The 115343-nt window shown below is 35.1% G+C and carries 98 protein-coding genes and 1 pseudogene (1 of these 99 only partly in view); 51 read left to right on the top strand and 48 right to left on the bottom strand.

All coding sequences use genetic code 11. The features are described from left to right. On the bottom strand, positions 1-726 hold the 5' portion of the coding sequence (locus LU301_RS06920) for a biotin--[acetyl-CoA-carboxylase] ligase (protein WP_305269019.1). Its footprint begins 42 nt before the window's first position; the window shows 726 of its 768 coding nt (coding positions 1-726); the start codon lies at positions 724-726; the stop codon falls past the left edge of the window. A gap of 7 nt (positions 727-733) precedes the next feature. Beyond that, a complete protein-coding gene (locus LU301_RS06915; protein ID WP_305269016.1) occupies positions 734-2086 on the bottom strand; it encodes an MATE family efflux transporter in 1353 nt (450 codons plus the stop codon). Positions 2087-2252: 166 nt separating this feature from the next. Here LU301_RS06915 and LU301_RS06910 point away from each other — a divergent pair, with 166 nt between their 5' ends. The 3 genes from LU301_RS06910 (at position 2253) to LU301_RS06900 (ending at position 8206) form a co-directional block, all read left to right on the top strand. Continuing rightward, positions 2253-5063 carry a M16 family metallopeptidase gene (locus tag LU301_RS06910; protein ID WP_305269013.1) on the top strand — a complete coding sequence of 937 codons (2811 nt, stop codon included), beginning with the start codon at positions 2253-2255 and terminating at the stop codon, positions 5061-5063. A gap of 256 nt (positions 5064-5319) precedes the next feature. Continuing rightward, positions 5320-5796, top strand: coding sequence for a transcription elongation factor GreA (greA, locus tag LU301_RS06905; RefSeq protein ID WP_305269010.1), 477 nt, complete (start codon positions 5320-5322; stop codon positions 5794-5796). Between the two features lie 250 nt (positions 5797-6046). Then, positions 6047-8206, top strand: coding sequence for a malate synthase G (locus LU301_RS06900; RefSeq protein WP_305269007.1), 2160 nt, complete (start codon positions 6047-6049; stop codon positions 8204-8206). Between the two features lie 121 nt (positions 8207-8327). Here the strand turns inward: LU301_RS06900 and LU301_RS06895 are convergent, their stop codons facing one another. The 3 genes from LU301_RS06895 to alaS form a co-directional block, all read right to left on the bottom strand. Further along, a complete protein-coding gene (locus LU301_RS06895) occupies positions 8328-8747 on the bottom strand; it encodes a hypothetical protein (protein WP_305269004.1) in 420 nt (139 codons plus the stop codon). 203 nt (positions 8748-8950) lie between these two features. Continuing rightward, the gene (locus tag LU301_RS06890) at positions 8951-9439 is read right to left on the bottom strand and encodes a hypothetical protein (protein ID WP_305269001.1); all 489 of its coding nucleotides are present in this window, start codon (positions 9437-9439) and stop codon (positions 8951-8953) included. Between the two features lie 424 nt (positions 9440-9863). Next, a complete protein-coding gene (gene alaS / locus LU301_RS06885; protein WP_305274000.1) occupies positions 9864-12497 on the bottom strand; it encodes an alanine--tRNA ligase in 2634 nt (877 codons plus the stop codon). Positions 12498-12833: 336 nt separating this feature from the next. Between alaS and LU301_RS06880 the strand changes: the two genes are divergently transcribed. Next, entirely contained in the window at positions 12834-13865 is a 1032-nt protein-coding gene (locus LU301_RS06880; protein ID WP_305268998.1) for a hypothetical protein, read from the top strand. Positions 13866-13876: 11 nt separating this feature from the next. Continuing rightward, positions 13877-14221 (top strand): RnfH family protein, encoded by a 345-nt coding sequence (locus LU301_RS06875; RefSeq protein ID WP_305268996.1) that lies wholly within the window; start codon positions 13877-13879, stop codon positions 14219-14221. A gap of 117 nt (positions 14222-14338) precedes the next feature. On the opposite strand, the gene LU301_RS06870 is transcribed toward LU301_RS06875, so the two are convergent. Beyond that, a complete protein-coding gene (locus LU301_RS06870; RefSeq protein WP_305268994.1) occupies positions 14339-14728 on the bottom strand; it encodes an outer membrane protein assembly factor BamE in 390 nt (129 codons plus the stop codon). A 173-nt stretch (positions 14729-14901) separates the two neighbouring features. Here LU301_RS06870 and fur point away from each other — a divergent pair, with 173 nt between their 5' ends. Both fur and LU301_RS06860 read left to right on the top strand, forming a co-directional pair. After that, positions 14902-15357: a ferric iron uptake transcriptional regulator gene (gene fur / locus LU301_RS06865; RefSeq protein WP_305268991.1), complete on the top strand. Its 456-nt coding sequence runs from the start codon at positions 14902-14904 to the stop codon at positions 15355-15357. Positions 15358-15476: 119 nt separating this feature from the next. After that, entirely contained in the window at positions 15477-16247 is a 771-nt protein-coding gene (locus tag LU301_RS06860) for a M48 family metallopeptidase (RefSeq protein ID WP_305268988.1), read from the top strand. Positions 16248-16679: 432 nt separating this feature from the next. Here the strand turns inward: LU301_RS06860 and tsf are convergent, their stop codons facing one another. Together tsf and rpsB are read right to left on the bottom strand one after the other, a co-directional pair. Next, positions 16680-17555 carry a translation elongation factor Ts gene (gene tsf, locus LU301_RS06855; RefSeq protein ID WP_305268984.1) on the bottom strand — a complete coding sequence of 292 codons (876 nt, stop codon included), beginning with the start codon at positions 17553-17555 and terminating at the stop codon, positions 16680-16682. Between the two features lie 108 nt (positions 17556-17663). After that, positions 17664-18395 carry a 30S ribosomal protein S2 gene (gene rpsB, locus LU301_RS06850; protein ID WP_305268982.1) on the bottom strand — a complete coding sequence of 244 codons (732 nt, stop codon included), beginning with the start codon at positions 18393-18395 and terminating at the stop codon, positions 17664-17666. A 263-nt stretch (positions 18396-18658) separates the two neighbouring features. Between rpsB and map the strand changes: the two genes are divergently transcribed. The 3 genes from map to LU301_RS06835 all read left to right on the top strand — a co-directional run bounded on the left by map (position 18659) and on the right by LU301_RS06835 (position 22204). Next, positions 18659-19480: a type I methionyl aminopeptidase gene (gene map, locus LU301_RS06845; protein ID WP_305268979.1), complete on the top strand. Its 822-nt coding sequence runs from the start codon at positions 18659-18661 to the stop codon at positions 19478-19480. 262 nt (positions 19481-19742) lie between these two features. Then, on the top strand, positions 19743-21521 hold the full coding sequence (gene aspS, locus LU301_RS06840; RefSeq protein ID WP_305268976.1) for an aspartate--tRNA ligase: 1779 nt from the start codon (positions 19743-19745) through the stop codon (positions 21519-21521). 203 nt (positions 21522-21724) lie between these two features. Then, the gene (locus LU301_RS06835; RefSeq protein ID WP_305268974.1) at positions 21725-22204 is read left to right on the top strand and encodes a hypothetical protein; all 480 of its coding nucleotides are present in this window, start codon (positions 21725-21727) and stop codon (positions 22202-22204) included. 157 nt (positions 22205-22361) lie between these two features. On the opposite strand, the gene LU301_RS06830 is transcribed toward LU301_RS06835, so the two are convergent. From LU301_RS06830 to LU301_RS06815, 4 genes are all read right to left on the bottom strand, one after another. Then, positions 22362-22982, bottom strand: coding sequence for a DUF2057 family protein (locus LU301_RS06830; protein ID WP_305268971.1), 621 nt, complete (start codon positions 22980-22982; stop codon positions 22362-22364). A 79-nt stretch (positions 22983-23061) separates the two neighbouring features. Further along, a complete protein-coding gene (locus LU301_RS06825) occupies positions 23062-23394 on the bottom strand; it encodes a branched-chain amino acid transporter permease (RefSeq protein ID WP_305268968.1) in 333 nt (110 codons plus the stop codon). A 9-nt stretch (positions 23395-23403) separates the two neighbouring features. Next, positions 23404-23844 carry an AzlC family ABC transporter permease gene (locus tag LU301_RS06820; RefSeq protein WP_305268965.1) on the bottom strand — a complete coding sequence of 147 codons (441 nt, stop codon included), beginning with the start codon at positions 23842-23844 and terminating at the stop codon, positions 23404-23406. Continuing rightward, positions 23834-24130 carry an AzlC family ABC transporter permease gene (locus LU301_RS06815; RefSeq protein ID WP_305268963.1) on the bottom strand — a complete coding sequence of 99 codons (297 nt, stop codon included), beginning with the start codon at positions 24128-24130 and terminating at the stop codon, positions 23834-23836. The genes LU301_RS06820 and LU301_RS06815 overlap by 11 nt, the downstream gene beginning before the upstream one ends. A gap of 250 nt (positions 24131-24380) precedes the next feature. On the opposite strand from LU301_RS06815, the gene aat reads away from it, so the two are divergent. Continuing rightward, complete coding sequence (gene aat, locus LU301_RS06810; protein ID WP_305268960.1) at positions 24381-25157, top strand: leucyl/phenylalanyl-tRNA--protein transferase; 777 nt, start codon at positions 24381-24383, stop codon at positions 25155-25157. Here aat and dusB read toward each other — a convergent pair. The 4 genes from dusB to LU301_RS06790 form a co-directional block, all read right to left on the bottom strand. Next, complete coding sequence (gene dusB / locus LU301_RS06805; protein WP_370692185.1) at positions 25154-26182, bottom strand: tRNA dihydrouridine synthase DusB; 1029 nt, start codon at positions 26180-26182, stop codon at positions 25154-25156. The genes aat and dusB overlap by 4 nt on opposite strands. Before the next feature lie 89 nt (positions 26183-26271). Further along, on the bottom strand, positions 26272-27561 hold the full coding sequence (locus tag LU301_RS06800) for a ribonucleotide-diphosphate reductase subunit beta (RefSeq protein ID WP_305268955.1): 1290 nt from the start codon (positions 27559-27561) through the stop codon (positions 26272-26274). A gap of 200 nt (positions 27562-27761) precedes the next feature. Continuing rightward, positions 27762-28685 carry an Abi family protein gene (locus LU301_RS06795; protein ID WP_305268952.1) on the bottom strand — a complete coding sequence of 308 codons (924 nt, stop codon included), beginning with the start codon at positions 28683-28685 and terminating at the stop codon, positions 27762-27764. 3 nt (positions 28686-28688) lie between these two features. Continuing rightward, positions 28689-31490 (bottom strand): ribonucleoside-diphosphate reductase subunit alpha, encoded by a 2802-nt coding sequence (locus LU301_RS06790; protein WP_305268949.1) that lies wholly within the window; start codon positions 31488-31490, stop codon positions 28689-28691. 388 nt (positions 31491-31878) lie between these two features. Here LU301_RS06790 and queG point away from each other — a divergent pair, with 388 nt between their 5' ends. After that, positions 31879-32982, top strand: a complete 1104-nt coding sequence (gene queG, locus LU301_RS06785) for a tRNA epoxyqueuosine(34) reductase QueG (protein ID WP_305268947.1) — start codon at positions 31879-31881, stop codon at positions 32980-32982. 147 nt (positions 32983-33129) lie between these two features. On the opposite strand, the gene LU301_RS06780 is transcribed toward queG, so the two are convergent. The 4 genes and pseudogenes from LU301_RS06780 to LU301_RS06765 form a co-directional block, all read right to left on the bottom strand. After that, positions 33130-33975 carry an SPFH domain-containing protein gene (locus LU301_RS06780; protein WP_305268944.1) on the bottom strand — a complete coding sequence of 282 codons (846 nt, stop codon included), beginning with the start codon at positions 33973-33975 and terminating at the stop codon, positions 33130-33132. A 26-nt stretch (positions 33976-34001) separates the two neighbouring features. Beyond that, positions 34002-34454 (bottom strand): NfeD family protein, encoded by a 453-nt coding sequence (locus LU301_RS06775; RefSeq protein WP_305268943.1) that lies wholly within the window; start codon positions 34452-34454, stop codon positions 34002-34004. Between the two features lie 69 nt (positions 34455-34523). Further along, a pseudogene (locus tag LU301_RS06770) lies at positions 34524-34829 on the bottom strand (ATP:cob(I)alamin adenosyltransferase); the annotation flags it as partial. Between the two features lie 138 nt (positions 34830-34967). Further along, positions 34968-35474 (bottom strand): hypothetical protein, encoded by a 507-nt coding sequence (locus LU301_RS06765; protein WP_305268942.1) that lies wholly within the window; start codon positions 35472-35474, stop codon positions 34968-34970. Positions 35475-35761: 287 nt separating this feature from the next. Here LU301_RS06765 and miaA point away from each other — a divergent pair, with 287 nt between their 5' ends. The 4 genes from miaA (at position 35762) to dnaE (ending at position 42309) form a co-directional block, all read left to right on the top strand. After that, positions 35762-36715 carry a tRNA (adenosine(37)-N6)-dimethylallyltransferase MiaA gene (miaA, locus tag LU301_RS06760; protein ID WP_305273996.1) on the top strand — a complete coding sequence of 318 codons (954 nt, stop codon included), beginning with the start codon at positions 35762-35764 and terminating at the stop codon, positions 36713-36715. A gap of 92 nt (positions 36716-36807) precedes the next feature. Further along, positions 36808-37326, top strand: a complete 519-nt coding sequence (hfq, locus tag LU301_RS06755) for an RNA chaperone Hfq (protein ID WP_305268940.1) — start codon at positions 36808-36810, stop codon at positions 37324-37326. A gap of 211 nt (positions 37327-37537) precedes the next feature. Beyond that, positions 37538-38434 (top strand): protease HtpX, encoded by an 897-nt coding sequence (gene htpX / locus LU301_RS06750; protein ID WP_305268938.1) that lies wholly within the window; start codon positions 37538-37540, stop codon positions 38432-38434. A 263-nt stretch (positions 38435-38697) separates the two neighbouring features. Further along, on the top strand, positions 38698-42309 hold the full coding sequence (dnaE, locus tag LU301_RS06745; RefSeq protein ID WP_305268936.1) for a DNA polymerase III subunit alpha: 3612 nt from the start codon (positions 38698-38700) through the stop codon (positions 42307-42309). A gap of 99 nt (positions 42310-42408) precedes the next feature. Here the strand turns inward: dnaE and pta are convergent, their stop codons facing one another. Beyond that, positions 42409-44526, bottom strand: coding sequence for a phosphate acetyltransferase (pta, locus tag LU301_RS06740; RefSeq protein ID WP_305268934.1), 2118 nt, complete (start codon positions 44524-44526; stop codon positions 42409-42411). Between the two features lie 280 nt (positions 44527-44806). Further along, positions 44807-45976 carry an acetate/propionate family kinase gene (locus tag LU301_RS06735; protein WP_305268932.1) on the bottom strand — a complete coding sequence of 390 codons (1170 nt, stop codon included), beginning with the start codon at positions 45974-45976 and terminating at the stop codon, positions 44807-44809. Positions 45977-46330: 354 nt separating this feature from the next. Between LU301_RS06735 and LU301_RS06730 the strand changes: the two genes are divergently transcribed. From LU301_RS06730 to LU301_RS06690, 9 genes are all read left to right on the top strand, one after another. Then, on the top strand, positions 46331-46840 hold the full coding sequence (locus tag LU301_RS06730; protein ID WP_305268929.1) for a peptidylprolyl isomerase: 510 nt from the start codon (positions 46331-46333) through the stop codon (positions 46838-46840). A gap of 22 nt (positions 46841-46862) precedes the next feature. Further along, positions 46863-47606 carry a UDP-2,3-diacylglucosamine diphosphatase gene (locus tag LU301_RS06725; protein WP_305273994.1) on the top strand — a complete coding sequence of 248 codons (744 nt, stop codon included), beginning with the start codon at positions 46863-46865 and terminating at the stop codon, positions 47604-47606. Positions 47607-48017: 411 nt separating this feature from the next. Next, positions 48018-48641, top strand: coding sequence for a superoxide dismutase [Mn] (sodA, locus tag LU301_RS06720; RefSeq protein ID WP_305268927.1), 624 nt, complete (start codon positions 48018-48020; stop codon positions 48639-48641). Between the two features lie 108 nt (positions 48642-48749). Then, complete coding sequence (gene minC / locus LU301_RS06715) at positions 48750-49505, top strand: septum site-determining protein MinC (protein ID WP_305268924.1); 756 nt, start codon at positions 48750-48752, stop codon at positions 49503-49505. A 233-nt stretch (positions 49506-49738) separates the two neighbouring features. Beyond that, positions 49739-50551 (top strand): septum site-determining protein MinD, encoded by an 813-nt coding sequence (minD, locus tag LU301_RS06710; RefSeq protein WP_305268922.1) that lies wholly within the window; start codon positions 49739-49741, stop codon positions 50549-50551. A gap of 1 nt (position 50552) precedes the next feature. Further along, positions 50553-50822 carry a cell division topological specificity factor MinE gene (gene minE, locus LU301_RS06705; RefSeq protein ID WP_305268920.1) on the top strand — a complete coding sequence of 90 codons (270 nt, stop codon included), beginning with the start codon at positions 50553-50555 and terminating at the stop codon, positions 50820-50822. 29 nt (positions 50823-50851) lie between these two features. Then, positions 50852-51142: a PA4642 family protein gene (locus LU301_RS06700; protein ID WP_305268918.1), complete on the top strand. Its 291-nt coding sequence runs from the start codon at positions 50852-50854 to the stop codon at positions 51140-51142. A gap of 122 nt (positions 51143-51264) precedes the next feature. Then, on the top strand, positions 51265-51474 hold the full coding sequence (locus LU301_RS06695) for a hypothetical protein (protein WP_305268915.1): 210 nt from the start codon (positions 51265-51267) through the stop codon (positions 51472-51474). Between the two features lie 294 nt (positions 51475-51768). Next, positions 51769-52383: a carbonic anhydrase gene (locus tag LU301_RS06690; protein ID WP_305268913.1), complete on the top strand. Its 615-nt coding sequence runs from the start codon at positions 51769-51771 to the stop codon at positions 52381-52383. Positions 52384-52517: 134 nt separating this feature from the next. Here LU301_RS06690 and LU301_RS06685 read toward each other — a convergent pair whose 3' ends face one another. From LU301_RS06685 to LU301_RS06675, 3 genes are all read right to left on the bottom strand, one after another. Beyond that, on the bottom strand, positions 52518-53051 hold the full coding sequence (locus LU301_RS06685; RefSeq protein ID WP_370692248.1) for a DUF1287 domain-containing protein: 534 nt from the start codon (positions 53049-53051) through the stop codon (positions 52518-52520). Between the two features lie 58 nt (positions 53052-53109). Continuing rightward, positions 53110-53601: a 2-C-methyl-D-erythritol 2,4-cyclodiphosphate synthase gene (gene ispF / locus LU301_RS06680; protein ID WP_305268909.1), complete on the bottom strand. Its 492-nt coding sequence runs from the start codon at positions 53599-53601 to the stop codon at positions 53110-53112. 70 nt (positions 53602-53671) lie between these two features. Next, the gene (locus LU301_RS06675; RefSeq protein WP_305268907.1) at positions 53672-54988 is read right to left on the bottom strand and encodes an MFS transporter; all 1317 of its coding nucleotides are present in this window, start codon (positions 54986-54988) and stop codon (positions 53672-53674) included. Positions 54989-55198: 210 nt separating this feature from the next. Between LU301_RS06675 and LU301_RS06670 the strand changes: the two genes are divergently transcribed. From LU301_RS06670 to LU301_RS06640, 7 genes are all read left to right on the top strand, one after another. Then, positions 55199-57838 (top strand): autotransporter assembly complex protein TamA, encoded by a 2640-nt coding sequence (locus tag LU301_RS06670; RefSeq protein ID WP_305268904.1) that lies wholly within the window; start codon positions 55199-55201, stop codon positions 57836-57838. A gap of 30 nt (positions 57839-57868) precedes the next feature. After that, positions 57869-62383 carry a translocation/assembly module TamB domain-containing protein gene (locus LU301_RS06665; protein WP_305268902.1) on the top strand — a complete coding sequence of 1505 codons (4515 nt, stop codon included), beginning with the start codon at positions 57869-57871 and terminating at the stop codon, positions 62381-62383. 174 nt (positions 62384-62557) lie between these two features. After that, positions 62558-63361, top strand: coding sequence for a tryptophan synthase subunit alpha (gene trpA / locus LU301_RS06660; protein WP_305268899.1), 804 nt, complete (start codon positions 62558-62560; stop codon positions 63359-63361). Then, positions 63358-64251, top strand: coding sequence for an acetyl-CoA carboxylase, carboxyltransferase subunit beta (accD, locus tag LU301_RS06655; protein ID WP_305268895.1), 894 nt, complete (start codon positions 63358-63360; stop codon positions 64249-64251). The genes trpA and accD overlap by 4 nt, the downstream gene beginning before the upstream one ends. Positions 64252-64370: 119 nt before the next feature. After that, positions 64371-65651, top strand: a complete 1281-nt coding sequence (gene folC, locus LU301_RS06650; RefSeq protein ID WP_305268892.1) for a bifunctional tetrahydrofolate synthase/dihydrofolate synthase — start codon at positions 64371-64373, stop codon at positions 65649-65651. After that, positions 65644-66576: an SPOR domain-containing protein gene (locus tag LU301_RS06645; protein ID WP_305268888.1), complete on the top strand. Its 933-nt coding sequence runs from the start codon at positions 65644-65646 to the stop codon at positions 66574-66576. Before folC ends, LU301_RS06645 begins: the two co-directional genes overlap by 8 nt. A 124-nt stretch (positions 66577-66700) precedes the next feature. Then, entirely contained in the window at positions 66701-68170 is a 1470-nt protein-coding gene (locus LU301_RS06640) for a capsule assembly Wzi family protein (protein WP_370692184.1), read from the top strand. A gap of 87 nt (positions 68171-68257) precedes the next feature. Here the strand turns inward: LU301_RS06640 and adeC are convergent, their stop codons facing one another. Genes adeC through LU301_RS06625 form a run of 3 tightly spaced genes read right to left on the bottom strand, consistent with a single transcriptional unit; the run spans position 68258 to position 74233 of the window. After that, positions 68258-69718, bottom strand: a complete 1461-nt coding sequence (gene adeC, locus LU301_RS06635; protein WP_305268886.1) for an AdeC/AdeK/OprM family multidrug efflux complex outer membrane factor — start codon at positions 69716-69718, stop codon at positions 68258-68260. Further along, positions 69718-72888, bottom strand: coding sequence for an efflux RND transporter permease subunit (locus LU301_RS06630; protein WP_305268884.1), 3171 nt, complete (start codon positions 72886-72888; stop codon positions 69718-69720). The genes adeC and LU301_RS06630 overlap by 1 nt, the downstream gene beginning before the upstream one ends. A gap of 10 nt (positions 72889-72898) precedes the next feature. Beyond that, entirely contained in the window at positions 72899-74233 is a 1335-nt protein-coding gene (locus LU301_RS06625; RefSeq protein WP_305268882.1) for an efflux RND transporter periplasmic adaptor subunit, read from the bottom strand. Between the two features lie 225 nt (positions 74234-74458). On the opposite strand from LU301_RS06625, the gene LU301_RS06620 reads away from it, so the two are divergent. After that, positions 74459-75139 (top strand): 4'-phosphopantetheinyl transferase family protein, encoded by a 681-nt coding sequence (locus LU301_RS06620; RefSeq protein WP_305268880.1) that lies wholly within the window; start codon positions 74459-74461, stop codon positions 75137-75139. Positions 75140-75206: 67 nt separating this feature from the next. On the opposite strand, the gene LU301_RS06615 is transcribed toward LU301_RS06620, so the two are convergent. Both LU301_RS06615 and LU301_RS06610 read right to left on the bottom strand, forming a co-directional pair. Continuing rightward, positions 75207-76172, bottom strand: coding sequence for a Tim44 domain-containing protein (locus LU301_RS06615; RefSeq protein WP_305268877.1), 966 nt, complete (start codon positions 76170-76172; stop codon positions 75207-75209). Positions 76173-76255: 83 nt separating this feature from the next. Continuing rightward, a complete protein-coding gene (locus LU301_RS06610; protein ID WP_305268873.1) occupies positions 76256-76828 on the bottom strand; it encodes a manganese efflux pump MntP in 573 nt (190 codons plus the stop codon). Between the two features lie 214 nt (positions 76829-77042). Here LU301_RS06610 and serC point away from each other — a divergent pair, with 214 nt between their 5' ends. The 6 genes from serC to rpmE all read left to right on the top strand — a co-directional run bounded on the left by serC (position 77043) and on the right by rpmE (position 81994). Beyond that, entirely contained in the window at positions 77043-78122 is a 1080-nt protein-coding gene (gene serC, locus LU301_RS06605) for a 3-phosphoserine/phosphohydroxythreonine transaminase (RefSeq protein WP_305268871.1), read from the top strand. Positions 78123-78191: 69 nt separating this feature from the next. Then, on the top strand, positions 78192-78806 hold the full coding sequence (gene thiE / locus LU301_RS06600) for a thiamine phosphate synthase (RefSeq protein ID WP_305268869.1): 615 nt from the start codon (positions 78192-78194) through the stop codon (positions 78804-78806). A 45-nt stretch (positions 78807-78851) separates the two neighbouring features. Next, positions 78852-79532 (top strand): SMI1/KNR4 family protein, encoded by a 681-nt coding sequence (locus LU301_RS06595; protein WP_305268865.1) that lies wholly within the window; start codon positions 78852-78854, stop codon positions 79530-79532. Between the two features lie 229 nt (positions 79533-79761). Further along, a complete protein-coding gene (locus LU301_RS06590; RefSeq protein ID WP_305268862.1) occupies positions 79762-80160 on the top strand; it encodes a hypothetical protein in 399 nt (132 codons plus the stop codon). A 97-nt stretch (positions 80161-80257) separates the two neighbouring features. Then, positions 80258-81559, top strand: a complete 1302-nt coding sequence (gene hemL, locus LU301_RS06585) for a glutamate-1-semialdehyde 2,1-aminomutase (RefSeq protein WP_305268860.1) — start codon at positions 80258-80260, stop codon at positions 81557-81559. Between the two features lie 210 nt (positions 81560-81769). After that, positions 81770-81994 (top strand): 50S ribosomal protein L31, encoded by a 225-nt coding sequence (rpmE, locus tag LU301_RS06580; protein ID WP_305268858.1) that lies wholly within the window; start codon positions 81770-81772, stop codon positions 81992-81994. Between the two features lie 67 nt (positions 81995-82061). On the opposite strand, the gene LU301_RS06575 is transcribed toward rpmE, so the two are convergent. From LU301_RS06575 to LU301_RS06530, 10 genes are all read right to left on the bottom strand, one after another. Then, on the bottom strand, positions 82062-82970 hold the full coding sequence (locus LU301_RS06575; protein WP_305268855.1) for a pseudouridine synthase: 909 nt from the start codon (positions 82968-82970) through the stop codon (positions 82062-82064). A gap of 11 nt (positions 82971-82981) precedes the next feature. Next, positions 82982-83605, bottom strand: a complete 624-nt coding sequence (locus LU301_RS06570; protein ID WP_305268852.1) for a GDSL-type esterase/lipase family protein — start codon at positions 83603-83605, stop codon at positions 82982-82984. Between the two features lie 146 nt (positions 83606-83751). Beyond that, the gene (gene fdx / locus LU301_RS06565; RefSeq protein ID WP_305268849.1) at positions 83752-84093 is read right to left on the bottom strand and encodes an ISC system 2Fe-2S type ferredoxin; all 342 of its coding nucleotides are present in this window, start codon (positions 84091-84093) and stop codon (positions 83752-83754) included. 27 nt (positions 84094-84120) lie between these two features. Beyond that, positions 84121-85965: a Fe-S protein assembly chaperone HscA gene (gene hscA / locus LU301_RS06560; protein WP_305268847.1), complete on the bottom strand. Its 1845-nt coding sequence runs from the start codon at positions 85963-85965 to the stop codon at positions 84121-84123. Positions 85966-86030: 65 nt separating this feature from the next. Beyond that, positions 86031-86555: a Fe-S protein assembly co-chaperone HscB gene (hscB, locus tag LU301_RS06555; protein WP_305268845.1), complete on the bottom strand. Its 525-nt coding sequence runs from the start codon at positions 86553-86555 to the stop codon at positions 86031-86033. 77 nt (positions 86556-86632) lie between these two features. Continuing rightward, positions 86633-86953: an iron-sulfur cluster assembly protein IscA gene (iscA, locus tag LU301_RS06550; RefSeq protein ID WP_305268842.1), complete on the bottom strand. Its 321-nt coding sequence runs from the start codon at positions 86951-86953 to the stop codon at positions 86633-86635. A gap of 229 nt (positions 86954-87182) precedes the next feature. Next, positions 87183-87563 (bottom strand): Fe-S cluster assembly scaffold IscU, encoded by a 381-nt coding sequence (gene iscU / locus LU301_RS06545; RefSeq protein WP_305268840.1) that lies wholly within the window; start codon positions 87561-87563, stop codon positions 87183-87185. Between the two features lie 74 nt (positions 87564-87637). Then, a complete protein-coding gene (locus LU301_RS06540) occupies positions 87638-88855 on the bottom strand; it encodes an IscS subfamily cysteine desulfurase (RefSeq protein WP_305268837.1) in 1218 nt (405 codons plus the stop codon). Between the two features lie 35 nt (positions 88856-88890). After that, the gene (locus tag LU301_RS06535; RefSeq protein ID WP_305268834.1) at positions 88891-89355 is read right to left on the bottom strand and encodes an Rrf2 family transcriptional regulator; all 465 of its coding nucleotides are present in this window, start codon (positions 89353-89355) and stop codon (positions 88891-88893) included. 158 nt (positions 89356-89513) lie between these two features. Beyond that, on the bottom strand, positions 89514-90158 hold the full coding sequence (locus LU301_RS06530; protein WP_305268831.1) for a hypothetical protein: 645 nt from the start codon (positions 90156-90158) through the stop codon (positions 89514-89516). Positions 90159-90577: 419 nt separating this feature from the next. On the opposite strand from LU301_RS06530, the gene LU301_RS06525 reads away from it, so the two are divergent. From LU301_RS06525 to LU301_RS06515, 3 genes are all read left to right on the top strand, one after another. Then, positions 90578-90889 carry an HU family DNA-binding protein gene (locus LU301_RS06525; RefSeq protein WP_305268829.1) on the top strand — a complete coding sequence of 104 codons (312 nt, stop codon included), beginning with the start codon at positions 90578-90580 and terminating at the stop codon, positions 90887-90889. Between the two features lie 212 nt (positions 90890-91101). Further along, positions 91102-92907: a DUF294 nucleotidyltransferase-like domain-containing protein gene (locus tag LU301_RS06520; RefSeq protein WP_305268827.1), complete on the top strand. Its 1806-nt coding sequence runs from the start codon at positions 91102-91104 to the stop codon at positions 92905-92907. A gap of 96 nt (positions 92908-93003) precedes the next feature. After that, positions 93004-93618, top strand: coding sequence for a 3'-5' exonuclease (locus tag LU301_RS06515; protein ID WP_305268825.1), 615 nt, complete (start codon positions 93004-93006; stop codon positions 93616-93618). Between the two features lie 58 nt (positions 93619-93676). Here LU301_RS06515 and LU301_RS06510 read toward each other — a convergent pair whose 3' ends face one another. Together LU301_RS06510 and LU301_RS06505 are read right to left on the bottom strand one after the other, a co-directional pair. Then, positions 93677-94597 carry a LysR family transcriptional regulator gene (locus LU301_RS06510; RefSeq protein WP_305268823.1) on the bottom strand — a complete coding sequence of 307 codons (921 nt, stop codon included), beginning with the start codon at positions 94595-94597 and terminating at the stop codon, positions 93677-93679. A 329-nt stretch (positions 94598-94926) separates the two neighbouring features. Beyond that, positions 94927-97494 carry a TonB-dependent receptor gene (locus LU301_RS06505; protein ID WP_305268821.1) on the bottom strand — a complete coding sequence of 856 codons (2568 nt, stop codon included), beginning with the start codon at positions 97492-97494 and terminating at the stop codon, positions 94927-94929. Positions 97495-97812: 318 nt separating this feature from the next. Between LU301_RS06505 and LU301_RS06500 the strand changes: the two genes are divergently transcribed. The 4 genes from LU301_RS06500 to LU301_RS06485 all read left to right on the top strand — a co-directional run bounded on the left by LU301_RS06500 (position 97813) and on the right by LU301_RS06485 (position 104669). After that, the gene (locus LU301_RS06500) at positions 97813-100701 is read left to right on the top strand and encodes a valine--tRNA ligase (RefSeq protein ID WP_305268819.1); all 2889 of its coding nucleotides are present in this window, start codon (positions 97813-97815) and stop codon (positions 100699-100701) included. A gap of 77 nt (positions 100702-100778) precedes the next feature. Next, entirely contained in the window at positions 100779-101933 is a 1155-nt protein-coding gene (locus LU301_RS06495; RefSeq protein WP_305268815.1) for a restriction endonuclease, read from the top strand. Continuing rightward, entirely contained in the window at positions 101933-103642 is a 1710-nt protein-coding gene (locus tag LU301_RS06490; protein ID WP_305268812.1) for a hypothetical protein, read from the top strand. The genes LU301_RS06495 and LU301_RS06490 overlap by 1 nt, the downstream gene beginning before the upstream one ends. After that, positions 103635-104669: a hypothetical protein gene (locus tag LU301_RS06485; RefSeq protein WP_305268811.1), complete on the top strand. Its 1035-nt coding sequence runs from the start codon at positions 103635-103637 to the stop codon at positions 104667-104669. The genes LU301_RS06490 and LU301_RS06485 overlap by 8 nt, the downstream gene beginning before the upstream one ends. 82 nt (positions 104670-104751) lie before the next feature. On the opposite strand, the gene LU301_RS06480 is transcribed toward LU301_RS06485, so the two are convergent. Next, on the bottom strand, positions 104752-105975 hold the full coding sequence (locus LU301_RS06480; RefSeq protein ID WP_305268809.1) for a pyridoxal phosphate-dependent aminotransferase: 1224 nt from the start codon (positions 105973-105975) through the stop codon (positions 104752-104754). 200 nt (positions 105976-106175) lie between these two features. On the opposite strand from LU301_RS06480, the gene msrB reads away from it, so the two are divergent. From msrB to LU301_RS06455, 5 genes are all read left to right on the top strand, one after another. Beyond that, entirely contained in the window at positions 106176-106580 is a 405-nt protein-coding gene (gene msrB, locus LU301_RS06475; protein WP_305273990.1) for a peptide-methionine (R)-S-oxide reductase MsrB, read from the top strand. Further along, positions 106581-107057 carry a glutathione peroxidase gene (locus tag LU301_RS06470; protein ID WP_305268808.1) on the top strand — a complete coding sequence of 159 codons (477 nt, stop codon included), beginning with the start codon at positions 106581-106583 and terminating at the stop codon, positions 107055-107057. A 69-nt stretch (positions 107058-107126) separates the two neighbouring features. Next, complete coding sequence (locus LU301_RS06465) at positions 107127-108182, top strand: AAA family ATPase (protein ID WP_305268805.1); 1056 nt, start codon at positions 107127-107129, stop codon at positions 108180-108182. Beyond that, on the top strand, positions 108179-108880 hold the full coding sequence (locus LU301_RS06460) for a DUF3226 domain-containing protein (protein ID WP_305268802.1): 702 nt from the start codon (positions 108179-108181) through the stop codon (positions 108878-108880). The genes LU301_RS06465 and LU301_RS06460 overlap by 4 nt, the downstream gene beginning before the upstream one ends. Next, positions 108877-109350: a hypothetical protein gene (locus tag LU301_RS06455; protein WP_305268799.1), complete on the top strand. Its 474-nt coding sequence runs from the start codon at positions 108877-108879 to the stop codon at positions 109348-109350. Before LU301_RS06460 ends, LU301_RS06455 begins: the two co-directional genes overlap by 4 nt. 136 nt (positions 109351-109486) lie before the next feature. Here LU301_RS06455 and LU301_RS06450 read toward each other — a convergent pair whose 3' ends face one another. From LU301_RS06450 to LU301_RS06430, 5 genes are all read right to left on the bottom strand, one after another. Beyond that, positions 109487-111178: a vWA domain-containing protein gene (locus tag LU301_RS06450; protein WP_370692183.1), complete on the bottom strand. Its 1692-nt coding sequence runs from the start codon at positions 111176-111178 to the stop codon at positions 109487-109489. A 104-nt stretch (positions 111179-111282) separates the two neighbouring features. Then, on the bottom strand, positions 111283-112299 hold the full coding sequence (locus LU301_RS06445; RefSeq protein WP_305268796.1) for a preprotein translocase subunit SecA: 1017 nt from the start codon (positions 112297-112299) through the stop codon (positions 111283-111285). Positions 112300-112310: 11 nt separating this feature from the next. Continuing rightward, positions 112311-113240: a 1-acylglycerol-3-phosphate O-acyltransferase, YihG family gene (gene yihG, locus LU301_RS06440; RefSeq protein WP_305268793.1), complete on the bottom strand. Its 930-nt coding sequence runs from the start codon at positions 113238-113240 to the stop codon at positions 112311-112313. 52 nt (positions 113241-113292) lie between these two features. Next, on the bottom strand, positions 113293-114093 hold the full coding sequence (locus tag LU301_RS06435; protein ID WP_305268790.1) for a formate/nitrite transporter family protein: 801 nt from the start codon (positions 114091-114093) through the stop codon (positions 113293-113295). A 193-nt stretch (positions 114094-114286) separates the two neighbouring features. Beyond that, entirely contained in the window at positions 114287-115297 is a 1011-nt protein-coding gene (locus tag LU301_RS06430) for an autotransporter outer membrane beta-barrel domain-containing protein (RefSeq protein WP_305273986.1), read from the bottom strand. Positions 115298-115343: the final 46 nt, after the last annotated feature.

Below are 115343 nucleotides of genomic sequence, written 5' to 3'. Positions count from 1 at the left end.
GCCGTGTTGATGATGTAAAATTAAAGCCCCATCATCATGAATGCCTAAAAAACGACCTTTTAAAATTTGTTGCTGATATTCAAATTCAATCATTTCATTGAGTTGATAGGCAACATGGTTAAAGCGTTGTTTTAAGTTTTGGCTACCATAATTAAACCATTGTGCCGCATTTTGCATGGCAATATACAATTCAGCAATAAATGGATTGGCTTGTATGGTAATATTTAATTCACTTAACGATGTACAAGCCTGTGTGATTTGTGAGCGTTGTTGCTCTGATAGTGGTTGTAGATTAATTCCGATTCCTACAATCACACGGTGTTGATCGACTGGTTCAATTAAAATCCCTCCCCATTTACCTTGTGGGCTATATAAATCATTTGCCCATTTAATTTGTAATGGATAATCCTGTAAACTTGGGCAATGAATAATATTAAGTGCCACTTCTAAGGCTAATTTACCATCTAAAGGGCGTTGTAATTGTACTAAACTGCTAAAGTAAATATTACCTTGTGGAGAACACCATTGCCGTTGATGCTGTCCACGTCCTTGTGTTTGTGATTCGCTACAAACTAAAGCTGATTGAATGTGTGGTTGTTGTTGGCAAAGTTGTAATAAATCATCATTGGTTGAGGTGGTAGATGTTTGTATTAACATCACATCAGGTAGCGTATAGCCTTGATGAATAATGGTATTTTGAATTAAATCTTGCTGTAAATTGAGCATATTGCACCTATTTGATTTGTGAAAGTTGTTGGTATAAGCGATACAGTTGTATCACTAAAAAGACACAAGCCACACTTAAACCTACAATAAACCCTATCCAAATACCACTTGCACCGACATTGGTATAACGAGATAAATAAAATCCAATAGGAAAAGCAACCGCCCAATAAGCAAATAACATAATCCACATTGGTGTTTTAGTATCTTGCATACCACGTAAACAACCTGCCGCACACACTTGCCATGCATCAACCAATTGATAAGCAATGGCAAAAACGACTAAGGTTAAGGCAATTTTAGCTACTTCGCTATCTTGAGTATAAATGTTGATAATGGGTTCTTTCCAATACCATAATAAAATCATCGTGATGAGTGCTAATAATGTTGCAGTTAAAAAGCCTAATTTTTGTACTAATAACATTGCTATCCAATTTTTTTCGCCATAATATCGTCCTACACGAATGGTTAGAGCAAGGGCTAATGACATAGGAATCATAAATAAAATGGAGGTAATAGAAATAGTAACTTGATGTCCTGCAATAATCAATTCACCTAGCGGGCTTAATACTAAAGCGGCGGTACTAAAAATACTCACTTCAAAGAAGATACTAAAACCGATTGGAATGCCAAGTGCTAAAATTGTACGCATGATTTGCGTATCAAATTGTGTAAGTTGTTGGCGATGAAATAAGCGATAGTGTTGATAATTTGGTGAGCGATACAGATGAAAAATTAAAGCAAATAACATGAGCCATTGTAAAATAGCTGTAGCAAAACCACAACCTGCTCCACCAAAACCAAGTACATACATAAATAAATAATTTAAAGGAATAAGTATAAATAATGCACCAATACTAATAAAGGTAACGGGACGTGGGAATCCTAAAGCTTCAGAATAACAACGTAATGCAGTATAAGTTGTTACCGCAGGCATACCAAAACCAATGGCATGTAAAAATAAACTAGCTTTAGGAATGAGACTTTCAGGTACATTTAACCATGTTAAGATGAAAGGAATAAATTGTAGAATAATGAGAGCAATAATGCCTAAAGCAAATGCCAACCATAAGGCTTGTTGGGTAATTTTAACCACTTGGCTTGGCTTTTTTTCGCCTAAAGCTTTGGCAACAAGGGGTGTCGTAGCAAAAATAATACCACAGAATAATAGCATAATCGGAATCCATATGCCGACTGCAACAGAAATTGAAGCTAAATCCTGTGCGGACATACGTCCAGCCATAATGGTATCAATTAATCCCATACCTGTTTGCGAAAATTGTGTGATTAGAATAGGAATCATTAAAGCAAATAAGGGTTTAATTTCTTCTTGTAAACGTGGTGTTGCTGTGTGTTGGGACATATCGTAATGCAAATATTTTGAAATAAAATAGCATAACATAAAATAGGGCGGATGAATATTGTAGAAATATGTAGAAAATGAATTATCAATAAGTTAATATAAGTATTATTCTCATTTAGATTATGTTAGACTAAAATAGATTAACTTTTTATGATAGGATTTAAGTATGTTAAAATTTAAACGTTTAAAATTAGCATTATGCGTATTAGCCGTGAGCGGTAGTACATGGGCTGCACCGACTTTAGTACAAAGTGAACGTAATATCGAAGAATATCAATTAGATAATGGATTAAAGGTCATTTTATCGCCAAATGAAAAAGAAAGTAAAGTCTATATGAATACAGTTTATTTCACAGGTTCATTAGATGACCCTAAAGGGAAAGGTGGTTTAGCACATTTATTGGAACATCTATTATTCAAGGGTACACAAAATGTGCCTGATGAAGAATTTCAACGTCGTTTAGACCAACATACTTTAATGACGAATGCGATGACGAGTTTTCATTTTACGAGTTATATTAATGTCTTACCTGCCGACCAAAATAATATTAATGAATTACTTCATTTGGAAGCAGAACGCATGGATAAAAGCGTAATAAAAATGCAACATGTACCGAATGAAATTGAAATTGTTAAACGAGAACGAGAAATTCGTTTAGATCAACCGGGTTCAGTGGTGCGTGACCAAATTTTTAAGGAGTTATACGGCAATCAAAGTTTAGGACGTGCACCGATTGGTGATTTAGAAGAGTTAAAATCGATTAGTTTAAATGAATTACAGCAGTTCTATAAAACATGGTATAAACCGAATAATGCGGCAATTATCATCACAGGTAAGTTTGATAAACAAGCGACTTTAAAACAAATTGAACAACAATTTTCATCAATTCAACCTGCCAAAAGTTTTCCTGTGCGTGCGAGTACACAAGTACCTGAATTTAAATTTGAAAATTTAAAAAATCGTCATTTTAAGGTACAAAAGGGGAGTGATTATGTAACCATGATTGGTTATTTAGGTGCTGGCGATACCAAAATTCAAAATCAATTAAGTGTGGCAGGTACTTTATTGAGTATGGAGCCAAGTGGTCGTTTATATCAATCTTTAGTGAAAAATAAGCAAGCGACTAGCGTGGGTGGTCATAGCGATAGTGATAAATATTATAATTTTGTGATGATTGGAGCGAGTTATGCACCACAACATGACCGCAATCATATTGAAAAAACTTTAATTACACAAATTGAGCAAGGTGGGGATATTTTAGAAGATGACGTAAAACGTGTACGTTTAGCAACTCGCAATGCTTTACAAACGGTTGAAAATGATGCAGTTGCTTTTGGTAGTATGCTGATGCAATATGTAGTTTCGAGTGATAAAGGTTGGTTAGCGTATTTTGATGATGTGGCAGAGTTAGAAAAATTACAAGCGAAAGATGTAAATAAGACTTATCAGAAATTTTTTGACGCACAAAAACGTATTGTGATTGATATAGAGCCAACGCCCGAAGCATTGAAGCAAGCACAGCAAAAGCAAACTAGCACACAGCAGTTAAAATCGACGCAAGTTGAAGAAGTGGCTGAACCGTTAAAAGATGTGCAAACTTATCTTGATGAGCAAAAGCATTATTTAGCTGAATCTAAAAATAGTATTGATACGGTAACGCCTAAATTAATTTTTGGACAATTCAAAAATGGTTTACGTTATACCTTTTATCCGACTGAACTTAAGGATAATAAAGTTTATGCGACATTAACGGTTGGTTTGGGTACACATGCATCATTACATGGTAAAGCTGAAGTGTTAGCAAGTATGGCGAGTCAGTTGTTGCGTGGTTCAAAAACACATAATCTACAACAAGTCGTGGATAAAAATTTAGAATTAAATGGTTCTGCCCATGCAAAAGTATCGGGGAATAAACTGACTATTCAAATTACATCAGATCAGCAACATTTTGCTGAATATTTAGCATTTGTACTTGAGATGTTAAAACAACCTGCATTCAATCTTGAAGATTTTGAAGTGAATAAAAGCACAGCATTGGCGGATTTAGAACGTCCTTATACCGAGCCGAGCGTAGTGTCGAATTTAGTGTTAGACCGTGTAACAGAAATTTATCCACAAGGTGATTTGTTTTATCATTTTGAGCCTGAAGTGGCAAAAGCACAGTTAAATACCGTAACTAATGAACAATTAAAGCAATTTTATGCTGATTATTTTGCTATGAATCATGCACATTTAACTATTACAGGGCAATTTGATGTCGCACAAACACAAAAAGTATTGCAAAAACAATTGGCAAAATGGAAAACAAAACAGCCTTATCAACGTGCGGTGATTCCTTATCAGCAATATCAATCACAAAAAATTCATGCTTTAGCCGAACAACGTGAATTTGGTTCGTATCAATCTTATTTAACGATTCCTGTAGGTATTGAAGATGAGGATGCGATGCCATTATTAATTTTAAGTCATATTTTAGGTGGTTCGCAATTGTCATCACGTTTAGGTAAAGAGTTGCGTGAAACCAATAACTTAGTGTATGGTTTTAATCATGATTTAAATTTAAGTAGCGTAAATTCAAGTGGTAGTTGGTCGGTTTCTGCCAATTATAAACCTGAATTAGCGGAGCAAGTCAGTCAAGCGATTCATAAAACCATCAATGATATATTGGATAAAGGGGTAACTGAGCAAGAAGTTGAAGCGGGTAAGGCACATTTGTTGAAATCAAGAGCTACAGCAATGAAAGATGATAAACGTGTGCATTCGATGTTGGTTGCTCAACAAGATTTAAAGCGAAATATGCAAAGTCGCCTAGAACGGGATAATAAAATTGCACAAGTTACTAAAGCTGACGTTAATCGTGTGGCGAAAAAATATTTTCAATTAAATCAAATGATTGAAGTCATGGCAGATCAATATGGTCAGCCTGTAGAAATGCCAAAATCTAAGGTTAAATCGCTAAATGGGAAAATCAAATGATGATTAAAATATGATAATGATTTAAATTAATTTATGTTAGGAGAATGACCCTTGCTTCTATTCATAGATAATTTAAATATTATCAATTGGTTATAAAATTGATTTAAACATGATATGAGTATGTGTATTTTTATGGGATAATACTATCAACATTAAAAAAAATACGCTATACTATTCATAATAGCTTAATATCCTAACCTAAATCGTGTAAACTTTATGCGGTTTGGGTTTTCTTTTATTTTTTAAGGAGAAAAATATGCAACGTTATCCAATGACCCCTGAAGGTAAAATCGCTTTAGAGAAAGAATTACAGCATCTTAAAACGGTAGAAAGACCACGCATTACCGAAGCGATTGCTGAAGCTCGTGAACATGGCGATTTAAAAGAAAATGCAGAATATCATGCAGCTCGTGAACAACAAGGTTTTTGTGAAGGTCGTATTCAAGACATTGAGGGTAAATTAGGTGCTGCTCAAGTGATTGATGTACATACTTTGCCACAAGATGGGCGTGTAGTGTTTGGGGTAACCGTAACCATCGAAAATTTAGATACCGAAGAGCAAGTAACTTATAAGATTGTCGGTGATGATGAGGCAGATTATAAGCAAAATAAAATTTCGGTAAATTCACCAATTGCTCGTGGCTTGATTGGTAAGAATGAAGGCGATGAAGCAAAAATCATGACACCGCAAGGCGAAGTTGAATTTGAAATTGTACAAGTGCAATATTTGTAATGATAGTTGTACGATTCATATTCAAATAAACATAACGAGTTATGATTTCATAGCTCGTTTTTTATAACTTTAGTCTTATAAAATAAGAAAATATATTGGATTGTTTGTTTAATTATTTGATTTTTATATAAAAAATAATAAATTATCATGATGAATATTTACCATTTTTTCAATTTATTATACTAGATAAATCATCATAACTTGTTATACTAAGGTTTTATTCCATCGGTTAATTTTTATAGGACTAGATATGACTGAACGTATCCAACAAGGCAAACTTGCGATTGCCAAAGAATTGTATGATTTTATTGAACAAGAAGCCTTGCCAGTGGCAGGTATCGATAGTGCAACCTATTGGAAAAATTTTGAACAAGTCGTTTTAGACCTTAGCCCAAAAAATACAGCACTTTTACAAAAGCGTGATGAAATTCAAGCAAAACTGGATGAATGGCATCGTAACAATACATTTGAACTTGGTGCATATAAAGCATTTTTAACTGAAATTGGTTATTTAGTGCCAGAAGTTGAAGATTTCCAAATCACCACTGAAAATGTTGATGATGAAATTGCAACCATCGCTGGTGCTCAATTGGTTGTGCCAGTGCGTAATGCACGTTATTGCTTAAACGCTGCTAATGCTCGTTGGGGTTCATTGTACGATGCCTTGTACGGTTTTGACGTGATTCCAGAAACAGACGGAGCAGAAAAAGGCAAAGGTTATAACCCTGTGCGTGGTGAAAAAGTTATTGCATTTGCTAAAAATTTCTTAGATGAAACTTTCCCATTAACACAAGGCTCTCATGCTGATGTCGAAAAATATGCTATTGAAAATAATGCCTTAATTGCGGTTGTAAATGGTCAAAATTCAACTTTAAAAAATACACAACAGCTTGTAGGTTATAATGGCGATACAGCAAATCCATCAGAAATTATCTTAAAAAATAATGGATTACACGTTGTTATCGAAATCGATGCCAATAGCCCAATCGGTAAAACAGATAAAGCTGGCGTAAAAGATGTTGTACTTGAAGCAGCGGTAACAACGATTCAAGACTTAGAAGATTCTGTTGCAGCAGTTGATGCGGAAGAGAAAGTTGAAGGTTATCGTAACTGGCTTGGCTTGATGAAAGGCGACTTACAAGAAAATGTTGAAAAGAATGGCAAAACCATTGTCCGTAGCTTAAATAAAGACCGTGAATTTACTGATTTAACGGGCAATAAAGCGACACTACATGGTCGTTCATTGATGTTATTGCGTAATGTGGGTCATTTGATGACGAACCCAGCCATTTTGGTTGATGGTAAAGAAATTTACGAAGGCATCATGGATGCATTGATTACGCCATTATTGACGATTGTGGATTTAAAAGGTCAGAATACTTTACGCAACTCTCGTACAGGTTCAATGTATATTGTTAAACCAAAAATGCATGGTCCTGAAGAAGTGGCATTTGCGGTAGAATTATTCACTCGTGTAGAACAGGCTTTAAGTTTACCTGCAAAATGCTTAAAAATTGGTATTATGGACGAAGAACGCCGTACATCTGCAAACTTAAAAGCATGTATTGCTCAAGCGAAAGACCGTACAATTTTCATCAATACTGGCTTTATGGACAGAACAGGTGATGAAATCCATACCTTGATGGAAGCTGGTCCATTTGTGCGTAAAGGTGAAGTCAAAGGTCAAATTTGGTTTGATGCTTATGAAAACCGTAACGTGATGATTGGCTTACAAACAGGCTTGCGTGGTAAGGCTCAAATCGGTAAAGGTATGTGGCCAAAACCAGACGAATTAGCGGATATGTATCGTACGAAGATTGAACACCCACAAGCAGGTGCAAGCTGTGCATGGGTACCATCGCCATCTGGTGCAGTCATTCACGCAATTCATTATCATAAATGCAATGTGGCAAACCGTCAGCAAGAGTTATTGGCAACACAAGCAAAATCACTTGATGATTTATTAACACCACCATTGGCAAAAGAAACCAATTGGTCTGCTGAAGCAATCACCAAAGAACTTGAAAATAACTGTCAAGGTATTTTAGGCTATGTGGTACGTTGGGTTGATTTGGGCGTGGGCTGTTCAAAAGTACCAGACATCAACAATGTAGGCTTGATGGAAGACCGTGCGACTTTGCGTATTTCTTCACAGCACGTTGCAAACTGGTTACGTCATGGTATTGTAACCAAAGAGCAGGTGCAAGAAGTGCTTGAGCGTATGGCAAAAGTGGTTGATGCACAAAATGCTGACGACCCATTATATACGCCAATGGCACCAAAATATGATGGTATCGCCTTCCAAGCAGCGTGTGATTTAATTTTTAAAGGTGCAGAGCAACCATCTGGTTATACTGAACCGTTGTTGCACGCAGCACGTTTAAAATTAAAAGGCTATAAAGGCGACTAATTTTCGCTAAATATGAGCTAAATCTAAAAGGTATAATGGGAAACTGTTATGCCTTTTGTTGGTTGTAATGAAAGTGTAGATACCATTTTGGGGGTTATAGTAACAGCACCATTTACAAGTTTTAAAGTGGTGTAACGCAAATTTTAAACGCATCGCTAGGCGATTTTAATGTGCCACGCAAATGATAAACTTCGCCTGCTTTGAGTGGTGTGAGTTGATATTGATATTCTTTTTCTGTTTGTTTGATGGGTTTGACTAAGCCTTTTGGGGAAAATATCGCCATGCCTGACACAGGTTTTGACCAAAACCAAAAGTACGGATTGGTAAAGCTAATTTTTACAGCTTGATTGACGGTAATTGGGACAAATGGTTGTGTGGTGTCGCCTTCATCAACAAAATAAAATGGCATAGTTTCACAGTAACTGCCTGATTGTGTAGGGATGGTTAGGCGGTAGTATGTACCTGCGTGGCTTAAACTGATTGAGCATAAGCTAATGATTAATAATATGATTTTTGAGTGTGAAAATTGATGACTTTTCATTTTACATTTCCATTAAATGATATTGCCAAGTAAAAATGATGTTAATATAAATTGGTTTTTGATAGCCATGATTTGCATTATCATAAAATATAGACATTTATTTTATGATTAAATTTCATAAGCTACTTATCTTATGATAATATCTACTTTAAATTTATTTGATATGTGAGATGTAAATTTGTAAAAGATACATGATACGCATTCTACTTTCTTGTATTAAACTTTTCCTGCAAGATTACACAAATTTCATCAAAATCAGCCTTCGATTTTAGATTTTTATTCGTAAATATGACTTTACCTTCATGTTCAGTAAATAAAACAACTTGTTTAATACCAGATGTTTGGTAAAATTTAATTTTGTTAATTGAGCGAAATGGAATATTTAATATCGTGTTTGAAATAGGACGTTTAGGTAAAGAAATCTGATTTTCATTAATCATAATAAAACGTTGTTTTAATTGAAAAGATTGAATAATGATATACAAACCAAATAATGCACAGGCTAAAAAGAAAAATGACATTCCCCACCAAATATAATACGAAGTTTCAGGTGAAAAACGAATTAAGTGCTTGATATGTATTGTACCGCTATAATGAGGTGCTTTGCTCAAGCTACTCCAAGCCATTAAGCTAAATATAATAAAGGTGATATAGCCAATAGCAGAAGGGAATTTGTATTCATATTTTTTCATTTAAAGTTTCCATTAATTTAAATCATCAAGTAAAAATTATGTTAATATAAATTGGTTTTGATTGCAATGATTTGCATTATCAAAAAATATCGACATCTATTTTATGATTAAATTTCATGATTGATTTATCCTATGATAATATTAAACGGCTTAATTAGAATTATTAAGCAAAAATGAAATAAGCATTAAAACAAATCCAATACAAAATATCCATATATTAAGATTAGACTCAAATCCAAAGCTCGCTCCTAAGAGAAAGAATCCTAAACCTGAAGTTATGTAATATAATGTTTTTTTATTCATAACAACTTACTCTAAACTAAAAAAGCAAGTCAGACATTTGTTATAGTAAGCTATATAAATAACACTATATATCAAATATCCAACTTGCTTATTTGATAGTATAAAAATGGTTTATTTTAGCTTATTTATTCAACCAACCAGCTAAACCATTCATCACATCATCAAAGTTAGGCGTTATAGTCGCTCCACCTTGTGCTAAATCAGGCTTACCGCCACCTTTACCGCCCAACTCAGATGCTAAATGTTTGATAATATCGCCCGCTTTCAGTACTTGATGATGTTCTTTTGCCACAGAAGAGATTAAGCTCACTTTATCGCCATCGATACCTGCAAGCACAATCACCGCATTACCAAGTTTTGATTTTACGCTGTCATGCAAATGACGTAAACTACCTGCATCAACATTTTGTACTGTTGCAATTAGCGTTTTGCGTCCTGCAATCTCTTGTACTTGATTTAGTAATTCAGTTGCTTGGAAATTCGCCAATTTCTGATTGAGTTGCTCAATTTGTTTTTGCAATGTAATAGTTTGATTAACAGTTGCTTGAACTTTTTCAACCGTTTGGTTTTTCTGTGCTTTTAAGATACTATCTACTTGGCGAATGGTTTGTTCTTGCTGTTGCATTGCTTCAATCGCACGCAAACCAGTAACGGCTTCTACACGGCGTACCCCCGATGCAATACCACCTTCAGAAATAAATTTGAATAAACCAATTTCGCCCGTATAACCAACGTGAATACCACCACACAACTCAATCGAGAATGCACGGTCATCTTTCACTGTACCCATCGTTAAAACACGTACAACTTCGCCATATTTTTCACCGAATAACATCATTGCACCTTTGGTTTTAGCCGTTTCAATATCTAAAATTTCAGTTACAACAGGGCTATTTGCCATAATTTCAGCATTCACTAAACGCTCAATTTCATCAAGCTGTTCAAAACTCACTGCTTCGCCATGTGAAAAGTCAAAACGTAAAATATCACTCGCTACTAAAGAGCCTTTTTGTTGAACGTGTGTACCTAAAATTTGACGTAGAGCAGCGTGTAATAAATGTGTTGCTGAATGGTTACGCATAATTGCATGACGTAATTCAGTTTGTACTTGTGCATTGATATTTTGTTGTACAGATAATGTGCCAACAGTTACAATCCCTTGATGAACAAAAGCAGAGCCTGATTTTTTGGTATCATGTACTTCAAAAATACCTGTCTCATTTTTAAGTGTACCTGTGTCGCCAACTTGACCGCCACTTTCCGCATAAAATGGCGTTTGATCTAAAATAATCAGGGCTTCATCGCCTTCATTGATACGATCAACTTGTTCACCATCTTTGTAAATAGCAATGATATTGCCTTGACCTTGCGTTGCTGTGTAGCCATTAAATTGGGTAACGCTATCGACTTTGACGATGCTATTATAATCAATCGCAAATTTACCTGCTTCTCTCGCACGTTGGCGTTGAGCATTCATTTCACGTTCAAAACCAGCTTCATCAATGCTTAAATCACGTTCACGAGCAATATCAGCTGTTAAATCGGCAGGGAAACCGTAAGTATCGTACAATTTAAATACAACTTCACCTGCAATCACATTACCTTTTAATTCTGCTAATTCTTGTTCAAGTAATTTCATACCTTGTTCAAGGGTTTTCGCAAATTGTTCTTCTTCTTTGATTAACGCATTAATAATACGCTCTTTTTCTGTGTTGAGTTCTGGATAAGCTTGTCCCATCACTTCTGCAAGTGGTGCAAGCATTTTATAGAAGAAAGTTTCTTTAATGCCTAATTTATAACCATGACGCACTGCACGGCGAATGATACGGCGGAGTACATAACCACGTCCTTCATTTGATGGATTTACACCATCAGCAATTAAGAAACAGCAAGAACGTGCATGGTCAGCAATCACACGCAATGATGCTTGGTCAAGATTATCTGTACCTACGATTTGTCCTGCTGCTTTTAATAAGTGTTGGAAAATATCAGTATCATAATTAGAATTCATTGATTGCATGACCGCAGAAACACGCTCTAAGCCCATGCCTGTATCGACTGATGGTGCAGGAAGTGGGTGCAATACGCCATCAGCAGTACGGTTAAATTGCATAAAGACGTTGTTCCAAATTTCGACAAAGCGGTCGCCATCTTCTTCAGGTGTACCCGGTAAACCACCCCAAATATGGTCGCCATGGTCATAGAAAATTTCCGAACAAGGTCCACATGGTCCAGTATCACCCATTGCCCAGAAATTATCTGATTCGTATTTTTCGCCTTTATCACCAATACGAATAATATGGCTTTCTGGCAAACCAATTTCTTGATGCCAAATATCATAGGCTTCATCATCAGTATGATAAACCGTCACATATAAACGTGCTGGCTCTAAACCTAAACCTTTATCAGCAGATGTTAAAAATTCCCACGCAAAACGTAAGGCATCACGTTTAAAATAATCACCAAATGAGAAATTTCCTAACATTTCAAAGAAGGTGTGATGACGAGCTGTGTAGCCCACATTATCTAAATCGTTGTGTTTACCGCCTGCACGCACACATTTTTGTGAAGTCGTTGCACGTTTGTATGGACGTTTATCCAAGCCCAAAAAGCAGTCCTTAAATTGGTTCATACCTGCATTGGTAAATAGCAAAGTCGGGTCATTGGCTGGCACGAGAGAACTCGATTGAACACGCTGGTGTCCTTTGCTTTCAAAAAAAGATAAAAAGGCTTCTCGAATATCAGCAGAAGTCATAAAACGAGTACTCACGAACAGTAACTCCATCAAAAAAATGTTAAAACAAGGAAGATGACTATGCTTGACATTATCATCATACGGTTAAAAATTAAGATATAAATTATAACGGAAAATAGCGTTGATACCAATGTTTATGTCAATTTTAAATGATGAATTATGGTATTTTTTATACAATATAGGATATTTTGATGAATTATCTGCATTTTTATTGTATTTTAGGGGTATTCTGTCTATTTACCATAACTAAATTATTAAAATGATATAGATTTTCTAGGCTAATCAAGGCAAAATATAGCATAATTTTAGATTTAAGTGAAATTGAGCTTTAAAATCATGTCAAATTCAACTTCTCGATGGTTTATTATACCTTTTGCATTTTGTTTATCTTTGTGTTTGATGATTAGTTTTGCACCTTTATGGAAAGGTGTACATTCACAAATTGACTTTTTATTATTGTGGAGTGTGGCATTACTTTTAACTGCTTTACCTATGCTTTATTTAGAAGTTGCATTGGCAAAACGTAGCCAAACCACAGCAATACAAGCATTAATGAGCTTAACACGAGAAGCTGATGCTCCAACTTTTTGGCGTGTTTTAGGTTGGGGTGGGGCATTATTTATTTCATTTTTAGCAGGTGGGTTAATTAAACTTGCTTCTGAACAAGTGATGACATTTGTGTCAAATTTAGGCATCGGCTTAGTGGCAATTTTGATGCTAGTTGCTGTTGCTTTATCGTTTTTGCCGCGCATAATTACTTTAGGTTTGGTTATTATTGGATTAATTGTATCGCCATTTTTAGCACCTGTTACCATGTCAAGTTTACAATGGACAAATGTTGCAGGGGTGGAATGGGCAATCGCCGTGATGTTAGCCTTATTTTCAACAGGTTTAGGCATGGGGGTGTATTGGCAAAATAGCCTTGGCAGTATAAATAACGAGCAGTCGGCAACACCTAAAGTATGGTTGATTTTATTGACTTTATTGATTGCAGGTATAATTTTTGCTGTATTACCAATGAATTATACTTTGGCAAATATTGCATTAGCAGGGATTCTATTACAACTTGCACGCCAACAATGGTTGGACCGCAAAGTGGCATTACCAATCACAGGTATATTATCTTTAAGTACTATGCTGATTTGGTTAATGCCAATTGGACAGGTTTTAGTCTGGGTGGCTGTTATTTGGGGGCTATTGCTTTGTTTAGTATATAGCATTTTTGCAGGCTGGGTAATGAAAGCGAGTCATTTGCGTAAAGCTTTAAATTTTAGCAATGAATTGGTGTATAATCTATGGCGTGTTGCGGTGCGTATTATTGTACCAATTAATATTATTATCGCATTTGTTTTATTTATTCGTGGTTAATTAGGGTAAATATGGCGATACATCAAAAAGTTTGGGTAGCTTATGCTGATGAACAATTTCAATTTTATCAACCAATTGATTTTGTTGAAGGTTTAACTGCATGGCAGGCGATTGAGCGGAGTGGAATTTTAGCTAAAATTAGTTTACCTGAGCCATATCATTTGGGTAATTTTGGTGTGAAAATTCAGCATGATACAGTTTTGCAAGCTGGGGATAGAGTGGAGATCTATCGCCCGCTCAAAATTAATCCTAAAGAAATTCGTCGCAATCGTGCAGAAAAAAATCCAACAAGCCGTTATTTGGTTAAACAACGTGCAAGGGGAAATCGTTTTCGCCATCAAGGTAATGTGGATTAATTTAGTACGAAATCTATATTATCATAAAAATAAATAATCATGATTACAAAAAATAATCCCAATCTGACTAAAAAGATTGGGATTATTAACCTAAAATCCGATATAATAAGTAAGGATTTATAAACGTGGAGCAGTTAAAATTGTTTCTTTAGAACCAGGTAAGCCAGGTTGTACATCGGGTAAAGTTTCAATACCATCAATCTGTGTTACAATACCTTGTTCATTAAAGGTAATTTTTAAATGCTGACCTTTTGCAGATGGAATTTTTTCCTTTTTTGCATAAGTTCCTGGTTTATAATTGTACATATAATCCCATTGTAGTGGTGTTAAAGGGTCAGTAATCGTTGGTGTACCTAAAATAAAGCGGACTTGTTGTGCATTCATGCCCACTTGTACCTGTGATGCCTGTGCCTTAGTCAATGGCGTGCCTTGCGGAATATCCACTTTATAAACACAACCTGTAAAAATTGCACTCGCTAAAACTGTGCTGAGTAATAATTTTTGCATAATGTAACAATTTCCTCTATGAAGAATGATGAAAAATATTGCATAATCATACTTCATTTTTATACTATTTGCCTAGTTAATCTCTGTTAAACTTTATTCATTTTTATAACAAAAGTGGTAGTTTATATAGAAATGATGATAAAATAGGCTCACAACAAATTGAGAGAAAATATATGGCATTTTCAAACCAAGATTTGCGTAAAGCTGGTTTAAAAGTTACTTTACCGCGTATTAAAATTTTAGAATTACTTGAAACTGCAGAAGAGCACCACTTAAGTGCAGAAGATATTTATAAAACTTTGCTTGAGCAAGGTGAAGATGTCGGCTTGGCAACAGTTTATCGTGTATTAACACAATTTGAAGCGGCTGGTATTATTCAACGTCATAATTTTGAAAATAACCATTCAGTTTTTGAAATTATGCAAGAAGGACATCACGACCATTTAGTATGTCAAGGCTGTAATAAAGTCGTTGAATTTACCAATGATATTATTGAAGATGAGCAACATAAAATTGCAGAAGCACATGGTTTTGTTTTAACAGGACATGCGTTAAATCTTTATGGTTATTGTGAAAAACCTGAATGCCGAGAAGCGAGTGAAAAGCGTGGTAAGGGTAATAAAAAGTAATTGATAAATAGCAATACAGCTATTTTACTTTGTGGTAAATGATTAATTTGGTGCATGGGTAAGTCAATATTTATCCATGTATTTGTTAATATGATGTATTGAAAACAAGGAGTATGCTGATGAAAAAAACACTATTATCAACGGTATTGGTACTTGGAATGGTATCATTATCAGGTTGTTCAACTGTTGCGACTATTGCTGGAGCGGATACCGCATCTTTAAATGCTAAAGCAGAGCAATACTATCAACAATTAACAACAGAAGCACGTGCAGCGAATAAATTAGATACCACTTCAGCAACTTATAAGCGCATCAATGCGGTATTTAATCGTATGATTCCTTATGCTGACCAAGTGAACAAAACGGGGCATAAATTTAATTGGAAACTTGCAGTCATTAAATCTGATGAAGTGAATGCTCATGTTGCTCCAGGCGGTAAAGTGGTTTTCTATACAGGCATTGTTGATAAGTTAAAATTGACTAATGATGAAATTGCTGCCATTATGGGGCATGAAATGGTTCATGCACTTGAAGAGCATAGTAAAACGAAAGCAGGTGCAGAAGTTTTAACAGGTTTAGCGATAAATATTGGTTCAGCTTATGCGGGTTTAGGTTCAGCAGGGCAACAATTAGCAGGTTTAGGTGCTGAGTTGGGTTTAGGTTTGCCTTATTCTCGTAGCTTAGAAAGTCGTGCTGATGAAGGTGGTTTAATGCTGATGGCACGGGCTGGTTATAATCCAAATGCGGCGATTACCTTATGGCAAAAAATGCAAGCAAATGGTGGGGCTGGTGGTCCAGCATTCTTATCAACTCACCCATCAAATAGTGCTCGTATTGAAGCAATGAAAAAGAATTTGCCAGCAGCTTTAGCAATTTATCAACAACGCTAATTTTGTTTGGTGCACTAGAATAATTTAAGATTGATGTGAACTTGTGGGTGAATAATTATTCGCCCATACACAAAATCCATAATTTATATAGTAAATTCAATCAATAATTGAACAGTAGGGGCAAATCATATTTGCCCAAGTAATTGATTTTACAAAGGGTTTATGTAATAACCCCCCTTGCATTTTTATATTGTTTTGATATAATTTGACTATAGTTAAATAACTTAAAAACTGGTACAAAATTCACCATTATGCTGTAGGTGAATCATATTCGCCCTGTATGAATATCGTATTTATCGGGCAAATGTGATTTGCCCCTACAAGTACCAATTTTGGGGTTGAATTAGTATATACTATGAATTGAGAATGATATCATAAATAAAAAAGCTGAATAAATTTCTTTATTCAGCTTTTTTACACTGGTATCAGTGATTATTTTGCAGCAGCTTGGGCAGCGGCAACTTCTTCAGCAAAGCTCATTTCAGCTTTCTTCTCGATACCTTCGCCAACTTCAAAGCGAACAAATTCAGCAACATTTGTACCAGTCGCTTTTAATACATCAGCAACTTTCTTCTCGTTGTCGATAACATATTGCTGACGGTCAAGAGCAACTTCATTTAAGTATTTCTCAACAGAACCTGCAACCATTTTCTCAATGATATTTGCTGGCTTACCAGATTCAGCTGCTTTTGCTTCAGCAATTTCTTTCTCTTTTGCGACTAAATTAGCAGGAACTTGTTCAGCAGTTACTGCAACTGGGTTAAACGCAGCAACGTGCATTGCGATACCTTTACCAGTATCTGCATCACCTGTATAAGACACAACTACACCAATTTTTAAACCATGGCGGTAAACTGCTAAGTTTTCACCTTCAACGATTTTAGCACGGCGTACTTGGATGTTTTCACCAATTTTTTGTACCAAAGCAATACGAGCTTCTTCAACAGTTTGGCTGTCATCATATTTTAATTCAGCGATTTTTTCAGCTTCAACTACGCCAGAAGCTAAAATTGCTTTAGCAACAGTATTTGAGAAGTTGCTGAAGTTTTCATCTTTTGCAACGAAGTCAGTTTGGCAGTTTACTTCAACCAATACTGCTTTATTACCTTCTTGAACAATTGTAATTGCACCATCAGCAGCAATATTACCAGCTTTTTTAGCAGCTTTTGCTTGACCTGATTTACGCAAATTATCAATTGCTAATTCGATATCGCCATTAGCTTCTGTTAACGCTTTTTTGCATTCCATCATGGCTAAACCAGTACGGTCACGCAATTCTTTTACCATTTGTGCAGTAATTGCAGTCATGTTATTCTCCAAATTTAATAAAACTATTGATTAAAAACGGCTCAAAGAAATGCCTTGAGCCGTTTTATGTGAGTAATATAAATATTTACTCACTTATTGGCTAACTACTTATGCAGTTTCGCCTTTTGCTTGTGCATTTGCTTGAGATTGAGCATACTCTTTACCTGCAATAATTGCATCAGCAACAGAGCTTGCATATAAAGTTACCGCACGGATTGCATCGTCATTACCAGGGATAACATAATCAACGCCATCTGGGTTTGAGTTAGTATCTACGATACCAATCACAGGAATACCTAATTTATTTGCTTCTTTAATTGCGGTTGCTTCATGATCAACATCAATCACGAATAAAGCATCAGGTAAACCACCCATTTGCTTAACACCGCCTAAATCACGCTCAAGTTTGTCCATCTCACGAGTACGCTCTAATGCTTCACGTTTAGTTAATTTAGCAAAAGTGCCATCTTGAGATTGGTTTTGTAAATCTTTTAAACGGTTGATTGATTGACGTACAGTTTTCCAGTTTGTCAATGTACCACCTAACCAACGATGATCAACATAAGGCTGACCTGCACGTTGAGCTTGTTCACGAATGATTTCAGAAGCAGCACGTTTTGTACCAACAAATAAAATCTTACCTTTTTTGCTTGCTAAACGGTTGATTTCATTTAATGCATCGTTTAATGCTGGAGCAGTTTTGTCCAAGTTGATGATATGAATTTTGTTGCGAGCACCAAAAATGTATTGTTTCATTTTTGGATTCCAGAAACGTGTTTGATGACCAAAGTGTGCACCAGCTTCTAATAGCTGACGGATACTTACATTGTATTCTGCCATAATAAGACCTTTAAAAGTTTGGGTTAAGCCTCCATATATCCGCAATTTCCACTTTTACAAGCACCCAGAAATTGTGTCGATATATGTGTGGATTTATAGTTTAATATTATTAATAAATTTAAAAATATTAGTAATATCATCATGTTGTCTATCATTTTGATATTTTTTTAATATTTTTGCATTTATTAACATAAAGTATTTGCTAAAAAAGCGGTATAATTCTATCATATATCAAAATAATTTTCCAAAAGTTTTTTATCGTTATGAAACAATCTGTATCACATTTAATCAAAACACCTGATGAAATTGCCAAAATGCGAGTGGCAGGTAAACTAGCTGCCGATATTTTAGAGATGATTAAACCTCATATTCAAGCAGGTGTGAGTACTTTAGAATTAGATAAAATTTGTCATGACTATATTGTCAATGTGCAAAATGCTATTCCTGCGTGTATTGGTTATGGTGGGGGTGGCGGTCGTCCTGCGTATCAACATGCAACCTGTATTTCAGTCAATCATGTTGTGTGTCATGGCATTCCATCAGCTAATAAAATCTTGAAAAAAGGCGATATTTTAAATATTGATGTAACTGTGATTAAAGATGGTTATCATGGGGACACCAGTATGATGTATATTGTGGGTGGGGAAACATCGGTACTTGCTCAGCGGTTATGTGATGTAACACAAGAAGCTTTATATATTGGTATGGAGCAGGTGCGTGCAGGGGCATATTTAGGTGATATTGGTTATGCGATTCAGCGTTATGTTGAAGCTGAGCGTTTTAATGTAGTACGTGAATTTTGTGGACATGGTATTGGTGCAAAATTCCATGATGAACCACAAGTATTGCATTATGGACAAAAAGGCACAGGAATGCGTTTAGAAGCAGGTATGACCTTTACCATTGAACCAATGGTCAATGCGGGTGGGTGGCAAACCAAAATTTTGGGCGATAAATGGACAGCTGTTACTAAAGACCATAGCTTATCAGCACAGTATGAACACATGATTTTAGTTACAGAAACAGGCTTAGAAGTCTTGACCGCACGTTCTGATGAAGATTTATCACGGTTCAATTTGTTATAAAATGAATTTCTCGTCTTTATCTCTTATTTTTGTTGAGATTTTTTGGAAAATAAGGGATAATAAATCGTTTATTTACATGGGTTCAATGTGTAGTTGTTATAGGTAAGAGCTAGGGTGCGTATGACGCATTTTTCAATAATCACTAGCAACTTGGTGCGTATAACACCTCCTACAACATCTTTAATTTTCAATGATTTATGCTATTCAATTAAAGTGAACTCAAACAATTTTATTTAAAATGTAGAATTTTGGAATATTTCAAATGATTCGAACTCATTATTGTGGTGCTTTAACCGAAGCCCAAATTGACCAAACTGTAACCATTTGCGGTTGGGTACATCGTCGCCGTGACCACGGTGGTGTGATTTTCTTAGATATGCGAGACCGTGATGGTTTGGTACAAGTGGTGATTGACCCAGATACGCCTGAAGCCTTTGCCACTGCCGATAAAGCACGTTCAGAATATGTACTTAAAATCACAGGACGTGTGCGTAAACGTTACGAAGGTACAGAAAACGCCAATATGGTAAGCGGTCAAATCGAAGTTTTAGGTAAAGAAATCGAAGTTTTGGCACAGTCTGAAACCCCACCTTTCCCACTTAATGATGATAATATCACTGTTTCAGAAGAACACCGTTTAAAATATCGTTTCTTGGATATTCGCCGTCCTGAAATGTTGGAACGTTTACGTTTCCGTTCTAAAGTAACTAACTTAATCCGTAACTATTTAGATGAACATGGCTTTTTAGATGTTGAAACACCAATTTTAACCCGTGCAACACCTGAGGGTGCTAGAGATTATTTAGTGCCAAGCCGTGTATCTAATGGTGATTTCTATGCTTTACCGCAATCACCACAATTATTTAAACAATTATTGATGGTGGGTGGTATTGACCGTTATTATCAAATTGCAAAATGTTTCCGTGATGAAGATTTGCGTGCTGACCGTCAGCCGGAATTTACCCAAATCGATATTGAAACATCATTTTTAGATGATAATGACATCATGGATTTAATGGAAGGTATGACTGTTAAATTGTTTGATGAATTATTAGGCGTAAAATTTGACAAATTTCAACGTATGCCTTATAGCGAAGCAATGCGTGATTATGCGTCAGATAAACCAGATTTACGCATTCCATTAAAATTGGTCGATGTGGCTGATTTAATGCAAGATGTTGAATTTAAAGTCTTTTCTGGTCCTGCAAAAGATCCGAAAGGTCGTATTGTAGCATTGCGTGTGCCAAATGCAGGTAGTTTAAGCCGTAGCCAAATTGATGACTATACCAAATTTGTTGGCATTTATGGTGCAAAAGGTCTAGCGTACATTAAAGTCAATGAAATTGAAAAAGGCATCGATGGTTTACAGTCGCCAATCGTGAAGTTTATTGAACCAATCGTGATGGAGTTATTACAACGTGTTGGTGCAGAAAATGGCGATATCGTATTCTTTGGTGCAGATAAAGCTAAAATCGTCAATGATGCGATGGGTGCATTACGTGTGAAAATCGGTCATGATTTGAACATGGTAATTTGCGAATGGGCACCACTTTGGATTGTTGATTTCCCAATGTTTGAAGAAACTGATGATGGTAAGTGGACATCTGTGCATCACCCATTCACTTTACCAAAATCAAGTGTGGAAGAGGTAAAAAATAACCCGGGGGAAGCCTTATCTGTTGCTTATGACATGGTATTAAACGGTACAGAAATCGGTGGCGGTTCATTGCGTATTTACACGCTTGAAATGCAAAAAGCGATTTTTGAAGCTTTAGGTATTGGTGAAGAAGAAGCTGAAGAGAAATTCTCATTCTTACTGAACGCATTAAAATACGGTGCACCACCACACGGTGGTTTAGCGTTTGGTTTAGACCGTTTAGTGATGTTGATGACAGGTGCAAGCTCAATCCGTGATGTGATTGCTTTCCCGAAAACGAAGACTGCTGAATGTCCATTGACTCAAGCTCCTGCTCCTGTAGAAAATAACCAGTTGCGTGAATTGGGTATTCGTTTGCGTGAGCAACCGAAAAAAGAAGACTGATTGAATTGATGTAATATATTAATTGATAAACATTTCATATAAAGTGAGATAATTTAAAATCGAGTCATTACTCGTAGGTGCGTAATACGCACCCTATTTCTCCCTTTACTAAAGTGTATATCTTTACCCAAATCAATTTATATTAATCAAATATTCAACAGCCTATAATATAAATTATAGGCTGTTTTTATAAGGAGAATATGATGGAAAAATCTATCTACAAAATTATATTTCTTGTTGTTTTAGTTACCTATTCACTACTTAGTATTTATTTACACCATTTTAGCTATGCAGGATTTATTGAAATTGGCTTATTATATTTAGGAATACTACTTTATCTCTGTATTAAATTATATTACCGAAAAAAGAATAAAACACTCCCTATTGTATTTCCTGTACTTGGACCTTTGGTTATTATCCTATTATCACAACAATATTATAAACCGATTAGCCATTATTTTATAAAGCAAGGTCAGCAACAGCAAATATGTAGTAGTATTAATAAAATAGATTATTCTGCTTGGGACGATGATTATTTTTATTTAGCTAATCATGATATGAAATTTAATCTTAATCAGCATAAAAAAGCTAAAATTGATGATAAAGTATGTATAACATTTAATCCTAATCAAAAATGGTTAGGTTATGCCTATATTTTTAAAATCGAAACTCAAGATTTATAGTATAAATAGGGAAAGGATAAATTTTATCAACAGAATTTACCTTGAAACACTAATTTTAGTGAGTTTGAATAGAGTATTTTATTAGGCTATCATCTATTGATTTTGTTTAATCAAAATAAAAGGAATAATGTTTAGGCTATCCCTTTCATTTTATGAGTTATTTTGATTGTTGATTTAACCATTGTATAAAGGCTTGGCGTTCATCAACGCTTGCTTTATTCCATTGTTCAATTAATGAGTTGTAATGCGTAGGTGTTGTGTTGGTTAAGCTAGGTGCTGTTGGCATTGGCATAATAGCAGGTTTTTTCTTAGTTAAGTCATAGCTACGATTGAGTGTTAAACCTGAAAACCATGTTTTACTGGTCTGTTCAAAGGTTTGTTGAGCAATAATTTGGTTCTGTGCATTATATAAAATAACACTTGGTTTTTGAGCAAATTGTTTGGCATCTTCCAACGTTTTGGGTTGTTGAGCGATTGCGAGACGGTAGGTTTGCCCATCTTGTAAAATAGGTGTGTTGAATATGCCAATATCTGATTTGATAATTTCATGTTCATCATTTAATGGTAAATTAAAAAATTGGACGTAACGAATATAGATTTGATGTTGTTGATTACCACGAACAGTAAATTTATTTTGATTTGCTTTAATAAATGATGATTTAATTTGTTGGTCATTAATGACAACAATTTGTAATTCCTCTGGACTAATAATATGTACATCGGCTAATGCATAACTACTTGTGATAGCAAGGCATGAAGCAATCAAAAAGTTTTTCATTTCAATATTCCTAATGAGTGTTTGCCGTTTATTTTACCTGAAAATAAGATAATTTGTAATGTATTGATGACAAATATATTTATACAAAAACTTTCTGAACCAAAAACATATATAAAATTGTTCCTACACCAATCGATAAAAACATATTTCTACGCCAAAAATGTAAGCCTAAAGTAACTGTACCTGCGATAAATTCGGCGAATCCATGATGTTCACTTAAAATATTAACATTTTTATAGCAATACACCACTAATAGGGCAAATACAGCAGGTGGTAAAACTTTACCTAAATATTGAACATATTCTGGAATCGGTTTATGTGCAGGAAAAGCAATAAACGCAATCCATCGACATAATTGTACTACTAAAATAGCAATGAGTATTGTGAGCAGGTGTTGTTCTACGGTCATCATATTGATAATTTAATCCAGTTCTTGTTGTAATTTTTGCATTAAAATTGGTCTTCGCCAAGTTAAAACTAGTAAAATTGCAACCATTGCAGGGATTAAAAAATGTTCTTTGCCTAAGAGTAATAAACAGATTATCGTTATAGCTAGACCGATGAGTGAGCTTTCATGGCTTTTTTCACTTAACCAACGTTCAGCAAAAATCACTAGAAAAAGTGCAGTCATGGCAAATTCTGAACCTTTTAACGAAAAGGGTAATATATCTGCTAAAAATGCCCCTAAAGCAGTCCCTCCTACCCAATAAATATGTAAAAATAAGCTAACATAAACCATATGCCAACTTTCATCGATATTAGGGGGGGGTTTAGCAGAATAATTAATGGCAAAACTTTCATCAACTGTGGCGGGAATGAGATAGTATTTTTTCCAACCTGCTTGATGATATTTATTTAACATCGAAATAGCATAAAAAAATTTGCCTTGCACTAATCATCAGCACCATGATAAAGGTATAAAGCGGATTGAATGCTGATAGAAGCATACCTGCCACAATAAACTCAACTGACCCAGCAAAAATAAACAGTGCCATCAAAATAGGGTAATAAGGTTCAAATCCTAATCCACGCATATAAATGCCATAAGCCATACCTAAAAAGGCAAAGCCTGCTAAAATAGGCAAACTATGTATAAAAGCTGAACGAATTGTTGCTGACATAGAATAGGGTGTGATTGGATTTATCATAAATTAGTTATCAATCATGGTTAAATTGAGTAGTATATTATAATGAATATTATCAAAAATGGCTTGAAAAGATTGCAAAAAATTGATGAACTCGCTACTATAGTCTTATATCTGAACAATACAAAAATGTAGGGGGTTATTACATAAACCCTTTGTAAAATCATTATTTGGGCGAATATAATTCGCCCCTACCGTTCAATTATGAATTGAATTGACTTATATTAAACCATCATATAAGCCGAAATTGAATATGAATAAATTAGAGCCTTTATTTCAATCTGCTTATGCTTTTCCTGACCCTGAACAAGCAGACCCAGAGCATCATGAATTTATTGCTACTGGTGCAGATTTAGCACCACAGACTTTGTTACACGCCTATAGTATCGGTATGTTTCCTTGGTTTAATGAAGGTGATCCGATTGCATGGTATTCGCCATCGCCACGTTGTGTACTCTATCCAAAACATTATAAACCAAGCAAAAGTTTATTGCGAGAGATGAAAAAATCGACATTTACGGTTAATATTAATCATGCTTTTGCTGATGTGATTGATGGTTGTGCAGCCGTGCGTAGTTATGCCGATAGCACATGGATTAGCTCGGATATGAAACAGGCTTATCAACAATTATATGATTTAGGTTATGCGATTAGTATTGAGATTTATGAACAAAATCAATTGGTTGGTGGTTTATACGGGCTAAAAATAGGACAAGGTTTTTTTGGTGAATCAATGTTTCATACTCGTACCAATGCATCTAAAATGGCATTTTTTGTGCTAGTAACTTTGTGTGAGTATAGTCAATTCTGTTGGATTGATTGTCAATTTCCTAATGAACATTTAATGAGTTTAGGTGCAGAAATTTTAAGTCGCCGTGATTTTTTACAGCAATTATCTATACAAATTCGTAAACCTGCAGTAGACTGGTCGGCTTTATATCATCAAGCAGTCCCGATACAAACTTATGTCAATAAGTCTCTAGTTTTATGTGAACATGATGATGGTTATGCGTTAAATTATCAACATTAAGTGTGCGTTTCAGTAGAAACTTGAGCTAAATTTTCACCATAGCTTAGTAATTCATCAAAATACTGTTCAACCACTTTAGCTTGTTCTGCTGTATTTTCCACTTGATACATAGCTTGTCTAAAGGCATTACTATTTCTTAGACCTGTGGTGTACCATGCAATGTGTTTACGGGCGATACGACAACCTGAATACTCTCCATAAAATTGATATAATTCAGTGAGATGAGATAATAAAACTTGTTTGATTTCACTAATTTCAGGTGAAGCTAAATGTTTACCTGTTTCTAAAAAATGAGCAATTTCACGGAAAATCCATGGGCGACCTTGTGCAGCACGACCGACCATTAACGCATCAGCACCTGTATAATCAAGCACATATTTGGCTTTTTCTGGGCTATCAATATCACCATTGGCAATGAGTGGGATATTAATTTCAGTTTTTACTTGTTTAATTAATTCATAACGTGCATGATTTAAATACATATCTTCACGTGTGCGACCATGTAGGGCTAGGGCAGCAATACCTGCTTGTTCGGCACGTTTTGCCACGCTTAAAATATTTTCTTCTCCATTTTTAAAGCCTAAACGGGTTTTTAAAGTAACAGGTACATTAACGGCATTAACGACACTATCTAAAATACGTGCAACTAAATCTTCATCTTGCAATAACGCTGAACCTGCCAATTTATTACACACTTTTTTGGCAGGGCAACCCATATTAATATCTACAATTTGAGCACCATTTGCTACTTGATAACGTGCAGCTTCTGCTAATTCAATTGGGTCAGAACCCGCAATTTGAGCAGAAATAGGAGCAATTTCACCATCAAAATTAGCACGATATAAACTTTTTTTACTCATGCGTAAGGTTTTATCAGCAGTCATCATTTCACTTACTGCATGACCTGCACCAAAATATTTACATAATTTACGATAAGGATTATCCGTTACACCTGCCATTGGAGCAACCCAGATTTTTTGGCTAATTGGACGGTCAAATAATTGTTGAATGATTGGATGTGTCATAATGGATAGAGAATGATATTTAAGGCATATTTTAGCATAAAAAATAGGAGTAATGACTACTCCTATTTTGTTTTGTGGAATAAGAACAATTATAGTCCTTTTAAGCCACCACCGACTTCATACTCGGTTACACGTGTTTCAAAGAAGTTTTTCTCTTTGCGCAAATCCATCATTTCTGACATCCATGGGAATGGATTTTCAGTTACAGGATATTGATTTGGTAAGCCTAATTGGTTTAAACGGCGGTTACAGATGTATTTTAAGTAAATTTCCATCACACCAGCATTCATACCTAATACACCACGTGGCATAGTATCACGAGCATATTCGATTTCTAACATCGTACCTTCAAGTAGCATCTGAATAACTTCTTGTTGGAATTCAGGTGTCCATAAGTGTGGATTTTCGATTTTGATTTGGTTAATCATATCGATACCAAAATTCACATGCATAGATTCATCACGCAAGATGTATTGGAATTGCTCGGCAACCCCTTTCATCTTATTACGCTGACCCATGCTTAAAATTTGGCTGAAACCACAATAGAAGAAAATACCTTCAAGTACGCAGTAGAATGCAATCAAATTACGCAATAAACGTTGGTCTTCTTCAACAGTACCTGTTTTAAAATCAGGGTCGCTTAATGATTGTGTATAACGTAAGCCCCAAGCGGCTTTGCGTGCAACACTTGGTACTTCACGGTACATATTAAATACTTCGCCTTCGTCCATACCTAAACTTTCAATACAGTATTGATAAGCGTGTGTATGAATTGCTTCTTCAAATGCCTGACGGAGTAAATATTGACGACATTCTGGATTAGTAATATGACGGTATAATGCTAATACAAGATTATTTGCCACTAAACTATCAGCGGTTGAGAAGAAACCAAGTGAACGCATGACGATTAAACGTTCATCATCAGTTAAGCCATCTTCAGATTTCCACAGTGCAATATCTGCTGTCATATTGACTTCTTGTGGCATCCAATGGTTTGCACAACCATCAAGATATTTTTGCCAAGCCCATTCATATTTAAATGGTACAAGTTGGTTCAAATCTGCACGACAGTTAATCATACGTTTATCATCAACTTGAACACGAGCCGCACCCATTTCTAAATCTTCAAGACCTGCTTGAATATCTAGTCGATTAAGAGCTTGGCTGGCTCTAGCCAACAAATCGGAGCTATCGGCTGATGCTGACGACACGTCATCAGTTGTGGTGCGGTGTAAATCAGCCACACTCGCTGACGATGGTTGCACATGAGATACCATTTGTGTTGCAGACGTTTGCGACGGCGTGTTGGTCGCAGGGGTTGTTTTTTGATTAGACGATGTTTGTACTTCATCTTCATCGTCCCAGCTTAAAATTGACATGATGAGATACCTCTTATTTTTGGTTATTTATCAATAGGATAGAATAACCGCTTATTTAACTGAAACCAGTTGTTTAATTTTTAGATTGACTATAGTCGCCAATCATTGCATAATATACTTAATATGCCCCCTGAACCTGCCTACTATGATATTTATTTTAGATAAATATGGAAGTATAAGCACTCAGGGGCTTTCTATCTCTACACTAATAATTCTTTAAAATGTTCAGTACAACCGAAATCTTTTAAATGGATTGCTTTATTTTCAACAATTGGAAATTCAAGTTCTATTAAATCAATTAAACGTGTTGTCCATGTTGATTTTGGTGAAATCACATTTAAAAAATGTTGTATTAGAACAAAATAAATAAAAGGTTTATGATTTTCCAAATGATGTAATTTACGACGATTTGGAAAAGATTTTTTTATATCAATACGAGAAGTGATATTAGCATTCCATAAACGAGAATGATGAGCTGACGTATTGCGAATAAACCTTAAACTATCGAGCCAATCTGTAAATTGTTTAGAATTAGAGTTATATTTTTTTGCAATATACTCTTTATCACTTGGCTGTAATAGATTATATAAACGAGTTAAGGTTCCAAAATCTAAAATTTCACATGCAACCCATACAGGTAAACGCCCATATTGACTTAAATTGTGTTGAATAAAATCTTGATTTTTGGCACGTGTAACTAAATTATAATATTGAGCAAGCCATGTTATATGAGCTGTTGTCTGTTTATGGTCAAGATATTCAATATTTTCATGAGCATTCGGACTTCTACGAGCTAAAGCATTACCAATATCAACTCTTAAAGCCATTTCAATACGTTCTAAAGCATCAAAAGCCAATAATCGTAATTTTTTATCAAATAAATAAAGTTGTAATATATCATTAAAATGGCTATCCTTCATAAATTCATCTTTTCGCTGAATTTTTTTTGATGTTAAATCATATTGACGAAATGAATAAAAATAGCCACTTAAACGATAATATCCAATATTTCCCAAATAATGCAACGCACGACTTTCATCATCAACAATCAAACCACGAGATTTAAGCATGGCTAATTGTTGATGAACAGTTGTTGATGGTTTCAATAATTGGAAAAAACTCATAATTTACTGACAACTTTCACAATCAGGATTATCAATACTACACGCATTTGGTACAGGTGCAGGACTGTTAAAACCACTATCGACTGCTGGTGTTGGATTAATCGCTACAGGTTTAACCGCATTTAAAGCACCTGTGTGAATAGTCGATTTTTCAGTCGAAGTCGCTGCTAATGCACGCAAATAATAAGTTGTTTTTAACCCACGCAACCATGCCATTTTATAAGTACGGTCAAGTTTTTTACCATCAGCCCCTGCAATATACAAGTTTAATGATTGAGCTTGGTCAATCCATTTTTGACGGCGAGATGCAGCTTCAACAATCCAACGTGGTTCAACTTCAAAGGCAGTTGCAAACATCGCTTTTAAATCATCAGGAATACGGGCGATTTTTTGCACTGAACCATCATAGTGTTTTAAATCATTGACCATCACTACGTCCCATAAATCACGCTCTTTTAACGCATTGACAAGATATGGGTTAATCACAGTAAATTCACCAGAAAGGTTTGATTTTACATATAAATTTTGATATGTCGGTTCAATCGATTGTGATACACCACAAATATTTGAAATAGTTGCAGTTGGAGCAATAGCCATCACATTTGAGTTACGCATACCGTCTTTTTGTACTTTTTGACGTAAACTATCCCAATCCAAACGTTGTGTTCTATCAACTTCAAACATACCTTCTGGGCGGTTTTTCTGTACGATGTCTAAAGAATCGATTGGTAAAATGCCTTGATCCCATAATGAACCTTGATATGTTTCATATTTACCACGTTCAATGGCTAAATCACTTGAAGCTTGAATAGCATGATAGCTAATCACTTCCATTGATTCATCAGCAAAATCAACCGCTTGTTGTGAGTTATAAGCGATATTCATTTCATAAAGTGCATCTTGGAAGCCCATGATACCCATACCAATCGGACGATGGCGTAAGTTAGAATTTTTCGCTTGTGGTACCGCATAGTAGTTAATATCAATGACGTTATCGAGCATACGAATGGCAGTTTTAATGGTTTTTGCCAATTTTTCTTGGTCAAGTACACCGCCTTTAACGTGTTGTACTAGGTTAATTGAACCTAAGTTACATACTGCAATTTCATCTTCACTCGTATTTAAGGTAATTTCTGTACATAAGTTTGATGAATGCACGACACCAACGTGTTGTTGCGGTGAACGTAAATTACACACATCTTTAAAGGTAAGCCATGGATGTCCTGTTTCAAAAACCATTGACAACATTTTACGCCATAAATCTTGTGCTTTAATTTTTTTGTGTAAAAAGCCTTGTTCTTTGGCAATACTTTCATAATGCGTATAACGTTCAGCAAATGCTAAACCTGTTAAATCATGCAAATCAGGTACTTCAGATGGGGTAAATAATGTCCAATCTTCGCCATTAATCACACGTTGCATAAACAAATCTGGAATCCAGTTTGCTGTATTCATATCATGGGTACGGCGGCGGTCATCACCTGTATTTTTGCGTAACTCTAAAAACTCTTCAATATCTAAATGCCAAGTTTCAAGATAGGCACACATCGCACCTTTACGCTTACCACCTTGATTGACTGCAACCGCTGTATCATTTGCTACTTTTAAGAAAGGCACTACACCTTGAGATTTACCATTAGTACCTTTGATATATGAGTTTAAAGCACGCACTGAAGTCCAGTCATTACCTAAACCACCAGCCCATTTTGAAAGCATGGCATTATCACGCATTGCACTATAAATGCCATATAAGTCATCTGGAACAGTGGTTAAATAACAGCTTGATAATTGTGGGCGTAATGTACCTGAGTTAAATAAAGTCGGCGTAGAAGCCATATAATCAAAACTTGATAATAGGTTATAAAACTCAATCGCACGTTTCTCACGCTCAGGCTCATTGAGTGCCAAGCCCATTGATACACGCATAAAGAATAATTGTGGTAATTCAAAACGAATACCTTTATGATGTAAGAAATAACGGTCAAATAAGGTTTGTAAACCTAAATAAGTAAATTGATTTGAACGTTCAGGTTGAATCGCATCGGCAAGTTGTTTAAAGTCAAAATTAAGTAATTCTGGCGATAATAATTCTAATTCAACCCCTTTTTTCAAGAAAGTTTCTAAGGCCTCATTTTCAGGTGTATTAACATCTAAACCTAAAAAAGTTAAACCATCATTGACTAATTCATGGCGTAATAAACGTGCTGTTACATAGCTATAATTAGGCTCTCGCTCAATACGAGTACGAGTTGCCATCATCATCGCTGTTGAAATATCAGATTCACGTACGCCATTGTATAAATTACGCACAGTTTCATCAACAATAGCTTGAATATCAATATTTTCCAAGCCTTCACTTGCTTTGGTAATATGTTGTGTTAATGCGGTTAAATTGAGTGGCTGTAATTCACCATTTTTATCAGTCACTTGTAGTGTAGGGTGATGTTGTTCATCATTTTGTTGTTGCATTTTACGTTTCTTTGCCTGTTCTTCACGATAAATCACATAAGCACGAGCGATTTTTTGTTCGCCTGCACGCATAAGTTCTAATTCAACTTGGTCTTGAATTTCTTCGATATGGATTGTTCCACCAGAGGGTAAACGGCGTTTAAAGGTCATTAACACTTTTTCAGTTAAATCAGCAATACGGTCATGCACGCTACTTGAATTGACAATTTGTGAGCCTTCAACTTCCAAAAATGCTTTACCAATAGCAACGGAAATTTTTTGTGCATCGAATGCTACAACATCTCCTGTACGCTTAATGACTTGAATTTGTCCAGGAACCGCAGAAACTAATGTCATATAAACCTCAATAAAAAATGAATTTTTTATGTGAATAATTTTAAAACCGAATCAAATCAAGGACGAAAAAATAAACTAGATATTGATTGAGTTTTAAAACTTTACCACAATACTTAGTGGTTTAATTTTTGATGTAGCACAAGATACGGTATTTTTAATGAAAATACAATCTTGACAAATTGAAAATTATTTTCTTTTAAAAATGAACTGCACAAAATAAAATCAAGATAATTTTCTATCTATTTGATTAAAAAGCAAGGTTAAAAAGTCAAGTAAAAAAGTAAAAAAAATAAAAAAATTGTTTGTTTAAAAAATAGACTAATGTGAGCATTTTATCTAGTGATTAAATTTGTTAGAATACGCAAAGTTTAATAATGATTTCATATTTATGTCTAAAAAAAACACAGTGATAATTCCAACCATTACTCTTGCTGAAGATTTTAATAATCCTTATTTTTTAGCACAATGGATTAAAGTACAAGCCTATGAATTAGGATTTGCAGACTGTGTGATTGCTGACCCACATCAAACTATTGATATATCTCATCATTTAGCTTTTTTAGAAAAAGGTTATCATGGGGATATGGGATTTTTAGTAGAAAATTTAGATAAACGTGCTAATCCTACTTTATTAGTTCCCAATACTGAAAGTATTATTTGTGTGCGAATGAATTATTTAGTGGAAAAGCCTAAACCACGTTATATTCCAGATATTCCCAATAATGCAATTATTGCACGTTATGCACGAGGGCGGGATTATCATAAAATTATGCGTGGACGTTTAAAAACTCTAGCCCAACGTATTAGAGAAAAAGTTGGTGAGTTTGAAAGCCGTCCATTTGCAGATTCTGCTCCGATTTGTGAACGTACATTAGCTGAACGAGCGGGTATGGGCTGGGTAGGGAAAAATACTCTTATTATTCACAAAACATCAGGTTCATTTTTTGTATTGGGTGAATTATTTACTTCGTTGGAGTTACCTTTTGATAAACCTGTTACTGCACATTGTGGTTCGTGTACGGCGTGTATTGATATTTGTCCAACACAAGCCTTCGTTGCACCTTATCAGATGGATGCACGGCGATGTATTTCTTATTTGACTATTGAATATAAGGGTATTATTGCTGATAAAAGTTTAAGGCAAGGTATTGGTAATCGTATTTTTGGTTGTGATGATTGTCAGTTGATTTGTCCATGGAATAGTTTTGCACATTTGACCACAGTTGATGATTTTAAACCCAGACATGGGCTAGATGATATTTCCTTGCTCGATATTTGGCAATGGGACGAAACAACATTTTTGGCAAGTACAGAGGGCAGTCCTATTCGCCGCACAGGATTTCAAAGTTTTAAACGTAATATTGCGATTGCGTTGGGTAATGCACCTTATTCATCAACGATTATTGAACAATTACAACAGGGAAAAGCGATGCATGATGATATTGTCAATGTACATATTGATTGGGCGATAGAAGAACAACTGGCTAAATAAAGCTAAGTAACGCAAATTTGGGATATCTAACTTACCTATTTTGATAAGCTAAAATATGTAATTCAGATGAACTCACATTAAGTAAAAATTATCCACAAATTCTGTGGATAATTTTGTTTATAGCTTAGGGAAAATCTGTGATTTAAATTATTTATCACCACGTCCCATAATACCACGAATAGTTTGTAATACATCAGCAGGTAAAACCACTGTTTTAGCATTATTTGATTTCGCCATTTCTTGCATGGCTTTTACATATTGTTCGCCAAGTAAGAACGCAACAGGGATTTCTTTATCGCCCACAGCAGCCGTTACCATATCAATTGCTTCTTGCGATGCACGAGCTAAGACAACTTGTGCTTCTGCATCACGGCGAGATGCTTCTAAACGACCATCAGCTTCTAAAATAGCCGCTTGTTTTTCACCATCAGCTTTGGTTACAGTTGCACGGCGTTGACGTTCAGCAGCTGCTTGTGCTTCCATCGCTGCTTGCATGGTTTGTGATGGGCGAATATCTTGGATTTCAACGGTACGTAACGTAATCCCCCAATCAGCAATATCATCAGAAATAGCTGATTTAAGTTTGGCTTTGATATGGTCTCGTGATGATAATGCATCATCTAAATCCATCTCACCCACAATCGAACGTAATGATGTTTGTACTAAATTTTGGATACCCCAAGAATAATTTTCAATACCATACACCGCACGTTCTGGTGTGGTTAAATTGATATATGCGACCGCATTCATTAATAATACAGCATTATCACGGGTAATCACTTCTTGCGATGGAATATCCAATACAATATCTTTAGTGGTTACTTTATAAGCTACTTGGTCGATATAAGGGATAATAAAGTTTAAACCTGGGCTTAAGGTTGAATGATATTTTCCTAAACGTTGTACGATATATTTATAACCCTGTGGTACGGTACGTACCCCCATCGCAATGGTAACAATCACTAAGGCTACTAAAAAAATGGTAAAACCCATAAAAAAACTCCTACAAAAATGATAGTCTATGATGAATAAGGTTTCACTAAGAAGTCATTACCTAAAATATCAATAACTTGTACACGGTCGCCAATTTGTACAGGCTCTGTACTACGGCAAAACCATTCATCATTACCTAATACAGGAATAGCAAAACGCACTTTAATCTGCCCATGTTCAAGTCCTGTTTGAATGACCATACCTGTTTGTCCAATCGTATTTTCACGTGGTAACCCTGCTTTAGTTTTATCAATCGATAAAGGTTTGATAAATTTAAACCAAGCAACGGTTAGAATAAGAGAGAATATCCCCCACATCAATAATTGTACTGTTAATGATAAATCAGGGATTAGCCATAAACATAGACCAACAAGTAAAGCAGATAAACCAAACCATAAACTTGCAAAGGTTGGTAAGAAAATTTCAACAATAATTAAAGCAGTACCTAATCCTGCCCAATGCCATGGCTCTAATTGCATAATTCACTCCGAGCATTGAAATGTTGATATGATAAACATCATACTTAAGTTATATTTGTACTATAACAGCTAAATATTAAGATGTAAATCATTTTCATTAATTTTTTTGATGGTAAAGATGGGAATGATAAGTTTATTCAAATTCAATATTTTTTGCCATAATACTTCGCTTTCATTACTTAAACGTTGTAAACTACGAGAAGCAACAAATAACTAATCTGATAATCGATTGAGTAATTGCAGAGCATAAGGCTGAATATTTTTATCACGTTGATGAACACGAATTAAACTACGTTCAGCACGGCGACATACTGCACGAGCATGATGAGCGGTTGTACATAAAATATTACCTGTTGGTAAAATAAAATCTTTCAGTTAAATAGGTAATTGTTGAATTAGAATGGTTATTTTCGGATAGTGCCTATAAACAAGAAAAATGGTTAGGTTTAGACCATATTTAAAAACAGCACTTAATAAGGGGATATGAGATGCAATATTAGCTCTCATCTTTTCTTAATTTTGAAAATCTTTGGTTACTGAGTAAATATAAGGCGTATTTTGCCAACGTTCATCGATGGTATAAGTAATACAAATGTGCTGACCAATTTTGAGATTATCATTTTCATGTTTTCTAAAATCAAAAGTTTGTTTTGTTTCTGGATTTTCAACTTGCCAAAAATAAATTGAACCACGACCCATTGATTGACTATATTCACGTTGAATAATACCACAAAATTGTTGTTGAGCTTTGTTTTTAAAAGCATAATCGATAATCATATCATTGATTTTTAGCATCATCCAGCTATACAAAATTAAAGTGATAATAAAACCAATACCGAATATTTTATTATTTTGCAGTTCAAGTGGAATCACAGTTTCTATCATGAGGAATAGTGTTAAAAATCCTAATCCAAAAACAACCATCATTGCACCACTATAACTTTGTATTGATAATGTATAAAATAAAGTTAATGTTAATCCAGTCATTAACATGATTAAAAATAATTTGAAACTGTTCATTGCATATTTCCTATGATTTATTGGACTTCGACTTTAAAAATATAGGCATAACCTAACCATTTTTGCGTGGATTAAAGATAATATAGGCTACTTTTGTTGTATGAATTATTTTCATTATACCAAAAACATTATTTATTTTGTGAATAATGTTCAATATATGCTCATGATGAGTCTAGTTTACTTTTGAGGTTGCAATTAAAATTTTTAATTAATTTATATGATAAAAAATCAACATGATCATAAAAAAACAAGGTACAATGATAACATGATGATTTAATTGTTAGACGATAATGAATACTTTACCTGTAATCAATCTCATGGGGCCAACTGCGAGTGGTAAAACGGCTTTGGCTTGTGCTTTATATGAGCAAGGTGGTTTTGAAATTATTTCCGTTGATTCTGCTTTGGTGTATCGTGATATGGATATTGGCACTGCTAAACCTAGTAAACAAGAACAAATACAGTACCCACATCATTTAATTGATATTATTTCGCCTTTAGAAACTTATTCAGCAGGTGATTTTGTGGTTGATGCACAGCAATTAATTGATGAAATTCATGCACGCAACAAAATTCCAATTTTAGTAGGTGGAACGATGTTGTATTTTAAAGCTCTGTTAGAAGGTTTATCAGGGCATTTACCAAGTGCAAATGCCGAAGTGCGTGCAGAAATTGAGCAACAAGCGGAGCAATATGGCTGGCAATTTATCTATGATGAATTGTGTCGAGTTGATGCGATTGCGGGACAAAAATTTCAAGTCAGTGATCGCCAACGCATTATGCGTGCATTAGAGGTGTATCGTATTACAGGTAAGCCAATTAGTCAATTACACGCAGAACAGCAAAAAACTGATTATTTATATCAATTTCATAATTATGCTTTATTGCCAGAGCGTGCAGAATTACATCAACGTATTGAAAAACGCTTACAAATGATGTGGGATATTGGATTTTTAGATGAAGTTGAAATGTTGATTGAAAAATACAATGTTACTGAAAATTTAACTTCAATGCGTTGTGTTGGTTATCGTCAAGTTCTCGAATATTTACAAAAAGGAGAATTTAGTCAAAAAAATCAGCAAGAAATGCAGGATAAAGCTTTGTTTGCTACACGACAATTAGCTAAACGTCAATACACTTGGCTACGCTCTTTGCAAAAAGAGCATGAATTTATCAGTTTTGATTGTACTAAAAATGCAATTCAGCACTTGCTAAATTCTTATAAATCAAGCACAATTTAACCGCTACTTTTTTTATAAGTTTAAATAAGTTTTAAATTAAACAATTTTAGGGTAGCTTTTAAATTAAATTCTAAATTTTTGGAGTTAAAAATATGTCTAAAGGTCAAACCTTACAAGACCCGTTCTTGAATTCATTACGCAAAGAACGTATTCCTGTTTCAATCTTTTTAGTAAACGGTATCAAATTACAAGGTCATATTGAATCTTTTGACCAATATGTGGTTTTATTAAAAAATACAGTAAGCCAAATGGTTTATAAACATGCAATTTCTACAGTAGTTCCAGCACGTAACCCACGCCCAGCAGGTGCTCCAGCAGGACAGCCAACAGGTTTCGGTGCTCCACAAGGTGGTTTTGGTACACAAGCTGGTTTCGGTGCTCCACAAGGCGGTTTCGGTACACAAGGCGGTTTCGGTACACAAGGCGGTTTCGGTGCTCCACAAAGTGGTTTTGGTACACAAGGCGGTTTCGGTGCTCCACAAAGTGGTTTTGGTACGCAAGGAGGCTTTGGTACTCCACAAGCTGGTTTCGGCACACAAGGTGGTTTTGGTGTTAATAACGACTATGATGCTGATGCAAAATATGACAACCAAGACGACGAACAAGCGTAAAATAAATTTATTTCCAATAACACCATCTTTTATGACAGGCATTTAAATATTGGAAGATTAAAAAGTTGAGATATTATTATCTCAACTTTTTTATTATGTGAAACTTTGTTAATAAACTGTTAATTATCCTTGAAAATTTTATATAATTACCGCATAGTGTTGTTATGATTGAAATGTCATATTAATTTTTGTTTTTAAGAGGATTTTTCCAATGATGCGAATAGGTTTGTTTTTGCTAACTAACCTTGCTGTCTTGGTGGTAGCAGGCATTATCTTGTCGATCTTGGGTGTCGGAAGTTATCGTTCGGCAGGTGGTCTTAACTTAGGTAATTTATTAGTTTTCTGTTTCGTTTTTGGTATGGTGGGTTCTTTAATCTCACTCTTTATCTCAAAATGGATGGCGAAACGTACCACAGGTACAGAAATTATTGACCCAAATGCACCACGTAATCAAGCCGAGGTATGGTTGTTACAAACGGTGGCTGATTTAGCTCAACGTTCAAATATTAAAATGCCAGAAGTAGGAATTTTCCCATCTTATCAGCCGAATGCTTTTGCAACAGGTTGGAATAAAAATGATGCTTTAGTAGCAGTATCGACAGGCTTATTAGAGCGTATGAATAAAGATGAGTTGCGTGCGGTATTAGCCCATGAAATTGGACACGTTGCCAATGGCGATATGGTTACTTTGTCTTTAATTCAAGGTGTAGTAAACGCATTTGTAATGTTCTTTGCTCGAGTGGTAGGCGATTTTATTGACCGTAATATTTTAGGTAATGAAGAAGGTAGTGGTTGGGGTTATTTCTTTATTGTGATGGTCTTAGATATTGTGTTTGGCGTTTTAGCTTCTGCAATTGTAATGTGGTTCTCTCGTTATCGTGAATATCGTGCTGATGAAGCAGGTGCACGTTTAGCTGGTAAAGAAGCCATGATTTCTGCATTATTACGCTTACAAGACACGGTAGATATGCCAGATGCTATGCCAAAAGAAATGAAAGCAATGGCAATTGCTGAAAGCAAATCTGAAGGTTTTAGTTTAGCTGCATTGTTCCAAACTCACCCAAGCATTGAGCAACGTGTAGAGGCTTTGCGTAAATTGAATATCTAATCTATGATTAGATAAAAGATTAACAGCGGTTCAAATATTTGAGCCGTTTTTTATTGATTGTTGCTAAGCAAACCGAGTAAATTATGCTAAAATATGCGGTTCTCACATAACCATTTTATATAGTATAGTTAATTCAATTCAAAATTGAACAGTAGGGGCGAATCATATTCTCCCAAGTTATTGATTTTAAATAGGTTTTATATAATCAACCCCTACATTTACTGTATTATTCTGATATAAATCGACTATAAAAGGTGCTGAATATGCGTTTTGTTCATCTTGTTTTACATACTGAATTTTCGATTACTGAATCGATTATTCGTATCCCTCAAGCTGTAAAAACAGCAGTTCAACATCAAATGCCTGCTTTAGCCATTACTGATTTATCGAATTTGCATGCAGCCATTAAATTTTATCAGAAATGTTTAGCAGAAGGTATTAAACCAATTCTAGGTAGCCAAATCCGTTTACAAGATAGTGAACATCGTGTTACGTTATTGGCAATGAACGAACAGGGATTTAAAAATTTAACAGAAATAGTGTCTCGTGGTTTTAGTCAAGGCAAACAACAAGATATCCCATGTGTACAACAAGAATGGATTTTTGAGCAACATGAAGGCTTAATTGTATTGATGGGTGTGCAAAGTCCAATGGGACAAATATTAGCCTCTAATCATCAAAATAAAGCGGAACCATTATTACAACAATGGCTTACTTATTTTGGTAATCGTTTTTATTTTGCACTAAGTCGTACGCAACGTCCACAAGAAGAAGATTTTATTCGTAGTGCAGTACAATATGCTGAACAATATCAAATTGGTGTAGTGGCACATAATGATGTTCATTTTATTCATCGTGATGATTTTGATGCACATGAAGCACGAACGTGTATTGCTGATGGCTATACTTTAAATGATGAACGCCGTCCAAAACGTTATAGTGCAGAACAATATTTTAAAACACATGATGAAATGTGTGCATTATTTGCCGATATTCCGAGTGCTATCGAAAATAGTTTTTATATCGCACAACGTTGTACGGTTGAATTAAAATTAGGCACTTATTTTTTACCTGAATATCCAATTCCAGATGGCTTTACTATGGATAGCTTTTTTGGGCATCTGGCAAAAAAAGGGTTAGAAGAGCGTTTGGATTTTCTTTATCCGATTGAAAACCGTGATGAGCGTTGGGAAGAAATTCGTAAACCTTATGATGAGCGTTTGCAATATGAAGTTGAAATTATTTTACAAATGGGCTTTCCAGGTTATTTCTTAATTGTTATGGATTTTATTCAATGGGCAAAAAATAATGGTGTGCCTGTAGGGCCGGGGCGTGGTTCGGGTGCAGGTTCATTAGTGGCGTACAGTTTGAAAATTACTGATTTAGACCCATTACGTTATGAGTTATTATTTGAACGTTTTTTAAATCCTGAACGTGTTTCTATGCCAGATTTTGACGTAGACTTTTGTATTGCTGGGCGTGATAAAGTCATTAATTATGTTGCTGAAAATTATGGACGTGAAGCAGTATCACAAATTGCAACTTTTGGTACGATGGCTGCAAAAGGGGTGATTAAAGATGTAGCTCGTGTATTAGGAAAATCATATGGTTTAGCTGATCGTATGTCTAAATTAGTGCCAAGTAAACCAGGAACGGCTTTAGGCGAAGCGATAGAAGAAGTGACTGAACTTAAGGATATGATTACTAATCCAAATAACCCTGATTATGATGATGCCAGCGAAATTTGGGAAATGGGCTTGAAATTAGAGGGTATTACACGCAATACAGGAAAACACGCAGGCGGTGTCGTCATTGCACCAGGGAAAATTACAGATTTTTCAGCGATTATGTGTGATGAAGATGGCAGTAACCGAGTCAGCCAATATGATAAAGATGATGTAGAATCGGCAGGTTTGGTTAAATTTGACTTTTTAGGTTTACGTAATTTAACGGTAATTGATGAAAGTTTAGCCATGATTAATGCTAATCGTGCGATTGAACAACAAATTGATATTTCACGTATTCCTTTAGATGACCCTGAAGCTTATCGCATTTTTGCTGAAGCGAAAACTACTGCTGTATTCCAGTTTGAATCGGTGGGGATGAAGCGTATGTTAAAAGATGCAAAACCAAGTAAATTTGAAGAAATTATTGCCTTTGTATCTTTGTATCGTCCAGGTCCGATGGACTTAATTCCTGATTTTATTGCCCGTATGCACGGACAAAAATTTGAATATTTACACCCGTTGTTATCTGATGTTTTAAAGCCAACTTATGGCATTATGGTATATCAAGAGCAGGTCATGCAAACAGCACAAATTTGTGCAGGTTATACACTTGGTGGTGCAGACTTATTACGCCGTGCGATGGGTAAAAAGAAACCAGAGGAAATGGTTAAACAACGTCAAATTTTTAATCAAGGTGCATTAGAAAAGGGTATTGATGAAGCGACATCAAACCATATTTTTGATTTCATGGAAAAATTCGCAGGTTATGGTTTTAACAAATCTCACGCAGCTGCTTATGCTTTAGTAGCATATCAAACGGCTTGGTTAAAAGCACATTATCCTGCTGAATTTATGGCAGCAGTGCTATCATCAGAAATGACAGATACAGATACGATTGTATTTTTAATTGATGATAGTCGTAATTTAGGTCTAACCGTTACGCCACCGTCTATCAATCAATCGATGTATCGTTTTACAACAAGTGATGAAAAAACTATTGTGTATGGTTTAGGTGCGATTAAAGGTGTTGGCGAATCTGCGATGCAATCGGTCATTGATGCTCGCCAAAAAGATGGTCAATTTAAAGATTTATTTGATTTTTGCCATCGTGTTGATTTAAAAAAAATTAATAAACGTACTTTAGAAGCATTAATCCGTGCAGGTGCATTTGATTGTTTTGGTGAAGAGCGTGCAAGTTTAATGCAATATCTTCCAGAGGCGGTACAAGCGGCTGAACAGGCTCGCCATAATCGTGAAACAGGGATTATGGATTTATTTGGTGAAGTGGAAGAAGTTCAACGTAAGCCATTACAACCGATTAAAGCATGGACAGATGAGGTGCGTTTACAAGGTGAAAAAGATACATTGGGTTTGTATTTGACAGGACATCCAATGGATATTTATCGTAAAGAGTTAAAGACTTTTATTCCACGTAAATTAAATGAATTATTGCCTAAAGGTGGTTCAACTTTATTTGCTGGTTTAGTGGTTGATGTGGCAAATTTTCCAAATCGAGTAGTGATTCGTTTAGATGATGGCACGGCACGTTTAGATGTAAATTGTAATCATGAACGTTTTCAACGATTTAAGCATATTGTAAAAGAAAATGCTTTAGTGATTATTGAAGGTTCGATTTATCAACGTGAGAATGATGAAACTATTATGGCACGTTTAAATCGTGCATTTGATTTAGATGAAATTCGCCAAAAACGTGCTTCAATGATTTGTTTGACTTTACCAGAGCAATATTTAACTGAAAAAGTTGCGAAAGATTTAAAGCAAATGCTATTACCATATAGCCAAATTAATAACAGCGGTGAGCTGAAAAAACGTGTTCCTGTTATGTTACATATAGAACAAAATTATGCTAAAGCCAATCTATATTTTGATGAAAAATGGAATGTTGAGCCAAACGAAAGTTTAATTGCTCAATTACGTGAATATTTTGGTAAGCAAGCGGTCGATATTCAATATGTGGTAAAATCTAAAGCATTAGAGAAAAAGAATAGTTTTGAAAGTCAGAAAACAAGTTATGATGAAAGTTATCAAAATGACTATCAGAATAGGGAATATGATGATTATCAAACCGAAGATTTTTCAGCTTATGATGAGATAATTAGTGTAGATTCATATGAGATGTACAGTTAATATGTCAGAATATAGTAATGAGTTTATTCTTTAATTCTATGTTTCAATAACAAACAGCCACGATATGATTATCATGGCTGTTCTATTCACAAGAAAAGATTATTTCTCTTGTTGTTTTGCTTGAATTGCGGTTAATGCGATAGTAAATACAATATCATCAACCAAAGCACCACGAGACAAGTCATTGACAGGTTTATTTAAACCTTGCAACATTGGACCTACACTCACGACATTTGCTGAACGTTGTACCGCTTTATAAGTGGTATTACCCGTATTTAAATCAGGGAAAATAAATACATTGGCACGACCAGCGACTTTAGAATCAGGTGCTTTAGAACGTCCAACACTTTCAACAGATGCTGCATCGTATTGTAAAGGACCATCAATTAATAAATCTGGACGGCGTTCTTGTGCAATTTTTACTGCTGCAGCGACTTTTTCCACATCAGCACCTGCACCAGATGTACCTGTAGAATAACTAATCATTGCAATGCGTGGGTCAATACCAAACGCTTTTGCTGAATCTGCTGATTGAATCGCAATTTCTGCTAATTGTTCCGCTGTAGGGTTTGGATTTACCGCACAGTCACCATACACAAACACTTCTTCAGGCAATAACATGAAGAATACCGATGATACAAGTGAATATTCAGGAGCTGTTTTAATCAACTGGAATGCAGGACGGATTGTATTTGCAGTCGTATGTACCGCACCAGAGACCAAACCATCCACTTCATCTAAAGCAAGCATCATTGTACCTAAAACAACAGTATCTTGTAATTGTTCTTCGGCTTGTGGCTCGTTAAGTTTACCTTTACGGCGTTCAACCATTGGCGCGATATATTTATCACGAATGGTATCTGGGTCGATAATTTCTAAACCAGCAGGTAATTCAATGTTACGAGCTTTCGCCACTTCTGCCACAGCTTCTGGTTTTGCCAATAAAATACAGTGTGCAATGCCACGAGATTGACAAATTGCAGCCGCTTGAATGGTACGAGGCTCATCACCTTCAGGAAGTACGATACGTTTTTTCGCTGCAATCGAATTTTGTACCAATTCATAACGGAACGCTGATGGAGATAGACGTGGTTTATTACCAACACTATTTTGCTCTAACCAGTTTTGACAAATATGGCTAGCCACAAAACGAGCGACTTGTGATGCACGTTCGCTATCATCGCTTGGTACTTCATTGCTAAAATTCGCAAGGCGTTGAGCGGTTTCTAATACACTTAATGGCGTATAGAATACTGGTAAATCATGTCCTTTTTTCGAATCTAAAATTTGACTTGGCGTTAAACCATGCTCTGCCAATACTAAACCTGCTAATGGTACACCACGATTCACTGCATCACTACTTGCAAGTAATACATCATCACGACCGCTTGCACTGATAATTAATTCACCAGCTACAAATTTATTCAATTCTTTTTCGATCGTTGAAGCAATCAAACTGGTATGCAAAATACGGCGAGTTTTCGCTTTACCTTCATTAATCCATTCACCATCAATTGCATTGGCAATATCAAAAGTACGAGGAACGCTCAGATGACTACTAAATGGGACTAAACCTAAAATTGGTAATTTATCAGTCCCTAAAATTGGGTTATATTCTTGCAGTTGTTTAGCAAATTGAGCAATCTCATCATTCAGGCGTAAACTTGGGTCAATTGCCACTGGAATTTGTGCTTTATCTTCGCTTAAGCCACGAGCACGCATGAATAATACGCCTGATACACGATTGCCAAATGTGCGTAATTGCACATCAACTTTATCAGCCGTGCGATGTGGGTCTTGTAAATAAGATTTGCTGACTAATACCACTTTCGCATCTAAGGCTTGAGCTAAGGCAACATTGACTTGGTTTACAAATGGGTCTTTACCAGATGGTAATAAACCTTCAACAATAATCACATCATGCTGTTTAGCCACTTCACGATGTAATTTCACCGCTTCTTCCAATAATTCATCGATTTGACCTTTAGCCAAGTATTTTACGACTTTTTCATAGCTAATCGGTTGAATATATTTGCGGTCAGCAAACAGTTGTTGATGTAATGCAGTTGTGCTATCAACAGGTTTTTTAGTTTCTTGGGTAAATGGTTTTAAAAATCCTGCTTGAATGCCTTTTAAATCAAAACCAGCAACCAAACCTAAACTTGCAGATGTTACCCCTGCACCGAGTTCAGTTGGAACGAGTAAAATTGTATTCATATCATTATTCCAAATATTAATTAAATAAGATAAGTATCATTCCCAACATGATATCAATTATTGATATTATGTAGGGGCGGAAGATTTTCCGCCCGTACAGCAGTCAATATTTTAAATCATAGCAATAGATGATGGCTTTAAGTTGAGAATGAATTTATCATTTAAAATGTAAATATAGGGTACATCATCAGTACCTTATACGAATATTCGTAGGGGCAAATCATATTTGCCCAATGATTTTTAAATTGGGCGAAAATATTTCGCCCCTACGACATTTCAATTAACCATTCACAACCGCACGTGTTTCTTGAGCGATACGACCTTCTTCATCCGTTGGTACCACCCAAATTTGTGGACCTGTACCTGCATCGACTTGACCTGCTGTACCACGTTTTAAGCCATCATTTTTCTCTTTGCTGATGTTAAAACCTAAGTTACCTAAGTAAGCAACGGTTTTTTCACGGATTAACGCAGAGTTTTCACCAATACCACCTGTGAAGATTAAACCATCAACTTTTGGTAAACCACAGCTCACGCTTGCTAATGATTTCGCTAAACGGTAGCAGAACACTTCAATCGCAAGTTGAGCATCTTCATTACCATTTTCAGATGCTTCAATCAAAGTACGCATATCGTTTGATAAGCCTGATAAACCTAATAGACCAGATTCGCTATTTAGCATCTTGGTAATTTTGGCTAAATCCCAACCTAAGTTAGTCGCTAAGAAGTTGTGTAAACTTGGATCAACATCACCAGAACGTGTACCCATCACTAAGCCCTCAAGTGGTGTAAGACCCATTGATGTATCGACACTTTGACCATTCCAAATTGCACACGTTGAGCTACCATTACCTAAGTGAGCAGTGAGCCAACCACCTTGATTTTTTGCACCTGCCAACTCTGAACCTTTTTCAGAAACGAATGCATGGCTTGTGCCATGGAAACCATAACGGCGAACATTATGTTCAGTATAAAGTGATTTTGGAATCGCATAACGATACGCATGAGCTGGCATTGTTTGATGGAATGCAGTATCAAACACAGCAACTTGTGGTAATTTTGGGAATAAACGAGAAATCGCACGAATACCGATTAAGTGAGCAGGGTTATGTAATGGTGCTAAAGGTACAGCATCTTCAATACGCTTAATGATGTCATCAGTTAATAATTCTGATTTAGATAAAGTACCACCATGTACCACACGATGACCAATCGCTTGTGGTTTGTGTTCTGCTAAGCTATTTAAAATAATTTCTAATGCTTTTTCATGACCTGCACCTGCAACAGTTTGTTCAAATGCTTCCCCATTTCCATTTACACCTTTAATACGTGCATTATCTGAACCTAAATTTTCGGCTAATCCTTGAATGCGTTCAGATTTACCTTCTTCAACTAAAGCATATTTTAACGATGATGAACCACAGTTAATAACTAAAACTGATGTAGACATAATGTTTCCTCAACAAGTCCATGAAAAAAAAGAAATTATACATTTATCTTGCTATTGTGCAAGATATGTACCAATAATACGCTTGTTAGCATAAAACTTTAACTTTGATAAATAAATTAGACTAAAGGCGTATATTGGCATTTTAGCATAAGATTTTCCATAACATTGTTTGATATTTATCATGTTGCAAATAAATAGTACAAACAATATTATTATTTGCCTAAAAAAACGCCATTAATTCATCAAAATAACAAAAAAATCATAATTTCACTTGTCAGCATTCAACTGATTGCGTAACATTACCCATAATTTTTCTCTTTTATATTTATTGATATCCATTGTGGAGACATAAACATGAGTTTACCTCAAGTAGAATTGATGACAAATAAAGGTCGCATTGTTCTTGAATTAAATGATGAAAAAGCACCAATTACGGTTGCTAATTTTTTATCTTATGTGCGTGACGGTTTTTATGATGGGGTAATTTTCCATCGTGTAATTGATGGATTTATGATTCAAGGTGGTGGCTTTGACGAAAGTTTCCATGAAAAAACAACACGTGATAGTATTGAAAATGAAGCAGATAATGGTTTAACAAATGATGTTGGTACGATTGCGATGGCTCGTACACAAGCACCACATTCTGCATCTGCACAATTTTTCATCAATGTAGCCAATAATAGTTTCTTAAATCATACGAGTCCAACAGTACAAGGTTGGGGGTATGCTGTATTTGGTAAAGTGATTGAAGGTATGGATGTTGTAAACCAAATCAAAGGTGTACGTACAGGTAGCCGTGGTTATCATCAAGATGTACCACTTGAAAATGTTGTGATTGAAACTGCAAAAGTAATCGGTGAATAAACCTTAGGTTTTATTTGCAATGATCACATATCTGTTTATTTCAGATTTACATTTATCCGAGCAACACCCTTGTCTAGTACAAGGGTTTTTTGCTTTACTTCAGCATTATCAATCTTATCATCATGTTAAATTATATATTTTAGGTGATTGGTTTAATGCTTGGCTAGGCGATGATGTGCAAAGTCAATGGCTTAATAAAATTATTGAACATTTACAACAGTTTACACGATTAGGACATGAAATTTATTTTTTGGCGGGTAATCGAGATTTTTTATTGGGGCGAGATTTTTTAAATCATTTCCAAGGTAAATTATTGGCAGAAAATGTATTATTGAACATTGCTCAAAAAAATATTCGTATTGAACATGGCGATGCATTATGTACTGATGATATTTCGTATCAACGCTTTAAAAAACTCATTCGTTCACCAATAATTTTAATGCTATTAAAACATTCTCCCTTAGCTTTTCGACAAAAATTAGCCAATAAATTACGTCAAAATAGTTTGCAAGCGAATCAACAAAAAACATTTACTATTATGGATGTAAACGCAACTGCAGTACAGCAAGTGATGGAAAATGTTGATATTTTAATTCATGGGCATACTCATCGACCACAAATTCATCATATTGAACGTAAACAAAGAATTGTTTTGGGTGATTGGCGAGAGCGAAATATTGAGCATTCAACTTCCGTGGAAGCGATGATTTTAGAAATGAATGATGCGGGTTTAATTGATTTTAAATTATGGTTATATTGCTCATAAATGATTTATCTATTCTGTCCATTCATTTTACAAAAAAGCATAAAATATTTTAGATAAACATTCCCATTTTTACTGATAAACCGCTATAATAAACCAAGAGATTTAGTGGGATTTATTCAATGATAAATCCAATGTTTTAAAACTAACGTGAGTTTGGGATATTTATCTATATAACTTATTTGATATTAAAAGTTATAGATGACATTGATTGATACTCGTAGGGTGCGTACTACGCACCATTTATAAGTTTTCATCTACATCTTTTGTATTTAATAGGTTATAGTTGTTAAACAGAACTCACATTAAAACCAAATTAAAATCATCGTAAACAAGCTATCATGACTTTTATGATTTAACTTAGAGTCATCAGCAAGTAAAGCGTATTTTAATTTTATATTAGGATTGAAAATTATGGCTTATACATTACCAGAATTGGGTTATGCGTATGACGCATTAGAACCGCATTTTGATGCAATGACAATGGAAATCCACCATTCTAAGCATCATCAAGCATATATTAATAATGCAAATGGTGCATTAGAAGCATTACCAGAATTAGCAAATTTAACTGCTGAAGAGTTAATTGCTGATTTAAGCAAAGTACCAGAAGATAAACGTACATTCTTACGCAATAATGCAGGTGGTCATGCGAACCATAGTTTATTTTGGACAATTTTAAAAACTGGTACAACTTTACAAGGCGAATTAAAAGCGGCTATTGAGCGTGATTTTGGCTCAGTTGAAAATTTCCAAGCTGAATTTGAAAAAGCCGCAGCGACTCGTTTTGGTTCAGGTTGGGCATGGTTAGTGGTTGATGCGGGTAAATTAAAAGTAGTTTCTACTGCGAACCAAGATTCTCCATTAATGGGTACAGCTGTAGCGGGTTGTCAAGGTTATCCAATTATCGGTTTAGATGTATGGGAACACGCTTATTATTTAAAATTCCAAAATCGCCGTCCAGATTATATCAAGGCATTTTGGTCAGTTGTAAATTGGGATGAAGCTGCAAACCGTTTTGCTAATGCTCCTAAATAATCATCAAAGATGATAAAAAAATAAAGGCTCTGTAAAAAGAGCTTTTATTTTTTCAAATGTCTGAAATTATGGTAGAATAAGGCAATTTTAGCCTTTTGGAATATGAGAATGTCTGCATTTAAAATTACGGGGCGTATGGTTAATTTTAGTCGGTTAATTTTGGAAACGACTGACCAGCAACAAATCCGTGAACAGCTTACTGAATTATCAAAAAAAACACCATTATTAAATATTCCAATTGTTATTGATAGTACAGTTGAGCAAGAACTGATTGAAATTTTACAACTTTTTATTGCAGAAGGTTTACAGCCGATTGCGGTTGTGGAAGGTTTATTAGCCAATCAAGCACGAGATATTCAATTTCCTGTGTTACCGAAAGATCGTCCTGTAGAACGTATTCGAGCAACTGATGAACAAATTGCAGTGGTTAAAAATAGTGAACCATCTATTGTAGTTGCTGAAAATAAACCTGTTGAAATACCAGTAGAAACGCAGGTTGAAGCTGAGGTTAAAACGGTTGTTGTTGAGCATAAAACATCATTTCATCAAACCATGTTGCGTACAGGGCAGAGTTTAGTACAAGAATATGGTGATATTATTTTAACTGCAGGTACAAATAGTGGTTCAGAAGTTATTGCATCGGGTAATATTCATGTTTATGGTGCTGCACGTGGACGTTTAATTGCAGGTGCGTGTGGTGATATTCATGCCAAAATCTTTTGTCATGCTTTAAGTACAGAGTTAGTATCGATTGCAGGGGTATATTGTTTGGCTGATGATATTCCATTGCGTGTGGTAAATCGTCCGTGTTATATTTATTTAAATGAACAACAAGAATTATGTTTTGACTTGTTGGAATTTTAACCCAAATAGATTCATCATGTATTCAGATTATTTTAACTGTTATTTGAAAATAATCTAAAATTTATCGGCATAAACTGTTATAATTGTTTTATAATAGGTTGTTTTGAGTAATGTTACTGAGTTATATCAGATATTTTTAAATCAAAAATGGCTAAATAGCAAAGGCAGATTTATTTATATTGATGTAATTAAGTTATAAAATTAAGTTTTTATTTTAACAGGAGTGAGTTTCTGTGGCAAAAATTATTGTCGTAACTTCAGGTAAAGGCGGCGTAGGTAAAACAACAACGAGTGCAGCAGTTGCAACAGGTTTGGCATTGCGTGGTTATAAAACAGTTGTTATTGATTTTGATGTAGGCTTACGTAATTTAGACTTAATTATGGGTTGTGAACGCCGTGTAGTTTACGATTTTGTGAATGTCATCAACGGAGAAGCTCGTTTACAACAGGCTTTAATTAAAGATAAAGATTTAGATAATTTATTTATTTTACCTGCTTCACAAACACGTGATAAAGATGCTTTGACTGATGAAGGGGTTGCACGTGTTATGGAAGAGTTATCACAAGAATTTGACTATATTATTTGTGATTCTCCTGCAGGTATTGAGCGTGGTGCGATTTTAGCCATGTATCATGCTGATGAAGCGATTATTGTAACCAACCCTGAAATTTCATCGGTGCGTGACTCTGACCGTATTATTGGTATGCTTGATAGCAAAACTAAAAAAGTAGAACAAGGTAAAGGGATTGTACGCAAACACTTATGTATTACACGTTTTAATCCTGCTCGTGCAGATAAACAAGAAATGTTATCGATTGATGATATTTCTAAAGATATTTTACGTGTACCAACATTGGGTGTTATTCCAGAATGTCCTTTTGTATTACAAGCCTCGAATGAAGGTAAACCAGTTATTCTGTTTACTGAATCAAAATCAGGGCAGGCTTATGATGATTTAGTTGCTCGTTTTTTAGGTGAAGATCGTCCATATCGTCATATTGAAGCGGAACAAAAAGGGTGGTTCGCCCGCCTATTTGGAGGTTAATATGGGTTTTTGGGATAATCTTTTTAATTCAAAAAGTAAAAATAGTAGTGCTCAAACCGCAAAAGATCGCTTAAAAGTGATTGTAGCAAGTGAACATAGTCTAAGTCGCCGTTTAAGTCAAGATAAGATTGAACAAATGAAACGTGAGATTATGCAAGTGGTTAATCGTTATATGCGTGGTGTTGATGAAGAGCATATTCAAATGAAAATGCATAGTGATTCTAATACTGAAATGCTAGAAATGACGATTAATTTTCCTGATGAGCGTTAATACGATTATTTTAAGCAAGGAGTGTCAAAATGGCTGTTTCGCAACCTGCAACGTTTAATGAAGCATGGTCTGATGAGCGTGTATTTGCATATCTTAATCAATTACCACCAAATGGTGTAGATGCTGATTTTCATGTGTTATATCATGCGTTTAAACACATGCGTTCAACAGATTATGAACGTTTGCTCAAGAAATTTATTGCTGATGGTCGTGATGTTAATGCAACCAATGCACAGGGGCAACGTATTCATGATGTTATTGCACAGCATTCACGTCAAAAAGATGATTTTTTAGCAGTATTAGCACAATTTTCTGCTTAAGATGAATCTAAAAAGCACTTAATATGTTGATGATATTAAGTGCTTTTTTATTTGAATTATAAAATTGACAAACTCTCAATAATTTTATATATTACTGAAATATTATTTAATAGGAGTTTATTATGTTGCAAATGAATATGAATTTTCCAAGCATTATAGAAGTTACATTGAAAAATGAAAGTAAAACTTTACTTAACATTAATCAGATTGTGTCTGTTCAAGAGATAGAAGAAGCAGATTATGTTTATGTATATATGAGTGATAGTTCAAAATTGGCTGTTAAATCTGATTATAATACTTTTAAACAAAAATTGAACTTATATATTAATTAATCTGAGTTCGGCTTAAATTAAATTTTGTAACCTTTTGAAATATAAAGATTAAGTAGGGTGTGTATTACGCACCATTTCGATGAAAAGTTATAAAAGGTGCGTGGTACGCACCCTACTTCTCTATAAAAACACTTAATATGTTGATGATATTAAGTGCTTTTTTATGAGAAAATGATTATTAATATTATATTTCAAATGTATCTGCTCTGTGAGAGTAGAATGGAATAATTAGACAATGACAAATGGAAAATTCCATATTAAAATACCTGTTATCTATACAAACAAGAGAACTTTATGTTTACATCTGAACAAGCCTTACAGCGTTTAAAAGAGGGTAATCAACGTTTTGTTGATGGGGAAATGACCGCATCTAAAACTTTATCACATGCTCAACGTGCTGAAATTGCACAAGGACAAAACCCCTTTGCGATTATTTTAGGGTGTTCAGATTCTCGTGTACCAGCAGAAATGGTATTTGATCAAGGTTTAGGCGATTTATTTGTTATTCGTGTAGCTGGAAATATTGTTGCACCCTCACAAGTAGGGAGTGTTGAGTTTGCGGCACAACAATATGATTGTTCAGTCGTTGTTGTATTAGGGCATACACATTGTGGTGCGATTCAAGCTACTATAGATGTTTTAACTAATCCTGAGAAACGTTCATCTGGTAATTTATTATCGATTGTAAATCGTGTACGCCCATCAGTAGAAATTTTAATGCAAACTGAATTAAAAGATGATTTGGAAAAACTATCTAAACATGCGGTGCGTTCTAATGTATTTGCTTCAGTTAATCAATTACGTCATGGTTCTGCAGTACTAGAAAATTTGATTGCACAAGGTAAACTTAAAATTGTTGGGGCGGAATATTCCTTAGAAACAGGGAAAGTAGAGTTTTTTGATTTTTAAGATAATAGACTTCTTTCCAAACTAAAAACAAACCCTTATGAATGCTAGGTTTGATGTTGTTTAAATCCCATAAAAATAGGGGTTTGGAAAGAGATCTAATAAATGATAGGGGCGAATTTTTGGTTCTTATCATTTTATGGCACTCGGTAATGCCCTGTAATTTTAAAACGATATAAAATATCTTCTTCTTGAGTGCCACGTCCAATATTGTGGATAATTAAAGGTGTGCCATGCCATGTTTTTTTATCCGAAACTATACCGATATGCACTAAACCTTTACCTAAATCCCAAGTAACAATATCGCCAGCTAGATAACGTCCATCTTTAACTTCATAACCTTTACGCTGGAAATAAGTACGTAGATTGGGTACACGGCGATGGTCAATATTTTTATCAGTCGATTTTAGTCCCCATTTTTTAGGATAGGCACTAAAATTTTTCTTCATATCTTCATGAACTAATTGTTGTAAATCAATCTGTTGCTTGCGTAAAGCACGAATCACAACATCAGTACACACACCTTTAACAATTGGCACATCACCCATTGGATAGCTTAATTGGCTATAGGCAGGGTCATACATTAATGTTTGTCCAATTTGTGAGCGAGCATCTTTTACTAATTGTGTAGCTGAAATAGCCCATGCTGAAAAGCTAGGCATAGCTAACATAAGGGCAAGCGTGATGTGTGTAATTTTCATTGATTATTCCGATAAAATTAAACAAATATTAGTTTGTTTTTATCAATAATACGACTGCTGACGCAAAGACACCTTCTTGTCGTCCTGTAAAGCCGAGCTTTTCTGTCGTAGTAGCTTTTAAACTAATTTGTTCAATATCAATGCCTAATACATCAGCAATACTTTGACGCATTGCAACATTATGCGGAGCTAATTTAGGGCGTTCACAGGCTACCGTAATATCTGCATTATTGAGTTGGTAGCCATGTTGTTGTATAAGTTGATAAACATGTTTTAATAATACTCGGCTATCTGCTCCTTTATATTGTGGGTCAGTATCAGGAAAATGTTGTCCGATATCGCCTAAAGATAAAGCACCTAATAAAGCATCACTTAGTGCGTGCAATACAACATCACCATCTGAATGAGCTTTTAAGCCGTGTGTATGTGGGATTTGAACACCTGCTAATGTTACAAAATCGCCTTGTTCAAAGGCGTGTACATCTAAGCCTTGACCGATACGTAAAATAGGGAAAGTCATTATAATCTCTCATTTTAGATTTTAAACATTATAGCAAAAAAGTGTTGATGATAGTGATATTTTGCGATTATTAAGTTGCTTTTAACTTTTTTATCAGTTTTGTCAATAAAATAAAGGTAAAAATTGCATTAATGACTCCAACAATAATAAATAAAGTTGCAATTGATAATTTTAAAATGGTTAAAATAATAATTGCTATTATAGCAGAGCTGACCATAAAAATTGCATTGAGAATGTTATTAGCAGCAACAATTCTGGCACGATGACTACTTGGTGAAAAATGTTGCATCATGGTATAAAGTGGTACGATATAAAAACCACCTACGATGCCCAATAAGCTAATACTGATGAAACTATGATAATATACAGGAATTGATAGTACTTGATTTAAAGTGAGTAAGTTGCCTTGTGTAGGGTGAATCCATGATAAATTTAGTGGTAAATAAAATGATAATAATGATAATCCAATTGCACCGCAGGCGACTAATTTGATTAAATGCTGTGGACTTTTATTTTTACCTAAGCGTTCGCAAATAAATGAACCAATACCCACGCCAACCGAAAAACAGGTTAATAATAAACTTACGACACTTTCATTGCCATGTAGATAGATTTTAGTCATTTCAGAAATTTGCGTCATATAAGTTGCACCAAAAAACCAATACCAAGAATTACCAAACAAAATCAAAAAGATAATTGGTAAACTTTTGGCATAGGCGATGGTTTGCCAGCTAGTTTGAAAGAAATTCCAATTAATGATTAAGTCAGGTGCTGCAATTTTTTGTTTTAAAATCATACGACTAGATAGGTAGCCTGCAATTGCCACGATGATGACTCCTGTACTAATCATCCAAACTTGTCCTTTGGCAAAACTAATCAGCATGCCACCAATTAACATACCAAATAAAATGGCTAAAGATGTACCCGCTTGGAATACCGCATTACCTGAAATAAGTTCTTTTTCATTTAAAATTTCAGGTAAAATTGCATATTTAATGGGTCCAAAGAAAGTCGATTGTGTACCCATCAAAAAGAGTGCAAATAATAATATCCATACATTTGATAACAATAATCCTACAGTTGCAATTAGCATAATGATGATTTCGGAGAATTTTAATAAACGAATGAGATATGAACGTTCATAGCGGTCAGCAATTTGCCCAGCCGTTGCAGAAAAAATAAAATAAGGTAAAATAAATAATAATGAAGCTAAATTAGTCATTAAACTAACATTGTTAATATTGTGTAACCAGCCGTAGCTAATCATTAATAATAGCACTTGTTTAAAAATATTATCATTCAGTGCACCAAAAAATTGGGTAAAAAACATGGGCATAAAACGGCGTGTCATTAAAAATGAAGTGGTTTTATTGCTTGTGTTACGCATATTAAAATTTCCGTAGCTAGATGAATTTGTTACATAAAAAACGAGTTATTTTACATAAAATAGAGTATAATTCATTAGGTTAAATCAGGTTTTTACATGATTGTATTAAGATTAGATAAATCTTAAAAAAAGTCAAGTGTAATATAGCATAAACTGAGCTTATATCATTTTTTAATTTGTAGTAAATAATTCATTTTGGGTGGTTCAACAATGTTGATGGGTAAAATAGCAAAACAACAAAAAATATCCTATTTAGCATACAGTATTTTTGCTGTGATGTTTTGTTTGCCTACATCTGTTTTGGCACAAGAAGTAATTGAAAACACATCAATTGTATCACCTAAAGCTCAATCTATGGTGGAAAATAAGTTATCGAGTCAATCTGTGGTGCAAGAAGCACAAGCCATTTTAAAGCAACAACCTAAAATTGAGCCACTCACCTTTGATGATTTGGAGCATTACCAAACACAGGCTGATGTGGCGATGATGAATGAAATTTATCAAGTAGCAGAGCAAGCCAAAAAAGATGCGACAACGTGGCAAGCAACAGGGCAAACTACAACACAGCCATTACAAAAAAGTATGTTGGAGACTTTGCAGGAAGCACCATTAACTAAAATTGATGTGGAGCAATTCGCATCATCAGTCAATGTAACTGAATTAATGCAAAATATTCAACAAGATAGTCAGAATATTGTAGAACAAGTGGCAACAACCAATCAAATACTTGAGCAAGATGATATTTTTAAAGATAAAACGGATTTAGTGCTTGATGATGTGAATCAAGGTTCATGGTTTCAACGTTGGAAACGTCAGCGTAATATGCCTGAATTGAAAAAAGAGCAATACATTAAAGTTGAGGTTGAGAATGCAGATACATTGGAGTTAGGCGAAAATATTATTGCTACACTGGAAACTTTAACTGTAGATAGTGTTAAAGATTTTAATGTTATGCTACCACAAATGCGTAAACTTGCTAATGAAGCAGCACAAGCGATGGGGTATTATGACGTTGATTTTATTTTTACCCCAAGTGATGATTATAAACGTGTTAGCGTTAGATTAAAAAATCAAGAAAATGTTGTGCGTGTAAAAAGTCAAAATATTGACTTTATTGGTGCAGGCGAATCAGTTCCACAATTCCAAGTGATTAAAGTTATTCCTGATTTGGAAGAAGGTGATATTTTACATCATGGTAAATATGAAGAAACTAAAACACGTATTAACGATGCGGCAAGTAATAACGGTTTTTTTGATGCTTCTTGGTTATTGCATGATGTTAAAGTTGCTTTGCCTGAAAATACGGCAGATATTAATTTAAAATATGATACAGGCGAGCGTTATCAATTAGGAGATGTGCAATTTCGTATGAGTGATCCGAATAAGCCATTACCCATTGATGAGCGTATTTTACGGGAAATGATGACATGGCAGATTGGCGATAACTATGCACAATGGCGTATAAATTTATTTTCTAATTATTTGATTAACTCACGATTTTTTAATTCAGTTACAGTGAATGCTGTTACACCAGACCCTATTCAAAAAGAATTAGATTTACCTCCTGATATTTTGCTAGCCATTGAAAAACAAAAAGCAAATTTAAGTACGACTACACCTGTGAGTCATGTTGCAAATGTTGATGAAAGTCAATTTGCAGGGGTTAATGAAGAAAGTAAGACTGATGATACACAAACATCAAATGATGAAATATCACCACAGATTTTGCAAAGTGAAACATCAGCACAAACAATACAACAGGAACAAGAAGAAGACCGCTTAAAACAACAAGCACGAGAAACGAAGCAAATTCCTGTAATTGTTACTTTAAATGCTGATAAACCTAATAATATGGAAGTTGGTTTTGGTTATGGTACAGATACAGAATTTCGTACACGTATGCAATATCGCCGTGCATTTTTAAATCGCTATGGACATAGCTTACAGGGTAATATTGAATTGTCTAAAATTCGTCAAGCGGGCGAGTTGCGTTATAATATTCCTTATCATCATCCGATTAATCGTTATTTTGCTTTGGTTGGGGGATATGAGAGAGAAAGCGACCAAAGTTTAGGTAAAGGTTTAGAATTAATTACGGAAACAGCGATTGGTGGTGGAGATTTTATGCTCAAAAGCCAACGTTATGATGCATGGCAACATAGTTTTGGTTTACGTTATCGTTTAGACCGTTTGACTGTCAATGGTAATGTACATATTTTTGATATTCCACAGCGTTTTTTAATTGTGCGTACACCAAATCAGCAATCTTTATTGGCAAGTTATTCTGTATCGAAATTGACAGCCAACTCTCCGACTAATATTACACAAGGTTTGCGTCAGAGTTATAAAGTTCAATTAGGTAGTAAACATGCATTGAGTGATGCGAATATTGCTATTTTATCGGCAGGTTTAGGTTTTATTTATTCTTTTGGAACAAATAATAATCATCAGTTTGTAGGACGTGCCGATGCAAGTTATATGTTTACGGATGATTTTATTAGTGTGCCATATAATTTACGTTTCTTTACAGGTGGTGATCAAAGTATTCGTGGCTTTGACTATAAGAGTTTATCGCCGATGGAAGATGGTTTTAGAGTGGGTGGGCAGGCTTTAGCTGTTGGCTCAATGGAATATAATTATCAAGTTGCTGATGGTTGGCGTGTTGGTGTATTTTCTGATTTTGGTAATAGTTTTGATGCCAATTTTAAAAATCCAATGGCTTATAGTGTTGGCTTAGGAGTACGTTGGCAATCGCCTGTCGGTCTGATTCGTGTAGATTTGGCTTCTGGCATTTCTGATGATAATCACCCGATTCGTTTACATTTCTTTATTGGTTCGCCATTGCAATAATCAACATCATATCTTGAATAGGTTTTTAGTATGACAGCACAAACCAAGAATAAAAGTTTTCTGAAAAAAATCGTCATATTCACAGTTAGTATGTTGATATTATTAGTTTTATCGGTGCTGATTTTACTATCAACTGAAAGCGGAAACCGTTTTATTTTTAATCATTTGTTAAGCTCACAACAAATGATGACTTATCAATATAAAGGCGGTAATATCTGGACAGGCGTACAATTAGATGATTTTAGTTTAAAAGTTGATGAAACCGAAGTTCAAGTTGATACGGCAAAATTACGCTTAGGTTGGCGTTCTTTATTATTTACTCAGCAAGCTCATTTCTTAACTGCTGATTTAAATACTTTACGCATTATTAATATGTCTCCATCAGACGATACGCCATTTAGTTATGATGATATTCGTATGCCAATGACTTTACGTTTTGATCAAATAAATGCGAAAAACTTAGAAATCAAAACGCAAGGTGCAACGACTTATTTACATGATATTCAACTAAATCGAGCAATATGGCAAGATACACATTTAAGTTTTAAAAACAGTAAAGTAAATTTATATGGTGTATATGTTGAAGATGCAACAGGCTTTATTGATTTTACACAACAGGGGCAATATCCATTACAGCTTGATGCTGTCGTAGAATTGCCAAGTTTACATAGTATTAATATCAAAAAAATTAATGCTCATGTTACAGGTAGTCTAAAGGAAATGTATGGCGGTGTGGCGACTAAAACACCTGATTTATTAACAGGTTGGATTGTAGCTAATGTGATGGACGACCAAGTACCAATGCGTGGTGAGTTGCAATTTAAAAATTATCATCTACCATTTTTACAAGACGAAAAGTTATATGCTAAACAAGGTATAGCACGCTTTTATGGTAATGCTAATGGTTTCGATATAGAATTAGACACCGATTTAAAAGGTAAAAATGTTCCACAAGGACAATATAATGCACAAATGCATACTGATTTTATCAATCAGTTAGAAATTAAACATTTAACCAGTGATGTGATGGACGGACAAATTCAGCTTGCAGGTGTGCTTGATTGGCGTAATACAGATGATGTAATTTGGACAGCTCAAGGTTCATTTGACCATTTAAAAGTGCCAGAGGCTTTATTATCAAGTGATGTACAAGGTTTTTTACCACCATCATTGACAGGACAATTACAATCGCAAGGTTCATTAAAAGATGGTGTATCGACTAAAAATCATATCCAATTTGCTAATCAAGAGCAATGGACGGTCGATTTTCAGCAAAAAGATAACCCACGTCCAAAACAGATGATTCCACCTGTGTTAGCGGTATCATGGCAAAATGTCAATCGTGAAATGCCTTATATTACAGGTTTAAATAGTCCACAAGGTTTGGCAAATATTGTATTGGATAAGAAAACTAAGGTTGATGTTGATACACAATTAAAACCATTTAAAGATAGCTTTTTACCTGAAGGACATTATCAAGCACAATTAGTGATTGATGAACAGCAATTGAATGTGCCTAAATTGAACTATCAATTAGGCGATGCTCGTTTACAGGCAACGGCAAAAGTACAATTACCAAATCAAAAACAAGCGTTGAATTGGTCGGCACAAGTGCAAACTCACAAATTTAATCCGCAATTGGTGAATGAAAACATTTCTATTCAGCAATTAACAGGAACATTTGATGTGAGTGGTTATGCTAAAGATAATCATACACAAATTATTCAAACTAAAAATATGAATTTAACAGGGGTATTGGCACAAAGTTTACAGTCAGATATTGCGGAAGGTGTACAATTAACAGGCAATTCTACAACGGCTATTTTATTTTATGATGAAAAACAAGGCGGTGGTTTTAAAAGTTATGGCGTGCAATATGATGGTCATATGACGGCGATAAATACTAATCAACGTTATGTGAATGATGGTGTGATACAGTTAAAATTATCAGGAACACCTGAATATTTAGACATTGAAAACTTTTATCATCATGGAGCAGGTGGACGTATTCATACCACAGGTAAGATTAATTTTGCACAAGGTATTCGTTGGGATTTAAAATCAGCCTTGGTGCATTTTAAACCACATTATTTTTATGCAGGTGCAACAGGCGATATTTCTGGTCTGATTCAAACTCAAGGAGAATGGACAGATAAAGCTAAAAAAGTTGATATACATCAATTAGATATTGCTGGTATATTAAATGAACAGCCATTGCGTGGCGTGGGGCAATTATCAGTCGATTTATCACAATTAGATAAAGGCTTGAAACAGCAACAATTTAATGCTAATCAGTTAAGCATGAGTTATGCTAATAATCATTTACAAGTGTCGGGTAATCAAAATCATTTAGTTTTACGTGTGAAAGCACCTGCTTTAAATGCCTTACATTCTCAATTAAAAGGGACAATTTATGGCGATGTAATTTTACGCCGTGAACAACGTTTGCAATTAGAAAGTAAGTTAAATATTGATAATTTAGCATTTTCTGACATCTTTGCTGTGAAAAAGATGAAATTACAAGGTGAATTACCGATTTCTGAACAAACACCAAGTCAGTTGATACTTGATGTACAACAATTATCTGCCTTAGGTCGAAAGATTGACCAAGCTCAAGTGGATTTGACAGGAACATATTTAAGCCATGTACTCAAAATTAACAGTCAGCAGCCACGCTCTAAATTTTATATCCAGTTAGCAGGTGGTATTAACCAACAACGTCAATGGATTGGGCAAATTCAACAAGGTTCATTTAAATCGCCACGTATGCAATTGGTACAAAATCGTGCGGCAGACTTGGTGTATCATTTAGATAAAAAGAATTTAAAAATTGCCAAACATTGTTGGAATAATGTCAATAATCAGTTATGTTTTGATGAAGATATTACTGCAAGTCCAGAATCTGCAAATGTTTCATTAATGACTAAAAATATCTATATTCAAGATTTAGAAGCCTTTATTCCTGATGGCATGGAAATTACAGGACAATTGAATGGTTATGCCAAAGCGAGTTGGAAAAAAGGGCAAACACCAGAGTTAGATGCGCAATTATTTACCAAAAAAGGTGTGATTGGCTTGATGGGTGAACAGCCAAATGAACAAGGTACGGTATTGGCTTATGATGATTTAAGTTTGATTGCCAAAACCACACCACAAGGTTTGATGTTGCGTAGTAATATGAAAACGCCAAGCATTGGTAGTGGTTATGCTAATGTCTTAATTAAGCCTGATGTCAAAGGTATGCCAATGACAGGCGAAATTGCATTTGAACAAGTCAATGTACAATTATTGCGTCCGTTTATTGATGATGTACGTCAAATGGCAGGTAGTTTATCGATTGCAGGAAAAATTGATGGTACGATTACTGATCCACTATTTTATGGCGATATTCAGCTAAAAGATGGAGTATTTAGTCTTAATACTTTACCTGTTGATTTAAATAATATCGAGCTGTATATGGCGATTCGTCAAAATATTGCTACAATTAATGGGTTATTTAATAGTGGTAAAGGTCAAGCAACCATTACAGGCAATGCCGCATGGGGACAACAGCCATATTTACGCTTAAAAATGAAAGGCGATAATTTATTGGTTCGTCAAGCACCACAAATTATGGCGGCAGTAAATACGGATATGAATTTGGAAATTTTACCATTAAAACAACGTATTAATGTGAATGGTAAAGTACATATTCCACGTGCATTAATTAATATGCCAGAAAGTTCGGCAACAGCTGTGCCTGTGTCATCTGATGTGCGTGTTGTGCGTAGCGACCAAGTGCAGAAAACATTAGCAAAAGCCAAAGCATGGGATATTAATGCTAATATTGGTTTAACTTTAGGTGAACAAATTATTTTCCAAAGTTTTGATGCACGTATTCCATTGGCTGGAAAATTAGATTTAACTCAACGTGGTACACAAATTGCTATGCGTGCTACAGGTGCGATTGGTAGTACACGTCAAGTCCAAATTAGTGCTTATGGACAAACTTTAAACTTAAGTCGAGCGATTGCACGTTTTAATGGAGCATTAATTAATCCAAGTTTAGACATTAATGCGAGTAAAAATATTCAAGGCGATACGGTTGGCGTGCGTGTGTTAGGTACAGCATTATCACCAAATATTCAAATTTATAGTGATACGGGTCTGTCGGAACAACAAGCGTTAAATGCATTATTGACAGGGAGTATTAGTGATACTGCAAGTACGAGTACCACAACAGAAGGTTTTAAATCTGATGTCAATAATGCTATTGCAGCAGCAGGGATTAGCATGGGCTTAGGTGGTACACGTGCTTTAACCAATCAGATTGGACGAGCATTTGGTTTGAGCGGTTTAGCTTTAGATGCACAAGGTTCTGGTGATGATACGCAAGTAAGTTTAACAGGTTATATTACCCCTGATTTATATATCCGTTACGGTGTAGGGGTATTTAGTCCTGTAAATAAGTTATCCGTACGTTATCAAATTAATCGACGTCTCTATTTAGAAGCAAGTCAAGATACTAAACGTGCGATTGATTTGTTCTATAATTGGCGTTTTTAGTGTGATAAATAGCATTAAATTTATGCAATTGTAGTTTTTTGTATCTAAAAAAACTGAATAATTGATTGTTTTTGCCCTGTTGTCGCAAAAATAAATCATTAAAATATTGTGATATGCTTGAAAATATCCGACAATGAACAGGTTTGAAATTTTCTATATGTAAAGGTATGTTTTATGTCTCGTTTGGCAATTCGTTTTCAACAGTTAAAGCAACAAAATCGTAAAGCCTTAGTGTCTTATATTATGGCAGGAGATCCACAACCACAAGTAACAGTACCTTTGTTACATCAAATGGTTGAAGCTGGGGTTGATGTGATTGAACTAGGTTTACCATTTTCAGATCCAATGGCAGATGGTCCTGTGATTGCTTTGGCTGCTGAGCGTGCATTGGCAGGTGGGACAAATACACTTGATGCGTTAGCGATGGTTAAACAATTTCGTGAGCAAGATAGTCAAACACCTGTGGTGTTGATGGGTTATCTCAATCCGATTGAAGTGATTGGCTATGAAAAATTTGTTAATATTGCAGTAGAAAGTGGGGTAGATGGTGTATTATTGGTTGATTTACCGCCTGAAGAATCGGCTGATTTTAATGCACTTTTAAAGCAACATGATTTAGACCAAATTTTCTTGCTTGCACCAACATCAACAGACCAACGTATTCAAGATGTAGTCAAACATGGGCGTGGATTTATCTATTATGTGTCCTTAAAAGGTGTTACAGGCTCTAGTCGTTTAGATGTTGTAGAAGCAGGACAACGTATCGCCAAAATCAAATCTTATACCGATGTTCCTGTTGGGGTAGGTTTTGGTATTAATGATGCAAAATCAGCACAAGCGATGGCACAAGTTGCAGATGCGGTCATTGTAGGTAGTGCATTAGTCAAACCTTTTGCCACTTTGGATATTGAGCAAGCAACGGTACAAACAATTAATAAAGTGAAGGAGCTTCGAGTTGCACTCGATGAAATAGTATGAGTGAAGCAAAACCAAATTTAACAGTGAGTACGCCGTGGTTTGAGCGTGATATTCCAAGTGTTGCATTAAAAAATGTTGCACCAGAAATTGAGTTGCCAACAAATAGTGAACCACTCATTGAATGTCCTGAATGCAAGGCTACAGGTACTGAACAGCAAGTGATTGAAAGTCTTTATGTTTGCCCATTTTGTAACTTTCATGGTGTAATGAAAGCAAGACACCGTCTTGAATGGTTTTTAGATGAGGTACAACAAGAATTAGGACAACAATTTACCGCAAAAGACCCTTTAAAATTTGTTGATTCTAAGCCTTATCCTGAACGTATGCAAGAAGCACAGCAAAAGACAGGAGAGACTGAAGGCTTAGTGGTTATGCAAGGTTTATTAAAACAAATGCCTGTAGTTGCTTGTGCATTTGAATTTGATTTTATGGGAGGGTCAATGGGAACTGTGGTCGGTGACCGTTTCGTACAAGCAGCTGAATATGCCTTAGAACATCGACAACCCTTGATTTGTTTTGCTGCGTCTGGCGGGGCGAGAATGCAAGAAGGTATGTTGTCATTAATGCAAATGGCACGCACATCAGCAGCGATTAAGCGTTTGAAAAATGCTAAAATTCCATATATTGTGGTCTTAACGCACCCTGTTTATGGTGGGGTAACAGCATCTTTAGCTATGTTGGGCGATTTACATTTGGCTGAACCAAAAGCAATGATTGGTTTTGCTGGTAAACGTGTGATTGAACAAACTGTGCGTGAAAAACTTGATGAGCCATTCCAACGTGCTGAATATTTGGTTGAGCATGGCGTGGTAGATAAGATAGTACATCGACATGAGCTTAAAGAAACTGTACATCGTTTATTGTCTAAATTAATGAATATTCATGTATAATGGATTATCATGATTGATAATCATTTGAAATACGAACAATAAAAAGCTGGGTTAAACCTAGCTTTTTTGTCTAATTTAAGCTATGATATTTTAACCCTACCCATGTGAAGATGTTGAAATTGAATACATTATCTATTCCAAGTGTTAATGATAGTTTGCTAACATGGCTTAATTATTTAGGTCAAATCCATGTAACAGGAATTGATTTAGGTTTAGAGCGTGTACAACCTGTTGCTGAATATTTAAAGGTTACTCAGCCAAATGCAAAAGTGATTACAGTAGCAGGAACAAATGGTAAGGGTTCAACTACAACAACAATTGCTAGTATTTTAACACAACAAGGCTATCGTGTTGCTTTATATCAATCACCACATATTTACCGTTTTAATGAACGAGTTAAAATCAATGGGATAGAAGTTGCTGATGATATCTTGGTACAGGCTTTTGTACAAGTTGAGCAAGCACGTCAAGCCTGCGGTTTGAGTTTATCCTTTTTTGAAGCAACAACATTAGCGAGTTTTTTAATATTCAAGCAACAAAATTGTAATGTTTGGGTGTTGGAAGTAGGTTTAGGTGGGCGTTTAGATGTAGTTAATGTGATTGCACCTGATGTTGCTGTTATTACCAATATTGGTATCGACCATGTCGATTGGTTAGGGGATAACATTGAGCAAATTGCTTATGAAAAAGCAGGGATTATTCGTGCAAATATTCCTGTAGTCTTTGCTGGGGAACAAGTGATTCCACAAGCAATTATCGATAAGGTTGAACAATGTCATGCCTCTTTATATGCGGTCAATCGTGATTATTTTATACAACAATATGCTGATAGATGGCAGTTATCTACTTCGGGTATGACATTAAGTCTACCTTATGCCTCATTGGCAATACAAAATGTGGCTGCTGCAGTCAATGCGATATTATTAAGTGGTTTGGCAGTGAGTGAAACAGCCTTACAACAGGGTATTATGCAAGCTAAATTATCAGGACGTTTTGAAATTCGCCAAGTCGATGGAAAAACGGTAATTTTTGATGCAGGGCATAATCCACATGGTATTGATTTTTTACGAAAACAGTTGCAAAACTATTTACAACAAAATACACAATATCGTGAAGTTGTGGTTGTATTTTCAATGTTAGTTGATAAAGATATTCAAAGTGTAGTAAATGATTTAAAAACTGATATCGTACATTGGTATATTGCACCTTTAAATGTACAACGAGCTGCGAGTGAGCAACAATTATTAACTACACTAGATGGGCAAAATGTAACAACATTGCCAAGTATTCAACAAGCCTTTGAATTGGCGTTATCTCAACTGCAAACACATCAAATTATGTTGGTGTGTGGTTCATTTCATACGTTAGAAGCGATTTGGGAACATTTGAATCATGAATAAAAAACAAATATTAGGCGGTGTATTATTACTCGGTGGTGGTATTCTCGTTGCCATACTCGGGCAAAGTGTGAGTAAAAAAGAACTATCTCCACAGGCTGTATCTCCAAGTGGTATCATTAGTTCGAGCGAACAAAATCAAATTCCTGAGTCAGAGCAAGTGAAACCAGTTGAGTTACAAGAATTAAAGGCTGATGATACTACAGTTCAACAGCAATTAAATGAACAAAATATGGCTCGTGTACAACAACAAGCTGATGAATTTGCACGTCAGCAACAAGCAATACAACAGCAACAACAGGCTGAACAATTGCAAACACGTCAAACAGAAGTTGAAGCTCAGCAAAAGCAGGTATATGAAGAAATAACACCAGAACAAGATGCTGCAATACAACGTCAAGCACTAGCTGAACAACGTAGAGCTGAACAAACTGAAATTAAGCGTCAGCAGGCACAAGAAGCTAAGCGTAAAGCGGAGCAAGAACAAGCCAAACAACGTCAGGCTGAACAAGAGCGTAAACGTGAACAAGAGCAAGTAAAACGTAATACTGAGCAAGAAGAACGTAAGCGTTTACAACAAGAAGAAGCAAGAAAACGTAAAGCTGAACAAGAACGTAAACGTGAGCAAGAACAGGCAAAACGTAAGGCTGAAGCAGATAAGAAAAAATCAAATACAGATAAACGTCAATGGATGGTACAAATTTCGTTGGCAAAAGATACAGCAAGTGCAAATAAACAAATTGCACAATTGCGTGCGAATGGTTATCGTGTAACCACAAGTCCAACATCAAAAGGTTTACGTATTATGGTTGGTCCACATAAAGATAAAGCAAGTGCAGAAGCAACGCGTCAAAAAATTATATCAAATGCAAATTTGAATATGAAGTCTGCTTGGGTACATGGTTGGGTACCATTAAAAGACCGTTAAATGTCAGTTAAAATAAATTAAAGCTATACTTGATTGTATGGCTTTTTTATGTTGAGTTACAATAATATTTTTCTTTTTATAATAATATCAGGTACAATAATGTCATGTAAAAATCGAGAGTTTTATGATGAGTCTAGTAAAAAAATATTTGGCAGGTGCAATATTCTTGTTGATGGCAAATGGTGCATTTGCCAATGGTCTAGTTCTAAATCAAGCCGAGTTACGCCAAGATTTAAACTGGTTACAACAACAAGGTGTTATTCAAATTAGTACATCTACATGGCCGTTATCACATAATGAAATCGAGCGTGCATTAAGCAATGCTAAAGCGAATGATAGTACTCAACATGAAGTGATTGAGCGTGTGCGTCAAGCATTAATCAATGAAAATAGTATGTTTAAAGCAGGTTTGTCATTACAATCTGAAGAGAAACCTTTAGCACATCAATTTGGTGATAATAGCTATGCTCAATATAGTGCGTTTACTGAAGCAAATGCAGGTGGTGAACATTGGGATATTAAATTGCGTGTAACTGCAGAAAAAGACAGTGAAATTGGCAATAAAAAAAATGATGTTAATGTAGATGGTTCATATATTGCGGGGCAAGCATTTAATCAATGGTTAGTGGCGGGTCAAATTCCAACGTGGTGGGGGGCAGGTCATGAGGGTAGTTTAATTCGTGGTGATGCCAGCCGTTCGGTTGTGGGCGTAACCTTACAACGTGATAAACATCAAGCCTTTGAAACAGAATGGTTATCTTGGATTGGTGATTGGCAATATCAAATTTTTGCAGGTCAATTACGAAATTATAAAGCTGTACCCGATGCGAAGTTAATTGGTATGCGTGTAACGGCTCAGCCAACACCTTATCTTGAATTAGGTTTTTCGCGGACTTTACAATGGGGTGGGGAAGGTCGTCGCCAAACAGCAAGTGATTTAATGAAAGCCTTAGCAGGTAATCAAGATAATGTTTATAATGGGCAATATGACCAGTCAAACCAAATTGCAGGTTTTGATGGACGTTTATCTTTAGGACATATAGTTGATGTGCCTGTGAGTGTTTATGCACAATATGTGGGTGAAGATGAAGCTAACTTCTTACCATCAAAGAAAATGTATTTATCAGGTTTAGATTATTCATCAAGCTATAATAAAATGCCATATCAAGTGTATGCAGAATGGGCGGATACACGTACCAATATGAAAACACGTGGTATCAGTTATGAGCATGGTACGACATATAAAGATGGTTTCTATCAACAAGGTTATCCTTTGGCTTATCCTTTAGGTGGTGATGCACAATCTGTATCTTTAGGTGGTCATATACATATTGATAAAATGAATAGTGTATCTGGTCGTATGATGTTTGCAAAATTAGACAAAGCTCGTGCAACCAGTCGCCAAAATAACTATGCTTTTCCAAATCAAGATAACTTAAAATCAGTTGAAGTAACTTGGACACATCGTATTAAACCAACAATTCCATTAAAATTGAATGCTTGGTTGAGTGATTCAGATGTGCATGGTCAAGATGGTGGTTTAGGTATGCAGGTTGAATTACCATTAGATAAGAATACTTTTGGATTAAAATAAGTATCTATTATCTAAATCTGATCCATAAAAATTTCCCCCTTTTAATAGTTAAAAGGGGGAAATTTGATTGAGTGTTTTAATACTCGGTTAATCTACTTTTTTATGAATATCTGCACTACTTGGCTGATGATGACGTTCATCAGTCTGATAAACTTTTATACCGCCACCAAGTGTTTTATACAGTTCAATTTGATTATTTAAATTAGCTTGATAAACCACTAATAAACTTTGTTCCGCACTATAAGCCGAACGTTGTGCATCAAGGACATTTAAATAACTATCAATGCCTGCATTAAAACGAGCTGTTGAAAGTTTGTAATTCACGCCTGTTGCTTCAACTAAACGTTGTTGAGCATTCATGCGGTCGATAATAAAGGCACGAGTCGCTAAAGCATCATTCACTTCTTTAAACGCATTTTGAATGGCTTTTTCATAATTGGCTAAAGCGATTTGTTGGTCAGTTTCAGCAATTTTGATATTAGCTTTGCGTGTTCCCCAGTCAAAAATTGGTAATTCAAGACTTGGACCAACTGACCATAAAAATGCACCCGATTTAAATAAATCACTTAAATCGGTAGAAGCTAAACCAGCAGTCCCTGTAAGACGGATACTTGGATAAAGTCGAGCTTTTGCTGCACCAATATTTGCACCCATAGCACTCAGTTGATATTCAGCAGCACGTATATCAGGACGATTGTTAAGTAAATCACTTGGCAAACCTGTACCTAAAACTTGTGCTTTAGTGATATTTTTAACCGCAGTTTTCGCTAATAATTCATCAGCTACAGGTTGCCCAACCAATAAATCCAAAGTATTTTTGGCTTGAGCAACTTGGGTCTGATAAGTTGCTACATCATTACGAGCAGTTTCCACAGAAATTTGCGACTGACGTAATGGAATTTCACTGGCAATACCTGCTTTAAAGCGTTTTTGGTTTAGGTTATAACTTTCTTGCTGTGCTTTAAGCGTTTGTTGAGCCAATGTTAAACGTGCATTGGCATAAGCATAATTAAGCCATGATTGTGCAATTTGACTAATTAAGCTAATTTGAGTTGCATCTTTTGAGCTTTGTGTTGCAAGATAGCTGTCGAGAGCAGCATCTTTTAAGCTCCGTACACGTCCCCAAAAGTCAAGCTCGTATGATGTAACACCAAGACCAACACTATAGCTTGTAATAGCTTTTGGTGTACTCGCATTATCTTGACGGATAATACTACCACTTGCACCAATGGTCGGTAATTCATTATTTTCAGCAATACGATATTGTTGCTGTACTTTTTGAATATTTAAGGTTGCGACACGCATATCACGATTATTTGCTAATGCTAAATCAATGATTTTAATTAAACGTTCATCAGCAAAAAAATCTTTATAACCTAGTTCTGCTAATGATGGATAATCGCCTGCTTGCGGTAGCGTGTTAAATTGAGTTTCAATATTTGGTTGAGCGACTGGCTCAGTCCCACGCATGGTCTGACATGCAGTCAGAGCCAATGCGAGAACTGAGATTGCAAAACCACGAGCGAGATTAAAGCTGTGTTGTTGCATTATAAATGTTTCTCCTGTTGTGGTTTTGCTTTGTATTTAAAGATACTACGCACGATGACAAAGAATACTGGAATAAAGAAAATCCCGAGTACAGTAGAACTTAATACGCCACCAAGTACCCCATAACCCACAGAATGCTGTGCGGCAGCACCTGCACCAGACGCAATCGCTAATGGTAATACACCAAAACCGAATGCCAATGTGGTCATGATAATTGGACGTAAACGCATTTTTGATGCATGTAGTGTTGCTTTGATTAAATCTTCGCCTTGCTCTTGCAATTCTTTTGCAAATTCAACAATCAAAATCGCATTTTTAGCGGCAAGACCAATTACGGCAACAATCGCAACGGTAAAGTAGATATTATTCCCCACATTTTGGAAATCTTTGGTAATAATCATCACAGCGAAAGTGAGAATAAATGAACCTAATACACCAATTGGAATAGAGAGCATCACTGAGAATGGTACAGACCAACTTTCATACAATGCTGCCAAAATTAAGAACACCATTAAACCAGCTAACGCAAATACAATCATTTTTTGTGAGCCAGCTTCTTGTTCTTCAAGTGATAAACCAGTCCATTCATAAGCAAAGCCATTAAAGCCTAACTCAGGTAATTTATCGGCAAAACCTTCAATGGTTTTCATGGTTTCACCAGTACTCATCATACCTACCGCTTCAAGGGTAATTGATGATGAACCATTATAACGTTTTAAGCCTAGTGAACCATGCTCCCAATGTCCAGTCGCAAATGCAGAGAATGGAATCATTTCACCTGATGAATTACGCACATACCATTTATTTAAATCTTCAGGCATCATACGTCCATCAGTATCTGATTGTACATAGACTTTTTTCACACGACCACGGTCAATAAAATCATTGACATAAGAGCCAGCCCAAGCAATACCCATAGTACGGTTAATATCGCTTAAACTTACACCCATTGAACCTGCTTTTTCTTGGTCAATGATGACTTTGTATTGTGGTGCAGTATCTTGAGATGTTGAATGGCTAAACACAAAACGTTTATCTTGAGAAATCATTTTTAAGATTTCTTTACTGGCTAAGTCAAGTTTTTCAGGTCCATTGGCATTGACATCTTTTAATACAAATTGTACACCTGTAGAGTTACCTAATTCTAACATTGCAGGTAATTGCATAGGGAAGACTAATTCTGCTTCAGGAATTGCGTTTAATGACATTGCACGTTGAACGAGAGCAGGACTTTGCAGTTCAGGCGTTGTACGCTGTTCCCAATCTTTAAGACGGACGAAAGCCATACCCTGATTCTGTCCGCCACCACCAAATGAGAAACCAGATACACTAAATACTGACTCCACCATATCTTTTTCTTTGTTCATATAGTAGTCAGCGACTTGATCCACCACTTTTTCAGTACGCTCCATAGATGAGTTTACTGGGAGTTGAATCAAGGTCATAATCATACCTTGGTCTTCTGTTGGTAAGAATGATGATGGTAAACTTTTACCTAGAAAACCTAAGATACCACAGAAAACTACAAAAATAGCGACTGAAACCCAACGCCCCATTTTAGAGATCATTTTACCAACGCTACGTTGATAGAGCGATGCTGTTGCATCAAATGCACGGTTAAAGCCATGGAAGAATTTTGCAATTGGATTATTGCTTGGTTTTTTATTTGGGTCATGCTGTTTGAGCATGGTTGCACATAAGGCAGGGGTAAAGACAATCGCAATCAGTAATGATAATAACATCGCAACAATCAAGGTAATTGAGAATTGACGATAAATCACTCCTGATGTACCACCCATAAATGATAATGGAATAAATACTGCTGAAAGTACAGATGTAATACCGACTAGTGCACCAGAAATTTGCCCCATTGATTTTTCGGTTGCAGTTACTGGGTCAAGATGTTCTTCGACCATAATACGTTCAACGTTTTCTACCACGACAATCGCATCATCGACCAGAAGACCAATCGCTAGTACCATCGCAAACATGGTGAGTGTATTGATACTAAAGCCAAATAAGTTGATGACCGCAAATGTACCAAGTACCACCACAGGCACGGCAAAAGTTGGAATAATGGTTGCACGCCAGTTTTGTAAGAATAAAAACATTACCAAGAAGACGAGAATAACCGCTTCAATAAGTGTTTTTACTACCGCTGAAATCGAACGCTCAACAAAAGGCGTAGTATCATAAGCCACTTCATCTTTTAAACCAGTTGGATAGTTTTTACGCAAATTGTTTAAAACTTTTTCCACACGTTTTGCAGTTTCTAGAGCATTTGCACCTGTCGCCAAACTAACAGCAAGACCACCTGCAGGTTTACCATTGTATTTAGAAACCACATCATAACTATCAGAGCCTAATTCCACACGAGCCACGTCTGATAAACGTACAATCGAGCCATTTTGTGAATTTTTTAAGATGATATTACGGAATTGTTCTGGAGTTTGTAATAAACTTTGAGCGGTTACTGTCGCATTGATGGCTTGTCCTTCACGAGAAGGCAATGCACCAATTTGACCGACTGCCACTTGTGTATTTTGTGCTGAAATCGCATTAGATACATCAAGCGGTGTTAGGTTAAAATTAGCTAATTTGGCAGGGTCTAACCAAATTCGCATCGCATACGAACCACCAAATACACGTACGGAACCAACGCCTTCTACACGACTAAGCTGTTCTGAAATATTAGACGCAACATAGTCTTTAATATCGGCATCAGACATACTACCATCTTCAGAGTAGAATGCTAATACTTGTAAAAAGCTTGGATTACCTTTACTTACTGTAATACCACGTCTTTGTACATCTTGTGGCAGTAGTGGTGTTGCTGACTGTAATTTATTTTGTACTTGGACTTGAGCCATATCAGGGTCAGTACCTTGTTGGAAATATACAGTGAGCTGTGATGAACCATTGGTACTATTACCTTCAATATAACGCATACCATCGAGACCAGTCATTTGCTGTTCGATAATTTGTGTTACAGTTTTTTCCACAGTATCCGCAGATGCACCTGCATATACGGCATTGATTTGGATTTGCGGTGCGGCGATTTTTGGATATTGTGCTACAGGCATATTTTTTAAAGTCAGAATACCTGCGAACATAATAATTAACGCAATCACCCACGCAAAAATGGGGCGATGAATAAAAAACTTAGCCATACATCATCACCTATTGTGTAGATTTTTCATCGTTAGATGTATTATCTGTCGATTTATTGTTTGATGGTGTAGTGGTTGCTGTGGTTTGTTCGCCAGTTTTGTTCACTGATTCATTTGATGATTCTGTTGTTGTTGCAGATGTATCTTTATTTTCAATAGGTGTTGGAGTAGTTGTTGCTGGTGCTAATTCAGCTAAAGATGTCAAATTTGCTTTTACAGTATCACCAGCTTTAATTTTGGCAATACCAGTAACAATTACCTTATCGCCATCTGCTAAACCTTGAGTAACAATCCAATTTGTACCCTGTGTTCCTGAAGTTTCCACTTCACGAGCTACAACTTTAGACTCATTATTGACAACCATAATCACGGCTTTCCCTAAAGGATTACGTGTTAATGCGGTTTGTGGAACTAGATAGGCATGATTGAGTACGCCTTGCGAAATTTTGGCTGTGGCATACATACCCGGTAATAAGATATGCTGTGGATTTGGGAAAATCGCACGCAATGTTACTGCACCTGTCGCTTCATTAACAGTTGCTCCTGCAAATGCCAGTTTACCTTCTAGTGGATAAGTACTACCATCTTCTAAAGTTAATTTAACGTTTGCATTACCATTATAATTAACATTACCTTGAGCAATTTCACGGCGTAAACGCAATAAATCAGCACTTGATTGGGTAATATCAATATAAATTGGGTCTAAACGTTGTACAGTAACTAAGGCATCACCTTGACCGTTTGTAACTAATGCACCAACTGTAACGTTAGACTCACCAACACGTCCAGAAATAGGTGAACGAATGGTTGAGTAACCTAAATTCACTTCAGCACTTTTTAAACTTGCTTTGCTTGCAGCTAAGTCTGCTTCAGCTAAACGCACTTGAGCCACAATATCATCATATTCTTGTTTAGAAATTGCATTAGTTCCAACCAATTGACGATAACGATTTTCTTTGGTGCGTAAAGCATTCAAATTGGCTTGACTACGTAGTACAGCAGCGTGTGCATTTTCAGCACTTGCACGGTTGGTACGAGAGTCTAACTCATATAAAGCTTGTCCTGCTTTAACAAAACTACCTTCAGCAAAAAGACGTTTTAAAATAACACCTGTAGCTTGTGGACGAATTTGTGCGACTTCATAAGCACTGGCACGACCTTTTAATTCGGTAAAATTTTCAATCGTTTGTGCTTGGGCAACAATAACTCCAACTTCAGGTGCTGGCTTCTCAGCAGTTGTTGCAGTTTGAGCATCTGTTTTACTTTCTTTATCGCCGCAGCCAACTAAGGCTAAACTCACGGCTAATGCACAGGCAGTGAGTATAGGAGATGGACGTTTTATCATAAAAACCTCATGGATATATCATTTTTATCTAAATATACATTTATAATAATAAACTGTATGTCTAGTACTAGTTGGTGTTATTGTACTTTTTGGTATTAAAATATGCAAGCAAATATAAGTAAATTACTAAAGATTTATTGTGTAAATTTTGTATAATAGAATTGCATATTTTTGTACATTAACTTCATAATATCAGCATAATTCATAATATTTAGTTTATTAGAAATGACTACACAGATTATTTTAAAACAACTTGATGAAATTTATCCATCATCGGAGCTAAAAAATCCAATATCACGCCGTGAATATCAACAACAACGTAAACAAGCTATACGTCAATATCGTGAGCAACAAATTTTACATTACTTACAGCAAGATGATGTTCAATTTATGACCGATGATTATGGTAAACCTTATATTGTTGGGCAAAGAATTGCTTTTAATCATAGTCATAGTTCAGATTTATCTGCTTTGTTGATTAGTGATGAATTACAAGATATAGGTATTGATATCGAACAATTACAGCGTAAAGTGCGTTTTGAAGCAATGGCACAACATTGTTTTCATGATGATGAATATCAAGCATGGCAGACACAGGGAAAAATCTCTGCTCATTGGTTTAAAATTTGGACAGTTAAAGAAGCAGTTTTAAAAGCGAGTGGTTTGGGGATTCGTATTAATTTAAATCAATTAAATACACAAATTCAAAGGGATACACAATGGGGTATGGTATACCATGAAAAAATTGGCTATTTTAGATTTTATTGTACACCTTGTAGTCTTTTATCGGCACATGGCAAAATTGATTTTATGTTGGCGATAGCATGGCGAGTTATTAATCATGATATAGATGATGTACAGAATAATCAACTAAAATGGACGATGGTTTACGCTCGTCATGTTTAATATGAACAGTTTAAATTAAAAATGGCATTTCCAATTTAGAAATGCCATTTTACATTACAGACGAGCATTAAGCTTGTTGAATACCAGCAACTAACCAATCATCGGTAGAACCAACTGGTTTAACAAAATGCCAAATTTCAGTAAATGGTTGCGGCAAGCTATTTAAATCTTCACTTACAGTACCTGTAAAGCGAACACTTACAATATATTGACCATTTTCAGTACTTGTATCAGCAACCATTGCATTTAAATTACTAAATTCAGCAACATTTTCATCACTATTTGCCATAATATCTGCATACATTGATTGATATAAATCAGGCGTTAAGTAACGGCGGATTTCATCAATATTGCTTGCACTATTCATGGCTTGAATATGGTTAAAACGCTGACGTGCAATACGCAAGAATGCCGCAGGCTCACTACCATCAGGTAAGTTATTGCCATTGTTAGTATAAATACCAAAATTTTGTTGTGGAGCAGATGGATTTGAACCACCTACAGGCTGACCAAAAATATTAGTATTATCGCCACTATGACTACTTACATTTTGGCGAGTTTGTGCGTTAATTGGCGTACCAAATTGTGCATTATTGCTCGTATGACCTGAGTTAGGTGCATAAGGGTTAGGGTTAGCGGTTGCTAGTTTTTTTTTACTGCTAAAAAAGCGGAATGCAGCAAATGCTAAACCTGCTAGAACTAACCAAAATAACCAACCAAAGCTACTTGATTCTTCCTCTTTATCTTTATCACCATCATCTGCCATTGCATTAGCAGCTAAAGCACCAACAGCAGCACCAGCTACACCAGCTGCTACCATACCACCGACATTAGAGCCACTTTTTTGTGGAGCTTGTGGTGTAGGAGTAGCACTTTTATTGGGTTGAATAGGGGTAGGCGAAGCAGGTTGTGAACTGCTTTGACGAGACATACCATGACTTTTACCGCCACCTGCACGTTTTGCTTCAGCAATTGGTGCAAATACGATAGTGCTAGCCAATAAAATGGCTAACCAACGATTATGCTGTTTCATTTAAGTTCCTTTCACATTTCAGAATGTCTATTAATCACTATTATTCAGGAAAAATCAAGCTGTTTTTTGTAATATTGATTAAATTACGAACATATATGGCGATATAGAATAAAACTACCAATGATAATTAATGTAATTCCGCCTAATAATTCAGCATAATCACCGCATCTTTTTCCAGCTTTTTGTCCAATTAAAATACCTAAAGTAACCATTAAAGTTGTTGTTAGCCCAATCATCAGTGTAGCAATAAAGATATTTACATCTAAAAAAGCAAGGCTAACACCTACAGTCATTGCATCAAGGCTAGTGCCGATTGCAGTTAAGATTAAAAGCCACCATGATTTATTTTCTTCGGTCTGTATGCTGATTTCTGTAGGAGAATGGGTGAAATATTCGTAAATCACTTTTAAACCTAATGCGGTCAATAAAGAAAATGCAATCCAATGATCCCATTGTTCAATCCATTGATGGGCTATATGTCCTAATGTCCAACCAATGAACGGGGTTATACCCTCAATTAATCCAAATAATAAGCCTATTTTGAGTGCTTTAATAAAACTCGGTTTGTGTTCTAATAAAGCTCCTTTAGCAATCGCAACGGCAAAAGCATCCATTGACATTGCAAAGGAAAGAGCAATTAGGCTAAAAAAATTCATGTTATTCATCTATGGAATGACTTTATGTTTATTATAACATAGCAATATTAAATTTCCCATGTGGACGATGATTGATAAAACCTTTTAAAAAAATTGTGAAAAATATCGAAAAAAAACTAAATTTGTGGTTAAATATTGCATTATTTTATGAATATATCCTCTATTCTAAATAGATTGGCAATTTATGATGAATATCATCAGAGAGTATTGATTTATGCGAGCATATAATTTTTGTGCAGGTCCTGCAAGTTTACCAACTGAAGTGTTAGAACAAGCTCAACGTGAGTTATTAGATTGGCAGGGCAAGGGTGTCTCTGTGATGGAAATGAGCCATCGTAGTGCCGATTATGTAGCGATTGCAGAAAAAGCAGAAGCTGATTTACGCACGTTAATGAATATTCCAAGTAATTATAAAGTGTTATTTTTACAAGGTGGAGCATCATTACAATTTTCAGCCATTCCGTTGAATTTATTGGGTAAAAACTCAAAAGCAACCTATATCAATACAGGAATTTGGTCAGAAAAAGCATCAAAAGAAGCGAAACGTTATGGCGATATTCAAATTATTGATGCTTTAACACAACAAGATGGTTTATTTACTATTCGACCGCAAAGTGAATGGAATATCGATGCTGATGTTGCTTATGTGCATTATGCCGATAATGAAACCATTGGCGGTGTACAGTTTGATGGTATTCCAGATAGTTCAGCACCGCTGGTGTGTGATTTTTCATCAAGTATTTTATCTGCACCGCTTGATGTCAGCCGTTTTGGTTTAATTTATGCAGGTGCTCAAAAAAATATCGGTCCTGCTGGTTTAACTATTGTGATTGTGCGTGATGATTTATTAGACCAATATCAAGCTAATATTCCAAGTTTATTACGTTATGATGAACAAGCGAAAAATGGCTCAATGGTCAATACGCCAGCGACTTATTCATGGTATTTATCAGGTTTAGTGTTTGAATGGTTATTGAAACAAGGCGGTGTTGATGCTATTCATCAACAAAATCTTGCTAAAGCCAAACATTTATATGATTATATTGATGGTAGTGATTTTTATCATAATCCAATTGCTAAACAATATCGTTCAATTATGAATGTTCCATTTACATTAGCCGATACTGCTTTAGAAAAAGCCTTTTTACAAGAAGCAGAGCAAAATCATTTACTCAATCTTGCAGGACATCGTTCAGTCGGTGGTATGCGTGCAAGTATTTATAATGCTGTGCCTTTGGAAGGTGTACAAGCTTTAACCGCATTTATGGACGATTTTGTAAAACGTCACGGATAATAAAATCAACATCAAATAGGTTGGGTGCAATACTCAGCCTATTTTTAACGGAACATAGGAGAATGTATCGTGAAAGGTTTATATTTAATTACCAATGATGATGAGTTTTCAATATTATATAATAAATTAGAACAAGCATTATCTACAGGGAAAATCGCCTTATTACAATATCGGCGGAAACAGATTCAATTATCGCAACAACTAGAAGAAATTCCACGCATTGCGGAATTATGTGCAAATTATAAAGTTCCGTTAATTATCAATGATAATATGCAACTGGCACAGCAATTTAATGTAGGCGTTCATTTAGGACAAGATGATGGTTCTATTCAACAAGCACGGCAATTATTAGGCGATAGTGCAATTATTGGGCGAACCTGCATGAGTGATTTAGATTTGGCTAAACAAGCGGTTGCTGATGGTGCGGATTATGTGGCATTTGGGGCAATTTATTCATCAACATCAAAACAAACGCAAGCCAAAAATATCGGTGTAAACATTATTCAACGATGTAAACAGCAATTTCCCAATATTTCCATTTGTGCGATTGGTGGATTAACGGTTGAAAATTCATCAGTCGTCATTAACGCAGGGGCGGATATGTGTGCGGTCATTAGCGATGTTTTAGCTTTAGATGTCGATGATGTGGCGAAACGTGTGGAAGCGTGGGCGGAATTGTTTTGAGTATATCATTAAGCTATAACTATAAATAGAGAAATAGGTAGAATTATGAGTAATCTTTTAATTACCCAATTGCAAGCCAAATTGCCAAAAACAATGACTATTCCAAAAGAAATAAAACAGCTTTATGAATGGATTGAGCAAAATGGCTATTATTCAGATGTTGTACACAATGATGAGAATATTCGTTTTGGTTGTCTAAATGATAGGCAAAAAGTAAGAGAAAGCTGGACGGATAATGAGCGAAATGGTGGAACAAATATAGATTTTTCTGCACCTGATTGCCCTGTGTCTGATTGGTGGATTTTTCAAAACGATTTAGATGATAATATTGACGACAGATTGTGTGTTTTTGCTCAAAGTGGGGCGGACGGTTCACAATGTGCCTTTTGGTTAAATGATGACAATCAATTAAAAATCGTCCATATTGGTTCGGGGTCTGGTTCAGCTCTTTGTTGTGTATTGGCTGATAATGTGGTGGATTTTTTAAGACTGCTCGCCATTGGTTATGATGAAATTTGTTGGGACGATTATTTTCATCTTTCGCCCAATGAATATAGGGAATTTAAAGTTAATCCCAATCTTGAATTTCAACAATGGGTAACAGATACTTTTAATGTTAGTATTCCAAAAACTGCTTTGGAAATTATAAAAATCCCTGCTCAATATGGTGATGAAAATTCGGATGATGAATTTTGTCGTTGGGTAAATCAATATATCGCATTTTAGTGTTTTATTTAAAATAAACCGATATTAAATTTACCTAAATAAATTGTAGATATACTAATTCAACTTAAAAATTGGTACAGATTTGTAGAGGCAAATCACATTTGCCCTGTGAAAACCTTGTGTTTATTGGGCGAATATGATTCGCCCCTACAGCATAATGGTTAATTTTGTACCAGTTTTTAAGTTATTTGACTATATTAGCGTGAGATTATTATGAGATAAATTAAAAATGTATGAAATTAACCTATTTAATGAAAAGCCATTAAATCGTGATACTGATGGTCATATTTGGACAGATGAATTTCAAATCGCTGATATTTTGATATTTGTTGAATATCCAGCTGGTCAATCTATCCAATATTGTATTGAAAAAGCACAAGAGCAAATTTTAGCTGTTTGGCAAGATAGAGAAAATGCTATTTTATTTGCAGAACAGATATTAAAACATCAATATCCTGATTTATTTAGAGAATATGATAGCGATTGTCCAAATCGAATATTGGCTATTTATAGTATTCGCTTTGAATATCAAACCAATGACGTGATTTATACGATTGGAGAAAATTATCATTGGGATAGCGAATGGCAAATGCCTGATTTTCCTGAAGACTGGTTTATTGATATTTAAAGATTATCGGAACATTGTTTTGCAGTGAAAAAGTGATTTTTATCTTATTTAATGCTAAAATGACTTATTCTTTATGGTTTAAATTAGGATAATTTTTATGACAATTTCAGCGAAACAAGCCCAACTTTTTGCCGAAGCCAGCCGACACATTCCGGGAGGGGTAAATTCGCCTGTGCGTGCATTTAAAAGTGTAGGCGGTACCCCTATTTTTATCAAACGTGCTGAAGGGGCGTATTTGTGGGATGAAGACGATAAGCGTTATATCGATTATGTCGGTTCATGGGGACCAATGATTTTGGGACATTCTCACCCAGACATCGTCAAAGCTGTGCAAGATGCTGCCGTTGATGGTTTAAGCTATGGTGCTCCAACGGTACACGAAACAGCATTGGCAGATGTAATTTGCGAAATTATGCCATCAATTGAATTGGTGCGTATGACTAATTCAGGTACAGAAGCCACCATGACGGCAATTCGTTTGGCTCGTGGTTATACAGGACGCAATAAAATCATCAAGTTTGAAGGTTGTTATCATGGACATTCAGACAGTTTGTTGGTAAAAGCTGGTTCGGGTTTATTGACCTTGGGCGAGCCAACATCAAAAGGTGTGCCAGAAGATTTTGCGAAACATACGCTTGTCTTACCGTACAATGATAAAAACGCCATTCGTGAATCTTTTCAACAATATGGGTCAGATATTGCAGGGGTGATTATTGAGCCAGTCGCAGGCAATATGAATTTGGTTAAACCAAAAGATGGATTTTTAACCACCATTCGTGAATTGTGCGATGAATATGGTGCAGTTTTTATCATTGATGAAGTGATGACAGGCTTCCGTGTAGCATTGGGTGGAGCTCAAAGCGTGTACGATGTTAAACCTGATTTGACCACATTGGGCAAAATTATTGGTGCAGGTTTGCCAGTCGGTGCATTTGGCGGTAAAAAAGAAATTATGTCATGTATTGCTCCTTTGGGTGGTGTGTATCAAGCAGGGACATTGTCAGGCAATCCATTGGCGATGCGTGCAGGTTTAGCGATGTTTAAACATTTACGTCAGCCTGATTTTTATGCAAAATTAGAGCAACAATTAGCCAAATTATTGCACGGTTTAGAGCAAGTTGCACAAAAACATAGTATTGCGTTTAAAACGCAACAGCAAGGGGCAATGTTTGGTTTATATTTTACCGAGCAAGATGAATTATCGAGCTTTGAAAATATGTTAAAGTGTGATGTAGAAGCCTTTAAACACTTCTTTCATGGTATGTTAGAGCGTGGCGTGTACCTTGCACCATCGGCATTTGAAGCGGGCTTTATTTCATCGGTGCATTCTGATGAAGATATTGCTTATACCATTGCAATGGCAGATGAAACTTTTGCAGAAATGGTTCAAAATCAGTAAATTTTATTTGAATAAAATACGATTTTTGAGTATAATGATGACCGCTTGTTGTGCTTGGCCCTAATCTTAGAATTTCGGTGAGCCAAAAGAAATGGTCTATTATCGTGTTAATCTGTAAGTTTACTTACCTTTTTCCTTAAGTTTGATATTTAAGAGTGATTAATGGCGATAATAGCAAAACCTTTCTATTTATTCAGGAGTTAATCGACCATGCGTGCCGATATTCACCCAACTTATACTACAATTACTGCGACTTGTTCATGTGGTAATTCTTTTGAAACTCGTTCAGCATTAAACAAAGAGTCTATCTATTTAGACGTATGCTCAGCTTGCCATCCATTCTATACAGGTCGTCAAAAAGAAGTTAATACTGGCGGTCGTGTTGATAAATTTAATCAACGCTTTAAAACAATGGCTCGTTCAGTTAAACGTTAATTTATTGTTTTAAATGATAAATCCCTAAAATATATAATGTTTTAGGGATTTTTTATGGTCTTCTATTTTAGGGTAATATCAAATCACGTGGTGATGTAAATTCATATGATTCCCTTGAAATAGGGTCAGTAAATTTTAAATGTTTGGCTAATAATTGCAGAGGTTGGCTAAAATCATCATCTGCTTTATGCTGAACAGTAGGGTAGAATGGGTCATTTAAAATAGGAATACCTAAATAATTTAAATGTACCCGTAATTGATGTTGTTTACCTGTTTGGGGTATAAGATGATATTTTGCCCAATGTTGATGATGTTCGATTAATTTAATTTCTGTTTCGCTATTGGCTTCACCGTGTTGGACTTGCATGGTATAAAATGGATTTCCTTTTTGTAAGTTTAATTTTAATGTTCGTGGAAAATCTAAATCAGCACGATATGGTGCAATCGCATGGTAGTGTTTATAAACTTGACGTTGAGCAAAAAGTTGTTGATAATCTGCTCGGTATTGTTCTTGTTTGCAAAATAAAATTAACCCTGCTGTTTCTCTATCTAAACGATGAATGGGCGTAAGCTGTTCGATGTTGAGCTGTTGTTTTAAACGTACCAATAAAGTTTGTTGCACATAGCGTCCCGTTGGTGAAACGGTTAAAAAATGTGGCTTATCTACTACCACAATATGTTCATTTTCATAGATAATTTGATGTTCAAAAGGTACAATAGTTTCTTGTGCTAAAGCTCGATAATAATAAATTTTTTGATGGATGAATGGTTGATATAAACTATCAATGGTTAAGACTTGTCCATTTTGATGATAAATTAAACCATCATCAAAACGTTGTTGCCATTGTTCAGCTGGAATATGAGGGAATTTTAAGCATAAATAAGCAAAAAGCGTATCAACAGGATAATTCTTTTGAATAAAAACTTGACTTGCTGATACACCATTTCGCATGGGGGGCTTAAAATGATTTGTCATATATTGAATGATTAGAGATAACCTAAATCATCTAAAAACTTTTGTAAGTTTTCAGCAAATTGTGCATAGCCTTGTTGATTGGCATGAATTTGGTCAGATTTTAGATTACTATCAGACAAAATTCTTGACCATTCATTGTCGAATAAGGGAATATTTTCTTGCTTAGCAATTTCAGCATAAATTGGATTATCGCTTGCTTTCCCAAATAAGGCACTTGCACTAAAATGTGGTTCTGCAATTAATACCACAGCAATATTATTCTGTTTAAGTTTTTGAATAATTTGAATAATATTTTGTTTAGTCGTTTGGCTATCAACACGTCTTAATACATCATTACCGCCAATACCGAGTAAAACCAATTTAGGCTTTTGTTGAATAACACTATCTAAGCGTTCGAGTACTTGCTGTGAAGTATCGCCATTTACACCTGCATTAATCACTTGCCAGCCAGTTTTTTGAGCTAAAATTGTTGGATAAGCGGTTTGTGGTGTTGCTCCATAACCATTGGTTAGGGAATCTCCCAGTGCAACCACAGTACTATTTGGACTAATTAAATTAACTTTAGGTTCAGATGAACAAGCGGATAATAGGAGTGAACTTGTTAGAATGAGAATTTGTAATACTGTAGATTTCATATCACATCAATTCCAAATAAACAAAAAATGTATAGGGCGTATTGAATATTAAAATACATTTAATAATAAAAAATTAAATCATATTATTGAAATATATAACTAATGTTCAATACACCAAATAAACACATTTTTTGATTTAGTAATTTTTAATGATGCCCTTCAGACGCATGATTGAGCGTATATTTAGGAATTTCAATCTCTAAATCCTCATCAACAACAATCACTTGACAAGATAAACGAGATTCCATCTCTAAGCCCCAAGCACGGTCAAGTAAATCAGCTTCGACATCGGTCATTTCTTCAAGAGAATCAAAGCCCTTGCGTACCACGACATGACATGTTGTGCAAGCACATGAACCATCGCAAGCATGGTCAATATGAATACCGTGTTCAAGTAAACTTTCACACAAATTGGCATTATGTTCCACTTCAAATTCTGCACCATTTGGGCAAATTTCAGCGTGTGGGCGTACAGTAATTTTTGGCATAATCGCTACCTATTGCTATGGATTGGTTTATGACCAATCATTTAATTTTGTACCTTTTAAGGCGTTGTTAATATGTTGATTCATACGTAAACCTGCAAATACATCGCTAATCGCTTTTAGTTGTTCAATCGCTTGTTCAATTGCAGGCAAATCGTTACTTTGTAATTGCTGTTCAAGTTGTTGTTGAGCAGTTTTTAATTGTTGCAGTTGTTCTGTGCTTAATAAATGCTCATCAACTTTTAGGGCTTGCGTTAAGGCTTCAAGCTCACGTTGAGCTTCGATTTTGGTTTCGTGTAAGGCACGCAAATGTTTATCTTGTTCAGCATTTTGGAAACCATCAATCAATAAACGTTCAGTATCTTCAGCCGATAAACCATACGATGGCTTAATATCAATTTGAGCATTTACGCCTGATGTTGTTTCTTTGGCGGAAACGGTTAATAAACCATCAGCATCAACTTGGAATGTAACTTCAATACGGGCTTGTCCTGCAGTCATTGGCGGAATACCACGCAACACAAAACGACCTAATGAACGACAATGTTCGACTAAATCTCGTTCACCTTGCAGGACATGAATCAGCATGGCAGTTTGTCCATCTTTATACGTAGTGAACTCTTGACGGCGAGCCACAGGAATCGCCGTATTACGAGAAATAAGACGTTCAACTAATCCACCCATGGTTTCCAAACCCAGTGAGAGTGGCGTAACATCTAGCAATAATGAACCATCAGGACGATTACCAATCAATTGGTCAGCCGTGATTGATGCACCAATCGCCACCACTTCATCAGGGTTGATACTACATAATGCAGTCTTTTGGAAATAATTTTCAACGGCTTGGCGAATAGCATACGAACGGGTAGAACCACCAACCAAAACGACCTGTTGAATATCATCAATATTTAATTTAGCATCACGCATGACACGCTTACAGACTTGCATAGTTTTATCCACAAGACTATGGATAATTTGTTCAAATGTTGTACGGTCTAAAGTCAGATGATATTTACCAATATTAAATTCAACCTGTTCACGGTCAGATAATTGTTCTTTTACCTGTTTAGCTTTGATGATAAATTGAGCATATAACTCATCATCAAGTTCATCAAGGTTTAGTTGTTTTTTTGCCCATTTTACAATTGAACGGTCAATATCATCACCACCCAAAGCGGTATGTCCGCCTGTGGCTAAGACTTCAAATACACCTTGACTAAAGCGTAAAATCGACACATCAAAAGTACCACCACCTAAATCATAAATGACATAATGTTGATTTTCATCAATATTTTTATCTAAGCCATAGGCAACGGCAGCAGCAGTTGGTTCATTGAGCAAACGTAACACATGAAGACCTGCGAGTTGGCAAGCATCTCGAGTTGCTTGGCGTTGTGCTTCATCAAAATAGGCAGGTACAGTAACGACTGCACCATTGATGGGTTGTTTTAAACTCTCTTCGGCACGTTGTTTAAGCTGTTTTAAAATGTCAGCAGAAATCTCAACAGGCGTTTTGCGACCTTGTGCTGTGCTAAAAGCTGGCATTTCATTGGCTTCACCTGTTAGCACATAAGGGTGTTGAAATTTGATATCTGCTTGTGAACGTCCCATAAAGCGTTTTACAGATACGATGGTATTTTGCGGGTCTTGAATCATTAATGCTTTGGCATCATCACCGACCAATGTTTGTTCAGCTTGATAATGTACAATTGATGGTAATAAAATTCGTCCTTGCTCATCTGGTAGCACTTTGACTTTACCCGATAACACACTTGCCACAAGAGAGTGTGTCGTGCCTAAATCAATCCCAATTGCGATACGATGTTGATGGGGAGCGGTCGATTGATTAGGTTCTGCGATTTGTAAAAGTGCCATAATTTACTCAAATAAAAGGGAAAAATAAAACGATAGTTCTATGAAAATGAAAATAGAAAAATTATTTAGTCATCAAAGTCATCATCAAATGAACTGTCTAAATCATCATCAAGTAAGCGGTCTTCTGCAACATCAATATCCGCCAATACTTTTTGGAAGAAACGTAATTTACGTACGGTATCTCGTGCTTCGTCCCATGCTTGTTCTGCATAGTCGATTTTAAACTCATTACTTAAACCATGTAACCACTGTAATACTTCAGTGCGTAAGGATTGTAATTGTTCACTGTTTTTTGCTTCATCGAGCTGTTCACGAATTTCTAAAGCAGAATCTAAAAATTCAAAATCATGAATCGATTGCTCGAGTTGTTGGTCTTGTTGTTTTAAGTGTAATAAATACCCAGCACGACTATCAACATGATGTAAAGTCTGATAGGCTTGATTGATTTCACTGGATTTGATTAAGGCTTCGTCTTTATCTTCAGCTTTGTCTGGGTGATATTGTTGTTGTAATTGTAAAAAAGTTTGCTTTAATTGTGCAGTATCAATATCAAACTGTACAGGTAAGGCAAATAATTCAAAGTGATTCATGCTATTTATATCTCATTGATGTTTAATAGTTTGATGCTTTGTGTGAAAACGTTTACTGATACAATAAAATCATATCATTACACTGTAAATGATTCACCGCAACCACATTCACCTTTTTTGTTTGGATTGTTAAACTCAAAACCTTCATTGAGACCATTTTTAACATAGTCCATTTCTAAACCATTGAGATAAACCAAACTTTTTGGATCAACAAAAACACTCACTCCAAAATGATTAAATACTTCATCATGTGGGTCGATGTCATCAACAAATTCAAGTACATAGGCTAAGCCAGAGCAACCAGATGTTTTAACACCAACACGAATACCTTCTCCTTTACCACGATTGGCTAAAAAATTACGTACGTGGTCAGCTGCATTTTGTGTTAAGTAAATCATAAAACACCTCGTTGAGTAGATAATAAGCTATATTTTAAATACTGTTTATTATACCTTTAAATGACATCACCATAAAGTATAATGACGATGATTTGCTATGATAAAACGAAAATATATCAATAAGTCTGATTGTAGAGCGAGCTAAAATTCGCCCACAGATTATTTTTCACTCTAGGTGGAAGATTTTTCGCCCCCCACAATCAACTTATCAAATGTATTTCAATAGCAATTATTTCTGTTTGCTACGATAATCTTCAATCGCTGCTTTAATTGCATCTTCAGCTAAAACAGAGCAGTGAACTTTTACTGGCGGTAATTCAAGTTCATTGGCAATGTCGATATTTTTAATCGCTTGAGCTTCGTCTAAAGTTTTGCCTTTTAACCATTCTGTTACCAATGAACTTGATGCAATTGCAGAACCGCAACCATAAGTTTTAAAACGAGCTTCTTCAATGATACCGTTGTCATTGACTTGGATTTGTAAACGCATTACATCACCACAAGCAGGTGCACCCACCATACCAGTACCAACATTGTCAGCATTTTTGTCTAATGCACCAACATTGCGTGGGTTTTCATAATGGTCAATGACCTTGTCTGAATATGCCATAATATTACTCCAGATTGATGTTGATATTGAGATTAGCCTATATCAACATCATATTTAATTTAATATGTTAAAAATTAGTGTTCTTGCCATTCAACGCTATTTAAGTCGATACCGTCTTTGAACATATCCCAAAGTGGTGATAATTCACGCAATTTTTCAACTGCAGTTTGAGTAACGCTTAAAACATGGTCGATGTCGGCTTCAGTGGTATATTTACCAAAGCTAAAACGGATTGAGCTGTGTGCCAATTCATCAGATAAGCCTAAAGCACGCAATACATAAGATGGCTCTAAAGTTGCTGATGTACATGCTGAACCACTCGATACAGCGATGTCTTTTAATGACATCATCAATGATTCACCTTCAACATAGTTAAAGCTGACATTTAAATAGTTGGCAACATTATGCTCTGGGTGTCCGTTCAGATAAACTTCTTCCATACCAGACAAACCATTCCATAACTTATCACGCAATACACGTAAACGAGCTTGTTCGCTTTCTAAACGTTGTCCTGCCAATTCAAAAGCTTCGCCCATGCCTACGATTTGATGGGTTGCCAATGTACCAGAACGCATACCACGCTCATGACCACCGCCGTGCATTTGTGCTTTAATGCGAACACGTGGATTACGGCGAACAAATAATGCACCAATCCCTTTAGGACCATAGGCTTTGTGTCCAGAGAAACTCATTAAATCTACTTTGATTTTTGATAAGTCGATTTCAACTTTACCCACTGCTTGAGCAGCATCAACGTGCAAGAATGTTTTATTGGCACGAGTAAGTTCACCAATGGCAGCAACATCTGTTACAGTACCAATTTCATTATTAACCATCATCAAAGAGACTAAAATGGTATCAGGACGTAATAATTCTTTTACTTTTTCTGCTGTGATTAAACCAGTACGTTCTTCAGGTTCAACATAGCTAATTTCAAAGCCGTCTTCTTCAAGTTCACGCATTACATCAAGTACTGATTTATGTTCAATCTTACTGGTAATGATGTGCTTACCACGAGAGCCATAGAATTGAGCAATACCTTTAATGGCTAAGTTATTTGATTCAGTCGCACCAGATGTCCACACAATTTCACGTGGATCAGCTTTAACCAAATTAGCCACTTGTTCACGAGCGTATTCTACTTGTTCTTCTGCTTGCCAACCGTAAGCGTGTGAACGAGATGCAGGATTACCAAAGTTACCATCAAATGTTAAGCATTGCATCATTTTTTGTGCAACTTGTTCATCAACAGGTGTAGTTGCTGCATAATCAAGATAAATTGGACGAGTCATTGTATATAGTACCTAGAAATAAATGAGTATAAATATTAGTGAGTATGTTCATCAACTTGATGAGTAGATGAATTTTGACGTAACGCTACTGTTTGCACATTTTCACGATTAAGCAAATCATCAAGGGTAATATTTGCCAAATAGTCTGCGATATGCAATGATAGGTTATGCCAAAGATCGTGTGTCAAACACATAGAGCCGTTTTGACAATTACCTTGATGATCGCAACGTGTTGCATCAACACTTTCATTGACTGCCTCGATCACTTCTAATACAGTAATAGTCTGAGCTTTGCGTGCTAAATAATAACCACCATTTGCACCACGTACACTGGCAACCAGTCCTTGTCGTTTTAATTTTGCAAATAACTGCTCTAAATAAGCCACAGAAATCGATTGGCGTGAGGCAATTTCGGCGAGCGTAATCGTTTGAGTTGGCGGTTGCAGAGCTAGGTCTAGCATAGCAGTTACTGCATAACGACCACGAGTAGTAAGACGCATGATTCGATACACAAATTAAATAAGATGATTTATTTTAATAATTCTGACTAAATTAGTCAAGTTTTGTTTTCTATATTTATGATGGAAAAATCTATAATATTGATTGGAAATAATGTCCATAAAAATAAACGATAGCTCACATGATAGGATGAGTAATATCAATTAACATTCATAATGATAATACAAATTAGCAAAGCAAAGATTAAAAATATAGACAAAAACTTTAAATTACGATTTTGTTTAGCTGTTTTTTGCTGGCGATATTCATTACTTTTAATGGTTGCTTTGAGCTTACGAATTTCATCACGTTGTTTTGCCAATGTTTCTAACATTGGTGTAATGCGTGATTGTGAAAAATTTTGTTTTTCACTTTGCTGGGAATTATTACTAAATAACCAACGTGGAATATCAGCAATCATTTTTGGTAGGGCACACAGTAATAATAAATCATGAAATTGGTCTTTTAACTCAACATCACCTTTGATACGCAATTGACGCAATGCTCGAGCCTCGCCTAAAATTAAAATTTTAAACAATAAAATAGGCGTTACACGAACTTCTAAATCAACTTTTTGTTCAACTGGTATCGTTGATTCAAATAGTACGCCTTGAGGTGTAAATTGTAAATATATATCAAACAAGGGAAGATAATTATTAATTTTAATAATCGCTTTGCGTTCAACAAATTTCTGTACTTGGTTTTGTAATAATGGGTCATGATAAATTAGCCAAGAAAAACCTGTTTCTAAGCCCATTAAAATCACGTTTTGTACTAATGCTTGTTGCTGTGAAGATTGTGTCATAATACTGATTTAAAAAATAACTTGCTGTAATTTGCCTAGATTAAAACAAATAGTATAAAATGGCTAGTCCTGAATAGGAATTGATGTACAAAAAATGTTCACTAAAATCAATATGAGATAAGACGTATTGTTATATATTGGTATATTAAATGAAATGGAATTCTGTATTTTAGCAGTATTGTTACAGAGTGATATTTCTATAAAAGAAATACTGATTTAAGGCAAAAATTTAGGTTAGACCATCTAAATAGGGAAAATTTAAGCATATAAGTTGTTTTTTTATTAAAAAATAGATGAATGACTTGCAATATTTTTCTAGCATTGATATAAAAGCACATAATGAATTTGGTTTTATAGACATAAGTTAAATTATGACTAAAAATCAAATCAATATACCCCTAAATTTGAGGATTAAACAGATGAATAAATCAGAATTAATTGATGCAATTGCAGAAAAATCAGGTCTGACAAAAGTAGATGCAGCTAAAGCATTAGATGCAGTAACTAGTAGTATTACTGAAGCATTGGTAAAAGGCGATAGCGTAACTTTAATTGGCTTTGGTACATTTGCAATCAAAGAGCGTGCAGAGCGTCAAGGTTTTAACCCAAAAACCAAAGAGCCTTTAACAATTGCAGCAGCAAAATTACCAAGTTTTAAACCAGGTAAAGCATTTAAAGATGCAGTTGATGTGAAAGAAGCACCAAAAAAAGCGACTAAAAAGAAAAAATAATATCTTGACGGTCAAATTTAAAAAATGAAGCACAATAATCATTTATTGTGCTTTTTTATTTGGAATATTTATTGATAGTCAGGTTGGATAAATTATTACAACTATTTGAAAAATAACATTTTATAATCAGAATAAACTTTTTATATTTAGACTAGTCAAACCCTTTAAAAAAGTGTATGATTAAGGTAAATAGTCGCTAAGAGTAGTCTGTTATGGAACGTTTTGACTTTAACTATGCCCCTTATGATGTTTTAAATCCCATTGAGCGAAATATCTTACAAAATGCAGTGAATATTGCTTTTTTTCATGATGAACAGGTGGTGATTCAGCCAGAAAGCAATATTGATAGCTTATATATTGTACTCAAAGGATTGATTAAAGAAATTGGAGCAGATGGCGAAGTTGTGAATTTATATCACCCTAAAGATACTTTTGATACACGAGGATTATTGGAAGGATTAAGTCATCATCAATTTATTGTAGCAGAAGAGGCATTATTATATACCTTACCTAAAGCGATAGTATTACAGTTAATTGAAAGTAATGTACAGTTTGCGACCTATTTTTATGCTAATATTACCGATAAATTTTCCAGTATTTTAGGACAAAAAACAGAGCGAGAATGGGCAGGGTTATTTATTTCTAAGGTTCAAGATGCATTTCGTGGCAATACTTTGTGGATTGATGGGCAACAAACGCTCACTGAAACTGCTCAAATGATGAAGAAAAATCGTGTCAAATCAGCTCTAGTTCGTCATCAAAATAAAGTGGGTATATTTACTGAGGCGGTGTTTAGAGATATCATAATACAAGGGGCATCAGCACAGGACATAACACATATATGGGCGAATTTTAATCTAATTAGTATTGACCAACATGATTATATTTTTAATGCTTTATTAAAAATGATGCAATATAAAATCCAACGTTTGGTGGTGGAAGAAGAAGGTGAGCCAATAGGTACACTGGAACAAATGGATATTTTAGCTTATGTGTCAAATCATAGCCAACTGATTGCTGAACGTTTGGAAAATGTAGAAAATATTGAACAATTAGAAAATATTGCTCAACAAATGAACATTATGATTCAATCCCTACATGGTAATGGTATGCGTGCAATGCAACTGGCTCAACTGATGCGAGTATTAAATAAGAGCTTGATTGAAAAAGCATGGCATTTTGTGGCTCCACCAGAATTGATTGAAAAATCGTGCTTATTTGTCATGGGTTCGGAGGGACGTGGCGAGCAGGTGCTAAAAACCGACCAAGATAATGCTTTGATTTTACAACCAGATGCTGACCTTACTATGGCAGAACAAGCGACTGAGCAACTTGCCATCGTACTAGAAAAACTAGGCTATCCACCATGTAAGGGTAAAATTATGGCAAATAATCCTGATTGGCGGAAACCAATTGCTGACTTTAAAAAGATGGTGGTATCGTGGTGTATTCGTCCTGACCCAAATAGTATGATGAATTTAGCAATTTTTTATGATGCACAAGCGATTGCAGGGAATATTGAATTGCTTGATGATGTTAAACAACATCTTGCGACTTATTTGAGTAATGATGCAGGTATGTTGATGATGTTTGCTCGAGCGGTGGATCAATTCCAAGACCATTCACAAGGCTTTTTTGCTAAATTATTGGGCAATGAACGTAAAACGATGGATATTAAAAAAATGGGATTATTCCCGATTGTACACGGTGTACGAGCATTATGTGTTGAACATAAAATTAGTGAAACAAATACCTTTGAACGTATTCAAAAATTAGTTGTTGTTAATGCCTTAGATAAACAATTTGGGCAGGATTTATCAGAGGCGTTGGCGTATTTTATGGATTTACGTTTAAAATTTAATATTCGCTATGTGAAAAATAATCAGCAAATCGTACCAAACCAAGTCGAAGTCCATAGTTTATCAACATTGGAACGGGATTTATTAAAAGATGCCTTGCGAGTGGTGAAAGATTTTAAACAAATTATTCGTGTGCATTTTCATTTAAATACCATGTAATCGTTTGATGATAAACATTGAAAAGGCTGTAGGGGCAAAATATTTTTGCCCTTTATGAAAATAAATTGATGATGATTTTTTAATGGTGAAATTAAGATGTCTTTATGGCAAAAAATAGTCCGTCATTATGAACGCAAAAAATTAAAAGATGAACAATATGCTTATTTATATGATGAACATCCAAATGAATTGGTCAGTTTTGATTGTGAAACCACCAGTTTAGATGTGAAAGAGGCGGAAATTATTTCCATTGGTGCAGTAAAAATTCGTGATAATCAGATTTTAACCAATGAATCATTTTATGTATTGGTGAAACCTGAAGGTATGATGGAGGCAACCAATGTAACGATTCATGGTTTACGCCCTAAAGATTTACGAGATGGTTTACCAATTGAAGAGGCATTAAAACAATTTTTGACCTTTGTTGGCGGTCGTCCGTTGGTTGGTTATTATTTGGAATATGATGTGGCAATGGTAAATAAATTTTTAAAACCAATGCTCGGTATTCGCCTACCGCAACAGCAAATTGAAGTGTCGAGTTTATATTATCGCCGTGAAATTGAGCGAAATCGTTATGATATGGTGGTGGATTTGCGTATGGCAAGTATGTTTAAAAATCTAGGAATCCCCGATTTACCACGACATGATGCGTTGAATGATTCAATTAACGTGGCAATGATGTATTTGGCATTGCAAAGAGGGTTTAGATAATATTCCCCTAATATGATAATATTCAGGGGAAATACAAACATATGAGGGTAGCACAACACTACTCTGTATAATAATTTTCACGATTTTTAGAAAACTTTTCTAACTGTTTTAAAAATCCAACAAAATAATTTTTTTCTTTATCATTCATACGATAACCTGCATAAAGTGTACGGCGTAATCCTGTCTGACTGACACAATGCAAACGCTTAGAAGTAACCCATCCTTTTTGTTCATATTCATATACCACCCAGTCAGGTAGGGCGGTAATACCACGACCACTCGCAACCAGTTGAATTAACATTGGGGTAAAATCTGTGGTACGAATTTGTTTAGGTTGCATATTGGCGGGAATAAATAATTTAGCCATAATATCTAAACGATGTTTATCAACAGGATAGGTGATGAGCATTTCTTCAGCTAAATCATGTACTTGAATATCATTTTTTTTGGTCAAATGATGTGTGTTGGCTAAAACTAAGCGACTTTCATATTCAAAAATTGGAAAATATTCAATATTAGATAAGCTAATTGGGTCGGCAGTAATGAGTAAATCAAATTCGCCTTGTTGTAATAATTCATGTGGATTAGACTCAAATCCCGAGGTAAAATCTAAATCAACATCAGGATATTGTTGGCGATATTGATTTAATAATGGCATTAACCAATCAAAACAGCTATGACATTCTGATGAAAAAATAATCCGACCTGTTTGTCCATGCAATAAACGTGCAATATCACTTTGTGCTAATTGTATTTGTGGTAAAACATCATCAGCTAATTTTAATAAACGTTCGCCTACATGAGAGAATTGTACTGGACGACTTCGGCGATTAACGATTTCTACTCCAAACCAATGGTCTAATTCTTTGAGTTGATGAGAAATTGCTGATGGTGTTAAACATAAATCATCAGCCGCCGCAACCAATGAACCATGTTCACGTAATGCAACTAATGTTTTAAGATGGCGTAATTCAAGCATCATTCATCTCATTATAGTGAATTTCATTCATTATATCATATTAAAAGTGAAATTTATTAATAAAAATATCATAATCAATACGCTGATTTGAAGGTATAGTGAGATGAATTCGGAGTATTTTTCAATATAACGATTTGATATTAAAGAAAAGATGGACTCAATCGATGGAGAGTAGGGTTGAGAAACATTGTTTCGTAAGACGCACTTTTATACAAGTTTTTATCAAAATAGTACATCGTGCGTAGCTTTAATTGCTAATCAACCCTATTTAATCTTATATTTCAATGAGTTATAAAATTTAATTTAAGCTAAACTCACGTTCAATAAGATTAAAATTTTACATTTAACCCTAAACTAAAATTACGTCCCATTTGTGGTACATAAGGTAAGTATGAATTATGAATATATACTTTTTCATTCAATAAGTTATTAGCATTAAATGAAATACGATAATCTAATCCACCCCATTGACGTTTATAATCTACACCTAAATTAAGCATGGTATAGCCTTTGGTACGATCTTCAGGGATAGGGTAGGTATTTAATTTTGCACCACTTTTTTTGGTTTTGTCATCATCAGATTTCTCTTTGACCCAAATTGAAGTTGAAGTACGTTTTTGTTCAAATACATGCATAATATCTAAATATGTTGTCCAAGCATCATTCCATGTACTTTTAAGTTCTAAACCAAGTCGAGCAGGTGGCATTCGTGGAGCATAGCGATTGGGTGGGCTAATCGTTTCAACACCAATTACATCATAACAAATATCTTCATAATCGCCATATTCATCGGTACTGATACAATCATAGCCATCACTATAAATTAAATCGCCATAAATTTTGGGTAATTTGGATAACTTACCTACAACATAATCACCATATACAGTAATTTGCTGTTCTGGTACAAAACGATAACTCACTTCACCTTCAATACCGTAAATATTGGCTCTCGATTGGGTATAACGGCGTTGAAATAAATTACCTTCACGATATAGATTTTGGTTATGGATATAATTTTTGAAACGATTATAATAGGTACTGAATTTATAATCCCATTGATGACCGTTGTACATTAAACCTAATTCAAAATTATTTGATTGCTCTTTATCTAAATGGCGATTACCATATTGAAAAGAATTGGTTGCTAAATGCTTGCCATGGTAATACAATTCCATTGGTGTTGGTAAACGTTCATTATGTGAAGCTGTAAATGATAAACGATAATCAGGCTTAAAATCCCATAATACTGTACCTGCATAAGAAAAAGCATTTTCTTTATAAGTATCTAAAGCGGGCAATTTATCCTTACTGTGCTGCATTACATCAGCGAGATATTGCATATCGTATTTAATTGGAATCTGTTGTTTTTCAGCACGAGCAGCTAATTCAAAAGTAAAATTTTTCAGTCTATATTGTTCTAAACCAAAAATACTAAATTGTTTTAGCTTATTATCAACTAAAGGCAAACGCCCTGTTGGTTGTCGTTCACCATAAGTAACACTGTCATTCACTACAATATAAGGGCGTTTGACTGAACTAGTTTGAGTTTGATATTGAATCCCCCAATGTCCCTTTAATTCACCATAATGATTAATATCGCCTAATGGTTGATGCTGGAGTTCTAAACGCATATTCAATCCCTTATTGTCATAAACTGACTCAGGGTTGTTTTTCATAAATTCGGCTTGACCGAGTTTCTTTTTGACATTGCTAGAAATATAACCACGAGCAATTTGTTCTTTTTCATACTGACTTAAATAGGTCTTACCATCTCCACGTTCATCATGATGATATTTACTATAAGTTGTACTTAAGCGTAATTTATCAATACCTATGATTGGGTTTAGCCATTCTCCACGTAAATCATAACGTCTTGATTTTAAATCTACCCATGGACCTTTGTCTCCATGTTCATGGTGATGTCCGTAGATATTGTCATGGTTATGTTCGGGATTATCGGCATGATTATTACCGCAATGCATATCATGTAGTCTTTTTGAGATATGATGACTATCCATTAAATGGGGATAAGCATTTAAATAACTTGGATATTCTGAATTAAATAGATGAGGTGCACAATAATCAAACATATGATTATGACCAACTAAGCCATATTTATCTTGGCGTTCACTTACCGCTACTCCTAGATAACCTTGAGACCCCACCCATGATAAACCTAAAGTGCCTACATTAGAGTTATTATAAGAATCAGGTAAACGTTTTACAGGGTCTTCGCCAGTATTAATGACTAGATTTGGTACTGTATAATTATCTGCACGGCGTAGTAAGCCTTCCATACGCAAGGCTAGATGTTTTCCTAAACCAACTGTTGTTCCTGCGGTAAGTAGCTTTTCATTACTTGAAGTATTGTAACGGCTAAAAATTTCTCCTTCATAACCCTTTTCTGGAATGGAAGCAGGAATGCGATTATCCACAACATTAACAACCCCTGCAGGAGAAGCTGTTGCATACATTAAAGTTGCAGACCCACGCACTAATTCAACTTGACTAGCAAGCAATGTATCCACCGCAACAGCATGGTCTGGCGAAATATTAGACATATCGACCACATCAGTTCCGTTTTGTAGGACTTTTACACGCACACCTTCTTGACCACGAATCACAGGTGCTGAAGCACCACCACCAAAAGGATTGCTATGGATACCTCGTTCACCCGCTAATGCATTGCCCAATGTTGCAGATTTACCCTGTAATTTTTCACGCTTAATGATAACATCACTCGCTTTTTTACTTTCATCAAAAGCTAAGCCATTGATTTTTTGTTCTTGAGCATAGATTTCAATTGTTTCAAGTTGTTGAACAGGCTCAACTTCTTGTGCATAAACAGGAACATTAATCGCTAATAAAATACACAACAATAAATTTGTGTAACGCATACTTAACTCTCTTTTACAAATTATAAAATAGATATGTTATAATATTGCATTTAATAATTCAAGAAAATAATTATGTGATTTTAAGAAATGTGGTTAAATCAAATCATTTATATCCATCAATAGAGTAATTGCATGAGTGATTTAACTTATTGATTTTATTGATATATTTTGACATATTAAAAACAATAATCCATTAAAAATCAATATCTTATCATATTTTATGAGATTGGTTTGTATCTCTCAAAATTCCCCCACACTATTACCTATTCTTATGTTAAAATAGAGAGAATTTTTACAAAAATTTATTGGAATATTTATATGAGTATTTTAGACCGCCTTTCCCCGACTTATGACCCTGTACAAATCGAATCAGGCACTTATGAGCGTTGGGAACAACACGGCTATTTTAAGCCGACTTTAGACAAAGACAAATCCTTTTCTATCGCTCTGCCACCACCAAATGTAACGGGTTCATTACACATGGGACATGGTTTTAACAATACCATCATGGATTCCTTGACCCGTTATCATCGTATGAAAGGCTTTAATACTTTATGGCAACCTGGCACTGACCATGCAGGTATCGCCACACAAATGGTGGTAGAACGCCAGCTTGGCTTACAAAACATTACTCGCCATGATTTAGGTCGTGAAAAATTCTTAGAAAAAGTATGGGAATGGAAAGCTCAATCTGGTGGTACGATTACCAGTCAAATCCGCCGTTTAGGTTCAAGCGTGGACTGGTCTCGTGAACGCTTTACGATGGACGATGATTTGTCCGATGTGGTCAAAGAAGTGTTTGTGCGTTTGCATGAAGAAGGCTTGATTTATCGTGGTAAACGCCTTGTAAACTGGGATCCAAAATTACACACAGCTTTATCTGACCTTGAAGTAGAAAATAACGAAGAACAAGGCTCATTATGGCATTTTAAATATTTCTTTGCCGATAAATCATTAAAAACTGCTGATGGTAAAGACTATTTAGTTGTGGCAACCACACGTCCTGAGACTTTACTTGGTGATACGGCGGTAGCAGTTCACCCTGAAGATGAGCGTTACAGACATTTAATTGGTAAAACCATTGTGCTACCAATTACAGGGCGTGAAGTGCCAATTGTCGCTGATGATTATGTGGAAAAAGAATTTGGTACTGGCTGTGTAAAAATCACCCCTGCCCACGATTTTAATGATTATGAAGTCGGTAAACGCCACAATCTACCGCTTATCAATATTTTTAATATCAATGCTGAAATTTTAGCAGAATTTGATTTCATCAAGAAATCAGATGAAGCGGTTAGTGAACGTATTACTGCACCAAGCGATTATGCAGGATTAGAGCGTTTTGAAGCACGTAAAAAATTGGTGGCACAAGCTGAAAGTGAAGGTTGGTTAGAAAAAATTGAGCCTTATACTTTAAAAGCCCCTCGTGGCGACCGCTCTGGTATGATTGTTGAGCCATTCTTAACTGACCAATGGTATGTCAGAGCAGCAGTATTAGCCAAACCTGCCATTGAAGCGGTACAAGACGGACGTATTAAATTTGTGCCAGAACAATATACCAATATGTATATGGCGTGGATGCGTGATATTCAAGATTGGTGTATTTCTCGTCAATTATGGTGGGGTCATCGCATTCCTGCGTGGTATGACGAAGCAGGCAATATTTATGTGGGACGCAATGAAGATGAAGTTCGTCAAAAGTACAATTTGGGCGATACCGCATTAAAACAAGATGAAGATGTGTTAGATACTTGGTTCTCATCAGCCTTATGGACATTCTCAACGCTTGGCTGGACAGGCAATCAAGAAATTGATTTACAAAATGAAATCTTACAAAAATTCCACCCAACAAGTGTATTGGTAACTGGCTTTGACATCATTTTCTTCTGGGTTGCCCGTATGATTATGATGACCATGCACTTTGTCAAAAACCAAGATGGTACGCCACAAGTGCCATTTAAAACCGTTTATGTACACGGTTTAGTGCGTGATAGCGAAGGACAAAAAATGTCTAAATCTAAGGGCAATGTGCTTGACCCATTAGATTTGATTGATGGTATTGATTTAGAAAGCTTGGTGGCTAAACGTACCGCAGGTTTAATGAATCCAAAACAAGCCAGCCAAATTGAAAAAGCCACGCGCAAAGAATTTGAAAACGGTATCAATGCCTATGGCACAGATGCGGTGCGATTTACCTTCTGTGCGTTGGCAAATACAGGGCGTGATATTAAATTTGATTTAAAACGCGTTGAAGGCTATCGTAATTTCTGCAATAAAATTTGGAATGCCACTCGTTTTGTGTTGATGAATGTGGACGGTAAAGAAATCCACCAAACGGCAAAACCAGAACTTTGGGAATTGCCTGAACAGTGGATTATTAGCCGTTTGCAAAAAGCAGAAACTGCTGTGAATCTTGCCTTTGAAACTTATCGTTTGGATTTAGCAAGTCAGGCGATTTATGATTTTATTTGGAATGAATATTGCGATTGGTATGTCGAATTAACCAAGCCTGTATTGAATGACCCAAATATCAGCGATGAACGTAAAGCTCAAGTGCGTTATGTATTATTGTCGGTGATGGAAGTAGCATTACGTTTAACCCACCCAATTATGCCATTTATTACCGAAGAAATTTGGCAAACACTCGCTCCAATGATTGGTCGTGGTGGTGAAAGCATTATGCTTGCAGAGTATCCAATCGCTGATGAAAGTCGTATTAACGAGCAAGCCGAAAATGATATGAATTGGCTACAAGGTTTAATTGGTGCGGTGCGAAATATTCGTGGCGAAATGAATTTAGGTAATGCCAAATTATTGCCTGTGTTATTGCAAAACATCAATGACAGTGAAAAAGAGCAAATTAAACGTATTGAACCATTATTTAAAGCCCTTGCCAAAGTCGAAAGTTTAACTTTCTTAAATAATGACGAAAAAGCCCCATTATCATCATCTAGCGTGATTGGACAAGCAGTCGTTTATGTGCCGATGAAAGGCTTGATTGACCCTGCGGTGGAATTGGCTCGTCTCAATAAAGAACTAGAAAAACTTACCAAACAATACGACCAAATTGCAAATAAACTTGCCAATGAAAGTTTTGTCGCCAAAGCACCGCCTGCGGTTGTTGAAGGTGAAAAATCGAAATTGGCTGAGTTAGAAGGGCAAATTGGGAAGGTGAAGGAGAGTGTGAGGGAGATTGAGAGTTTGTAAAAAAATGTGATACAATAGATAGAATTGGCTTATACCAATTCTATCTTGTGTTAATTTTGTTAAAATTAGGAAAAGTTATGATTCAACGCATTATTTTTGGCAGTCCGGGAACTGGTAAAAGTCATTTGATTAAATCAGAAATCATTCCCAAAGAGTTACAAATTGATGAAAAAGCAAATCCTGAAAATGTGATTAAAGCGGTATTTCACCCCGAATACACTTATGGGGATTTTATGGGGAAATTATTGCCTATTTCCACAAAATCCAATGTTGAGTATCGATTTTATGAAGGACATTTTCTAAAGGCATTGGCACAGGCTTATGCAAATATTTTAAAAACTTACGAGTATAACAAAAAAGAGCGGAAAATTAGGAAAAAGATTGATGAAAATGGTAAAGAACTACAACCAAATAATGTTACTCTTATCATTGATGAAATTAATCGTGGTAATTCATCAGCAATTTTTGGTTCAGTATTTCAATTATTAGATAGAAAGGATAATGGTTGGTCTAGTTATGATACTACCATTCAAGGAGTTATGTTTGCTAAATTATTTAGTATGATTGGTTTTGAAACAACATCAACTAATGATAAGACTGGAGAAACAACTCACGCAACTCTATCTTTGCTAAATATAAACAGCCAAAGCTTAGAGGATATTAATGAAGAATTAGAAGAAATTTTTGGAAAAGGAGAATGTAGAGAAGGATTTGATGTTGTCAATAAAACAATCAAAATCCCACCCAACCTACATATTATCGCTACAATGAATACTTCTGATAGTTCTATCTATCATATGGATACCGCTTTTAAACGTCGTTGGGAATGGCAATTTATTGATGTAAATTCAAATCCAATTAGAGAACAAGGTAATGCTTTTTACTACAATTCAAATAACAAAGATGACCCTAATAATAAAGAGTATTATCATTTCATTGATAAATTAAATCAATTTATCAAATCCAACCATAACTATATTCGTGGTATTGAAGATAAGCAAATTGGTAGATATTTTATTAAAGCCAATTCTCAAAATCAAATTGAATATTCTATCATTCAAAGCAAATTGATGTTTTTTATTTGGGATAGCGTCTTTAATAGAGATAAAATACCCTTAGTAAAACTCCTTTTCGGTAACGATAATGTAGAGCAAAACAAAAATAAATTGGTTACTTTTGGTGATTTTGCCATAAAGGTCAAGGAATTTGTTAAAGCCATACAGGAAAGATAATGTTTAATTTCAATGAATTAACCATTGTTCAACCAAATGAGCCACAGCGTTCTCGTGGCTCATTTGTTGGCATTCGTAAAGATAAATATTTGGGTAAAATGGTATTTACCTTACCCAAAGGATTTGATAGTTTTAAAGAAGATTATGAAAGTGTTAAAAAGTTATTTTTTGCAATGTATCGTACTTTTGAAAAGTTTCGTAAAAATGGCGAGAAATATCTAGATGAACGCCCAAATAATAAAGACAATGCTGAAATTAAGGATAATCAAGGGGTATATATTTTCACCGATGAGGATGGTAATGAAACAATCTTATATAGTAAAATTGATTTGATTGATAAAATCTTTCAAACTTATCAAGAGTTAGAAATTGAATCTCTCATCCAAGAATTAGGCTTAGTTGAAGATGTAGATTATTCAAAAATTGAAAACTATTTAGATAAAGGGATTTATCTAAATAATAATGCTATATTTGTCGATCAAATGGTTGGCTATCGTAATATTGTGCGTGGTGTACCATCTGAATTGATTGAATTATTTTGCTATATCTATAAAGAGTTGGCAAGTGAATTGGAGAAAGAATTATCTGAGCAAATTAAAGAAATTGCGTTTAATTTTTCTTATAAATACCTATGCCAAGAACAAAGCTTATTCTCTGAACACTCTTTTGAATCTACAATCAGTATTTTAAAAGATTGTTTGGATAATATTCATAAAATGACTGCCTATAAAAATCACCAATATTGGGATATTTATGAGGCGGTTGAGCATTTCTTATATGGTAACCTAGAATTTGATAAGGATAGTAATCAAGGATTTTGGGGGATCAATAATTTTAGTTATATTTGGGAAGAAATGTGTAACTATATGATTGCCAATAATAAAGAATATCGTATTCTATATTGCGATAGCAACTTACCATTAAACCAATATAAGCAAAATTTAACTAAAGATTATGTATGGATTGACAAAAATCTTATTCCAAATAATCCATTTTATCTTGATTTTAATGGATTAAAACGTTGGATTAGACCAGATATTATCACAAAGCTAATTTTGAATAATCAATTTAATGAAAACCCATTAAATATAGCGATTGCTAGAAAAATCTTATCAATTAAACGAATGCCCGTAAAATCCATGATTTCTTTCGGTTCAAATCGCCTAAATGTAGATATTTCTTTGAACAAAAGTGCATCAGAAATCAATAATTCAAATATTCTTGAGGTTTCAGAAGTTATTTTTAAGTTATTTGTAGAAAAATTTTCCAATCTTTATCGTACAAAAGGCATTATTCAGGGGTCATTGAAAGGCTATCAATATATACCGAATGGTAAATATATGTTTAGTTTAAAGAATATTCCAAAAGATGCATATGATGAAGTGTATCAAGATGTTTTAGGTAGATGGAAAGGAAATCAACAACAAGAAATCACATTTATTATTGATTGGAAATATTATTCTCACAATATTTTTGAGAATAAAGATTATAGAAGTGATAATAGAGTTAATGCAAGTATTATCAAGTCTTTGGCTTATGATTTTTGTTTATCACAAATAATTGATAAACCAATCAATAACCAATTTGGTATTCCTTTTTATGATATAAATGCTGATGATATAGTTGTTGATGGCAAAGTTTTAGACTGTAACATTAGCCTGGTTAAAATGAATTTTCTGAAGATTCAAGAGATATATTTAAATGGCTGAAATTTTTCAAAGTAATTTTGTATTTGGGTTACAGGGTAATCTTTATCAAGATTTTTGTGATAATATTGCTCATCCAATTATTCAGAAGATTATTGGAAGTAATGATTATGAAATCATTGCTTTTGAAAAGCATTTATCTTTATTAGACTTTGACAAATCAAAAAGAAAGGAAAGTATTTTTCCTGAATTTTATCTCAATTTTTTAGGAGATATTATTAAAGAGTCTAATAGTGTATCCTTTAAGAAAAAAGTTTGTGTTACATTAGATGAAAGATTATGTACTGGTATTTGCCCAAATACAAATAGAAAAATCACCACCATAAAACTTGGTGGCGTAGAATTAGCGTATTTTATTTATTTTGATATAAAAGAGTTTTTTGATTTTGTTTATGAACTCAATCATAATGAGTTGAATAAACAAAATATTAAAGATGGTCAAAATAGCCATAAAGAAATACAAGTAAATAAACAAGAAGTTCAAGATAAAATTTTAGTGGATAATAATCAAGATACTACTATTTTAGACAAAGTTGATGTATCAAAATTCTTCTCTGGAAAACAAGCGGATGCTAAAATAAAAATACAGAGAGAATATATCGAAAGAATTGGCTGCATTAGCAATATAAATAAAGAGCGAGGTTTGAGCTTTATTTGTGATTCTCCCAATAATAAAGTATCTAATTTTCCTATACCTCATAAAGACTTTCCTAAAATAATAGAGTATGCAATTGGTACTCCTATTAAGGCATTCGGATACTTCAATGATAATAAGTTTTATGTAGATGACTATGAGATTATCGATATTGATGAATTACCTTTTCAACTAATGAGATTAAGTGGAACTTTAAAATTTTATGAAAATTCCAAATTTGCCATTATGAGGACAAATGTTGGTGGTGTATATACCTCTCTTGAGTTGGTTCGGGAATATGAACCAAATATTGTACATCAAGTAGAGTGTATAGCAATAGAAGCTTATGACCATAAAAGGCAGGAAAATGGTTGGAAAGCTATTTGGGTTGGATAAGAGCAATTAAGAATTATCCTACAAATTGAAAGTAAAAACACCCCTAAATATTAGGGGTATTTTTATAATTAAGATCTAACTCTTAACGCAACTTCGCCAAGAAACGACCTAAACGATTTAACGCTTCACGCAATTCAATCGGTGCAGGTAAAAACACTACACGAAAATGGTCAGGCGTTGGCCAGTTAAACCCAGTCCCTTGAACTAAAAGCACTTTTTCAGCTTGTAAAAAGTCAAGCATGAGCTTTTCATCATCGTCAATTGGATAAACATTTGGGTCTAAGCGTGGGAAACAATACATCGCCCCTTCAGGTTTAACGCAACTTACCCCTGGAATTTCATTCAGCATTTGCCAAGCAATATTACGCTGTTCATATAAACGTCCATTTGGTTTAATCAAATCATTAATTGATTGATAACCACCTAATGAAGTCTGAATTGCATATTGTGATGGATGATTGGCACACAAACGCATAGAAGCAAGCATATCTAAACCTTCGATATAATCCGTTGCACGGGATTTATCACCCGTAATTGCCATCCAACCTGCACGATAACCTGCAATACGGTGTGATTTTGAAAGTCCATTAAACGAAATACACAATACATCTTTGGCTAAAGAAGCAACAGCAATGTGTTCTGCATCGTCATAAATAATACGGTCATAAATTTCATCAGCAAATAATACTAAATCATATTTACGAGCTAAATCAACAATTTGTTGTAAAATATGACGTGGATAAACCGCACCTGTTGGGTTATTTGGATTGATAATGACGATACCACGAGTATTCGCCGTGATTTTACTTTCCATATCTGCAATATCGGGATACCAGTTATTTTCTTCATCACATTTATAGTGAATTGCGGTTCCGCCTGATAAATTAACGGCAGCTGTCCATAGCGGATAATCTGGCATTGGCACAAGCATTTCATCGCCATTGTCTAGTAATCCTTGCATAGACATCATGATGAGTTCAGACACGCCATTACCGATATAAACATCATTAACGTGTAAATCTAAAATACCTTTTTGTTGATAATATTGACAAATCGCTTTACGAGCAGGGAATATACCTTTAGAATCGGTATAACCTGCAGCATTTGGCAGGTTTAACATCATATCTGTAACAATTTCTTGTGGTGCTTCAAAACCAAAGGGTGCAGGATTACCAATATTGAGTTTAATAATTTTATGTCCTTGTTCTTCCATCGCCATTGCAGCTTTCATGACAGGTCCACGAATATCATAGCAAACGTGTTCAAGTTTAGACGATTTTTTAAGTTGGCGTGGTGTAGATGGCATAATAAGCTCCTGTAAATACAATTATAAATGTGATACAAATATCATAACATATTTAAATTTATGATGAGATGTATATCTAAATTATCCATCAAACTTTAGGTAAAATGTGGAACTACATATAAAAAATACACATCATGACCTAGATGTGATACTATAAATGCTAAAAGTGAAAAATTCATTAGTACTGAGTCATTTGAATGATGGAAAAAGTCAATAAAACTTTGTCTGAATGGCAAAATCAGCTATCAGATGAGCAATATTATGTTACTCGTCTGCATGGTACGGAACGTCCTTACACAGGGCAATATTGGGATAGCTTGCAGAAAGGCATTTATGTATGTTGTTGTTGTCAGCAACCTTTATTTTCATCTACCCATAAATTTATTAGTCATTGTGGTTGGGCGAGTTTTTATCAACCGATTGATGATGAATGTGTAACAGAAGTTGATGATTTTAGTCATGGTATGCATCGTATTGAAACACTGTGTACACGGTGTGATGCTCATTTAGGTCATATGTTTGATGATGCTCCACATATGCCAACAGGATTACGTTATTGTATTAATTCAGTATCATTAATTTTTCAGGCAGATGAGGAAGTTTAAATGACCATTTATCAATTTCAGGCACAGCGTTTGACGGGTGAAATGCAATCTTTAGCTGATTATCAAGGGCAAGTTTTATTGATTGTTAATACTGCGAGTAAATGTGGATTTACGCCACAATTTGAGGGTTTGGAAAAAATTTATCAACAATATCAAGCACAGGGTTTTAGCGTGTTGGGTTTTCCGTGTAATCAATTTGGTGGACAAGATCCAGCGAGTAATGCGGAAATTGGCGAATTTTGTCAACTCAATTATGGTGTTACTTTTCCGATGTTTGCTAAAATTGAAGTGAATGGCGAACAAGCACACCCATTATTTAACTATTTGAAAAATCATGCCAAAGGTTTACTCGGTAGTGAAATGATTAAATGGAATTTTACCAAGTTTTTAGTGGGACGGAATGGGGAAGTGTTGAAACGTTATGCACCTACGACAAAGCCTGAAGAGATTGTAAAAGATATAGAAAAGGTGTTGTAATTTGATATATCAATATGATATGAATAAAGTTATAATGATGAAATTAATCCCATAAAATATAGGTCTATTATGCTAAAATCTTTGCAAATACAAAATTTTCGTGGTTTAAAAGATGTCAAAATCCCTACTCTAGGGCGAGTCAATTTGATTGTTGGTGAAAATAATGCGGGAAAAAGTTCGGTTTTGGAGGCGTTAAGGATTTATGCCAGTGGTGGAAATCCGTATGTTTTGGATAATATTGCTAGGTCTCATCACGAAGAAACCCTATCAGAGCAGTATAATGATATAAAAAATAATAACTATGACAGAGAATTATCACCATTTTCTGATTTTTTTTATCAGAGAAAATATCCAAAAGATAATAATGAAAATATTATGATTGGAGAAATAAACCAATCATTTTTTGAAATGACTTATAATCATAAAACAACTGCGATTGATGTTAAAAATCCATTTAATTTGGGTTTATTTGAAATTAGCCACTCTATTCCATCAAAATTGGAATACAAAGAAAAATATAGGACATTGAAAAAAGGTAAACATATTTATTTGTCAAAATATATTCCAACTCAATTTGTTGATATTCAAGAATTATCTGCGTATTGGGATAAAATTATTTTAACTCCTTATGAAAATGAAGTGATTAAAAGTTTACAAATCATTGAACCTGATATTGAAAAACTGGCTTTTATCAATCAACTTTTTAATGACAATAGAATACCTATGGTTGGGTTAAAAAATAGTGAAAAACCCATTCCTTTATATAGTATGGGCGATGGAATGAAACGCATTTTACAACTGATTTTAAATCTCCACCAAGCCAAAGATGGACTGTTATTGATTGATGAATTTGATAACGGTTTGCATTATAAAGTGCAAGAAAAAGTATGGGGCTTGTTATTTGAACTTGCCGAGCGGTTTAATGTGCAAGTTTTTGCCACAACCCATAGCAATGACTGCATCCGAGCATTTTCTAAGATTTCACAAGTAAAAACTGATATTGACGGTATGTTAATTCAAATGACCAAAGAGCATTATAAAGACGGTACCAGTCAAATTGTTGCCAATGTGGTTGATGAAAATCAATTACAACGCCTATTAAATTTGGGGGTTGATGTGCGATGAGCAAGTTTTTATTGGTAGAAGGCAAAACAGATGTTAATTTCTTTGAATTATTTTGTAAATACCACAAAATAAATATTGATAATATCAAAAATATTGATATTCTTAGTCCCACAGATATTGATTTTGGTTTTCATAATAACAAAGGCGGTGTTATTGATGAAGCTTTGGATGATTTATTATTGCAAATTCAACATAAACGCATAGAGAGATTGGGTGTTATTGTAGATGCTGATTTTGAAAAAGATGGTCAAGGGTTTGCAAAAACACATCAAAGAATCGCCAATAAATTGGCTGAATATGATTATCTATTATCACCAAATTCCAATATTGCAACCTACCAATTAGAAAAAGTTCAAAGACCAGATATCGGTGTTTGGATTATGCCCAACAATAAAGACAGCGGGTCGATTGAACATTGGATAAAAGAGAATATTCATCAAGACGAACAAATATTTTATGAATATGTTGATGATATTATTGAGAATATTTCCGATAAAAGATTTAAACCATCGCAACAATTAAAAGTCAAAATTGGCACTTGGTTGTTATGGCAAAAACACCCACATTTAGGAACGATTAGTCTATTTGCTCAAAATATTGATAAGTTAATTGATAGAAATAGCGGTTCTTATCAAGCATTATTAACATGGTTTGAACAGGTTTTTAATTCGCCACTTATTCAAGAGAATGAATCATGAAATATCTACTATTATCACTTTTGTTGTTATCCACTACAACTTTTGCACAATCTTTTGATGCTAATTTGTTGGTTGGTAAATGGCAATGTTTTGTCCAGTTTGATGACACTCATTTAAAAGGTACAGAGCGTATTTCAGTTGAATATCGAAATGATGGCACATATACCACTAAAAATATTTTAAATACGACTATTCAAAATGTGGATTTTGGACTAAAAAATCCAAAATCTTTAATGGAAATTACTGCACTAGGGCAATGGCAAATTAACAAAAATATTTATTCAGAAGCTCGAACTGATATGGTTCATTATTTTCATAGTAATCAAGAGTTGGAGCAACTGGGTGAGTTTGAGAAAAAATTTGCAGAAGATAAAGAATTTGAACACAATCTAATTATGAAATTATCTAAAACACAATTTCATTATCAAACTGAGCTAAGTGAAAATATAGTGAAATGTAAACGTGTGTAATTTTATTATGGTAAATACGTCATTCTCAATTTAAATTTATAATGAATTGATATGATTTAAATCATTTATTGCGTACAGGCGGAAAATATTCCGCCCCTACAAATCAATCACTTATATTAAATTGAGAATGAAGTGATTATTTCTCTTTATTACTTGATAAACTCTTGGCAATTTTAACCAATTCTACGAACTCTGCTCGTAAACCATGTGGGTCATTACCACTATTATTTTGTGCAAGTTTTAAAATATCATTCCAGTTCATATTGGCATTATATTGACCACCACGCAATTGCTCGGCATAAGCAATGGTTGCAACTGCAAATTGTGTATCTTGATCAGCTTGATTAAACGCTTTTGATGATTTTAAAATAGGCGTTTCAATCAACTGACTATTGCTTTGATTTGGCAATTTATAACGCAATTTAAATAAACCGTACTCATTATTTTTTGTATCATTGCTACTACTATTTTGACTCTGATAGCGACTTTCATCAAGCCAACCTTGAACACCTGTTGGAATAATTTCATAGAATGCTGTCACTTGATGACCTGCACCAATATCACCTGCATCGACTTTATCATTATTAAAATCTTCCTGTTTTAAAGCACGATTTTCATAACCAATTAAGCGATATTCTTTAACAGTATTAGGATTAAATTCCACTTGAATTTTGACATCTTGAGCAACAGTTGCTAAAGTCGATGATAATTGACGTTGTAGAACTTTTTTCGCTTCTTTTTCATTATCAATATAACTATAATTACCATCACCTGCATCGGCTAATTGTTCCATCAACTGTTCATTATAATTACCTTGACCAAAACCTAAAGTGGTTAATGAAATACCGCTTTTGCGTTTTTCTGCTACCATACCTTTTAAAGTGTCAAAATCAGTAATACCGACATTAAAATCGCCATCAGTCGCCAATAAAATACGGTTAATGCCATCTTTTACAAAGGCTTTTTCGGCTTGTTGATACGCCATTTGAATGGCACGCTCGCCTGATGTTGCTCCCTGAGCTTGCAAACGGTTAATCACAGCAAGAATTTTATCTTTTTCCTTGCCTGATGTTGGTTCAAGCTCTAATTTTTCCCCTGATGCATAAGTAATAATCGTTACTTTATCTTCTGGGCGTAATTGTTCAGTTAAAATACGCAAGGTCTTTTTCACTAAAGGTAATTTATCTTCACTATCCATACTGCCTGAAACATCGACTAAAAACACTAAATTAGCAGGCGGTAATTGTTTGCTTTGAATATCTTTGGCTTGAATGGCAACTTTAATGAGTTTTGCTTGTGATTTCCAAGGAGAATCAAACGTATTAATATGCACTGCAAACGGTTTATTATCTTTCGGTTGTGGATATTGATAATTAAAATAGTTTAAAACTTCCTCCAAACGTACTGCGTGTACAGGTGGTAATCGTCCATTATTTAAATAACGGCGGATATTACTATAACTGCCTGTATCGACATCAATACTAAAGGTTGATACTGGATTTTGACTCACTTGTTGTACTGGATTAGGTGTATTTTTTTGATACTTTTCAGTATTTGGCTCAACATAAGCGACTTCCTTAGCACTTGTAACGCTCGCCGCTCGCATCATTTGTGGTTGAACCATTACACGTTTTGCTTGCATTGCGGCAGGAGCAGGCGCAACCGCTTCAGCAGCATAAGACACTTCTGGTTCTGGCGAGATTTCAACCATTGGTGTAGGCATTACAGCAACTTCATTTTTGTGTGTTTTAGGGCTAGAGCAAGCCGTTAAAACCACGAGTGAACTGGCTAAAATCGCCATTGTTAGAGCATTATGTTGAAATTTCATTATCTTATCCTAGAAATTGAACTTTAAACTAGGATAAGATAGTCATGATAAATAATCAAGCCAGATTTAAATGAATATTGTTATCAAAAAGTTAATGTTGATAATTACTTTGGTTGATTATGCATACTTTCTTGCCATTGTTTTACTTTTACTTGTTTTCTAACAATTTCTAAACTGTCAAAAATCACAGATTGTACTAATTCAGCAATTTGTTCACTATCAAGCGGTGTTTGACTTGCTTTATGAGCAATGAGTTGATATGTATCATTTGCCATTGTATCGGACGATTCAGTGAAGGGTTGTAATAAACCATTGGTAATATTTTCACCTAAACGTTGTCCAATACTTTGAATTTGTTGTTCTAAACGTCCTCCAATCACAGGCAATAAACGCAACATTTGATGTAATTCTGGTGTATCCTCGATAGCTTGATTGACAATTTGTCCGACATTATAGCTCATTTGTCGTTGTTGTTGTTGCAAGGCTTTGCCTAAACTTTGCTGTAATAATTCGGCTAAAGTAGTGGCAAATAATTGACGATGTTTATCCAACATATCATTAATCGTTTGTTTTAATAAAGAATTTTGTTTTAATTCACGTTCCACACCACGAATCATAGTGAGTGCGATACGGTCGGTTAATTCTTCTAACACTAAGAAATAATAAAACTCGCCCCATTTATACCATTTTTTTGGAAAATAGCCTAACTCATGCAATTTATAAGCAATAATCCCCGCACGGAATAAACGTAAAAAACGTAAATGTGGAATGAGAGCTAATACATCATACCAATGGTAAAATGGATAAAAAAACCAACGAGGATATTCTTTACGATAGACTGAAACTGCCCAATGAATGAGTAATTCTGTAACCCAGAGTAAGGTAAACCAATGCTCGGTTAATTCCACAATTGGGTGTAAATGTGTTTTATACCATGCTAATGGTGTCGTTGTTGAGGTTAATTGACTAAACCACAACATAAAATCACTCATTAAAATGGCATCAGTAGCTAAGCAGAATAAATTGATTAAAATCAATATCATCAATAAACTGTCATAACCAATCGAAATCCATTTACGGCGGCGAAATTCTTGTTCTGGTGCGAGCGTTGTATTAGTCATTTTTATCACATTTAGAGATTTGCCATATCAATTTGAGCTGTATTTTGTGTTTTGATTTGGGTAATTAACCGGTCTTTTTGTTGCCAAATATCATCCACCCATGCTTGGAATTTTTGACGATGATTTTCATCTTGTTGATAATCACCTTGTAAAATCCAATCAGGCACATCAATTTTTCTAACATGAACATAAATTTTTTGTGTAGAACCTAACCAAAACTCACCATAATCAGGAGCTTCAGGTTCATAAACAATAGTCATATCAACTAAAGCATCGATATTTTGACCTAAAATACTCAATGCTAAAGCTAAACCACCTGCTTTAGGTTTAAGTAAATGCTGATATGTTGGTTGTTGTTGTCGATATTTTTTCTCGGTAAAACGTGTACCTTCTAAATAATTGAGTAAGGTAAATGGACGTCCCATTAATTGTTCACATGATTTTTTTGCTTCATTTAAATCACGATTTTTTAGTTCAGGATTTTTAGCAATTTTCTTTTTATCGTAACGCTTCATAGTTGGATAGCCTAATGCTTGAAACGCTTGTCCTGCCACAGGAATATAAATTAATTCATGTTTAATAAAAAAACGTGTAAAAGGCATACGATGGCGCACAAAATATTGATTAACAGTTGTATCGACCCAACTTTGATGATTGCAAGTCATCAAGTATTGTCCGTCCATTTTTAACTCAAGCTGTGGGTCAATATAAATATCCCATTGTAATTGTGGTAAAATATGCTCAATGAGCCAATTATTGACTGAAATCCAACGGTTGGCTGAATTGAGCATGATTTCATCAATTTTTTTTGATGAACTTAATAATTTACCTACGCCCATTAAAGCGACTGAACTACCGTTTACTAAAGTATTGGCGATAATGGCTGAACTAACAGCACTTCCTTGTGTAATTTTTTTTAAAAGCGATGGCTGTTTTGACATAATGCAACCTATTCAATCAACAATAATTTCCATATTGTACAATAATTTATTGTTAAATTGAATAATCATCTTTTAATAAATGTTTATAGGCGTGTAAATAAGAAGCTGCGACAAAAGATGCACCGCCAACCACGTTACCTAAAAAGACTGGAAACATGGTTGCTAAAAATTGTCCCCATGTTACATTACCGCCTGCCCAAATACCAGCAGGAATAATAAACATATTAGCGACAAAATGCTGTAAACCAATCAATACAAAAATCATGACAGGGAACCACATCGCAATAATTCGCCCAGACATATATTTTGCACCAAAATAAAACCAAATACCCATACAAACCAACCAGTTACAGGCAATAGCAGAAATAAATGATTTAAAAAAGCCCATATTAACTTTGGCTTCAGCAATAGCGATGGTTTTGGCTGTAGCAATACCTTCAGCTAAACCGACATAATGTCCTAAGAAGTAAGCTATAGTGATTGCACCTGCTAAATTACCTAAACTGACAACGACCCAGTTGCTGACTAATTTACGCCATGCGACTTTTTTGGTAAAAATACCAAGCATCATTAACATCATATTGCCAGTGGCTAATTCACCACCACCAATAAGAATACAAATTAAGCAAATAGGGAATACACACGCACCTAATAATGTTGCCAAACCAGCCCATTCTGGTGGAATACCACTTACTACTTTTAAAAATGCTAAATAACCAAAACCAACGTAAGCTCCACCTAAAAATGATAAAATAGATAGGCTTTTAAAGCTAGCATTTGATTTTGCAGTACTTTTATTAATCGCATCTTGTAAAATTTCATGCGGAAAAAAATCACGATTTTGATTAGTCATGGATAAAAAGTCTCATAAAAATAATGGTTTATGTTATGAAGTATAACAGATGGAATTAATTATCATTATTTTAGCATTAAATATTAATAATAGAGATATTTATTAAAATGATATTTTCTTATCTTTATATGAGTTTTTATGATAAAAAGATTGAGTTGTTAGGCTCAATCTTTTTGTATTTGGGTTGATGGTGTTAGAATTTCATCTTAAATTCCAATAATCCACCTTGTTGTTTGTAATATTTACGCCATTCACCTTGATAAATTGCTGAAATTTCAGTCATTTTACTTGGATAATAACGTAAACCTACACCAACAGAACCAATTTCTTGACCGAGTTTTTGTCCCGTTGTTGCAAATTTTTCATTTGAGAATTGGTTAAAACTTGCTTGAACGGTTGGATTATCTGCTTGTTCTAAACTTGCAGATACAAAACCTGTCAAGGCTAAATTCGGTGTTAATGGTTGATTGGCACGCATACCTAAAGTCCAACGTAAGGCTTCATGGTGTTGTTTATCAACATTTAAGTTAAACATATTTGAGCCCGTTTCTTGGTAAGCCTTGCTACTCACTTGACGATAATCAAATTGAGCAAATGGTTCAATATATTGTTTTTCTGAGCCGATACGATGTTGTACGCCTACGCCTGCTTGTGTGGTATTTGCTTTATAGTCAGATTGAGCAGTTGTTAAAGCATCAAGACGTGGTACGTTAATATGACGTTCGCCGTGAATATCGACTTGTCCGATACCTGCATGGAAATTCAATAAGGTATTTTCACTCGCTTGATAGTTACCATAAATTAAACCTTGAATATGGTCGCTCGTCATTTTTTGCTGAATATTATGCGTTTTTGCTTGACTATCAACATAGGCGAGAGCAACACCTAAATTGAGTTTTGGCGTAATGGCTGTATCAGCACCGATAATTGCACCATAATGGCGGTCATCATAACCATTCACATGGCTTGATGATTGTAATTCACCATCACGAATAATCGCTTTTGCCCATAAATGACGGCTAGGAGATAATGTTTGCTCTTGTACTGCTTGAGCAAAAATCGCTTGATTTTGATTAAACAGTTGTCCTGTAGTACCAAGCATTAATGGTTGTAATTCATTTGCGTATTGTGATAACTCTGCTTGAGTTAAGCGAGATGTTGTAAGTTTTAAGGTTTCGCCTAATAAATTGCCTGATGTTGCGATTGATTTATCTAATACTTTGGCGATATTTTCGGCAAAAGTATTATGT

This window comes from Moraxella sp. ZY210820 (assembly GCF_030674635.1).
Lineage (GTDB): Bacteria > Pseudomonadota > Gammaproteobacteria > Pseudomonadales > Moraxellaceae > Acinetobacter.
The sequence above is the reverse complement of the archived record's forward strand: the minus strand, read 5'-3'. Positions and strand labels throughout refer to the sequence as shown.

Coding starts and splice junctions, on each gene's coding strand:
- LU301_RS06510 (WP_305268823.1), bottom strand. CDS start 94,597: ATGCTTGAATTACGCCATCTTAAAACATTAGTTGCATTACGTGAACAT.
- LU301_RS06640 (WP_370692184.1), top strand. CDS start 66,701: ATGATGAGTCTAGTAAAAAAATATTTGGCAGGTGCAATATTCTTGTTG.
- LU301_RS06595 (WP_305268865.1), top strand. CDS start 78,852: ATGAGTAATCTTTTAATTACCCAATTGCAAGCCAAATTGCCAAAAACA.
- hfq (WP_305268940.1), top strand. CDS start 36,808: ATGTCTAAAGGTCAAACCTTACAAGACCCGTTCTTGAATTCATTACGC.
- LU301_RS06730 (WP_305268929.1), top strand. CDS start 46,331: ATGAGTTTACCTCAAGTAGAATTGATGACAAATAAAGGTCGCATTGTT.
- LU301_RS06520 (WP_305268827.1), top strand. CDS start 91,102: ATGGAACGTTTTGACTTTAACTATGCCCCTTATGATGTTTTAAATCCC.
- LU301_RS06630 (WP_305268884.1), bottom strand. CDS start 72,888: ATGGCTAAGTTTTTTATTCATCGCCCCATTTTTGCGTGGGTGATTGCG.
- rpmE (WP_305268858.1), top strand. CDS start 81,770: ATGCGTGCCGATATTCACCCAACTTATACTACAATTACTGCGACTTGT.
- fur (WP_305268991.1), top strand. CDS start 14,902: ATGGCATTTTCAAACCAAGATTTGCGTAAAGCTGGTTTAAAAGTTACT.
- sodA (WP_305268927.1), top strand. CDS start 48,018: ATGGCTTATACATTACCAGAATTGGGTTATGCGTATGACGCATTAGAA.
- map (WP_305268979.1), top strand. CDS start 18,659: ATGAAACAATCTGTATCACATTTAATCAAAACACCTGATGAAATTGCC.
- LU301_RS06765 (WP_305268942.1), bottom strand. CDS start 35,474: ATGAACAGTTTCAAATTATTTTTAATCATGTTAATGACTGGATTAACA.
- iscA (WP_305268842.1), bottom strand. CDS start 86,953: ATGATTTACTTAACACAAAATGCAGCTGACCACGTACGTAATTTTTTA.
- greA (WP_305269010.1), top strand. CDS start 5,320: ATGCAACGTTATCCAATGACCCCTGAAGGTAAAATCGCTTTAGAGAAA.
- trpA (WP_305268899.1), top strand. CDS start 62,558: ATGTCTCGTTTGGCAATTCGTTTTCAACAGTTAAAGCAACAAAATCGT.
- LU301_RS06620 (WP_305268880.1), top strand. CDS start 74,459: ATGACTACACAGATTATTTTAAAACAACTTGATGAAATTTATCCATCA.
- LU301_RS06610 (WP_305268873.1), bottom strand. CDS start 76,828: ATGAATTTTTTTAGCCTAATTGCTCTTTCCTTTGCAATGTCAATGGAT.
- LU301_RS06645 (WP_305268888.1), top strand. CDS start 65,644: ATGAATAAAAAACAAATATTAGGCGGTGTATTATTACTCGGTGGTGGT.
- LU301_RS06525 (WP_305268829.1), top strand. CDS start 90,578: ATGAATAAATCAGAATTAATTGATGCAATTGCAGAAAAATCAGGTCTG.
- adeC (WP_305268886.1), bottom strand. CDS start 69,718: ATGCAACAACACAGCTTTAATCTCGCTCGTGGTTTTGCAATCTCAGTT.
- LU301_RS06675 (WP_305268907.1), bottom strand. CDS start 54,988: ATGCGTAACACAAGCAATAAAACCACTTCATTTTTAATGACACGCCGT.
- LU301_RS06570 (WP_305268852.1), bottom strand. CDS start 83,605: ATGAAATCTACAGTATTACAAATTCTCATTCTAACAAGTTCACTCCTA.
- pta (WP_305268934.1), bottom strand. CDS start 44,526: ATGAATACAATTTTACTCGTTCCAACTGAACTCGGTGCAGGGGTAACA.
- accD (WP_305268895.1), top strand. CDS start 63,358: ATGAGTGAAGCAAAACCAAATTTAACAGTGAGTACGCCGTGGTTTGAG.
- LU301_RS06450 (WP_370692183.1), bottom strand. CDS start 111,178: ATGAAATTTCAACATAATGCTCTAACAATGGCGATTTTAGCCAGTTCA.
- LU301_RS06910 (WP_305269013.1), top strand. CDS start 2,253: ATGTTAAAATTTAAACGTTTAAAATTAGCATTATGCGTATTAGCCGTG.
- LU301_RS06445 (WP_305268796.1), bottom strand. CDS start 112,299: ATGACTAATACAACGCTCGCACCAGAACAAGAATTTCGCCGCCGTAAA.
- LU301_RS06540 (WP_305268837.1), bottom strand. CDS start 88,855: ATGACTCGTCCAATTTATCTTGATTATGCAGCAACTACACCTGTTGAT.
- LU301_RS06735 (WP_305268932.1), bottom strand. CDS start 45,976: ATGTCTACATCAGTTTTAGTTATTAACTGTGGTTCATCATCGTTAAAA.
- dnaE (WP_305268936.1), top strand. CDS start 38,698: ATGCGTTTTGTTCATCTTGTTTTACATACTGAATTTTCGATTACTGAA.
- LU301_RS06875 (WP_305268996.1), top strand. CDS start 13,877: ATGGCGATACATCAAAAAGTTTGGGTAGCTTATGCTGATGAACAATTT.
- LU301_RS06435 (WP_305268790.1), bottom strand. CDS start 114,093: ATGACTAATCAAAATCGTGATTTTTTTCCGCATGAAATTTTACAAGAT.
- fdx (WP_305268849.1), bottom strand. CDS start 84,093: ATGCCAAAAATTACTGTACGCCCACACGCTGAAATTTGCCCAAATGGT.
- hscA (WP_305268847.1), bottom strand. CDS start 85,965: ATGGCACTTTTACAAATCGCAGAACCTAATCAATCGACCGCTCCCCAT.
- LU301_RS06900 (WP_305269007.1), top strand. CDS start 6,047: ATGACTGAACGTATCCAACAAGGCAAACTTGCGATTGCCAAAGAATTG.
- LU301_RS06670 (WP_305268904.1), top strand. CDS start 55,199: ATGTTGATGGGTAAAATAGCAAAACAACAAAAAATATCCTATTTAGCA.
- LU301_RS06830 (WP_305268971.1), bottom strand. CDS start 22,982: ATGAAAAACTTTTTGATTGCTTCATGCCTTGCTATCACAAGTAGTTAT.
- LU301_RS06625 (WP_305268882.1), bottom strand. CDS start 74,233: ATGATAAAACGTCCATCTCCTATACTCACTGCCTGTGCATTAGCCGTG.
- alaS (WP_305274000.1), bottom strand. CDS start 12,497: ATGACTTCTGCTGATATTCGAGAAGCCTTTTTATCTTTTTTTGAAAGC.
- LU301_RS06915 (WP_305269016.1), bottom strand. CDS start 2,086: ATGTCCCAACACACAGCAACACCACGTTTACAAGAAGAAATTAAACCC.
- LU301_RS06870 (WP_305268994.1), bottom strand. CDS start 14,728: ATGCAAAAATTATTACTCAGCACAGTTTTAGCGAGTGCAATTTTTACA.
- LU301_RS06895 (WP_305269004.1), bottom strand. CDS start 8,747: ATGAAAAGTCATCAATTTTCACACTCAAAAATCATATTATTAATCATT.
- serC (WP_305268871.1), top strand. CDS start 77,043: ATGCGAGCATATAATTTTTGTGCAGGTCCTGCAAGTTTACCAACTGAA.
- aspS (WP_305268976.1), top strand. CDS start 19,743: ATGATTCGAACTCATTATTGTGGTGCTTTAACCGAAGCCCAAATTGAC.
- hemL (WP_305268860.1), top strand. CDS start 80,258: ATGACAATTTCAGCGAAACAAGCCCAACTTTTTGCCGAAGCCAGCCGA.
- LU301_RS06470 (WP_305268808.1), top strand. CDS start 106,581: ATGACCATTTATCAATTTCAGGCACAGCGTTTGACGGGTGAAATGCAA.
- msrB (WP_305273990.1), top strand. CDS start 106,176: ATGGAAAAAGTCAATAAAACTTTGTCTGAATGGCAAAATCAGCTATCA.
- LU301_RS06825 (WP_305268968.1), bottom strand. CDS start 23,394: ATGATGACCGTAGAACAACACCTGCTCACAATACTCATTGCTATTTTA.
- LU301_RS06815 (WP_305268963.1), bottom strand. CDS start 24,130: ATGATAAATCCAATCACACCCTATTCTATGTCAGCAACAATTCGTTCA.
- LU301_RS06490 (WP_305268812.1), top strand. CDS start 101,933: ATGTTTAATTTCAATGAATTAACCATTGTTCAACCAAATGAGCCACAG.
- LU301_RS06860 (WP_305268988.1), top strand. CDS start 15,477: ATGAAAAAAACACTATTATCAACGGTATTGGTACTTGGAATGGTATCA.
- yihG (WP_305268793.1), bottom strand. CDS start 113,240: ATGTCAAAACAGCCATCGCTTTTAAAAAAAATTACACAAGGAAGTGCT.
- LU301_RS06665 (WP_305268902.1), top strand. CDS start 57,869: ATGACAGCACAAACCAAGAATAAAAGTTTTCTGAAAAAAATCGTCATA.
- LU301_RS06495 (WP_305268815.1), top strand. CDS start 100,779: ATGATTCAACGCATTATTTTTGGCAGTCCGGGAACTGGTAAAAGTCAT.
- LU301_RS06695 (WP_305268915.1), top strand. CDS start 51,265: ATGTTGCAAATGAATATGAATTTTCCAAGCATTATAGAAGTTACATTG.
- LU301_RS06775 (WP_305268943.1), bottom strand. CDS start 34,454: ATGCAATTAGAGCCATGGCATTGGGCAGGATTAGGTACTGCTTTAATT.
- LU301_RS06820 (WP_305268965.1), bottom strand. CDS start 23,844: ATGTTAAATAAATATCATCAAGCAGGTTGGAAAAAATACTATCTCATT.
- LU301_RS06505 (WP_305268821.1), bottom strand. CDS start 97,494: ATGCGTTACACAAATTTATTGTTGTGTATTTTATTAGCGATTAATGTT.
- LU301_RS06465 (WP_305268805.1), top strand. CDS start 107,127: ATGCTAAAATCTTTGCAAATACAAAATTTTCGTGGTTTAAAAGATGTC.
- LU301_RS06690 (WP_305268913.1), top strand. CDS start 51,769: ATGTTTACATCTGAACAAGCCTTACAGCGTTTAAAAGAGGGTAATCAA.
- LU301_RS06485 (WP_305268811.1), top strand. CDS start 103,635: ATGGCTGAAATTTTTCAAAGTAATTTTGTATTTGGGTTACAGGGTAAT.
- htpX (WP_305268938.1), top strand. CDS start 37,538: ATGATGCGAATAGGTTTGTTTTTGCTAACTAACCTTGCTGTCTTGGTG.
- LU301_RS06790 (WP_305268949.1), bottom strand. CDS start 31,490: ATGACATTAGTTTCTGCGGTTCCTGGACAAATTCAAGTCATTAAGCGT.
- minC (WP_305268924.1), top strand. CDS start 48,750: ATGTCTGCATTTAAAATTACGGGGCGTATGGTTAATTTTAGTCGGTTA.
- LU301_RS06455 (WP_305268799.1), top strand. CDS start 108,877: ATGAAATATCTACTATTATCACTTTTGTTGTTATCCACTACAACTTTT.
- LU301_RS06685 (WP_370692248.1), bottom strand. CDS start 53,051: ATGTTAGCTATGCCTAGCTTTTCAGCATGGGCTATTTCAGCTACACAA.
- LU301_RS06590 (WP_305268862.1), top strand. CDS start 79,762: ATGTATGAAATTAACCTATTTAATGAAAAGCCATTAAATCGTGATACT.
- minE (WP_305268920.1), top strand. CDS start 50,553: ATGGGTTTTTGGGATAATCTTTTTAATTCAAAAAGTAAAAATAGTAGT.
- LU301_RS06480 (WP_305268809.1), bottom strand. CDS start 105,975: ATGCCATCTACACCACGCCAACTTAAAAAATCGTCTAAACTTGAACAC.
- LU301_RS06890 (WP_305269001.1), bottom strand. CDS start 9,439: ATGAAAAAATATGAATACAAATTCCCTTCTGCTATTGGCTATATCACC.
- rpsB (WP_305268982.1), bottom strand. CDS start 18,395: ATGGCAGAATACAATGTAAGTATCCGTCAGCTATTAGAAGCTGGTGCA.
- LU301_RS06800 (WP_305268955.1), bottom strand. CDS start 27,561: ATGTCAATTTTAAGCTGGGACGATGAAGATGAAGTACAAACATCGTCT.
- LU301_RS06500 (WP_305268819.1), top strand. CDS start 97,813: ATGAGTATTTTAGACCGCCTTTCCCCGACTTATGACCCTGTACAAATC.
- LU301_RS06795 (WP_305268952.1), bottom strand. CDS start 28,685: ATGAGTTTTTTCCAATTATTGAAACCATCAACAACTGTTCATCAACAA.
- LU301_RS06460 (WP_305268802.1), top strand. CDS start 108,179: ATGAGCAAGTTTTTATTGGTAGAAGGCAAAACAGATGTTAATTTCTTT.
- hscB (WP_305268845.1), bottom strand. CDS start 86,555: ATGAATCACTTTGAATTATTTGCCTTACCTGTACAGTTTGATATTGAT.
- dusB (WP_370692185.1), bottom strand. CDS start 26,182: ATGACACATCCAATCATTCAACAATTATTTGACCGTCCAATTAGCCAA.
- LU301_RS06880 (WP_305268998.1), top strand. CDS start 12,834: ATGTCAAATTCAACTTCTCGATGGTTTATTATACCTTTTGCATTTTGT.
- iscU (WP_305268840.1), bottom strand. CDS start 87,563: ATGGCATATTCAGACAAGGTCATTGACCATTATGAAAACCCACGCAAT.
- LU301_RS06700 (WP_305268918.1), top strand. CDS start 50,852: ATGGCTGTTTCGCAACCTGCAACGTTTAATGAAGCATGGTCTGATGAG.
- LU301_RS06835 (WP_305268974.1), top strand. CDS start 21,725: ATGGAAAAATCTATCTACAAAATTATATTTCTTGTTGTTTTAGTTACC.
- LU301_RS06515 (WP_305268825.1), top strand. CDS start 93,004: ATGTCTTTATGGCAAAAAATAGTCCGTCATTATGAACGCAAAAAATTA.
- LU301_RS06615 (WP_305268877.1), bottom strand. CDS start 76,172: ATGAAACAGCATAATCGTTGGTTAGCCATTTTATTGGCTAGCACTATC.
- aat (WP_305268960.1), top strand. CDS start 24,381: ATGAATAAATTAGAGCCTTTATTTCAATCTGCTTATGCTTTTCCTGAC.
- LU301_RS06535 (WP_305268834.1), bottom strand. CDS start 89,355: ATGCGTCTTACTACTCGTGGTCGTTATGCAGTAACTGCTATGCTAGAC.
- ispF (WP_305268909.1), bottom strand. CDS start 53,601: ATGACTTTCCCTATTTTACGTATCGGTCAAGGCTTAGATGTACACGCC.
- LU301_RS06530 (WP_305268831.1), bottom strand. CDS start 90,158: ATGACACAATCTTCACAGCAACAAGCATTAGTACAAAACGTGATTTTA.
- LU301_RS06575 (WP_305268855.1), bottom strand. CDS start 82,970: ATGACAAATCATTTTAAGCCCCCCATGCGAAATGGTGTATCAGCAAGT.
- LU301_RS06780 (WP_305268944.1), bottom strand. CDS start 33,975: ATGGGTTTTACCATTTTTTTAGTAGCCTTAGTGATTGTTACCATTGCG.
- queG (WP_305268947.1), top strand. CDS start 31,879: ATGTCTAAAAAAAACACAGTGATAATTCCAACCATTACTCTTGCTGAA.
- tsf (WP_305268984.1), bottom strand. CDS start 17,555: ATGACTGCAATTACTGCACAAATGGTAAAAGAATTGCGTGACCGTACT.